The sequence below is a fragment of the Brevibacillus sp. BC25 genome, from assembly GCF_000282075.1.
Taxonomy (GTDB): Bacteria; Bacillota; Bacilli; order Brevibacillales; family Brevibacillaceae; genus Brevibacillus.
Genome location: NZ_AKIX01000128.1, coordinates 1 through 115,343 on the forward strand (window position 1 = coordinate 1; position 115,343 = coordinate 115,343).

The window sequence follows — 115,343 nt, forward strand, 5'->3', positions numbered from 1 at the left end:
TGGCTGCCGTGGCGCTCACCAATCTCAGCGGTTCGCCGGCTGCCGCATTAGCACATGGGACGTTTCACTGCATCGAGAATCGTCCTGCGAAATCAACGCATGTCATGTATAAGGAATATGACCTCCTGACAGATCGTCTGCATGAATATGCGGGCGAGTACGGCTCTATGGAAGGAATTCATCTTCAGGTAAGCGTGGATGCAGGCACGCTGATCGTAACGGTCGATCATTCGGACTCATTCTCTTTAAAAGCTATCGACGAAGACGTTTTTCTCGCAAACGTTGAAGGATCGGATCAAACCGTACGCTTTATACGAGACGGAAGTCAAACGGTCATTCGCATGATGGGCTCCTATCGCCAAATTCCCAAGCGAGTGTAGCTTGTAAGCAATGAATACGCATTCTGGAAGAGAGGAGTGAACGAATCATGAAGCAGTATTTGTTGAATCGGATGCTATCAGGAGTGATTGTCCTCCTCGGCATTTCCATCTTTTCGTTTGCGCTCGTTCATTTTATTCCTGGAGATCCGGTACGGATCATGTTAGGGGAAAAGGCTACAAAAGCACAAGTGGAACAGTTACGTGAACAAATGGGGCTAAATCAGCCCCTTCCTCATCAGTACCTGACCTACATGGAAAACGTCATCCAAGGGGATTTCGGGACTTCCTTACAAACAGAAAGACCTGTCATCGTGGAAATTATGGAGCGGTTTCCGGCAACGGCCAAGCTAGCCTTCGCTGGGATTGGCATCGCGGTCGTGATTGGCTTAACGATGGGAATTATCGCTGCGAAATACAAGAATAAACTCTTGGATTTTATGCTGATGGCGGTAGCTTCGATCGGATTATCGCTGCCGAGCTTCTGGCTGGGGTTAATCGTAATCATGTTATTTTCCGTACAATTAGGCTGGTTTCCAATCGCGGGCGGTACGGGATGGAAGGATCTTGTTTTGCCTGCTTGTACCTTGGGCGTTTTGTCTTCCGCGATGATCAGTCGACTGACGCGTTCAGGTATGGTCGAAGTGCTTTCCCATGATTACATTCGAACGGCAAGGGCCAAGGGATTGAGGGAGTCGATCATCCTATTCCGACACGCCTTGTGCAATGTCATGATTCCTGTTGTTACGGTGGTAGGATTGCAAATCGCGACTCTGCTGGGCGGGGCGGTTATCATCGAACAAGTGTTCAACTGGCCTGGAATCGGCACATTGGCGATCCGTGCGATTTCAGCCCGTGATTTTCCGATGATTCAGGGAATTGTGCTGCTTATGGGCTTCGTCTATGTCGTGGTAAATATGATGGTCGACTTCCTCTATGGTTTGATTGATCCGCGTGTCGACCTCATTACGGAAAAGGAGGGGCGGTAACTTGAATGAGGTGAGCAAAACCGTCGCACATGGGGCAACGCATGCCAAATCCCCGATTTTTCCCAAGCTTGCCTTTTGGGGAAAAATCAAGAAACAGCGAGCAGCAAAACTAAGCTTGGTGGTGCTTTTACTCATTTCTGCGATCGGAATCGTCGGGCCTTGGATCGCTCCTTATGACCCTACTGAAAGTAATTACAAAGCCTTTTTGCAAGGCCCGTCTACCAAGCATATTCTCGGAACGGATGCGATCGGTCGCGATTTGTTTTCCCGTATTTTATACGGAACGCGCGTTACGCTTGTGGTTGCTGTCATGGCGGTCGGCATCACAGTATCGGCAGGAACGATGATTGGTGTCATCAGTGCGTATGTGGGAGGATTTATTGATCACCTACTCATGCGGATTATGGATATTTTGCTCGCCTTGCCGGGGATCATTTTGGCCTTGGCCATTGTCGCGGCGCTTGGACCGAGTCAAACCAATGCGATGATCGCAATCGGCATTTCTTCGATTCCCAGTTTTGCGCGTCTGATCAGGGCAGCGACGCTCGTGATCATGTCGTCTGGATATGTGGAAGCCAGCAGATCGATCGGGACGCCGAGTTGGTGGATCATTCTTTTCCAGGTTCTCCCCAATATTACGAATGTATTGTTCGTTTACATGACACTGTTCGTCGGGGGAGCGATTCTCGATACGGCTGCATTGGGCTTTATCGGCTTGGGCGCGCAGCCGCCGACTCCCGAATGGGGGACCATGTTGAATGAAGGAAAAGATTATTTGTCCGATGCCTGGTGGCTTGCGACATACCCGGGATTGGCCATCACCATTGTCGTGTTGGCAGTAAACCGGCTGGGTGATGCCTTACGTGATATTTTTGATCCTCGTACGCAAAAGTAAAAAGGGCAATAAGAGGATTGGAGAGGGGATTCCATTTATGGACAATGTGTTGGAAGTGACAGGGCTGACAACCCGGTTCTCGAAAGAGTCGGGTACGATTACGGTTGTTGACCAGCTTGATTTACATGTGAAAAAAGGGGAGACGCTGGGAATTGTCGGAGAGTCGGGGTGCGGCAAGAGCGCCACTTCGCTCTCGCTCATGCGACTGTTGGACAATAATGCTACTTTGACTGGAAGCATTCGATTCAACGGGAAAGAAGTGCTTGCGCTGAGTGAAGCCGAGATGCGCAGACTCAGAGGCAAGGAAATGGCGATGATTTTTCAGGAACCGATGCATTCGTTAAATCCGGTGTTGACGATCGGCCGACAAATCAGTGAGGTACTGCACGAGCATGAGGGTGAAAGCAAAGCGGCGGTAATGCAACGGGTACTGGATTTGCTTGCCGTGGTGGGCATCTCCCGAGCGGAAGAGATTTACAGGGATTACCCGCACCGTTTGTCAGGAGGAATGAGGCAGCGGGTGATGATTGCCATGGCGATTGCATGCAATCCGTCATTACTGATCGCTGATGAACCGACGACCGCATTGGATGTGACCATTCAAGCGCAAATCTTGAATCTGATCAAAAAAATCAGAAGGGATATCGGCATGTCAGTGATCATGATTACGCATGATTTAGGGGTGGTCGCTGAAGTGTGCGACCGCGTCATGGTGATGTATGCAGGACAAGCGATTGAAACAGCGGACGTACGGTCGTTACTGCGCAATCCGAAGCACCCGTACACCGTAGGTTTGCTCCAATCGACACCAAGGAAACGAGAAAAGAGGCTTCACAGCATAAAAGGCAGTGTGCCGACACCGGAAAACAAACCCAATGGGTGCCGGTTTGCCCCGCGATGCGATAGAGTGATGGCAATATGTTGGGAGCGGAATCCTGTGCTCCGTCCAGTGGATCAGCATTCTTCTTGTCGATGCTGGTTATATACTCAAGACAAGGATCATGAACAAGAAAGCTCGGTGGTAGGTGGATGACGACTCCCATCCTGGAGGTAAAAGGGCTGCGCAAGCTATTTTGCATGAAAAAAGGGTGGTTTCAACAACCGCATTATGTTCATGCCCTAAACGGGATTGATCTGAGCGTCTATGAAGGAGAAACGCTGGGGATTGTCGGGGAGTCAGGCTGCGGAAAGTCTACATTGGGAAAATGTATTCTGCGTTTGCTGGAGCCGGTCCAAGGCGAAATTCGTTTTCAAGGGAACGAAATAGGAAAAATGAACAAAAAAGAAATGCGTGCAGTAAGGCGAAATATGCAAATGGTATTTCAAAATCCATTTGAAACATTGAACCCGAAACTAACGATCGGGCACATCTTGACGGAGCCGCTGATTTCGCACGGTATTCCCCGAGAGCAGAGACAAGCGCTACTGGAAGAAACGATTGAGATTGTCGGCATGAGTAAGCAGCATCTATCTCACTATCCTCACGAATTTTCCGGAGGGCAAAGACAACGAATTGGCATCGCCCGCGCCCTGATTCTTCGGCCAAAGCTGATTATCGCAGATGAGCCTGTCTCCGCACTGGATGTGTCGATTCAATCGCAAATCCTTAATTTGCTGCAGGATTTGCAAGAACAATTTTCCTTAACCTATGTCTTCATTTCGCATGATTTGAGCGTAGTTGAGCACATTGCCGATAAAGTGGCGGTCATGTATTTAGGTGAAATCATCGAGTATGCTGAGAAAGAGAAGCTGTTTGAACGACCGCTGCATCCCTATACACAAGCATTGCTTTCAGCCAAACCCATTACCGATCCTGATGATACGCGAGAGCGAATTGTGTTGTCGGGAGATCTCCCGTCTCCGTCTAATCCGCCGGAGGGATGTAAATTCCATCCGCGCTGCCGTTGCAGCATGGAAATATGCAAAGTCGAGTTGCCAAAGCTGAGTGAAATAGAAGGGCAATCGGTCGCTTGTCATCTTTATCAATCATTTGCCACAATCGATCATTCGTAAAGCAAGGTGACTGCTCCCCAGTCCATCCTGTGGAACAGTCGCTTGGATGAAAATAAGGAACTGATCAACGGATAAAAAGGGGGAGCGAAATGTTTGATCTTGGGATCCCGTTTAAAAAAATGAATGGCTGCGGCAACGACTTTATTGTAGTAGACAATCGCGATGGTCTGTTGAACGAGTTTGCGCTTTCAGCCTTTGTCCAAAATGTATGCAGGCGAGGCACTTCAATCGGTGCGGATGGGTTCATGCTGCTGGAGAACTCCAACATCGCCGATTTTAAGATGAGGTATTTTAACGCAGATGGCAGTGAAGGAGAAATGTGCGGCAACGGTGCAAGGTGCATGTCGCGCTTTGCTTACCACATCGGAGCAGCCAAGAAGAAGATGAGTTTCGAAACGATGGCCGGCATCTATCAGGCAGAACTCAATCAGAACGGCGTGAATGTCAAGTTCCCCGACGTTCAATTGCAAGCACTGAAGCTGAATCAACCATATGAGTGGGACGGACCGAGCGGTGTCTACCACTACGGTGTTGTCGGAGTTCCCCACACGGTCTGGTTTGTCGAAAATGTTTTCGCGATAGCGGACGACCAGCTCAGAGAATGGGGACGAATGGTCAGAAATGATCAGCGGCAGTTTCCCAATGGTACTAATGTAAATTTTGTGGAACTGATTGATAGGCAAACGCTTAGCATCAGAACCTATGAGCGCGGAGTAGAGGCAGAGACCTACGCGTGCGGTTCCGGATCGACTGCTGCAGCAATCATTGCCGGTATTTTAGGACATGTAGACACCTCTGTGAACCTGCTTACTCGAGGGGGACCACTTAAAATCTCTTACCATCTCACAGATTATGCTGCCGAATCTGTTTACTTGGAAGGCAACTCAAAGCTGGTAGCAGAAGGACATTTGTTGCCCGATGCATGGACATGAGTGTGCCACACAATATCATCCATGCGGTACCGTCGATCACGGGAAGCTACTTGAAGTAATCCATCAAATCCACTTTCGTTGCATGGAGCACGATAATGAAATAGCCTTACGTCATAAAACAGCTCACTTAATGGTATCTATCGCCAAATAAGTGAGCTGTTTTTACACTACGAATATGACACAAGATGACATATTTAAAAGTCTATAATGGGAGGGAGATCAACGAAAGGAGTAACCAATCATGGAACGAAAAATCATTTTAGATTTAGCCGTTACTTTAGATGGTTTTATTGAAGGGAAAAATGGGGAAGTTGATTGGTGCATAATGGACGATGAAATGGGGTTTGTTCATTTCTTACATCAAATCGACACTATTCTTTATGGAAGAAAAAGTTATGATTTATCGGGACAATTTACGCCAGAAATGGAACATACGGATACGGAAAAAGAGATTTGGGGATTGGTTCATCGTAAAGAAAAATATGTGTTTTCCAAGACACAAAAAGGGACTGATCATAAAGCAATATTCATCAACGATAATATTCTTGAAGTAGTCAATCTATTAAAGAACAAGCCTGGCAAAGACATCTGGCTATATGGTGGAGCCAGTCTTATTACAACTTTTATCAATTTAGAGCTTGTCGATGAATTTCGATTATCTGTTCACCCTGTTATTTTAGGAGAAGGAAAACCGTTGTTTATAGATATAAAACAGAGGTTGAATTTGAGTTTGGTGAATACAAAAACGTTCTCCTCTGGCGTTGTGCAACTCATCTATCATTTGAATGGGAAATCATATACTGGATAGAAATTTCAATCAAAACAGCGGTGAGTCTAAGACTGTATTTTCAGGTCTTGAGTCGCCGCTGTTTTATTTTTCAGAGTCAGTCAAAAGCCAATTTTTATGAGGCTGGAGATTCATTATCCATTTCATTTCTTTACAGTTATATAACCAAGTGGTAATATAATAACCAATAAAAGTAAATTTGAATACTCGGAGGGATTGTATGGACGGAAAGATTATACAGATGGATGGACGCCGTGTCGTTAGCTTCGAGCGTTATTTGAACCATCCGGTAGAAAAAGTATGGAGAGCGATCACGAGCTCAGAGCAAATTGCCAAATGGCTAACTGTGCAGGCTGAGTTGGATTTGAATGTGGACGGCAAACTTGCATTTCGGTGGGAGAATGGAGATCTCGTACATGGCCATTTCACCAAAGTCGATCCCCCGTACGAGTTGGAGTACACATGGCTAGAGCAAACATCGGGACACTCCATAGTGCGATGGAGTCTAAAGGAAGAAGGGGAAGGGAGCCTTCTACATCTCACACACACATTTAACGGACCCGCTATTGTTACAGATTTTTTGGCGGGCTGGCATGTGCATCTTGATGTACTGGATATCGTCCTTCATGAACAGTTTCGTCAGTTTCCTTGGGAACGCGCAAAGGAAATACGCGAGAAATATGCTTCTAATTCTAACTTAAGTTGAAAGAGCTGCGCTGTTGGTTGGGGTGAAGCATTGACTTTACTGGAATATTACTTGGAGCATGGGCTTACTTATGGCGTTGTCCCACGGCATGATTTGGAGATACCGATGACAGAGCAGTACGCAAAACGAACGGACAACTTCACGAAATTACAACAATAAAAGCAGGGATTACAATGAAAACCATGAATATATTTGAAGTTTTGGCTGAGCCGCACAGACGGACTATGCTTGATTTACTGCTTATTCGCGAGCGTTCGGTTGGGGAGCTTGTAGACAAGTGCCAATTAAGTCAACCGGGTGTTTCCAAACATCTGAGAATCATGCGGGAAGCTGGTTTGGTTACGATGCGATCGGTTGCGCAAAAAAGCATCTATTCGATACGGCCGGAACCTCTCCAAGAAGTCGATCAATGGCTGGAGTCATATCGTCACTTCTGGTCGAGCAAGCTGGATGAGCTTGAGACATTTCTTGACCACGCGGAAGAATAAATAAGCGGTGACAGTTTGAAACCTTGAATAGCCCACTCCTCCTGTTACGGAGAGCATAGTGGGCTATTTGTGCAGTCCGTCCGTTTGATCTGGAAGCATGAAGACAACTGGCTCTATAACATGTTGCTAGGTCTGGTCTGATACCGTGGACAACCGAGTTCAACCGTTCAATATGGCGTACGGATTGAAGAATAGACGGGGATCGTGGTAGAATTTGTCACGAGATTGTCTCTTACTTGAATAGGTTTGACTAATTGTACTGGAGTTGAGATAAGACCATGAAAACGGAAATCATGAATAGATTCATCTCTTACGCACAAGTTGATACTCAATCCGATGAGAACAGCGAAACTTGCCCCTCTACACCAGGGCAGCTAGTGCTTGCCCAAATGCTCGTAGACGAGCTGAAAGCCATAGGTATGCAGGAAGTTACGATGGATTCGAACGGTTATGTAATGGCGACCCTACCGTCCAATACAGACAAAGAAATTCCAACAATCGGTTTTCTTGCTCATATGGATACGGCCACCGATTTTACCGGCGCTGGCGTGAAGCCGCAAGTCATTGAAAATTATAACGGACAAGACATTGTTTTGAATGAAGCACTGAATATTGTCCTTTCGCCGCGCGAGTTTTCAGAGCTGGCTGACTACAAAGGCCACACCTTAATCACGACAGATGGTACCACTTTACTTGGCGCTGATGATAAAGCCGGTATTGCCGAAATCATGACCGCTATGGCTTATCTGATTCGCCATCCAGAACTGAAGCACGGGAAAGTGAGGGTAGCTTTCACCCCGGATGAAGAAATCGGCAGAGGTCCAGACAAGTTTGATGTGTCCACCTTCGACGCATTATATGCCTATACGATGGATGGTGGCCCTCTTGGCGGGATCGAGTACGAGAGCTTTAATGCTGCATCAGCCATCATTACCTGTAAAGGGAAGAATGTTCACCCAGGCTCGGCCAAAGGTAAAATGGTCAACGCTGCTAAAATAGCCATGGAGCTTCATGGAAGGCTGCCAGCTAATGAAACTCCTGAGGAGACGGAAGGCTACGAAGGCTTCTATCATCTGTCTTCCATTCAAGGTGATGTCGAACAAACTCAGCTTCGTTATTTGATCCGGGATCACGATCGTAATCGGTTTCAGGAGAGGAAGTCCGAATTAGCTCGTATCGTAGAAGAATTACAGAAAAAATACGGAGAGAAGCGAATTGAGCTCGAAATCAAAGACGAATACTTCAACATGCGGGAAAAGATTGAGCCTGTAATGAAAGTAGTGGACATTGCTACACAAGCACTAGAAAACCTCGGAATCGTGCCGAATATTCAACCGATTCGCGGTGGCACGGATGGCTCCCAGCTATCTTACATGGGGTTGCCAACACCGAATATTTTCACGGGCGGGGAAAACTACCACGGGCGGTTCGAGTATGTTTCGGTTGACAACATGATGCACGCAGTAAACACCATCATTGAAATCGTTAAGTTGTATGAGCAAAGAGCTTGATGGCGAGGTAGCCTTATGATGTTGTCAGGAGGGAGCGACCATGATGAAAAATCAAAAAATTGTAGTGGTTGGTGCTGGTATTGTTGGTGCATCCATGACCTATTATTTATCAAAACAGAATCAGAATGTCACTTTACTAGAGACGAATTCAACTGCTGCATGTGAAGTCACTAATAAGTCTTTCGCTTGGATTAATCCGTCGGGCCGGGTATTAGAAAATTTTCGACATTTGTATGATGCATCGATAGCCGAATATCATGAATTAGAAAAAGAGATACCTGATCTAGATATAAAATGGGATGGAGCACTGACTTGGGAAGTCCCTACAGACAATGAGGAGTCTCGTAAACAACCATTAAAACGGCAGCAAATCATAGAATTAGAACCAAATCTAAAGGAATACCCCGAGGAAGCTTATTATGCGAACGAAGAAGGCGCACTAGATCCCATTTTGACTACAAAACTTTTAGTGCAAAAAGCAGAAGAAAATGGAGCGAACATTCTGTTTGATACAAAAGTGATGCAAATAATCACAGTGGGTTCTAAGGTAGTTGGGGTAAACACATCCAATGGTTTTATAGAATCAGATGTGATTGTATTAGCAACTGGCACAGCTATACCCGAACTCTGTAAGCCATTAGGCTTTGATGTTCCTGTCGCTCCTTCGCCTTCTATACTGATCCGAATGAAATCGAAAGAAAAGCTGATCCACACCTTAGTTTCAAATTCTAAGTTTGAAGCGAGACAACTAACCGATGATACGTTACTAGCAGCGGAAGATTATATCGATGAGTCTGACCAAAATGGACCAGAGGCAGTTGGAAAGCGGGCGTTTGAAATTTTACAGCACAATTTAAAAGGAGGAGAGAAGTTGGAGCTAGAAAGCATCAAGGTAGGCTTGCGCCCCATGCCTGAAGACGGTTACCCTATTGTTGGATTTCATGACAAAATAAAGGGTCTTTATCTGACCGTTATGCATTCAGCTGTTACACTAGCTCCCATCTTTAGCCGCTTAGCTGCGAATGAGATAATAAACAACGTACAAATGAAAGAATTGGAGAGCTGCCGACTAATCAGATTTTCACGTGAAAGAAATTAATGGAAAGACACCTTTCGTTCAGAGATTACCTTCGCCAACAGCCAGATATATGTAAGAAATACGGAGAATGAAAGAGTAAGCTAGCGAGCAAAGGGCGGATGTCGAGTAGAGACGATTCGCCCTTTGTCATGAGTTATTTCAATCTCTTCACCATGTAACTCCATTTTTTCTCTTTGAATAGAATATGTGATAGAAGGCTGCTTTCTCGCAATTGCGTATGGAACGATAATCGCTGGTAAAGCTGCTCTGCCCGGGGGTTTTTGCCTGCAACGTACAAACTTAACTTGTCTAGGCTAGGCTGTGTTTGTGCGAAATTCTGCGCCCACTGCAATAGCAGGTTTCCAATTCCTTTGCCTTGATGATCCGGATGGACAACAACATCTGTAATATAACATTCTCCAGCCTCTGGTTTATGGTCTAAGAAAGATAACCCGATGAACATTTTCAGGAGATTCCATTTTCCAAAACGATGGAAGTTCTTCCATGCAGGAAATGTTTGCATGCTAGTAGATTCGGTCTTCCACTTGATGGATATCGTCCCGATAACTTCTCCCTCTTGTAGCGCAACCATTCGTTGACTCGCTGGATCTGAAGGAACATGATCAAATAACTTTTCGAAAAAGAGGGCGAGATCGCCCTCATCGAGCTTCGTAAGGGTTTGGAATTTCCCACGAAACCCGTGAACAAGAAGCTGACCAATCTGTTGATTGAACATAGAATGCATAGGTTCTATCGTAATTGGTGATACAGTCATGATCGGTTTCCCCTTTCGGAATGGGTAGTCGGTTCGATCATAGCTTGTAGTTCATAATGCAGCTGGCTTTGACTAAATAGGGATAAGTAAGATCTTTCAATGAGGATCAAAGGTCCCTGTATAACATGAGACTGGGCTACGGCATAGGAGTAAAACTGTTCAATCACTTGTTCCAGCTGATCCTCTTCATTGACCAGCCTCTGGGTAGACAGATAGTTGCCGCTAGGTATTGAAAAATCGCCAGGCGCTTCTGTTTCCGTGTATAACGTAAGGGTACTGGAACCATCCTCGATAAAATGAATGTCCGATTCGAACAAGTTCGGGACAGATTTGGCCTGTTCCGCCAACAGTTTGGCGTTTAGCGTCATTTGTGAACTTATTTCCATCCACCGTGCCAAATAAGTGGTTTCGCGCCACTTTATTTGGTAGGAATTCGTGTGAGATTGAAAATTCTTTTGTTCATGCAAAACCTTTGTTATGAATTGCTGAAGCTCTTGAAGGCGAAGCAACTCTTTATTTATTTCTCTCAAAGAACGATTGAGTAGCTGTCCGTATTGATCATAAGAATAGGAAGTCATGCATTCATTAATCGACTGGACAGGCACTCCCAATTTGCGAAGCAACAGAATATGGGCTAGCTGATAAACTTAATCCATGCTATACATTCGATAATGATTGTTATCTAAGTAAGCAGGTAGAAGAACCCCTTTCTCTTCAAAATAACGAATCTGATGGACAGACACATTCATAAGCTTAGCTAATTCGCTAATGGTGATTTCAGTCTTCATAAACGTTACTCCCTTTGGATGTGGTAGATTATCTTTACCATACACCTTAGGTCAAACCTAAGGTCAAGAGGTACGTTCAAAGATAGACTCTTTTGTTTTGTAGATGCTATCGATACAACGCGATATTGACACATCCATGTCTTTGGAGACATTGTAGATATAATAAATCTACAATGGATTTTAATGACAGGAGGCCAGTGAGTATGGGGAATATTTGGAATGAGCGGTTTCATTCGGAAGAATATTATTATGGGGAAGAACCTAACGTCTTTATTCAACAACAAGCATTTCGGTTAGAACAAAGTCAAAAAGTGATCGCGTTTGCAGAGGGTGAAGGCAGGAATGCAGTTTTTTTAGCAAAAAGAAATCATGAAGTGACAGCCATTGACTATGCGGAGAGCGGATTGCAAAAAACGAAAAAACTGGCTCGGAAGCATTCCGTTGACGTACAAACCCAAAAAATTGACCTCTTGGAAGAGGATGTGCCGAGCGAAGAATATGATGCCGCGATTATGGTATATGGACATTTTCATAAAAATGCTCAGACGATGGTTCTGAATAAAATGATTAAGGCAATAAAGCCTAAAGGGATTATGATGCTTGAGGTATTCTCGGAGGAACAATTAAAGTATGGTACGGGCGGCCCTCAAGACCTTGAAATGTTATATGATCCAAAAGAAATTCTTGCTTGGTGCAAAGGTCATGAAGTGATCCATTTCTTCTATGGCGAACAAGAGCGTGTGGCAGGAAAGGCGCACACCGGATTAGCCCATGTCATTCAACTTGTAGTAAGAAAATGATGGGGATCTGCCCCAATTGACAGCCTTCACAATAAGTGGCAGTTTAGGTCTTTATTTTCTCATCCGTACTGCCTCTGCTGAAGTGAAAAATGTACGGTTACTCCTCACAACTTGACCTTAGGTCTGACTTAAGGTGTATGGTTGGAGATATTCACTTTGAAATCTTTTCAAGAGGAGAAGTATAGATGAAAAAGAAAATAATGATTTCCATGATGATCATCGTCCTGCTATTTGGCGGTGCAGGACTATACATATTGGAGCAAAACAGCTTTGATATGGTGGAGCAAGCCGTTGAAATCCAGACATCTGAAGGTAAATTGACTGGTACGTTCGTATTGCCAAAAAACTACACGAACAAATTGGGCTTAGTCTTGTTTATACATGGTGATGGACCTATTGATGCGACGCATGATGATGGCTATAAGCCGCTATGGGAGCGGTTAGCATCACTTGGTTACGCCTCCCTGTCCCTTAATAAGAGAGGAATGAACGGTTCCGAAGGCAATTGGTTACATCAGAGTATAGATGACCGCGTGGAAGAAGCGCGTCAGGCTATTGCTTGGGCAAAAGAGCAGCCGATGATTGACGAGAAACAGATTGGGGTTTGGGGAGCAAGCCAGGCAGGATGGGTCATTCCAAAGCTCGCCAAGAAGGAACCGCTCTCATTCAGCCTTCTTCTATCGCCCGCCATTAATTGGGTAAGTCAAGGGCAATACCATACACGCAAAAAAATGATGATAGACGGGTACTCGGAAGCGGAAATTCAAGACAAAGAGGCGTATGACTTGCAAGCACTCACCCTTTTGGAAAAACAGGCCTCCTATGAGGAGTATGTAAAAACCGCTCGCGAAAATAATTTGATGTCAAAAGAAAGATGGACATTTGTGAGCAAAAATTTCTTGTCAGATGCCACTGATGACCTTCGAAATTTCAATTCGCCTGTGCTTCTGATTCTGGGGGAAGAAGATATACATGTCGATGTGAAGGATACAGAAAGGGTATATCGCGATATCGTAAAACCTGAGCTGCTGTCCGTATCGGTCTTCCCTGACGCTGATCACTCGATGTTAAGCAAGCAAACAGCTAATTCAAATATACAGGCAGTACTTATTAGTCTCTTCGCTCCCAGACAAATTACGATACCGGGTTATATGGATGCGATCGAGCAATTTCTAAAGAAACTTCCGAAGCATACATAATGGCGGTAGAACTGTTCGATGAGTCTAAACAATGAAGGTGATGCATTCCAATTGCAAGTCACTAGAGGAAGTGAACATAATGACAAATCCAGTAAGAAGTGCGCCTGTATTTTCACAAACGATCACTGACTTTTGGCGGGAGCAATTTTTGAACGGTGACGTCCTCTATAGTGATGAATCTTTTACTGTTGCTATAAACCCTGCACTTGACGAAGATAGTCGGGTCATGGTGTTGGAAACCTCCGACGGTCGTGTGATGGCGGTCTTGACGCCTGAGCTGGCTGATCAGATAGGCCTCTCTCCAAAACAATCCTTGTCTGAGTCGATCTTACGCCAGAAATTGAATGAAGCGGGGGTCACGCTGCATGGCGCAGACTATCTTTTTTATTTTTCTAAAACAGATAAGAACGTATTGCTGCAAGAAAACCTCGAAGGTGACTTACGGCGGTTAACCGTGCAAGATGAGACGGTTTTCTCCGAGTTCGCATCCTCCGCCTCGGAACAAGATTTAGATGACGCTTATGTGGAATTGGATCATTGGGCGGTGTTCGGTTCTTTTGAGCAAAATCGCTTAGTCAGCGCTACCAGTATGTATCCATGGGAGGAGGATGCGCAAATTGCGGATCTCGGCGTACTAACGCTGACATCCTTTAGAGGAAAAGGCCACGCCCGCAAAGTGGTGCGTTCCATCTGCAAATACGCCTATGGTCAGGGATATGAACCGCAGTATCGATGCCAACTGGATAACCATACGTCTACCGCTTTGGCGAAAGCAGTAGGTTTCACGCTGTTTGGAAAGTGGGAAGTGATTTCTCCCGACTGCATGGAATGAGAGTCCCATGTCGTGTCTCATATGATGGGAGAGACATTCCAAGGAGGGGGCTTTCGCTGTATATGATAAGGAAGGCGAATACCCTCTCAACTATTCCATCGTGAGCGGCAACAACAAAATAACTCTGCCGAAGAGCGGAACAATCGTATTTGCCGGTGCACCAGGCTCGGAATTTCAAATAACAATCAATTAAGCCAGTTACGCACAAAAGCCCACACATTCCGTTACAGGGAGAATAGTGGGCTTTTTGTGATGGATCGAATGAAAGTTCAAATTCCTTTTTCGATTCCGAACAATGAAGCTTGACCGCAAGCTGGAACCGTAAGGAAAAGAGGCTAACGAGCTGGTGACAAGATCATAATCAACACGGTCCATGCATACGTTAGAATCAGCAATTCGGAAATGAAAGAGTTCATATATTGTATCGTGTTTTTACGATTCCCTTAAGAAGATCATTAACTACTCATAAATCCTTACGATGAAAAGAGTAAAAAGATGTTGATTTCTCTTGTTAACTGCTATATAAATTAATTAGAAGTATTATTATTTAATACTTAATTTAAATGACGGGAGAGGGACAAATGGACTCTATGGCAACTGCTAACACTGGAAAGTGCCCGTTTTCGCACGGTAGCACTACGAACCACAACCCAAGTGCTACATCGAACAAACACTGGTGGCCCAACCAGTTGAACTTGAACATTCTGCATCAGCATGACAGAAAATCTAACCCTATGGGCGAAGAGTTTAATTATGCAGAAGAGTTCGAAAAGTTGGACTACCAGGCTCTCAAGCAAGATCTTTATGATCTAATGACAAACAGCCAAGATTGGTGGCCTGCCGACTACGGACATTATGGGCCATTATTTATCCGTATGGCTTGGCACTCCGCTGGTACATATCGTACAGGAGACGGCCGTGGCGGTGCTGGAACCGGCACACAGCGTTTTGCTCCACTTAACAGCTGGCCAGACAATGCCAACCTTGATAAAGCTCGACGCCTTCTATGGCCGATCAAGCAAAAATATGGCAACAAGATCTCTTGGGCAGACTTGTACATTCTAGCAGGTAATGCTGCTATTGAATCCATGGGCGGCAAGACAATCGGTTTTGGAGGCGGACGCGCGGACGTTTGGCATCCAGAAGAAGATATTTACTGGGGTGCTGAAAAGGAATGGCTAGGCGATAAGCGTTACACCGGCGATCGTGAGCTCGAGAATCCGCTTGCTGCTGTTCAAATGGGTCTGATTTATGTGAACCCCGAAGGTCCGAACGGGAATCCAGATCCGCTTGCCAGTGCTCGCGACATTCGTGAAACCTTCAAACGCATGGGAATGAATGATGAAGAAACGGTTGCACTCGTGGCAGGTGGTCATACATTTGGGAAGGCTCACGGGGCAGGAGATGCTGCTCTTGTAGGCCCAGAAGCGGAAGCTGCACCTTTGGAAGCAATGGGCTTAGGATGGCAGAGCACACACGGTTCCGGTAAAGGTCGCGACACCATCAGCAGCGGTATTGAAGGTGCCTGGACTGCGAATCCAACACAATGGGATAATGGTTTTTTTGAACTACTGTTCGGTTATGAATGGGAGCTGACTAAGAGCCCTGCAGGTGCACACCAGTGGATTGCAGTAAATCCTGCTGATGAGCATCTTGCACCAGATGCAGAAGATGCATCCGTTCGTGTTCCAACGATGATGACCACAGCGGATATGGCATTGCGTATGGATCCAGCATACGAAAAGATTTCTCGTCGTTACTATGAGAATCCAGAGGAGTTTGCAGATGCATTTGCAAGTGCATGGTTCAAACTTACACACCGCGACATGGGGCCTCGCTCAAGATATTTAGGCCCAGAAGTTCCAGAAGAAGATTTTATCTGGCAAGATCCTATACCCGCTACTGAATATGAACTAACAAATGCAGATGTAGCAGAACTGAAAACACGGATCTTAGACTCTGGCCTTACCGTCAGCGAGCTGGTAACAACGGCTTGGGCTTCCGCATGTACCTTCCGTGGCTCGGATATGCGTGGTGGCGCCAATGGTGCTCGCATCCGTCTTGCTCCACAGAAGGAGTGGGAAGTGAATGAGCCGAAAAAACTTGAAAAGGTGCTCACGATCCTCGGAGTCATTCAAGAGGACTTTGGTAAAAAAGTCAGCATGGCCGATTTGATTGTACTCGGCGGTAGTGCCGCAGTAGAAAAAGCTGCACAAGATGCTGGCTTTGATGTAACGGTTCCTTTTGTCCCTGGACGTGGCGATGCAACCCACGAGCAAACCGATGCAGAGAGCTTTGACGTACTCGAGCCAATCGCTGATGGTTTCCGGAACTACCAGAAGAAGCAGTATCGTGTCAGTCCAGCTGAGCTCCTGATAGACAAGGCACAGCTACTAAACCTTACTGCTCCAGAAATGACTGCACTCGTTGGCGGTATGCGTGTTATCGGTACAAACCACGGTGGCACACAACACGGTGTATTCACGGATCGCGTAGGGACACTCACGAACGACTTCTTCGTTAACTTGCTAGACATGGGCGTACAGTGGAAGCCCGTAGACGGCGGCGTATTTGAAGGACGTGATGGCAAAAACGGTGAAGTCTTGCGTACAGCGACTGCTGTTGACCTCGTGTTCGGTTCAAACTCCGTTCTTCGTGCCATTGCAGAAGTTTATGCGCAAGACGATAACAAAGAAAAGTTTGTCCATGACTTCATTGCTGCATGGGTGAAAGTAATGAATGCAGATCGTTTCGATCTTAAATAAGCATAATCTGAAAATGAAAAGCAAAGAACAGTATTTGTTGTTGGATACTGTTCTTTGCTTTTCTTTTCTATAGTAATATTAGAAATTGAATCGGTTACGATGTTCTACTCTCATTCATTGGTAGGAATGCGAAACCCGCTCATGAAAAACCATCTGAAGCAAGCCGCCAGGTGGTTTTTATAGAATTTACAACTTGGAGACAACTGAAAGATACTTTTAACATATGAACGATATATTCTATGAACTGTAACAAGGGTTTCGTGCCCAAACCAAAAACAAAAAATTTCAGGAGGCATTACCATGAACAAAAAAAATATTCTCGTTTTGTCAATGGCACTAACAATTGTAGGCGGTGCTACAGCAGCGGTATTTGCAAGCGATAACGCGATTCATTCTACTAAAAACAAAGTCGTAACGTTGGCAAGCAAAGAAGGAAGTGGCACAACTCAAACCACTACAAATGATGTAGTCAAAGTAGCAAATGGAAAGATTAGTGATGAAGAAGCGGTAATAATGGCAACCAAAGCTCTAAAAGACTATATGGGGCTTGACGCGAAATCTTTTGGTGAGGCGCGTGTAAATCGAACCAACAACCAAGAAAACTTTAAGTTCTTTATGGATTTATATTCAAAAGAAGATGCAGCTGTATTACAAGAAAACGCCAAAAAAGATACGGCAAATGTTATCGTGGTACAGTTTGTTCGTGCTGAAGACTTAAACCAGACAATGGCCGCTTCTAATCGCATTGTCATAAATGAAGCAACAGGGGAAATTGTTTCTTTAACTGCTTTCACTGATGAAAATCGAAGCTCGGAGACTACAATCGATGATGCGAAAGTTAAATCTGCGGTTATCAGCTTTTTTGATCAACAACAGAAAAATGTTAAAGAAAATACGCTGAAGGTTAGTAAGAGTGCTAGTTCCGGAACCGTACGTGTTCTTTGCAACCTGGAAGATGGAAGAGATGTAGATATGACAATTAGTCTGAAGAATTATACAGTATCTAGTTATGAGATTAATTATGACAGACTACTCCCTCTACCTTCCGAAGAAAAAGATTACCGTGAGAATTTCAGAGAACTGTAAGTAAATGAAGATATTGTAGGACGGATGAATAAGTGCCCGAAATGGTACTTACTCCATCTTATCCAAAAATTCCAGGAGGCATTACCATGAACAAAAAAAATATTCTCGTTTTTTCAATGGCTCTATCAATTGTAGGTGGTTCTACAGCAGCTGTATTTGCAAGCGAAAACGCGGTTCCTTCTACTAAAAACAACGTCGTAACAATGGCAAGCAAAGCAGGAAATGGCACAAATCAAACCACTGTAGCCAAAGTAGCAAATGGAAAGATTAGTGATGCAGAAGCCGTAAAAATGGCAACCAAAGCTCTAAAAGACTATAGGGGTCTTGACGCGAAATCTTTTGGTGAGGCGCATGTAAAGCGAACGAACGCGCAAGAAGACTTTAAGTTCCTTATGGGTTTAGTTTCAAAAGAAGATGCAGCTGTATTAAAAGAAAATGCCAAAAAAGATACGGCAAATGTTATCGTGGTACAGTTTGTTCGTGCAGAAGACTTAAACCAGCCAATGGGTGCTTCTAATAACATTGTCATAAATGAAAAAACAGGTGAAATTGTTTCGTTAGCTGCTTTCACTGATGAAGATCGAAGCTCAGAGACAACAATCAATGATGCGAAAGTTAAATCTGCGGTTATCAACTTTTTTGGGAAACAACAGAAAAAAGTTAAGGAAAATACGATGAAGGTAAGTAAGAGTGCTAGTTCCGGAACCATACGTGTTCTTTGCAACCTGGAAGATGGAAGGGATGTAAAAATGACAATTAGTCTGAAGAATTATTCAGTATCTAGTTACGAGATTAATTATGATAGACTAATCACTCTACCTTCCGAAGCAAAAGACTACCGTGAGAATTTCAGAGGACTGAAAGTGAATTAAAAATTGTAGGACTGATTAGATGGAGTAAGTGCCCGAAATGGTACTTACTCCATCTAACCGTTACAAAAGGAACGAGGTAAAAACGGAATGATAAAAATTTTAGTGGTTGAAGATGATATCGCAGTAGCAAATTTAATAAAATTGAATTTAAATACGGCAAATTATGAGAGTACAGTCGTTTTTGATGGAGAGGAAGCCCTAAATGTGATTGAAAGAGATCGTTTTGATCTCATACTTTTGGATGTGATGCTTCCGAAAATTGATGGATTTACTTTATTCGAGAAAATTAAACCTTTAGGGATACCTGTCATTTTTTTAACTGCGAAAAGTTCTGTCACAGATAAGGTGTATGGATTAAAAGCGGGAGTAGATGACTATATAACGAAACCGTTTGAAGGAATTGAATTGCTGGCCAGGATTGAAAATGTATTAAGGCATTACAATAAAAAAAGCAACATCATAAATTTTAAAGACACAGAAGTATACTTGGAAGAAATGAAGGTGAAAAAGAACGGTGAAATGATTGAGCTTACCTTGAAGGAGTTCGAATTATTGGTGTTTTTAGTGCAAAATAAAAACATCGTATTAACGAGGGAAAAAATCATAGAAAAAATTTGGGGATATGACTACGTTGGCGAGACTCGGACGATTGACAACCATATACAAAAGCTAAGAAAAAAGCTGGGATGGAAAGATGAAATAAAAACAGTATTTAAATTGGGATATAGGCTGGAGGAATAAATGAAATTTTGGCAGAGGATATTTTTATGTACATTAATCATATTCGAAATCTTTTTTGTACCAGCATCCATTTACCTGATTAATAGCAGCTTTGAACTCAATCTCAATATGGAGATCCGTTCCGGGATAAGTGAACAGGATCGATTTGCTAACTCTTTAGAATCAAATCTATATCTACTTAAAGTTCAAAAATCTTCAACTCCAGATGCAGAAGGAGTTGGCAAACCAAACATAGATTCCATGATTCGTACGTACTTGGACAACCTCGGAGAACAGGATGTGTATTTAGATGTCATAGATGAAAATAACAAGGTTATTTTTAGTCATTTTAAAAATAACGAGATAACTCTTACGAATCGAGAAGAATTAAACATCCCATCCGATAAAGTAAATTACATCATACGGGATCTAGGGGAAAAGACGTACTTATTTATAGCGAAGAATATTTATTTGGAAAATAATCACTATAAGCTTTCTTACGTGAAAGATATTTCGAGTGTTTATGAAAATAGAGAAGACTTATTAAGCCTTTTAATAAAGTTAAATGCTCTTATTTCAGCAATTTTGGTCATTGTTACCATCATTATGAGTATGTTTATCGTAAAACCGATTAATAAACTGATCCAGTCAACAAGAATAATTGCAGGCGGGAATTTCAGCGAAAGAGTCATGGTCAAATCGAAAGATGAAATCGGGTTGTTAGCGGAAAATTTCAATTTGATGGCCGCTGATGTAGAAGATAAAGTAAACCAGCTTAAAAGATCTTCAGAAGACAAGCAAAGGTTTATCGATAACCTGGTACATGAACTTCGGACTCCTTTAACTTCGATCATAGGCTATGCGGATTATTTACGAACGAATAAATATGATGAAGAGACTTATATCAACTCATTAAGCTTTATCTATGAAGAAGGAAAGCGGCTAGAGAAACTGACATTTAAGCTGATGGAGCTCATTGTTTTGCGAGAAGAAGATTTTGAGTTAAAAAAGGGAAAACTTGACGAGCTTTTAGTGGAAATCAAACATTCCTTTATTCCAAAGCTGAACATAAAAAATATGGATCTGGAAATATCGACGGAGCATCTGAGTGTTTTAATGGATAAGGATTTGATGAAAATTTTGCTTGCAAACCTGATAGACAATGCGATTAAAGCATCGAAGAACAACGATAAAATACTTCTACGTTCATACAGAGATACGGAGTCGAAAATTATTCTTGAAGTGAAAGATACAGGGATCGGTATTCCTGATGACGACATAACAAAAGTCTTTGAGCCATTCTTTATGTCCGACAAATCGAGATCGAGAGCCAATGGAGGAGGACTCGGGCTCGGGCTTTCATTATGTAAGGAGATTGCTAACATTCATGACGCTGAAATAAGAATAGAAAGTAAGCTCGGTGAAGGTACAATTATCCAATTGGTTTTTCATTGTTAACAACAGGGAGCGAGTGTAAATTCTAGAGACAACTTCTTTGTTACGAGAAACTAGCCATTTTTCATTGGAGTTTTTTCAATGAGAGATGGTTTTTTCTGTTTAAAAAAACGTTGTGGATAAAAATGTAAAAAAATTATATGAATTATTAAAAATATCCTTTACTGGAAATTATTTCTATTCTATTATTTATTTGTGATCGTAACCAAGCACTAACAGACGCGCGTGAAGTTCTGGCTACGAACAAAAAAATTAGAGGAGGAACAAAAAATGCAAAAAGATCTGTTCGATTTGGATGTTCAAGTAAAAGAGGTAAATCAAGTACAATCAGATTCAGTAGTGAGCGACATCATTTGCACCACATTCTGCTCAGTAACTTGGTGCCAAAGCAACTGCTGCTAATTTAGTTTGACGCTGGAGGAGCATCGCGATAAGCGATGTTCTTCCTTTATAGTCTCACTACTTGCATGGGAAAGAGGGGTATGAATGGCTAAGCAAATAATAGAGAGGGAGCTGACTACTCGCTACCATGAGAACACAAAGGAGGGAAACCTATATACCTCAGCAGACTTTTTTATGCTGCGGGTACCTCTGTTTCCAATCGAGGTCTTCTATGAATCAAATAAATCCAGTGATTATCTAGCTGCTATTAAGAAATATGCAAAGGACGAAAAGATACGAGAAGCTATTCTCCTTTCTAGTCCATCTCTGTACGAAGCATTGCCGAATCTAGAAGGAGATCCTACTTCTCGAAAAACCAAGCAGGCTCTTTCTAGTTTTGTTCGTTTTTTGTTAAGGATGTGTACCCGTGCCACTCCATATGGCTTATTCGCTGGTGTTGCTCTGGGCTCATTTGCTGACAGGACAAACGTCTCCTTGAAAGACTCACACTTTCACCAAAAACGTACACGTCCAGACATGGAATGGCTTCTTGCAATCATTCAGAGAGTAGAGCAAAGACTTGATGTAGTAAAACAGTTGAAAGTACAACGAAATCACGCTTCGGTGCAGGTCGGCGGGCGAATGGAGCTTACGTTTGCCACTGAATACGGACAAATGAAACGTTTAGATGGTAAACAAAAAGAAAGAATTTCAATCCGTTCTACAGAAGTTGTGCACGCTGTGTTTGATCTGGCAAAACATCCGATCCCATTTGAACAATTAATTAGTAGATTGATGGAAAAGTACCCTGAGGCGGGGGAACAAAAAGTAACCGGACTGCTGTGGCAATTATTCTCTCAAGAATTCTTAATTAGCGAATTACGTCCACCACTCACAGTAGCCACTCCATTTGATTATGTGATGGAGCGCCTTGCGTTACTTGATGGTGTACAGGATATATATTCGGAATTAGTTGCGATTCAAGCAAGAATGAAACAGTACGATGGACTTCCTATTGGGACAGGAATACAAGACTTTCAAGAATTAATTACGCGGATGAAGGCCATTGAAGCAAGCATGATGCCAGTACAAGTAGACCTCCATGTAGGTACTAACAAAGTATCTTTACACAACGGTATAGGCGAAGAAGTAGCGAAAGCGGTGGAATGTCTGTGGCGACTGTCTTTACCACAGCGAGGAGCGTCTCATCTAAGAAGCTACCATAAGGACTTTTTGGAGAAATACGGAACGTCAAGAGAAGTCCCTGTTTTGGAGCTTCTTAGTGATGAGGTTGGTTTAGGAGCACCGGCAGGATATATGTTTCCACAAAGCAGTAGAAGAGAGCCAGTATCGCCTCTCAAGTATTCTGATAAGCGTGAAGCTAGTTTGATGAGAAAAGTAGTTCATGCGATTGCAACAAAAACAAAAGAGATAGAAATTACGAATGATCTTCTCGATCAGCTAGAAACAGAGCCAGTAGATACGAAATACGCTCCAGATTCCTTGGAATTGTACGTGGAAGTAATCGCACCCTCACAGGAAGCAATCGATCAAGGAGACTATCTGCTAGAGGTGGCACCAATGCCTGGTTCCGCTAAGGTGGGTCAATCGTTTGGAAGATTCCTCGATATACTCGGATCAGAAGCGATAGAGAAACATGAACAGATTCATAATCAAATACAGGAACAGTATGAAGATGTGATTTTTGTTGAGGCCAATTATCTTTCAACCGTTGGACGACATGCCAATATCGTTCTCCATCCATCTCTCAGCCAATATGAATTGACCATTGGCACGAATTGTTCAGAGATGGCACAGCATGCCCTTCAACTGGAGGATATTGTGGTAGGTGCCACAATAGAGCATTTCTATCTGAAATCTCGTACACATGGAAAGAAATTAATAATTTCAGCGGATAATATGCTTAATTTCAAGAATGCCCCAAATATTTATCGTTTCTTGCGAGAAGTCTCTATGGAAAATGTACGTCTTTGGAACCCATTCTCTTGGGGAAATATGGATGCATCACCGTATTTGCCACGTGTTCGCTATGGAAAAACCATCTTGTCGCCTGCTATATGGAAGGTGATACCCGAATCTCTGGGGCTGAAGGCAGATCCGAAAGAAGACAAGATCTGGAATGAGGCTTTTGCTGCATGGAGAATGGAGTGGGATCTACCACGATATGTGTACATGGCTTTCGGTGACAATCGTATTTTGTTAGATTTGGATAATCCTTATCATGTAGAAGAGTTGCGTACAGAATTGTTTAAGTCAAAAAACATTCAACTCCGTGAAAAAATCGGGGGTACAAAAGAATATTGGGTCACTGGACCAAAAGGTCATTTTTCCATGGAATGTGTGGTTCCATTGCTGAGGAGACCACCTATAGAGAAGAAAAAAATTATCACCTCCTATAGAAATGAAAATGTTCTATCTAAGGAGCAATACATAAAACTCCCTGGAAGTGATTGGCTGTTTTTAAAACTGTATGGGGGCCACCAGAGACAGGATGAATTTATCGTTGATCAGATCCATGCATTTGCGGATTCCATGGTTAAAAAAGGAGTAGCAGATGAATGGTTTTTCATGCGATATATAGACCCTGATCATCATATTCGCCTCCGTTTTCACGGTAAGCCTGAGAAGCTTATGAAGGAGATTTTTCCAGAACTTTACCCTTGGATTCAAGAATGTCAGCGAGAAGGATTTATTCAAAGAATGGTAATTGATACGTATGATCGCGAAGTAGAAAGATACGGTGGACCATCAATCATGGCTGATGCGGAGCGAGTATTTGCTAAAGATAGCCAGACGACTGCGAATCTTTTGAGATTGTTGCGGTTGCATCAAACGAATCTACCTGACTATGTTTTGGCAACGATTAGTATCATTGACATAATGACTAGATTCGGACTTAGTTTTGAACAGCAACTGGCTTGGATGGAAATGCGTGTGAAAAAGGATGCCCAGAGAGAAGAGTTTCGAAAATGGCGGAAACCATTGCTTATGCTCGCTGATCCGCGGAACAATTGGCAAGGATTGCGTAGTCATCCGAGTGGGGAAGCCATTCGTGAAGCGATGGCCTTGAGAGTGGATGTATTGCAGGATTTCGGAAGGCTTGTAGCAGAGGGTGAACAAAACCATTCGCTGTGGAGTTCCCCATCGATGATCATGGGTAGCTTGATCCATTTGCATTGCAATCGCTTATTTGGAGTAAGGCGAGAGATGGAAGATAAAGCGATGGCCTTTGTACGCCATACTTTACACAGCCAGCTTCACTGGAGGGAGAATGCTGGTGACTCCAATTAAGGCAAACAGCAATCGATTAGAAACGATTCGAAACGTATTTGCTTCCTTCTCTCATTGGCCAAGTGTTTTTCGTTTACTGTATCAAACAAATCCTCGCTACTTTGTGATTGTTATGATATTGACGATTATAAGTAGCCTGATACCTGTAGGAGTGATTATTGCCACGCAATCATTAATTAATGCGGCAGTAGCCATCTCAGCGGGTGGGGGAATCGTTCCGCTTTTCATCGCGTTTGGTCTTTTCGCGTTCCTAGCCGTGATCCGCGATACTCTCAAACATATTGACCTGGTCTACAAAACGTTGTATCAAGAACTGTTAGCCAATCATGTAAACCTTTTGATTATGAAAAAAGCTACGCGACTTCCTTATTCCAGTTTTGAAGATGCAGGAATTTACGACCAGCTTCAACGGGCAAAGCAAGATTCCACGTTTCGCCCTTATCAGTTATTTCAACAGGTGATAAGTATTATTAGTAATGTGATTGTGCTACTATCTGTTTCCGCTATGCTGATCACTTGGAAGTGGTGGCTAGCACTTATATTGCTCTTGCTACCTATCTGTTCTACTTTCTCTTTTATTCGATTAGGACAAGAGGAATTCATGATTGACCACAACCGCGCTTCTGATCGTCGTAAGCAATATTACCTGATGCATTTATTGACCAGCGATACATCAGTAAAAGAGCTAAAAACCTTTCAGCTAGGCCCATTTCTGGTCGATAGATATCGTAAATATTACGAGCGATTTTTTCAGCAGGACAAAGCAATGGTGATAAAAAGGACAAAGGTGGCGCTTGGGTTTCAGGCCCTGTCACTCCTTGCTGTCGTATCGATGCAGTCGTATGTAGTATGGGAAACGATGTTAGGAACGATTGCAGTTGGCAGCTTAATTGCTTTTATCCAAGCGATATCTTACACCCAAACAACCTCCACAGATCTTATGCAAACGATTTTCAACATGTATCAAAACAATCTGTACATTAGTCAGTTATTTACATTTTTAGCTGTGCCAGATGAGAAAAAATTAGCAATTGCCGAAAGCGATCCTTGTGAGAAGAATGCGTCTGGTTTAGAGTTTCGCAATGTCTCGTTCAAATATCAAGGTGTCGATGCTTACGCGCTACGTAATGTAAGTTTCGCCATTCGTCCAGGAGAAACGATGGCGTTAGTAGGAGAGAATGGTTCGGGAAAATCGACAATCGTAAAATTAATTACGCAATTGTATCAACCAACAGAGGGAGAAATTTTGTTTAATGGTAAGCCGATTTACCATTATGAGGAGAACGAATGGCGCCAAAAAATAAGCGCCTTGTTCCAAGATTTTATTAAATATGAGATGTCAGTCAACGAAAACATTGGCTTTGGTAACTATCTAAAAGCTGATGATGAAGCAGCCATTATCGAGGCAAGCAAACAGGCTGGAGCAGATGAGATGATTAAACGTTTTCCGCAACAATTCCATACACAGCTTGGCAAATGGTTTGCGGAGGGGTATCAGATTTCGGGGGGGCAGTGGCAGCGTATTGCCATCTCCCGCGCTTACATGCGCGATGCGGATTTATACATACTTGACGAGCCGACAGCAGCTCTAGACCCTCAAGCAGAGCAAGAAGTATTCACTCGGTTCCGTGAATTGCCCCAGAATAAGATGGGATTATTTATTTCCCATCGATTTTCAACTGTTCGATATGCCAATCAGATTCTTGTCCTAAAACAAGGAGAGATCATTGAAGCGGGGACGCATAAGGACCTACTAGCAGTAGACGGCGTTTATGCATCTCTTTTTCATATGCAGGCTTCTTTTTATCTGGAAGAAACGGACGAATCGACAAGACAGATGGTCGGACAAATGTAAAAGAGAGAGGGAAAGTATGGAGACAAATAAAGCAGTGGTAACAACTAAGCATGCATGGAAAGGGATTAAAGATGAAGAGTTAAGAACAAAGGCTTTATCTACTGCACTCAAGGTAGCTGCGTATTTGCGAGATCCGATTCAGGTAGAAAAGGTCGTAATGGATAAAGATAACATAAGTGTCGCAGGACCGATTCATCAACATCCTTGGGGGGCTACTACTCTTTCTCACGGATACCCAGGTACGATACTCTTTTTTGCTGAGTTGGATAGACATTTCCCTGATCAAGGTTGGAATATCGTTGCTCATGAACATCTCCTTGCTCTTCAAGAAAAAATTAAGGCAGTAGGGATTTCAAGTGAGTCCATGTGTGGTGGAGTAGCAGGTATTTGCTTTGCTACGCTAGTAGCTTCACGCAATCGAGAGCATTATCAACGCTTTCTTGGACAACTGGATCAATTGCTCGCTACACGAACAGCGGTCATTATTGAAGACGAGTATGTCCTTGATAAAAAAAGAGGAGGAAGTAATCCTCATATCTATGATGCTATTCAAGGTGTAGCAGGCATTGGACGATATTTACTGGCAAGTAAGCAAATCGATGTTCTTCATGCCGCCTTACAGGATGTTTTGCGATATCTCGTATATATAAGCCAGCCTAGAGATTATGAAGATGGTAGAAAAATACCAGGGTGGTACTTGACTCAGGAGATGCAATATTTAGACATTGATAAAGAGATGTATCCGAAAGGAAATTTTAACGTAGGTCTTGCTCATGGGATTCCTGGACCATTAGCCTTATTATCACTTGCTTTGAGAGAAGGCGTAGAAGTACCTGGTCAGAGGGAGGCAATACGAAGCATCGCTGACTGGTTGGTGCGGTGGAAGGAAAAGGACGCTTGCGGGATTATGTGGAGAGGTAGAGTGAAATTAGAAGAAGAGCTAGGGGAAGAAATGCTATCCCAACAGCCGTTTAGACGTGATGCATGGTGCTATGGTACGCCAGGAGTAGCTCGTTCACTCTATCTAGCGGGTGAAGCTCTGCAAGATTCATCCTATTGTAATCTTGCCATTCAAGCTTACGATGATGTTTTCAAGAGATCAGAAAGCGATTGGAATCTGTATGCAGATACGTTTTGTCATGGAAAAGCAGGACTTTTGCAAATGACGCTTAGAATGGCAACGACTACAGATGACGAACGCTATCAATCACATATCGAGTATTTAACTAAGTGCCTAGTAGATAATTTTAATCCGTCGCTTCCTTTTGGTTATCAAGATATAGAACCAAATGGTGATGGAAAAGTAGGACTCAATAAGGCAGGTGCACTTGAAGGTGCAGCCGGTATTGGTCTTGCCCTCCTTTCTGCAAGCAGTAGTCAAGAGCCACTATGGGATCAGTCATTCCTGTTGGCCTAAAAGAGGAGAAATCGAGAGATGACACACGATCCATTTCTGAAGGAGAAGAAACTTTTGGTCGGTATATCAGGCTCGATTGCCGTTATAGGTGCGTCTGCTTATCTTAGTATGTTTCGAGCCCTGTTCAAAGAGGTAAAAGTAGTGATGACAGAACAGGCCGCAACGCTGATCCCGCCGTCTACGATTTTGTTTTACTGTGACGAGATATTTATTGATGAAGAGCCTGGTCTTGAGAAAAAAATGAACCACGTTGAGTTAGCACGTTGGGCAGATCTGTTCGTTGTTTTGCCAGCGACGGCGAATGTAATTGGACAAGCTGCTAACGGAATTGCCCCAAACTTGCTAACCTCCACTATTCTTGCTCATCCAAAACCCGTTATGTTTTTTCCAAATATGAATCGCCTAATGTGGACGAAAAAAGCGGTTCAGCGCAATGTAAATCAGCTTCGAGAGGACGGTCACATCGTTGTGAATCCAGTAGAAGCTATGGCTTATGAAGTAGCATCTGGCACCACGCAGCCTAACTTCGTCTTGCCTCTGGGACCAGCGGTGACGCAGGAAATGAGAAATGTATTACTTGAACGAGAAGAAAGCACAACAACATCTGTATAAGAGAAAGGACTGCTTCGGCTGCTTGTGCCAGTGAAGCAGTCCTTTTTGTATTTACCCTGCGTGAGAAGACGCACCATTCTTACTAAATTGTAAGAAAGAAGGTCAAAATCGTTAGACAAGAGTCATTCAATTGCATGAAAGTCTCGTTTATAATCCAGACATAAATAGTTTATAAGGGAGCAGATAAGATGAAAAAAGTAATAGGTTTCTTATTGGTTATTGTCCTTTTTGCAGGGATTGGATTCGGAGTAAAACGATTTGTAGAAGGTCCATCACAAGCGGTCGATGGCGTACTCGTAATCGGCACAGAAAAAGATGCGAATAAGGTCAAAGAGTTGTATAAAGATAACACCAAACAAGCGATGGACTACAAAATGAAATTGGTTACAACGATAAAAAAGACGAAACGGACAGAGCAAGATCAGAAAGAAACGGGTCAAGAATTTGAAACGAGAGAGATCAAATATTCGGTTGTTACTCGATCCACAGCTGAGCAATTCGTCAAGAAGGGGATTCTCAGAGCCAGACAAGATCCAGACAGCACGTCCATTATTTCAGACCCTGTTACCAGCATAAAACAATTATCGAATGGTCAAAATCTGTATTACTCTTCAAGTGATGCAGACATGAAGAATAACCAAATCGATTTGAACGGCAAGATGGTACCTGTAGAGTATGTAAACCATCAGATGTGGATCGGGTATATACCACAAGCGGACCTTGTTATTGTTGACGAACAGACTTACAACCAATTAACCGAAGCAGAGTCAACGCTCTCCTTGATCCAGTTTGAAAATCGCAGCTTCGATTATAAGAAGAAAGATCAGGTGAACCAAGTCTTACAAGAAATCGGGAACGTATACGCAAATAGTGAAGACAAAGTAAACTTCGTAGACGTACAAGATTGAGTTTGGGTCATGAGAGGGTGAGTTGTATGGAAGTTGTACGAATGGAAAACGTAGTAAAAAGTTATGGGGAAGGAAATAGCAAGGTAGATGCGTTAAAAGGGATTCACCTTTCGATTCAGCAAGGAGAGTTTGTTTCCATCGTTGGTGTTTCCGGCTCTGGTAAAAGTACACTGCTGCATATTTTAGGCGGGTTGGATCGTCCAACTTCAGGACAAGTATTGATTGGGGATCATAATATTTACGAGTATACAGATGATGAGCTTTCGATATTTAGAAGAAGAAAAGTCGGGTTTATTTTTCAGTTCTTTAATTTGATCCCCGTATTGAATGTCCAGGAAAATATCGCGTTGCCTATGTTATTGGATGACGAACCGATAGATATGACGTATCTGGATGAGCTTATTGAAATCCTGGGGCTCCATGAACGGAAAGACCACTTGCCTTCCGAATTATCGGGCGGTCAACAGCAACGGGTCTCCATCGGCAGAGCCTTAATGAATCGGCCGCATTTGATTTTGGCGGATGAGCCCACTGGGAATCTGGATACACGAAATACGAAGGAAGTCATAGATTTATTACGATTGACTGCTAGAAAATACAATCAAACCATTGTATTGATTACTCACGATCTCGCGATTGCTTCGGCTTCTGACCGGATCATCACGATAGAAGACGGTACGATCATTTCAGATCAACGGCTTGCTGCGAATTAGCCAAAAGACTGGAGGAGAATGATTTTGATCAGCAGTTATAAACAATTAAGCAGCAAGTATTTAAAGGGGAATATGAAACGAACGATTTTGACTTTGATCGGAATCATACTCTCTGTAGCGTTAATTTCCACAGTCGGCCTTTTTATGAAAGGATCACAGCTATCCCAAATTGAGAACATCAAGAAGATAAACGGGTTTTCTTTTCATCTCGGTATTTCAAATTACGATGAAGCGCTATTAAACAAAATCAAATATAATCCACAAATAGCATCGTATGGCTTGATGTCTCAGGGCGGAATCGTTCCGGTTGGAAATGGAGATGTTTCTGTTCAAAAGAATTTCGCTGATCATAGCGCATTGGAGTTTTTAACCTACAGTCTTGCTGATGGCAGATTACCAGCCAATGAGCATGAAGCAGCTGTCGATTCATGGACGCTTCCTTATTTGAAAAAGGGTCTTCAGATCGGCGAATCATTTGAATTGGATGGTCAAACCTATCAACTGGTTGGTTTACTGGATAATCGGGCGTTCACTCAGATAAATAAAGTGGGACGTTTACTAACCTATAAACATGATTTTGCTATCGGAGAGGGTAGGATCTTAGCCGAAATAAACGAGAAGGCGGACTTTAAAGCGGTTGTAGATGAGATAAAATCACTTACGAAAGACAAGAATCTGGATATCAATGAGGAAATGATTAGGGCTTTGAAACCGGGATCGAATCAATCGATTTTGGCCGTGCTCGTCATCGTCGTCAGTATTGTTGTGATCGCGACAGTTGTTGTGATATACAACGCTTTTCAAATCAGCGTCGTAGAACGGATGAAGCAGTTCGGCTTGCTCCGAAGCATCGGTGCTACGCGAAAGCAAATTAGACAAATCGTGATGAGGGAAGCAGCCGTGCTTGCTGTCATCGCCATACCGGTTGGACTTGTATGTAGTATAGTGGCGGTTGCTGCTCTCCAATCCATTTTCGCCATCATTTTAGAAGATGGTGAAGGTGTTTCGTTCTTTCATATCGATTGGCGGATTTTATTCATCAGTTCGATCATTACGCTGACGGCCGTACTAGCGTCCAGTTATTACCCAGCTTTTTTTGCGGGCAGAATATCCCCACTGCTGGCAATCAGCAGCAGGTTATCCATTAAAAAAGAGGCGATCCAAAAACACAAGAATAACGTGTTGAAAAAGCCGTTATCTTTTCCCTTGAGCCTGGCCTTGAAGAATGTCAAAAGAAATAAAAATCGTTATACCATTACGATCCTATCCATCATTATTTCCAGTGTATTGTTTATTACTTTCTCGTCTTTGATGGATATCGCATTTGCATCCAAATATGTAAAAGATTTATCGACGAAATCAGATCTATCCATCTATCTGAAACAAGATCATGATGATTCTTCTGCTGAAAGACAGCAAATTTTGGAGCTTTTGAAGTCGGTTGAAAATGTATCCGGAGTGAAGGAAGAGGACCTCCATTTTGAAATCGATTTGAAGGATAAGACTCAATCTCTTGCAACTGTTGCTCACATCGAGGAGTCTGTTGGAAAAAAACACGCCATTTCCATTGCGAATTACACCGATGAAAATAAAGTGAAGAAAGATTCGGAGCTCGTCATAAAGGTGCTGGTATACAGTTTTATCACCGTCATTTCTTTGATTGGCAGTCTCAATATCCTCAATACGATTACGATCAGCATCATCATCAGACGAAAAGAACTGGCTGCGTTAAAATCCATAGGTATGTCACAAAGGGATTTGAAAAAAATGATCATCTATGAAGCGCTGATATATGGTTTTTCTGGAAGTTTGCAAGGGATCTTTTTCGGTTGTATACTTTCTTATATTATCTATTTGGCGGCTTCCGGTGTCTTGAGGGTCGAATGGACGATCCCCTACGAAGCTTGTCTCATTACGTTTGTTTCAGCTTTGATCATCAGCTTTTTATCTGTTCTATTACCACTGAGAAAAATTCAAAAAGACAATATTATCGATGTGATCAGGGAACAATAATAGAATGGGCCTGGCTATTTTATAGTCGGGCTATTCCGATTGGTCGATGGCTGAAATGGAATGAGGATAGGGAGAGGACAACCTTGCATAAAATATTGCTTGTAGAAGATGATGAGGCACTTGGTCTAGCCATCGAGTTCTCATTGAAAAATGAAGGCTATGAGGTGGTCAGAGCCTCTAGTGTAAAAGAAGCGAAACACCAGTTTGATCAACATATTTTTGATTTGGCTATCCTAGATGTCGGCCTTCCAGATGGAAACGGCTATGATTTATGCCTGCATTTCAAAAAACAAAATGATTCATCGGTTATTATTTTCTTAACGGCCTTGGATGAAGAAGCAAATGTAGTAATGGGCCTGGATATTGGCGGGGACGATTATATAACGAAGCCTTTCCGAGTCAAGGAATTCATGTCCAGAGTGAAAGTACAATTGCGCAAACGTGGGAGATTGGAAACCGCCTCCATTTCCTTAGCATCTGAAAATATAAAAATAGATACGAATCTCGTCAAGGCTTATAAAAATCAGGAAAGCATTCCATTAACCAATCTTGAATACAAGCTTCTGCTAACTTTCATGATGAACGCCCATAAAGCACTAAAAAGAGATGATCTCCTGATGAAAATATCAGAAGTAGAAGATGTTTTTTTTGATGAAAATACGCTATCTGTATACATTAAGCGTCTAAGAGATAAAGTGGAAGATGACCCCAAAAATCCGCAGTTTATCGTCACCCAAAGAGGATTGGGTTACCGTTGGAATAAGGATGTGAGTAGAGAGTAAGATGATGAAGAATACCGAATTGAAAAGGAATATGACGATACTGACCGTTCTGTTATCACTATTTACCATTTACCAGTTTATTGCACATCAACTGTTTTATGATGCTTTGAAAAGCGACTCCATTACAACCTGGGGTGAGATTACAGCTAGATTGGTTGAACAAAATCCCGAGAATGAAGCGGAAATTATGAAAGTCTTAACAAGTCACGCATCTAATTCAAGTGAGTATCAGGAAAAAGGAAGAGATATCTTTAGACAGTATGGATTATATGAAAATTTGGAATCAGAGCTGTTTCCCCTTTTGAATAAACATATTTCCAGCCATAATCATTTGATTTATTGGGGATTGATTTGTTTCGGATTGATACTGCTTGGGGCAAGCTATATGCAATACAAGATGGTCTTCCATAAAATTAGACAACTTACTTCCGCAGCTAAAAAAATAATCGATGGGGACTACATGGTAGTCATCAATGAAAATAAAGAGGGGGATCTCGCTAAACTAGCGGCTTCCTTTCGTTCCATGAAAGATATTATTCGAAAAAGCATGCAGGATCTTCTGGAAGAGAAAGAGTTTTTAGCACAAATGCTACAAGATATCTCCCATCAATTAAAAACGCCTCTTTCAACGATATCCATCTACAATGAAATGTTGTTGAATGCAGAGTTGCCTCGTCAGCAGCAAGTTCAACTCCTGCAAAATAATGAGGTTCAAATCGCTAGAATGAATGTCTTAATTCAAAATTTGTTAAAAGTAGCGAAAATCGACGCCAGAGCTATTTCATTTGATAAAGAGCCAGCCAATTTGGTGGAGACGATCGAGGAAGTTTTGGATCGCTTGACAAGCATGATCAGTGATAAGCATATAACGATTGACTGGGATGCGCCGAAGGAAATCGTCGTTGCCCACGATAAACTATGGATGCAGGAAGCTTTGTTGAACCTGCTGAAGAATGCGATCGAGCATTCCAAACCCAGCAGTACAATCATGATTCAAGTAAAAGATACGCCGATCTATACGGAGTTGGTGATTCAAGACTTTGGAGAAGGAATTGCACTTGAGGAATTGTCCCATATTTTTGATCGATTTTACAAAGCAACAGGCTCTAAAAAGCATGATTCGACAGGTATTGGATTGGCGCTAGTCAAAGCCATTATCGAAGCACATCATGCCTTGATTAAAGTGGAGAGTGAGAAAGACAGCTTTACAAGATTTACGATTACTTTCATGAAGTTTTAAGTACAGGAGCAAAAGTAGTGAAGAAATTAGTTTGTGGTTGGGTTGGGTAACTAAGAAGTTTCCAAATTTAATGCCAAAAATTGCGTGGAATCAGCCTATGTTTACCGATCACGGCACATTTATTATTGGCTTTAGCGTAGCCAAACATCATTTGGCTGTTTCCCCAGAAAGGGTAGGGATTACTCGTTTTTCTGATGAAATTGTACAGGCTGGCTATGATCACACCAAAGAGTTGGTACGTATCCGGTGGGATAAGCCGGTTGATTTCTCATTCCTTGAGAAAATGATCGAATTTAATATCTTGGATAAGGCAGACTGTTCAACTTTTTGGCGGAAATAGCTCAACATCATAAAACAGATCACTTGATTGGCATAGATACCATTCAGTGATCTGTTTTTATCTGTTTCTCTAATCCTAGCTTTTCAAGCTGAAAATAATGTTTTAGATTCAATATGAAAGTGTTAGACTGTGAAAAAATAGATTTAGATTACTCTCTCTGTAAAGGCAGTTTAATAGAAAGAAACTGGGGATAGGCACCGCTTTGCTACCCGGGAAAGCTCAAAATTGATACATAAAAGAGGAAGATTGATGGTGTATGCACAAAGCCGAATGGAAGTACGACCGAACGATACCTATGAATACATGTAGCAAGTGCTCCGCGAGTCGATGGAGAGACAGGCTCGCCTATTTCGTGGCCGTTTTTGTTGTCATGGCTTTGGGCTTAGGGTCCAGAGCGTACGCCGATGTGTTGCCTGTCTTTGTAGCTGAGCATTTTGGCGATGCATTATGGGCGTGCATGATCTACTTCGGTTTTCGCACTTGTTATGCTCATAAAAAGATTTCTTTCGCGTTGTGGTGCAGCCTCGCGTTTTGCTTTGCGATCGAGGCCAGCCAATTGTATCAGGCTGGTTGGATCAATTACCTCCGGGGGACAACTATTGGGGCGTTAGTATTAGGAAAAGGCTTTTTGACGGCGGACCTTGTACGGTACACTGCGGGAGCTACCGTCGCTGCCCTGCTCGACCTAGCTTGGCCTTGGCGTAAGCGTTCCTGATTTTTGGCGGATGTACGACATAACAAAAAATCTATCTTAAACTACTAGGAGGGATCATGTTGCAGCAGATCTTTACCGATATGATTAAACAGGACGTAAAGCCGTTCCTTTCTAAGTGTGGCTTCGCAAAGAAGAATTTGAATTTCACTAAGACAGAAAACCTCATCTACATGTTCAACTTCCAAAAAGCTGCTGGCAATACAGCGGACAATGTAATGTTTTATGTGAACTGTGGTATTTATGCAGCGGAGTTGGCACAAATACAATCGAGAGAGATTCTAACAGCACCTCAAGAAGCGGAGTGTCACTTCAGAGCAAGAATTGGAGAAATTGTTGAGTCTGTTCCAGACCGATTTTCAATCACTCCTGATACGAATATGGATGATTTAAGAAAAACGTTGCTAAGTGGATTAGATGATGTTATTCATTTCTATGATACTATGACCAGTGCCAGATCCATTGTTGATTATTACACGTCAGGTCCATTTTTACATCTAAGCGAAGAGAGCTTTCATTTGCTCTTACAATCCAATGATGTAGGAACGGCAAAACATTATTGGAAGGCTTTGCAGGAAAAGTACGGAACAGAAAAGCGATGGACCATATTCGAGAATAAATACTCGGCCATCTTCAATAAATACGGAGTGGAAATGGATAAGCGATAAATTAGCACAAAGGGGTCTCACCAATTCCTTGGGTTATGACATGGACCTAACGGGAACGTTCGTTTAATAAAAACAGCGGTCAGTCTAAGACTTGATTTTCAGGTCTTAGGTGGCCGCTGTTTCATTTCGTGGAGTCAGCGAAAAACCAATTTATGGTAAAATAGGCGAACAAATAGGCGGGAAATCCATAACGTAAAGTGTATCAAAGCCAATGGAGGAGGGAATTTATGTACGGGTGGTATCCACAAGAGGGTTATTATCCAATTTCGGCAGGAGAAGGCAGACACTACAACGATTACGAATTACTGAGACACATTGCCAGACTAGAGCGACGGCTGGCGGAAGTACAAGAAGCCTTGTCAGCATGTGCGAAAAAGAATGACTCATTAAAAAAGGATTTAGAAGTTGTTAGACAGCAAAGCCCAATGCAAACTCAAAATGATCAAACCTATCAACAACCAGCAGTAGATAAAGTAAATGTCAAATGTATAGCAGCGACAGGGACATCGGTAACCTTTGAAATATCGGGAAGAAGTTTAACATTTGATAGCGATTATTATGGTAAATATGTAGGCGATTATACCGCTGGAAAAGTATACGTAGCCATGGCTGATTATGGAGCGGGGCAAATCTATCTAACCATTAAGGATGATAATGAAATTTGGCATACTTTTAGATATTCACGCTTCGAATCATAATTGACAAGTTGTGCTCATGTGTCGAGTGATACAAACAAGAATACTGATTGCGTGTTGCTAGAAAAGGCTTATGTCACTCGACATTATACATACTTCGAATAATAGCCTATAAAAAGAGACTTGAATATTCAGTGAAAGTGTAATTAAATGTAATTGTGCGTATAAGTTGGGATAAATTGTATGCTTGCAAAATGTGCAAGGTATTGGAGGAATTTTGAATTTATGGTAGAATTGATATGTGGATGAACGATTCACAAAGCAACATAACGCAACCTCTAGAAATCCTAAACTACACGAATATCCTAAAACTCCCTCCATCCAGTGGTGACTTACGAGCTGGCACAAGGCATTTCTAAACGCGATATTTAGATAAATTCCTAAATATCTAAAAATGATGGATGAAAGTAGGATGGATTGATTATGTCAATGAATTACGCATTTAAGGCACTCTCTGATCCCACAAGAAGAAAAATTCTTGACCTGTTGAGGGAGAAAGATATGACGGCTGGAGAAATAGCCGATCATTTTCAAATGACAAAGCCCAGCATCTCCCACCACCTCAGTTTGTTGAAACAGGCACAAATGGTTTACGACGAACGAAAAGGGCAAAACATCTATTACTCACTTAATACGACCGTTTTTCAAGACTTATTAAAATGGTTTATCCAATTCCATTAGAAAGTGAGGTAATCACATGAATAAATCGAATTTGTCTATTTTATTTTTTTTCATCAGTGTTGTCCTGGGCGTCATTTGTTATCCCTCCATGCCAGATCAGATGGTAATTCATTGGGGACCAAATGGCGAACCGAATGGTTTTGCCCCTAAGCTTGTGGGAGTATCCTTTATTCCGGTCGTGATGCTGTTTATTTTCGTGGCTGTTCGCAGTCAAAAACAGTATTACCAAAAGTTCCAAAGCAGTCACGATACAATCTTGAATACATTAATGATCGTACTTCTCGTCATCCATGGCGTGATAATCGCATATGGATATGGGTATATGTTAAATATTGGGATTTTCGTCACGCTTATTTTAGGAATTCTCTTTGTAACGATAGGGAATTTTATGCCTCGTTTTCGACATAACTATCTGATTGGGATACGCACGCCATGGTCACTCGCTAGTGAAGAGGTCTGGAAAAATACCCACCTATTGAGTTCCCGTGTGTTCTTCATCGGAGGAATCCTCATCATGCTCACCTCATTTTTACCAACAACCATTCATTATGTCCTGATGTTAATCATTGTATTGGTGACGATTTTGATTTCTTTCGGAAGCAGCCACTACTATTACAAAAGAACAGGAAGGGGAAAGTAGAATGAAAAACTTGAAAATAGCAATTCTGTTATCATTGGTGAGCGCTATTGGTTTTATCGCAGCTATTCCCTATATGCTGGCAATTGGTGGGGATGCATTAGCAATGATACCTCTCCCGATACCGGTTGCAATGTCAATTTTCGTCTTGCAAGGAAGCATCATGGCATTTTTGTTTTCGTGGATTGGATTGACCTTTGCAACCAAAGTGGGGCTGGATGCCCCTGTCATTCGGAAGTGGCTATATAAAACGGGTGGAGAATCCTTCAACAAAAAGGGAATCATCCAGGCAGTCATCTTTGGATTGGCAGCGACAGGTCTTCTCCTCATACTGGAACTCGCTGTTTTCCAACCATTACTGCCAATCTTGGCGGAAAAAGCCCAAGACGTAGAAGTGTCGTTTTGGGCAGGTATCCTGACATCCATTCAAGGCGGAGTATACGAGGAAGTCATGGTTCGCTTGTTCATGATGACAATGATCGTGTGGATTTTGAGCAAGTTATTCGGGCGTAAAGCCTCCCCTAAGCCCTGGATGTATTGGGCAGGCATTATTGGGGCAGCCCTTATATTTGGGCTTGGTCATCTCCCTGCGGCAAATGTCTATTTCGGTGAGATTACCCCACTGTTGTTCATTCGCACGATTGCCCTTAACGGGGTGGCAGGAATATTATTCGGTTACCTCTATTGGAAGCGTGGGCTGGAGTACGCAATGATTGCTCACGCGATAGGGGATATCATCCTTCATGGTTTTATTAAATAAGACCGCTTCCCACACGATTCCGTTGTGTGTAGAAACATACAAATTCTTTACATTTCGAGAGATTATTCGAGTAAGTAGATCAAAAACTCCGTCGCAAGGGGTTTTTGGTCTTCTTTCTTGTTTCGTAAAAAAGCGGAATGAAAAACAAATTTTAATTTTTATGGAAATTTATTGAATACCAAAAAAATGAGGGGTAATATAGAGAATGGAATTTATTAGGAATAAGGGGGGCATGCCTTGCGTTTTCTAACGAATTTTTCTCTCAGAAACTCAACAGCTATTATTATTATGAGCCTGCTAGTCGTAGTCAGTGGGATCATTGCCGCCATGTCTCTCAAGGTAGAGAACATGCCAGATGTCACTTTCCCTGTGCTTCTAGTCAATACTACTTATCCGGATGCATCACCAGAAGATGTTCTCGATGATGTAACGAAGCCATTGGAACGGGAAATTGGGCATGTAACAGGCGTTAAGGCAGTGGAGTCATACTCAAGCAACAATAGTTCCACGCTACAGGTCTACTTGGAGACTGGTTCAGATGTACAAGCTGTCAGGAACGAGCTGGAAAGAAAAATTTCCAGTATCGCGCTTCCTAGCAAAGTAAGCAGACCGCAAGTGATGATTCAGGGCTTCAGCAACCAACCCGTCTATTATCTGTTTGTGACAGGACAGGATAAGGAGAGTGGACTTGATCATTTTGACAACGATGTGAAAGAAACACTGCTCAAAGAGTTAGAAGGTATTGAAAGTGTTGATAAAGTATCGACAATAGGCGGACAATTCAAAGAAATGAAAATCCTGCCAAATGTAGATGCGCTTAACTACTACGGAATCTCTCCGTTGCAGTTGAAACAGCTTTTACTAGACAATCACGTAGCTCTGCCAATCGGTGCGATCACCGAGGATGGGGAAGAGCGCGTCATTCGCGTGGTGAGCCGTTACCTCAATGTGGAAGATATCCGTAACACCAAGATATTCCTCCCAAGTGACCCCAAAAATGGGCTTACCTACGTCAGGCTTGGCGATATCGCAGAAGTCAATTTTGATCAGGTCATTAATTCGATCAGCCGCTTTAACGGCCAGAATGGAATTAACATCAATATTTACAAAACTCGTGACGCCAATGCGGTAGAAACCGGTGATGCCATCAATGAAAAACTATCCCTATTAAAAGAAGAGTACCCGGACTTAACCTTTACCACGATTTATGACACCTCTGTCGATATCAAGAATTCGATTAACGGCATGCTCAAGGAAGGCTTGCTCGGAGCTATTATGGCTTCTGTAGTTATCTTGCTGTTTTTGCGTCATGTGAATGCAACCCTCATCGTCCTAGTCTCTATCCCAACATCTATCCTAGTAAGTATGATCTTCATGTCCTGGATGGGCATTACTCTCAATATGATCACACTGTTTGGGATGGCAGTGGCTGTAGGACGAGTAGTGGATGACAGTATCGTCGTCATCGAGAATATTTTCCGTCATTTGCAATTGAACAAAGAGCGTAAGGAAAACTTGATTCAAATTGCCACCCACGAAGTGCTACATGCAATTACCTCATCGACTTTTACGACAACTGCTGTATTTTTACCCATTGTGTTTGTTGGAGGGATGATCGGAGAAGTATTCCGCCCATTTGCACTAACCGTCGTCTGCTCGTTGTTTGCCTCACTATTAGTAGCCGTGACGATTGTTCCACTGTTAGCGAAGCTGCTGATCCTAAAAGACCACAATATCAAGGAATATGAACATGGGAAAGGTTCTAATACGTACAGGAAGTTACTTCACTGGGCACTCAACCGCAAGCCCGCTGTCGGATTTCTGTCACTCGTTCTATTTATCGCAAGTCTAGCGCTTCTCCCGTATATGAAATACGGATTGTTTCCTGATCCGGAAGCGAAGTTCATATTCGCGCAAGTAACTATGCCAAAAGGTACTCAACTAGATGGTCTCGATCAAACGGTTGCCCAGGTCGAAAGTAAATTGCTGGAGCAGCCTGAAGTAGAGTACATAGAAATCAATCTTGGCTCTGAAAATGAAGCGGAAATACGCCAATCGAACCAAGCCCTCTTAATAATCAAAACAGGGCCAGATGTGAATCTCGACCAAACCATCAAGAAATTTGAGGGAATCGTCAAACCAATGATTCCACTAGGATCTGAAATGGCCTTGACTAAACCTGGTAGCAGCGATACCAACAAATTCAAGGTAATCCTGTACGGGCCAGATCTGGATCGTTTGAAAGAGGCAAGCGAAATTGTCAAATCCAACTTGAAAGTAAGTCCTCTGTTGACCAACGTGAAGGACAATTTGAACGATTTCAAAAATGAAGTTGTCATCAAAGTCGATAGAGACAAAGCCTCGGAGCTGGGAGTTTCCCCTGTACAGGTGGCTCAAGAGGTCAACCTCCTAGTCTCGGATACCCAAATTGGCAAAATCAAAGTCGACGACAAAGACTATAGTCTTTTCTTTGGACTCGGTGAAAACCATGCGAAATCGCTAGAGGAACTGAACAATATCTACATTCAAACGCCAAGCAAGCAACAAGTGCGTTTGGTGGACTTTGCCGAGATTGACCAAGAAAAAGTACAATCACAAATCATGCGCAAAGAGGAAAAACAATTCGTACAAATTACAGCAGATATCACGAGCGACAACAAAGGAGGAGCGAGTAATTTCCTGTTTGCGATGTTGCAAGCGGAAAAATTGCCTGCTGGAGTTACATTGTCATCGGAAGGTGTCTCAAGTGACATGGAAAAAAGCTTTAAAGATATGCTCTTAGCCATTGGAGCAGCCATTTTTATCGTCTATATTGTCATGCTCATCACTTTTGGCAATGCTACAGCTCCACTCGCGATTCTACTGTCCCTACCACTTGCTGTGATCGGCGGATTATTTGGCCTGTTCATTTCGGATACCGTTCTCGATATAACGGCACTTATCGGCTTTTTGATGCTGGTCGGAATTGTTGTTACCAATGCAATCGTGTATGTGGACAATATCCAGCATCGAAGACTGGAAGGGACTTCTATGCGTGAGGCAGTTGTCGAAGCTGGCGTTACCCGATTACGGCCCATTATTATGACAGCAGTTGCGACAGTCAGCGCGCTCTTGCCGCTTTACCTCGGCTTTTCTGAAGGAGCCTTGATGACCAAAAGCTTGGCGATTGTGGTCATTGGTGGACTTGTTACTTCGACGATCCTGACCTTAATCGTGGTTCCTATCGGGTATGAATTACTGTATCGGATCAAAAAAGAGTTTTTTGCCCCGGATACCAAAGAAGCAGAGATCGAGCCAAGTGAGGATATGTTTATTTCCGTGCTGAGAAGTTTACGCGATATGAAAAAGTCTGGGTAAGGCAGAGGGAGGAATTTACTAAAAATGAAGAAGACGAAGCTAATCAGCTCAGGTGTGACATGTCTTTTAGGCTTGGCGATCATCTCGGGATGCAATTCTCAATCCGCAGAAAAGACCAATTCTAATGGAGGAAGAACACAAATCGAAAGCCAGTCCAAAACTGAGATTGAAACCATTAAAGTGGAGAACTCCGTTGATGTTCAAGTAGAGGAAGTTATAGAAGGAGAACTCAAAGAATCCGACAGGTTGCTGGCGGAGGTATTCGCTAACACGGATGTGGGTATTTACGGCAAAACTACCGGGACCGTCTCGCAAATCCTAGTGAAAAAAGGGGACACAGTAAAAAAAGGGCAAGTCATCGGAAAGCTGGATCAAACCGAAGCGCAATTGAAACTGCGCCATGCTGAGGCGGCATTAGCAGTGGCCAACGCAAATCTAGAGCATACGAACAAAATGGGGACGTCCAGTCAATTGGCAAATAGTCAACTGAAGCAGGCAGAGCAAACCTTTGCGCATGCCAATCGCACGATTGCACAAGGATTGACGCTGGCGCAAGCAAATTACGACCGCGCTAAAAAGCTGTTTGAAGAGAAAGCATTGTCCAAAAGTGAGCTTGAGAATGCAGAAAACGCATATCTCCAAGCAAAAAATCAGTATCAAAGCCAGCTAGATCAGGCGCAAATCGCTTTAATTAATGCTCGGACGCAAGTGAATACGGCCGATAAAAATGGACGAGTCACGCAAGCAAATGTTCAACAAGGAAAGGTTGAAGTGGATATTTCCAGAAATGCGTTGGAAAACACACTGATCAAATCAACAGTAGACGGCATTGTCACCGACATCCAAGTCCAAGAAGGCGATACGATCAACCCGCAAAAGCCTATTGCAACGGTAATTAACCTTGACCCGATGATTGTGAAGGTGAATGTGTCGGAAAAAGCGTTGGCAAGCTTCCAAAAAGGAATACAACTAGATTTGCAGGTTCCATCTCAAAATATCAAGGTCAAAGGCAGTATTACCTACGTGGGACTAAAGGCTTCTGACCAATCTAAGCTTTTCCCTGTGGAAATAGAAGTGCCAAACCCAAAAGGTACGCTACTTCCTGGAATGAAGGCGGAAGTGTCTTCAATCAAAGGACAAGCAGGTATTCTCATACCGACAGATGCCATCCTTGAGCGAAATGGGAAATCGGTAGCCTACGTCGTGAATGGTGAAAGAGTAGCTGAGAAGGAAATCTCGATCGCTTCAAAAGGAATTGAGAAGACGCTTATCGGCTCTGGAGTGAAATCAGGAGACAAGGTAGTTATCAAAGGACAATCACAATTAAAAGATGGCGCTAAAATTCGCATTGTTCCCTAAGTAATATCGAGGAGGATACCTATGCAAAAGATGTACGTTTCCCAGAACCGATGGCTACTTTCTGCAAAAATGACAGCAGAGGCAGAAGTGCTATTATTTTGCTTTCACTATGCTGGTGGTCATGCTGGTATTTATCGGGATTGGCAAAAAAAGCTGCCCGTTCAGATTGGCGTTTGTCCTGTGCAGCTGCCAGGGAGAAGTAATCGCTTTTTAGAGCCTTGCTACACGGATTTGTCTGTAATGATTCGTGATCTGGCAGAAGCGCTACTTCCCTATCTGAATCGACCGTTTGCCTTTTTTGGACATAGCATGGGAACGCTGGTCAGCTTTGAGCTGGCCAGATATTTACGCAAACATTACAACCTCAAGCCGCAGCACCTGTTTGCATCTGGATACCATGCCCCGCATCTGCCAGATCCAGGTGAAGCCATCCATCATCTCCCAGATAATGAGTTTCTGGAGGGCGTACGAACGATGAATGGCACGCCAAAGGAAGTTTTTGAGGACAAGGAGATTCTAAACATGCTTCTCCCTACGCTTCGGGCTGATTTCACGATATGCGAGACGTATCGCTATCAAGACGAGCAACCGTTGGAGTTCGGACTTACTGCCATTGGCGGTTGGCAGGACCCGGATTTTTCCGTAACCCATCTCGAAGCATGGCGAGATCACACGAACGCTTCTTTTCAAACGCACATACTGGAAGGGGACCATTTTTTCATCCATTCTCAACAGGACCAAGTCCTTTCGATTGTCGGGTCAACTCTTCAAAATTATCTTGCTGGGTACAGGGGGATAGGATGATGACAGGAAAAGCAACACGAGAGGGGACACAGCGCCTAGCACAGGCCAATACCCATCTTTTCTATCAACAATTTGGTAGCTTCGATGTGTGGATCAGTCAGGTTGGATTCGGAACGTACCGGATTGATGAACAAGATGAGCAGTACCAGCAGGCACTCCGTAAGGCACTGCTCGAAGGAATTAACCTGATTGACACGAGTAGTATGTATACAAATGGTAGCGCTGAGAAAGTCATCGGTCATGTGCTGAAGCAGCTAATAAGTGAAGAAAAAATAAAGAGGGAAGAGCTTGTAATCGTGTCCAAGGCTGGTATCGTCCAAGGCGAGGATTCCGAAGAGACGACGAAGAGGACAGCGGAAGGCAAACCGTATCAAGACTTCACGACGGTACATGATGGAATGTCGATATGTATCCACCCAGAATACCTTCAAGACCAGCTGACACGCAGTCTGCAGCGCCTGCAGGTGGATACGATTGATTGCTACATGCTGCACAATCCAGAGTGGTATTTACTATGGGCAAAAATGAAAAAGATCAAACAACAGGAAGCGTATGATGAACTATTAGAGCGAATGGAGAAGGCTTTTCGACATCTGGAGAAAGAAGTAGAATCAGGTCGGATTCAATGCTATGGAGTCAGTGCCAATTCGTTTGTAAGCAATGTCAAGGAATTTGATTTTGTTGCGCTAGATACCCTCTGGGAGATTGCAGAAAAGATTACGCCGAATCACCATTTTCGCGTCATCCAGTTTCCAATGAACATGTTCGAATCCGGTGCCATGCTGGAAAAAAGCCATGCGCAAGGCAAGAGTGCCTTGTTATTTGCCAAGGAAAAAGGACTTGGTGTAATGACCAACCGGACGCTAGATGTGACAGCGAAGGAAAAAATCTTCCGGCTGACGAACATCCAACTAGATCAGAGCACAGTCATTGACGAAAAAGAAGCCATTCGTCAAATCAAGGATTGTCTGAATCGTGTAGATGATGTAGAGGATCAGATCGTCTATCGCGTCTTGCCATTACTTAAAATGGAGAAAGAAGATGTGAAAGAGCTGAAGAAAAAAATATCATCTGGAGCAACACTCCGCAAATACTGGAAAAAGCTATACTCTACCACAAATGTGCAAAATGTGAGAAGCTTCTTGTTTGAGCCGGTCATCGAAGATATTCGCAATACGATTAAAAAACATGAGGGCCTGGACGACCAGACGCAGCAATGGCTGGATACCTACAAGGCAACTCTCATGGAGACAGCTGAAGCTTTGAAGAGCTACTACGCCCCCAAAGACTACCAGCGTTCACTGGATATCTCGAAAGAGCTGACGAGGGTGAAACCGTATTTAATGGCAACAGATAACCTCAGCCAAGCTGCGATTAGAACGATGCGCGCTACTCCAGAGGTACACAGCGTCCTCGTGGGGATGAGACGTGAGCATTATGTAGATGATGTACTCATGGAATTGAAGAGACCTTTGGATACGATCATGCAAGAAGAGGACTGGCACACAATGACCCAAACCCTTAAAGCGATTATTGGCTAAAAACACTACCCAAATAGTAAAACCACCTTATGGAATCGTGTGACAACAACGATTTCATAAGGTGGTTATTTTTCATACTTTCGGTTATTTCCACTTGCTGATGATATGCTCACGATCAAACACCTTAATACTTACCTGGAACATGATCAGGGCAACCACCGCACAAATCGTGACCATTCCCAGATAGATTACCGGATTGCTCATCATGGAGAGGAAGATGACCTGACTGACAGCAAGTCCGATGATCGGTAGAACCAGTATGGCACCAAATTGTTGGGCTGCTGCGACATTGTCAACTTTGGAGGAAACAATGACGCTCATGGATACGCTGATGATCGAAATAAATGGGACGAGCAGGAGCATCGCGAGAATAAATACGATGGAAAAATACTCGCTAGCATTGTCAAAGGTTGCAAAGATGAACCCTAGAAAGATTAGCTGGACCACCCAGGTCAGAGCGATGGATGGCAAGGAGTAAGCTAGGACCTTACCAAGCAAAAACTCCTTGGTGGAAATCGGGGTGACCAGTACGCTTTCCAATGTTCCTGTCATTTTTTCCATGATGATACTCGTCGTGGCAAATGTTAAGGGGATCATCGCCGGTACGATCAGGAACAAGAGGAAATAGAAGCGGGCAATGGCAATATGACCGTCTTCACCTGCCATGTTAAGGAGGGGATTGGTCAATTTCATTAGATCAAGGATGAACTCCATCTTACCGTTTTGAGCAAATACAGTTGTGATCAGAGCTACAACCAATATAACGAATGGTGCAGCAAGATTCGTAATCAATACGGAGCGGGCAGCGAAGAGCTCTTTCCATTCCCGGATAATAACAAATCCCGGCATCCTAGATCGCCTCCTTTTCTTGATTCAACAAGCTGAGATAGGAGTCCTCTAGTGACACGGAGATGGGGGCTATGTAATTGACGGTAATATCCGCTGCGACCAGCTTTTTGATCAGCTGTGGGTTCGAGGTCTTCGGATTGGCTACCCTCAGGTGGAACTGATCTTCGGTGCGCTGATACGTCTCCACTTCCTCGGCGGCTTTAATAATCTGTTCTGACTTTTGAGAATCCGATCCTACATCAAGAAGCACATTGTAGGTGGTCCACTCTTCGCGGAACTTTTGTGGGGTAGTTAAACGAATCACCTCACCCTTAATGATGGCAAATTCATGACATAACTCATCAATTTCTGCCAGGATATGTGAACAAAAGATGATCGTTTTTCCAGCGGCAGCCCACTCGCGAATCAGATCTTTCAGCTTCCGAGTGCTGACAGGATCGAGATTGGCTGTGACCTCGTCTAAGAAAAGCACTTCTGGATCGTGTAAAATCGCGCAAACAATCGAAAGTTTTTGTTTCATTCCTTTAGACAATCTGCCAGCAGGATCGTTTCTTCTGTCCCACAAATCGAACTGGCGAAGCAAATACTCAATGCGTGAAGCACGCTTGGCTTTGGGAATCTGGTAGCAAGAGGCGAAGAATTCCAGGTTGTCCAACAGAGAAAGCTTGTCATACACCCCGGGAGATTCTGTTACACAACCAATTTTTTTGCGAATCTCTTCTTTATTCTTGCTGATTTGATGACCGAGGATGGTGACTTCTCCTGACGTAGGCTCAATGAGGCAGGACAGGATTCGGAGGGAGGTTGTTTTTCCAGCTCCATTAGGCCCAAGTAGACCAAAAATTGTACCTTTGGGAATCGAGAGGGAAATGCCATCGAGAACTTTTTTGTCTCCGAACGATTTTTTGAGATCCTTAATTACGATTGCAGGCTCCATAAAAAAATCTCCTTTTCTAGACTTTTCTGTGACTCCGATTGAGTGTACAACTCCCATATTAACTTTTTTATCCAATTCAGAATATTGAAAGTTTGTAAATATAATGAGTTTGTTACAAAAATGGGCAGAAACAACTGGAGATTGAGAAGGAACTTCCTTGTGGCAATTTCATATCTGAGTGATATGTCATGTTGAACGAAGTGCAGCATTGAAAATGGAAGTTGTCAAAATTCGTCATTTTTTACCAGCTCTATACTTACCTCCTTTCATCCCTTAAAAACCAGCAGAGTATTGCCTTTTGGCATTCTTTACTCTAAATGTTGGGCACAAAAAATAAAAAAATTTACATACAACCACTTGCAGAAAAGTGTATTTTTGAGTTATATGTAAAATCATGTAACAAAAAGTAAAAATGTGGTACAAATTCCATCTAAAACAATTTTCAATCGAAGTCAACTTTTTGTCAACGAAATTATGAGAAATGCTGGTGATGTTTTTTTGAGAATATTATTCCTAACAACATTCATGAGCAAAGAAAACAAGATTGTGCAGTACTTGGAATCAAGAAACCACAAAGTCATCGTGTGCAATGAAAAGTGGGAACAACAAACCGAATTTTTTGAAGAAATCGACTATATTGTCAGTTACGCGTACGGCTATATTCTGAGTAAGGATATCGTTTCCCATTTCAAAGGGCGCATTATCAATCTACATACATCCCTCTTGCCCTGGAACAAGGGGAGAGACCCTGTTTTCTGGAGTATTTGGGATGAGACACCAAAAGGGGTTACGCTACACCTCATAGACGAGAACATAGATACAGGCGATATCCTTATTCAAGAAGAGATTGCTTTTGATGACGAAGATACACTGATCGATTGTTACAACAAAGCGAATCAGGTGATTGAAGACCTGTTCATCCGAGAGTGGGAGAATATTGTAAGTGGGCGGATCACACCATTTCCGCAACCATCTGGTGGAACGATTCACTACAAAAAAGACCGAGATTTCTACAAAAACCTGAATATGACCACCGTAAAAGAGCTTCTGGCATTAAAACGTTTTTGTGGAGAACGAACACAAGTAGAGATGCAGAGCGATAAAACCTACCATCAGTTGTTTGAACGACAAGTCGAAGTGTCACGAGACAGTCTAGCAGCTGTATGTCAAGACCAGTCCCTGACATATAAACAGCTTAATGAGCGAGCCAATCAGTTAGCCCATAACCTTTGTGCCAAAGGAGTTAAGCCTGACGATCTTGTTGCGCTCATGATGGATAGATCACTGGATATGCTGGTGAGTATTCTCGCCGTTCTAAAGGCAGGAGCAGCATATCTCCCTATCGATCTGGATTATCCTGATGAACGAATTGCTTATATGTTAAACGACAGTAGAGCACCCGTTTTATTGACACAGACCCCCCTTATAGAGAAGACGAAGAGTATCTGCGAAGTAGAAGTGATCGACGTGTGTGACCCTGGTAGCTTTAGCGACAGAAAAGAAAATCTACAGTACGTCAATCGATCAACAGATCTCGTCTATGTCATGTATACATCGGGATCGACAGGTTTGGCCAAGGGCGTGATGATCGAGCATGGCAACTTGGTAAATTTTTGCGAATGGCATCGCCAGTACTTTGAAGTGAGCCATGAAGACAAAGCCCTTGTCTATTCCAGTTTTTCGTTTGATGGGTCTGTGTTGGAAATGTTTCCCTATCTACTCACGGGCGCTACGTTACACATCGTGCCAACTGCACTGAAGTATGATCTGATTGCCTTGAATGATTATTGCAACCAAGAAGGCATTACGATCAGCTTTTTTCCGACGGGAGCAGCTGAACAGTTCATGCAAATGGATAATCGTTCTTTTCGAGCGATGCTCACAGGCGGGGATGTGCTAAAAAAGGTTGATCGGCGCGGTGCTTACAAGCTGTACAACTTGTATGGACCGACAGAGTGCACGATTGTTGCTACTATTTTTGAGGTGGACAAGCAATACCAGAGCATTCCGATTGGCAAGCCTATCGCTCATACCTACATCTTCATTTTGGACGAAAAGCTGGCATTACAACCGATTGGGGTAGTAGGCGAGGTATTTATCCTCGGTGAAGGGTTGGGACGCGGATATGTGAACCGACCAGATTTGACCGCAGAGAAATACATCATTCATCCACAGACGGGTGAGCGCTTGTACCGCACGGGAGACAGAGCACGCTGGTTGCCTGACGGGAACATCGAGTTTTTGGGCCGCCTAGACAATTTGGTGAAAATCCGCGGATATCGGATCGAGCCAGGAGAAATTGAACCTTTCCTCATGAATCATCCAATGGTCGAAATGGCAACGGTTATCGCCAAAGAACGGGAGGATGGCCGCAAATACTTAGTTAGTTATTATGTTGCTCCTGATGAAATCCCTTTTCACGAGCTGAGGGAATGGCTCAGAAATGATCTTCCTGATTACATGATCCCGACGCACTTTGTTCACATGGAGACTTTACCGCTCACCACGAATGGAAAGGTAGACAAGCGGGCATTGCCAGATGTACAGGGAGATGAGGAGTTGCTTAGGGAAGATTATGTCGCGCCAACTGATGAGCTTGAACAACAATTGGCTCAGGTGTGGAGCAACGTGCTAGGAAATTTGCAGGTGGGAATCGACGACCATTTTCTTGAATGCGGTGGGGACTCGATCAAGGCCATGCAGCTCATTTCCCAGTTCAAGAATATCGGATTCGATTTGAGATATGACCAGCTTTTTAAGCATCCAACGATTCGCCAATTGAAACGTTTGTTCACAGAGCAAGAGCAGACGAACATACAACCATTGCAGGAACTGAACGTACAACAGGAATACGAAACATCCGCGGTGGAGAAACGAATGTACATCATCCAGCAGCAGGATGTCGAGTCGATCGCATACAATGTGACATTCACGGTTGACTTTCCCCAATCCGTAGATGTGGAGCATATCCTGACGGCCTTGCAGCAGCTGGTGATGCGCCACGAAGGATTACGAAGCACGTATTACATGCATCATGACGAAATCGTAAAACGAATTGTCCCGTGGGCCGAACTATCATTTGTCCGTCAAACGGGTGCAGAAGAGGTGCTACACAGCCTACTTGCAGAGCACATCAAGCCATTCGATTTGGCAAAAGCGCCATTGCTCCGGGCTGGAATCATTGAAACTCCTGACAAACAGGTTCTCTGGCTCGACTCCCATCACATCCTCATGGATGGCTTATCCAAGTCGATTTTGTTGCGAGAGTTACAGACTTTACTCGAACGACAGCAGCTTCTCCCTTTAAAGAATACCTATAAGTCGTTTGCGCGATGGCAAAATCAGTGGCATTCAAGCGAGGAATACAAACAGCAAGCTGCTTACTGGAAAACCCTTCTAGAGGACGAGCTTCCTGTTGTCCAACTTCCTACACGAAAACGTCCGCCGCAACTGACATTTGATGGGGCTACCATCACGTATCGCGCAAACAAAGAACTCACTAGAAAGCTCAAAACCACAGCAACAAAAAATGACGTTACCGTGTATATGCTGATGCTCACCATCGTTTCTGTATGGCTATCCAAAATGAATAACGACAGCAAGCAAGTCATACTAGGGACCGTAACAGATGGAAGACAGCACCCAGATACGCAAGAGATACTTGGGATGTTCGTTAATACCTTGCCACTTCTACTCTCGATTGAGCATGAAGAAAGCTTTTTACATAACCTGCAACAGGTAAAGCAAGAGCTTTTGGCTGCTTTGCAAAACCAGTACGTTCCCTTTGATAAAATTCTCGAAGGCTCTGGCGCAAAACGCGACGGGAATCGTCATCCTCTGTTTGATGTGATGTTCATGATGCAGGGCTCACCGGAGACAGGGGTGGAAAACCAAACGCGTCATATCAACAACAGGACTAGCAAGTTCGACCTGACACTAGAAGCAGTGGAGCGGGAGAACGAGCTACACATTGTTTTTGAATACAACACACTGTTGTTTGATGAACGCATGATCCACCGTATGATTGCGCAGTTTGAACACCTCCTTTTGCAAGCTGTTCACGGCTTGGAGGAGCAAGTTAAAACGTTTGAACTAATGCCCCAAGAGCAACGCTTCGATTTGTTACTAGGGGTAAACGATACATCCAAAACATACCCCAGCAAATTGATCATGCAGTTGTTAGAAGAATGGGCGACCGCTACACCGGACAAGATCCCATTGGTACTCGGCGAACAGTGCATGACGTATCGAGAGCTGAACGAACGAGCAAACCAACTGGCACATACCCTCCGAACAAAAGGGGTGCAACCAGACGATCTGGTGATGCTTATAGCGGAACGATCCTTCGAGATGATAGTTGCAATTTTCGCCGTGATAAAAGCAGGTGGAGCCTATCTGCCGATCGATCCGAACAGTCCGACTGAACGAATTTCCTACATTTTCACAGATAGCGGGGCCAAGCTGGTGGTAGCACAGTCCCGTTTCGTTGAAAAAGTAAGCTTTACAGCGAATGTTATGGATCTGAATAGCGAGAGTAGCTTTTCGCCAGATACAAGCAATCTACCACTGGTTAACATGCCGGATGACCTCGTGTATGTTATGTACACATCGGGCTCAACCGGGAAGCCAAAAGGCGTGATGATTGAACACGAAGGGCTGCTCAATGTACTCCATGCCATGCAAGATGAATATCCGCTCATGTGTGAAGATGCAATCCTGCTGAAGACGACCTACATTTTTGATATCTCTGTAGCGGAAATCTTCGGGTGGATTCCTGGGAATGGCAGATTGGTAATTCTCGAGCCAGAAGCGGAAAAGAATCCCAAAGAAATATGGCAAGCGGTAGTTCAAGAAGGGATAACCCACATCAATTTTGTGCCATCCATGTTGAATCCATTCGTCGAATATCTGGAGGGGCGAAACGAAGCCAACCGATTGCGGTACATCCTTGCTTGCGGGGAAGCGATGCCGGATGATCTCGTGCCAAAAGTATATGAAGTACTGCCGGAGGTGAAATTGGAAAACATCTACGGGCCAACAGAAGCGACTATATATACTTCCCGCTATTCGCTCGCAAAAGATTCACTGGAGAGTCCTGTTCCCATCGGAAAGCCACTGCCCAACTATCGCATGCATATTGTCAATCAGCACGGACAATTGCAGCCAATAGGAGTGCCGGGCGAACTATGTATTGCCGGAATCAGCTTGGCGAGAGGGTATTTGAATAACGAAGAGCTGACAGCGGAAAAATTTGTTGCCCATCCATTAGAGGCTGGTAAGCGTATCTATCGCACAGGCGACCTGGCACGTTATCGTGAGGATGGCAATATCGAGTATCTCGGACGGATGGACCATCAGGTAAAAATTCGTGGATACCGCATCGAGTTGGATGAAATTCGTAGCAAACTGATTCAGGAAGAGTCCATTTATGATGCGGTGGTTATGGCCCGAACCGACCAGAACAATCAGGCATACTTGTGCGCCTATCTGCTTTCTGCGAAGGAATGGACAGTCAGTCAATTGCGCGACCTGCTTCGCCGTGAATTGCCAGAATATATGGTACCTGCCCATTTCGTTCTCATGAAGGAGTTTCCGCTTACATCCAACGGAAAGCTGGATCGCAAAGCCCTGCCCGAACCGGATGGAAGTGTGAGCAGCTCAGTGGAATACGTAGCACCGCGCTCTGAGATGGAAGAGATTCTTGCCGGAATTTGGGGAGAAGTACTTGGCATCGAGAGGGTAGGGATTCAAGACAGCTTTTTCGAGCTTGGTGGAGATTCGATCAAGAGTTTGCAGATCGCGTCTCGTCTGCAACGGATGAATCTCATGATGGAAGTCAATCACCTATTTAAATATCCGACGATCGAACGAATCGCACCGTTTGTCATTTCCGAGAGGATCAAGATCGATCAGGGATTGGTAACAGGGCCTGTCTTACTGACACCAATCCAGCACTACTTCTTTGAACGGATTACATCAAGCAGACATCACTGGAATCAAGCAATGATGCTTTTCAGCAAAGAGGGCTTCCATAGCGAACTACTGATGGAATCTCTAAATGCGCTAGTGCTTCATCATGATGCCCTGCGCATGAGTTTTACCGAATCGGATGAGGGATTTGTCCAGTTTAATCGGGGCGACGATGGTAATCTGTTCGAATTCCATGTGTTTGATTTTACAGAAGAGCTGGATGCTCGAAGCAAAGTGGAAGAAGAAGCAAACCGCCTGCAAGCCAGTATGAATTTACAGGAGGGACCGCTGGTTCAAGTAGCGCTCTTCAAGACAAGAGCAGGTGACCATTTGCTTTTTGCGATTCACCATCTGGTTGTTGACGGTGTTTCCTGGCGCATCATTCTGGAAGACTTCCGAATCGCCTATCAACAAGTAGCCTCAGGTAATCCAATTGCTTTACCGGAAAAAACACATTCTTATCAAAAATGGGCGAAAGAGCTAAAAAACGTAGCCAATAGCAAGAAGCTTGTAAACGAACTCGCTTATTGGAAAAAAGTCGAATCCATTCCGACCCGTCCTTTGCCAAAGGATCAGGAGACCATTTACCAGACCGAAATGGTGACGATAACAGCGTCGGTTCGTTTCTCCAAAATGGAGACTGAACAATTACTGCGCCATACAAATCACGCCTACCAAACGGAAACGCAAGAGATCCTGTTGACTGCCTTGGGAATGGCGATGCAGGAATGGACAGGGGCAAACGATGTTAGGGTCTTTTTGGAAGGACATGGACGTGAAGAGATTGTCAAAGGCTTGAATGTCTCTCGTACGGTAGGGTGGTTCACTTCCCTTTTCCCAGTAATCCTGCCTGCTACCAAATCGGGTCAATTGGCGGAGCGGATCAAGCTGGTCAAAGAAATGATGCGTGCTATTCCTAATAAAGGAATCGGGTATTCCATCTTAAAGCATCTCACAGATATCGAGTACAAGCGAGACATCCATTTCACACGCCAACCCGAAGTTGTGTTCAATTATCTGGGACAGTACGATGCCGATCTGGACAATGATCTGTTCTCGCTATCGGATCTACCAGGGGGGATAGTACTAGGCCCGCCTGCCGAACGCATGCACCCGCTAGATATCTATGCCAAGATTATCGGTGGCGAGCTGGTTATCTATTTGAATTACAATCGCCATGAGTATCACAAAACGACGATAGACAAGCTCATAGGACTCTATCAATTTCATTTGAACGCTATTATTGTACATTGTATGCAAAAGAAAGATTGTGAGTTAACACCGAGTGATTTCGTGGACAAGAAGCTCTCTCTGGAAGAACTCGATGACATTATGGACTTGATAGGCGATTTGTAAGTAAATGTACCCCAGGAGGAGAGTAGACGTGTCAAGTAAAAAGATCGCCAATATATATCCGTTATCTCCCATGCAAGAGGGAATGTTATTTCATTCCCTCCTGGACGAAGGAACAGAGTCCTATTTTGAACAATTGCGCTTTACCATTAGAGGACTCATTGATCCAGCTATTCTCGAACAAAGTTTAAACGAGCTGATCGAGCGACACGATATTCTCCGAACTGTCTTTATCCTTGAAAAGGTTCAAAAGCCACGACAAATTGTACTCAAGGAAAGAAAGACAAACGTGCAGGTGATCGATATCAATCACCTCTCTGAAGACGAGCAAGTTGTCTTTTTAGAGGACTTTGCTAAAAGAGAACGTCAGAAAAACTTTGATTTGGCAAAAGATGTGCTCATTCGCCTCACTCTTGTCCAAACCGCTTCTGATGCCTATACACTGATTTGGAGTCACCACCACATTTTGCTCGACGGCTGGTGCATTCCGCTTGTGTTACATGACTTTTTCCAAATCTATCAACAATTAAAAGACGAACGACCAGTAAATCTCGGTCAAGTTTATCCGTACAGCGAGTACATAAGCTGGTTAGGGGAACAGGATGCAGAAGAGGCAAAAGCCAACTGGTCACGGTATTTAAGTGGCTATGAGCCGAGCACATTTATTCAAAAGCAGGGAACCGGAATCAAATACAATCAAGCAGAGATGGTCTTCACGATTGGTCAGTCGTTGACGAGCCACTTGAATAAAATCGCAAAACAATTGCAAGTGACTGTAAACAATCTCTTTCGTACAATCTGGGGTCTCATGTTGCAGCGCCAAAGCAATATCGATGACGTTGTATTCGGATCGGTTGTCTCTGGCCGTCCAATCGATATCCCGAATGTCGAGCAGATGGTTGGACTTTTCATCAATACCATACCTATCCGTGTTCAGATGAGAGACAATCAAACGTTTTCTGATCTGGTGAAACAAGTACAAGAAGAGTCGATTTCGCTGGAAAAATATCATTATCTTTCCCTCGCAGACATTCAGAAAAATCAGCAACTGATCGATCATATTATTCTGTTCCAAAATTATCCGATGGGCGCAGAGCTTTTGACCCGTCTGAACCAATATAACCAAGAATTCACTCTCACAAATCTGTATGCTTTTGAACAAACCAACTACGACCTAAACATAATGGTCACCTCAGACGATACCCTCACTGTTACGTATATATACAATGCATCCGTATTTACGGAAGATCAACTCCAACACCTCAACCAACAACTCACAACTATCATGACGCAAGTGACAAATACACCGGATATCCTTCTAAAAAATCTAGAAGTGGTAAATTCCGAAGAGAAGCACCTTCAGCTCCATACTTTTAATGATACATATCGCAATTATCCTATTGATTATCTGATTCACCAGATTTTTGAAGAGCGTGCAGAGAAACAACCACACCTCATTGCGCTGGTCATGGGAGAGCAACAGCTTACTTATCGTGAGCTAAACGAAAAGGCAAATCAACTTGCTACATTTTTACGTGCAAAAGGGGTCGGACCAGAAAGTATTGTCAGCTTGCTCACAGAACGCTCACCGGAAATGATCATTGCCATTCTTGCGATCTTTAAAGCAGGCGGAGCATATTTACCAATCGACCCGGCTCATCCGAAGGAACGCATCGAATACATTTTACAGGATAGCGGCAGTGTGCTACTTCTTACAAAAAAACGCTTTTTAGAGACAATTGATTTTGCTGATCGGATCTTTGATCTAGAGGCGGATGAGCTTTATCAGGGAGCACCGGGTAATCTTGCAAATGTAGCCCAAACGAGTAATCTTGCATACGTCATCTATACATCGGGTTCGACAGGCAAACCGAAAGGCGTCATGATCGAGCATGCGAGTCTATTGAATCAAATCTTCACACTGCAAGAGAAATATCCGCTACAAGAAAAAGATGCGTATTTGTTAAAAACGACCTATACCTTCGACGTATCTGTCGCAGAAATCTTCGGTTGGATTCCCGGCAACGGCAGACTGGTGATTCTCGAGCCAGGCGCGGAGAAAGAACCTGACAAAATTTGGGAATCCGTTGTAAATTATGACGTAACTCACGTCAATTTTGTTCCATCTATGCTCATTCCTTTTGTCGAGTATCTAGAGGGGCGAAAAGAGGCAAACCGACTGCGATACATCATGGCTGCCGGGGAAGCAATGCCGAATGATCTTGCGCCAAAAGTATATAACGTATTGCCAGAAGTGAAAGTGGAGAACATCTATGGTCCGACAGAGGCTACCATTTATGCTTCTAGCTACTCATTCCCGGTAGACTTGATAGAAAATCCTGTCCCTATTGGAAAGCCATTGGCCAACTATCAAATGCATATCGTCAATCAATATGGACAATTGCAGCCAATCGGAGTCCCTGGTGAATTATGCATTGCCGGAGCTGGATTGGCGAGAGGATATTTAAACAATGAAGAATTGACGAACGAAAAGTTTGTTCCCCATCCGTTTGAAGCAGGCAAACGCATGTACCGTACAGGCGACCTGGCTCGTTATCGCAAGGATGGAAACATTGAATACCTCGGACGCATTGACCATCAAGTGAAAATTCGTGGCTTCCGCATTGAGTTGAACGAAATTCGTAGCCAGTTGATCGAAGAAGAGTCGATTCGCGATGCAGTGGTAGTGGCACACACAGATCATAACCATCAAGCGTATCTATGCGCCTATATGATCGCCGATCAGATGTGGACTGTTGCCTCATTACGTACATTGCTTCGCCAAACGCTGCCAGATTACATGGTTCCGTCTCATTTCATTCAAATGGAAGAGTTCCCACTGACCTCAAGCGGCAAAATTGATCGCAAAGCTTTGCCACTCCCAGATGGCAATGTACAAACAGGCAACGCGTACAGTGCACCGCGCAATCCAATTGAGGAATTGCTCGCCCGGACTTGGGAGGAGGTTCTTGGTGTATCACAAGTTGGGATCCACGATAACTTTTTCGAATTGGGCGGGCATTCGCTTTTAGCGACACAATTGCTGTCCCGTACATCCAAGGTATTTCAGACCCAGCTTCAGATGCGTGAGATTTTTACCTATCAGACGGTAGCAGAATTGGCGGAACGTATTCAATTCACTCGCCAAGGTGCTGAGCCGATAAAGCAAAGCCCGATCAAACCGCTTTCCTTGGACAGTTCTCAAGAGTTACCACTGTCTTTCGCCCAACAACGTCTGTGGTTCCTTGATCAACTGATCCCGAATAGCGCCATGTACAACATTCCGGTCGGATTCCATCTGCGTGGAGCAGTCGATACGAATGTAATGGAACGTGCTTTGAATGAAATCATCAAACGGCATGAGTCCCTTCGAACAACGATTAAGGATATAGAAGGACGAGCGGTTCAAGTGATTCATACAAATGTACATTTGTCACTGCCTGTCACTGACCTACGCGACATGCAAGCGGCGGAAAAAGACGCTAAATGGATGAGTATGGTGGAAGAAGATGGCGCGACTCCATTCCAAATGGATCAATGGCCGTTGATGCGGGCAGCGTTGATCCGATTGGAGGAAGAAGAGTCCGTTCTCTGGATTAATATGCATCACATCATCTCTGACGGTTGGTCTATGGATGTATTGGTGAACGAGCTAAGCGCAGTGTATGAAGCATTCGTCAAAGAAGCAGAAGTACCGCTTGCCGATTTACCCATTCAATATCGCGATTACGCAATCTGGCAACGAGAGAACTGGCAAGACCATGTATGGGAGCAGCAGCTCAGCTACTGGAAAAAGAAGCTGGGCCAGAGTGAACCACTTTTGCCACTTCCGACTGATCGTCCACGGACAGTCGTGCAAAGCTATCGCGGTGACAACTATTCTTTCTTCGTGCCGAGTGAAGTGGGGCAAAAGCTACGCGAGCTTGGACGACAAGAAGGCGCGACACTGTTCATGACGCTCTTAGCGGCATTCAAGCACTTCATATACCGTTATACGCATACCACAGATATTCTGATAGGCACACCTGTTGCGGGACGTAATCGTCAGGAAATCGAAAACCTGATCGGATTCTTTGTCAACATGCTGGTTCTTCGTACTGACCTGTCGAACGACCCTACATTCGTTGAGCTGTTGCGCCGCGTTCGTGAGACGGCATTTGATGCTTTTGCCAATCAGGATATTCCTTTTGAAAGATTGGTCGATGAATTACAAATTGAGCGTAGTCTTAGCTACTCGCCGTTATTTCAGGTACTTTTCTCCGTACAAGGAATGTCAACGGGTGTACGGAAAGGCGAGACGATATCCATTACACCTGATGAAGTCAATCTCAACAAGACGACCAAATTTGATTTGACTCTCACCATGATTGAAAACGAGGATGACGGACTCAAGGGTGTGTTTGAATACAGTACGGATCTATTTGATCGTACGACGATTGAGCGCATGGCAGTGCATTTCTGCAATCTTTTGCAAGCTGTTGCGACCAATCCAGCGCAGAAAATAACAGAAGTTGAACTGTTAGGCGATGGGGAACGAGATCAGCTACTCGTCGGTTGGAATGATACTGAGGTTGATTATTCTCGCGATCTTTGCGTGCACGAACTTGTTGCCCAGATCGCACGAAAGTTGCCTGATCAGATTGCAGTTTCAGGTGAGCAAGGTGTAATCACCTATGCAGACCTGGATGCGAAGGCCAATCAGCTCGCTCATTTCTTGCTAAAACAAGGGATTGGCTCGGAAGACTTGGTAGGAATTTGCGTGGAGCGTTCCATCGAGATGTTGATCGGTCAACTCGCGATTCTCAAAGCAGGTGCCGTTTATGTGCCGATGGACCCTGCATACCCGCAAGAACGACTCGCTTTTATGATCAAGAACTCGCAGATGTCTTTGGTTTTAACCCAAGAGCGGTTGGTAGGTGCATTACCAGAAGGCGCTGCAACGTTCCTTTGCTTGGATCGAGATTGGCATGTCATTGCTGAGATGAGTTCGATTGCGCCAGCGGTTACGACCAAAGCAGAACAACTCGCCTATGTCATCTATACGTCAGGTTCTACAGGAACGCCAAAGGGAGTGGAGATCGAGCACGGATCACTCTTGAATCTAGTAAATTGGCATCAGCGAGCGTACAGCGTAATCGCTGCGGACCGTGCATCGCAAATAGCTGGTACAGCTTTTGATGCTTCGGTTTGGGAGATTTGGCCGTATTTGACGGCGGGTGCAACGATTTGCCTGCCACAGGAAGAGATTCGTCTCATACCGGAAAAACTGCGTAATTGGTTAGTCGAATCAGGCATCACGATAAGCTTTTTACCAACGCCTTTGGCAGAGAGTCTGCTTACCTTGAATTGGCCAGCCGAATCAGCTTTACGCTACATGTTGACGGGTGGTGATACTTTGCACCAGTACCCGTCTGCGAATGTACCGTTTACGCTGGTAAATCAGTATGGCCCAACTGAAAATACCGTCGTTGCTACTGCTGGTATCGTACCCGTGCAGGGAGAACGAGAAGCGGCTCCTTCCATTGGACGTCCCATTGACAACGTATCTGTCTATGTACTCGACGCAAGCAGAAAGCCTGTGCCTGTAGGAGTTGTCGGGGAACTTTACATTGCAGGGAAAAGCTTGGCACGCGGCTATCTGAACCGTCCTGACCTGACGGAAGCCAGTTTTGTCCCCAATCCGTTCTCAACAGATGAAGGGGCACGGATGTATCGCACTGGCGACTTGGTTCGCTATTTGGTAGATGGCAGTTTGGAGTTTATTGGACGCGCCGATGATCAAGTAAGCATTCGCGGATTCAGGGTTGAGCTAGGGGAAATAGAGTCGGCTTTGTATGCACATGCAGCTGTTTTGGAAGCAGTGGTGATCGTCAGGGAGGATTTGACGACTGGTGTCAAACGACTGGTGGCTTATGCCGTGCTTCATGAGGGAGAAGAGGTACAGACGAATGAACTGCGTCAGTCTTTGAAAGATAGACTTCCAGACTACATGGTGCCATCTGTCATCATACTGATGGATGCTCTGCCTCTCACTCCTAATGGAAAGGTAGACCGTCGTGCTTTACCGTTACCGGATACCCTGCGAGCTCAATGGGAAGATTCCTTTGTTGCCCCACAAACGGAAATAGAACACAAGCTGGCCGAAATCTGGCAAGGAGTTCTAGGTGTAGAGTCAATCGGGATTCACGATAACTTTTTCGAACTTGGCGGCGATTCGATTCTGACTATTCAAATTGTGTCGCGTGCCAATCAGGCGGGTATCAGATTTACACCAAAGCACTTGTTTGACTCTCAAACATTGGCAGAATTGGCTGCAAGTGTGGTTCTTGAGGATGCGCCACAAGTGCATATGGAACAGGGTGCCGTTACAGGCGAATTGCCTCTGACACCCATTCAGACATGGTTCTTTGAACAGGAAATTTACCATGCCAACCACTGGAATCAATCAGTCATGCTTGCTGTGCGTGAAGAGATGGATGCGAGTCTGTTGGCAAAAGCTTTAGCGACGATTCTTGTTCACCATGATGCCTTGCGCCTGCGTTTTCGGAACGTCAATAGAAAATGGGAGCAATATCATGATGTCGTTTCGGATGAGGATGTATTTCAGGTAGTAGATTTGACGGCTGTACCTGAAACGGACATAGAGGCACAAATGCAAGCCATTGCAGACGAGCTACAAGAAAGTCTGGATATCGAAAAAGGACCATTGCTTCGTGCTGCATACTTCCAATGCGCGGACAAACAGCGTCTGTTCATTGCGATTCATCATCTCGCTGTCGATGGTGTTTCTTGGCGAATTATTCTGGAAGACTTGCAAACGGCCTATCAACAATTGACAGGGTTGCAACAGCTGAATTTGCCTCAGAAGACGACTTCTTTCAAGCAATGGTCGGAACAGTTGACACAGTTCGCAGAGCAAAGCGTAGTCGACGAATACTGGGCGAATCTGGATACAAGTCATGTAGTAAACCTGCCTGTTGACCATCCGAATGGAAAGAACACAGAAAGTCTGGCTGTTCAAGTAAAGATAAAGCTGGGCGTGGACGAGACACGTGCCTTGTTGCAGGAGGTACCAGCCGCTTACCGTACTCAGATTAACGACGTTTTACTCAGTGCTTTGATCCGAGCCTATAACAACTGGACAGGGCAACAGACACTCTATGTTTCAGTAGAGGGACACGGGCGTGAAGAGATCATCGATGGCGTGGACATTTCTCGTACAGTAGGCTGGTTCACAAGCATGTACCCGGTCTTGCTGGAACTGGAGCCGAAGACCGCTTGGAGTTCCCTGATAAAATCAGTCAAAGAACAATTGCGCTCGATTCCTGACAAAGGGATTGGCTACGGCATTCATCGTTATGTAAGCAAAGATGAACAAACGATAAATACATTGCAAGCTTATCCGCAACCTGAGATTAGCTTCAATTATTTAGGACAATTTGATCAGGATCAAACGGCTGATGCATCCTTGTTCCAGATCATTCCGAACTGGTCAGCGTCCAATCTGAGCAAGGATGAAACCCGACTTCATAAACTTGATTTCCTGAGCATGGTGGCGGGAGATCAGTTAGAAATGACCTGGACGTACAGCAGCGATATGTACGAACAACAAACGATTGAAGAGCTCGCTCGTGACTATGTGCAATCATTGCAAGCGATCATTGCCCATTGTCGCTCTGAAGAGGCAGGTGGCTATACACCTTCCGATTTCCCGTTGGCGGAGTTGGATCAAAAAAGCCTCGACAAGTTCATCGGAAACAATCGTCTTATCGAGAACATTTACACGCTCACCCCGTTACAAGAGGGGATGCTGTTCCACTCTCTTTATGAGCAAGCAGGCGGGGACTACGTCGTTCAACTGGTCGTGAATTTGGATCACTTGAATGTGGCGATGTTTTCAGAAGCATGGCAAAAAGTTGTCGAGCGTCATGCCATCCTCCGAACCTCCTTCTTATGGAGCGGATTAGAAAAACCGCATCAGGTTGTTCACACAAAAGTAAAAGCACATGTCGAACAACTGGACTGGAGTCACTTAACGAAAGAAAAGCAAGAAGCGAACTTACAAACCTATCTCGAACAAGATCGCAAGCTAGGCTTTGATCTCGCTCACCCGCCATTGATGCGTTGGTCGTTGATTCGTCTCGATTCGAAAACCAGTCAGCTCGTTTGGAGCTTTCACCATATGTTGTTGGATGGTTGGAGTACACCGATCGTCCTAAACGATTGGTTGGCCTATTATCAGGCATCTGTAGATGGTACCGAAACAAAACTGTCTGTCGCTCCTCCGTTTTCCTCTTATATTGCCTGGTTAAAGCAGCAGAGTCTTGAGGCATCAGAGCAGTATTGGCGAAATCATCTGCGGGGCTTCCGTATACCAACTCCTCTTAGCATGGGGAAACCGGGTGGAAGGGTTGTACAACAAAAAGAATACGCAGATCAAACGATTCTTTTGTCGAAGGAAACAACTGCGAGTCTGCAAGCTTTTGCCCGTAAGCATCAACTAACGATGAATACGCTGGTTCAAGGTGCGTGGGCGTTGATTTTAAGTCGTTATGCAGGTGAGCCGGAAGTGGTATTTGGGACAACCAACCTGGGACGCCCTACAGATTTGCGTGGAGTGGACTCCATGGTGGGTCTGTTTATCAACACGCTGCCTGTTCGCGTGCTTTTCTCGGAACAAATGACGGTGATCGACTGGCTGCAGAACATCCAACAGGAACAGAGTGCGATACGTCAGTACGAGTTCACACCACTCGTTGACATTCAAAGCTGGAGCGAAGTGCCGCTTGGACAGGGGTTGTTTGACAGCATACTCGTTTTCGAGAACTACATGTCTGGTGCAAAAACACAGGCGAATACAGACATGTCACTAAACGCAATCAAAGCAGTTGAGCAGACGAACTATCCATTGACATTGGTGGCGGCACCTGGCGAAGAGCTATTGCTCAAGCTGATTTATGAAACAAATCGATTCGAGCAGATCACCATGGATAAGGTATTGGCTCAATTGATCAAAGTATTAGAGTCGATGATGGCTCAGCCTACGGATCATCTCTCTGCCGTTTCATTCATCACAGACGAGGAACGCCACAAGCTGGTAGTGGAATGGAACGCAACGGAAACGGAATATGCTCGTGACGCAGTGATGCACCAGCTGTTTGAAGCACAAGTGGTCGCAACACCGGATGCGGAGGCTTTAATCGTCGGAGAAGAAAGACTGACGTATGCCGAGCTGAACCGCCGAGCAAACCAGTTAGCTCACTATCTGCGGGCGCAAGGGATCGGTCCAGAGGTCTTGGTCGCTGTTCTCATGGAACGTACGACCGAGATGATCGTAGCGATGATCGGTATTCTCAAAGCTGGCGGCGCGTACGTACCGATTGATCCCGCGTATCCACAAGAGAGAATTGGCTATACGTTGGAGGATTCGCAAGCGGCGATCCTGTTGACCCAAAGAAGCCTGCTATCCATGCTGCCTGACCATACAGCACAAGTGATTTGCCTGGATCGTGACTGGGAGCCTATCGCGGAGCAAAGCGAAGAGAACTTGCTTAATCTGGTAGAGCCAACGAACCTTTCCTATGTCATTTACACCTCGGGCTCGACTGGTCTGCCCAAAGGGGTAGCGATTCAGCACAGTAGTGTTATTGCTTTCGTCGCTTGGGCGAAAACCGTCTTTTCAACTGAAGAAATGAGTGGGGTGCTCGCCTCCACTTCCATCTGCTTCGATTTGTCTGTCTATGAAATATTCGTGACCTTAAGCTACGGCGGGAAAGTCATCTTGGCTGACAACGCCTTGCATATACCGAGCCTGCCAGCAGCCAACGAAGTGACCTTAATTAATACCGTTCCATCTGCGGCGAAAGAACTGGTGCGGATGAACGCGATCCCGTCGACGGTACGAGTGGTCAACTTAGCTGGAGAGCCGTTGCCAAACACATTGGTGCAAAGTCTATATGCATTGGAGCATGTGGAAAAAGTCTTTAATCTTTATGGTCCGTCTGAAGATACGACGTACTCCACGTATGTACAGGTCACCAAAGGCGCGACGTCAGAACCGACGATTGGCCGTCCTTTGTCCAACTCACAAGCGTATATTCTCGATACCAACCTACAACCTGTACCGTTGGGCTTACCTGGGGAACTGTATCTTGGCGGTGATGGATTGGCTCGTGGGTACCTGAATCGCCCCGAGCTGACCGCAGAACGATTCTTGTCCAATCCATTCCACGCTGACCCACATGCGCGGATGTACAGCACCGGCGACTTGGTACGCTATCTCCCAGATGGACAAATCGAGTATTTGGGACGGATTGACCATCAGGTGAAGATTCGTGGCTATCGGATCGAGTTGGGAGAGTTAGAGGCTGTCCTTCGCACCCATCCGGCTGTCAAGGAAGCCGTGGTGATGGCAAGAGAAGACCAGCTGGGTGACAAACGTCTGGCGGCGTATGTAACGACAAAAGAGGAAAGTAGCGAAGAGAGCACTGACTTAACCGTCTGGGCAAAAGCAAAATTGCCAGAGTTTATGGTTCCATCTGTCTTTGTCTGGCTGGACGCTATGCCGCTCACACCGAACGGCAAGATCGACCGGAAGCAGCTGCCAGAGCCGGAGTGGGGGCAGATGGCTTCTACACAAGAGTATGTAGCGCCACGCAACCAAACGGAGGAGCTGGTCGCCACAATCTGGTCGCAAGTGCTTGGTATCGCAAAAGTCGGAGTTCAAGACAACTTCTTCGAGTTAGGCGGGCATTCTCTCTTAGCGACACGCGTCATTTCCCGACTTCGTGACATGTTTGCAGGAGAAGTACCGATCCGTACGCTTTTCGAAAACCCGACTATTGCAGAACTGTCCGAAGCACTCGGAAGCTTTTTGCAAGAAACAGCAGGAGCTTCGATCGTACCTGTTTCACGGGAAGGTCATCTACCATTGTCCTTTGCGCAGCAGCGCCTGTGGTTCCTGGATCGGCTGATGCCAGATAGCGCCTTATACAACATCCCGTCCGCAATGCGATTGCACGGAGACCTGAATATAGAGGCTTGGAACAAGAGCTTACAAGTACTAATCCAGCGCCACGAAAGCTTGCGGACAACCTTTAGTCACGTAGATGGGCAAGCTGTGCAAGTGATTCACCCTTACCAAGAACAGTCGCTACGTGTAATCGACTTGCGGGATCTACCGATGGACGAGAGCGAAGCGGAAACACAGCGTTCGGCGGGAATCGAGGCAGCTACGCCATTCAACCTGAGCGAAGGTCCGTTGTTCCGTACCACCTTGATTCGCATAAGCGAGCAAGAGGCCGTCTTCTTATTTAACATGCACCATATCATTTTCGATGGCTGGTCTATCGGTATTTTCATCAAAGAAATGAGAGCACTGTACGAAGCATTTGTTCAAGGCAAAGAACCTGCATTAGCCGATCTGTCATTGCAGTACGCCGATTACGCTGTATGGCAACGGAAGTGGATGGAAGAAGATGTGCTTACGCAACAGCTAGCATACTGGAAAGAAAAGCTAGTCGATGCCGAACCACTATTGGCTTTGCCGACAGATCGTCCGCGACCAGCCGTTCAAAGCCATGCTGGCGCTATGTATACCTTTACGCTTTCAGCTGAACTATTAGCAAAATTGAGTAGGCTCAGCCGTGAAGAAGGATCGACGCTGTTCATGACCCTGCTGACTGCCTTCCAAACTTTGCTCTACCGCTACAGTGGACAGGAAGACATCCTCGTCGGAAGCCCGGTTGCAGGACGAAATCGGGAGGAGATCGAGTCGCTCATCGGTTTCTTCATTAACACATTGGTGCTACGTACAGATATGTCAGGGGAACCGACATTCCGTGACTTGTTGGCAAGAGTGAAGGAGATAGCACTAGAAGCCTATGCCCATCAGGACCTTCCGTTTGAAAAATTGGTCGATGAACTGGCGCTAGAGCGTAGTCTCAGTTACTCGCCGCTGTTCCAAGTGATGTTTGTCCTCCAGAACTTCCAGCTAGATTTAGACGAAAAGGCCGGTATTCGCGTATCGGAATTCGATATGGACAAACACCTCGTCACTGCCAAGTTCGACCTGACGTTGACGATGGCAGAAAGACAAAACGGATTGATCGCAACGTTTGAGTACAATGCAGCGCTGTTTGATGAAACGACGATTGTGCGAATGTCACAGCACTTTCATCACTTACTCGAAGCCATCGTTCAGATGCCGGAGCAGACCATTACCCAATTGCAACTTTTGCCTCAGGCAGAACGGGAGCAACTGCTGGTGGAATGGAACGACACCACGACGGTTTACCCACGGGATCAACGCGTGGATCAATTGTTCCAGCAGATCGCGATGCGTTACCCGAATCGCATTGCAGTGGTAGCGGGGGACCAAGGCCTGACTTACTCCCAGTTAGAGACACGCGCCAACCAAGTGGCCAATTACCTGCAAAAACAAGGTGTTCGCCCAGGTTCACTCGTCGGTATCTGCGTGAATCGTTCTCTCGAAATGCTGATCGGAGTGCTCGGGATTCTCAAAGCTGGTGGGGCTTATGTACCGCTCGATTCGGATTATCCAAAAGAACGTCTGGCCTACATGATGGACGACGCGCAAGTCACTGTTTTGCTTACGCAGGAGAATCTTCTATCGTCACTCCCATCTGGAGAGCATACCGTGATTTGTCTGGATCGCGACCGGACGATGATTGCCGAAGAAAGTGAACAGGCACCTGACATTGACACCACGGCGGAAAGTCTCGCTTACGTGATCTACACCTCTGGTTCTACCGGGTTGCCAAAAGGAACGCTTGTCATCCATCGAGGCATTGTCCGTCTCGTCAAAGAAACCGACTACGTGACGATTACAGAGCAGGACGTATTCCTGCAAGCATCGACAGTATCGTTCGATGCGGCGACCTTTGAGATTTGGGGCAGCTTGCTGAATGGGGCAAAGCTAGTGCTGATGCCGCCCGATCTGCCTTCCCTGGAAGAACTGGGACAAGCCATTCAGACGTACAAGGTTACGACGCTTTGGCTGACGGCAGGACTGTTCACACTGATGGTGGATCATCACAAAGAGTACCTGACGGGGGTTCGACAACTGCTCGTTGGTGGAGATGTCGTCTCGGTTCCCCACGTAAGAAAAGCGTTGGAAATCGAAGGGATCACGATTATCAACGGGTACGGTCCAACGGAGAACACGACATTCACTTGCTGCTATCCGGTCACGGAGTTGCCAGTGACGATCAGTTCTTTCCCGATTGGCCGTCCTATCAAGAATACGACTGTGTACGTACTGGATAACAAAATGCAGCCCGTCCCGATTGGTGTAACAGGTGAACTGTACATCGGCGGAGATGGTCTGGCGCAAGGATATTGGAATCGTCCTGATTTAACCGAAGAACGCTTTGTACCAAACCCGTTCTCAACCGACCCGCAGGCACGACTTTATCGGACTGGTGACTTGGTTCGTTACCTGCCAGATGGTCTTATCGAATTCATCGGCCGAATCGACAATCAGGTAAAAATCCGCGGATTCCGCATCGAGTTGAGTGAAGTAGAGTCCGTTTTAGCCAAACATCCTGCTCTTGCCGCATCCGTCGTCATTGTCCGCGAAGATGAACCAGGCAAGAAACAGCTCGTAGCTTACGCGGTCAAGCAAGCCGAGCAAGAGGTTGACACAGCCGAACTGCGCCAACACTTCAAAGCACATGTTCCGGATTATATGGTGCCAGCTGCTTTCGTCATGCTGGATGAATTGCCGCTTACGCCAAACGGGAAAGTAGACCGTCGGGCCCTGCCAAAACCTGACTATGCGAACGCAAGTGATGAGCACTACGTTGCACCACATACCTTTATCGAGCGCAAACTGTCTGAGATTTGGCAAGACGTTCTCAGAATCGAAGATATCAGTATCAACTCCAACTTCTTCGAACTCGGAGGAGACTCGATCCTGAGTATCCAAATCGTCTCTCGGGCTAACCAAGCAGGGATTCGTCTTACACCTAAACAGATCTTTGAAAACCAAACAATCGCTGAACTAGCAGCTCTCGTTTCAACAACTGGAAACGGGGAAAACGCTATTCAACTGGCGGAGCAGGGCATCGTGACCGGAGACGTGTTGCTTACACCAATCCAGAAGTGGTTCTTTGCCGCAAATCAACCGTCTATCCATCACTGGAACCAATCCTTCTTGTTGACAGTCGAGGAACCGGTTGATACGAACGCATTGGAGCGTGCCATTACCGAGTTGCTTGCACACCACGATGCTTTGCGCATGCGTTATACCAACAACGACGGTTTATGGTCGCAACACATCGAAGGCTTGGGCGAATCTGTACCTTTCCATTCGGTTGATTTGTCTGGCATCGCAGCAGAGGATCAATTCGTGCGACTGGAGGAATATGCAAGCGAGATGCAGGCGAGTCTGAACATCACAGAAGGCCCGATGTTCCGCGTAGTGTACTTCCACCTTGGAAAAGAACGCACGGGACGACTCTTACTCGTTGTTCATCACTTGGTAGTCGATGGGGTATCCTGGCGCATTTTGCTGGAAGACTTGCAGTTGGCCTATGAGCAAGCTGTGAATGGTCAGACGGTGCAATTCCCGTCAAAAACGACCTCGTTTAAGGCATGGGCTGAACAGTTACACGCTTATGCCAACTCTGATGCGCTCGAAATGGAAAAAGCCTTTTGGGCAAATCAAGCGTATGAAGTGGATCCACTTCCTGTTGACCGTTCGTATGAGCCAGCCCAAAACACCGAGGCATCCACGAAACAGATTACACTTACGCTGACCGCCGAAGAGACGCGCAACTTGCTTCACGAAACGCTCCCTTCTTACCGTCTGCAAATCAATGACGTATTGCTTGCTTCCTTAGCAAAAGCGCTGAATCGGTGGACAAGAAAAGAGACGATGGTCGTAACTCTCGAAGGACATGGACGCGAGGAGATAATCGAGGGGGCAGATTTATCCCATACGGTTGGCTGGTTCACCAGTATGTACCCGATACAGATCTCTATCGAGCAAGAAAAACCATGGGGGCATATGCTGAAGGCAGTCAAGGAACATCTCCGCCAGATTCCAAATAAGGGTGTCGGTTATGGAATTTTGCGCTATCTAAGTGATGATCTTGAACTACAACACCAACTGAACACCCAACCAAAACCGCAAATCAGCTTCAACTACCTCGGGCAATTTGATCAGACGGTGGCGGTTTCCTCTACGTTTGGCATAGCGTCTGAATGCAGTGGAGCCAACCTTGCCCCTGATTCGATTCGAGAGAACTTGCTAGATATCATTAGTGCGGTTACAGGAGATCAGCTACACGTCACCTGGTTGTACAACGAAAACATCCACGATGAACAGACGATTGCGGCGGTTGCTGATGATTACATGGAAGCACTGCGGGAGATTATGTCTTACACTCAATCGGCAGAAGAAATCGGGTACACACCGTCAGATTTCCCGCTGGCTAATCTAAATCAGCAGTCTATCGACAAATACATCGCTTCGGATCGTCAGATCGAAAGTGTATACGCGTTGACACCCCTGCAAGAGGGGATGCTGTTCCACTCCCTGTATGAACAAGAGGGCGGCGATTATGTTGTACAGTTCCTCATGACAGTGCGAGATATTAGCTTGGAAGCATTCGAGCAAGCATGGCAGAAAACAGTTGACCGCCATTCGATTCTTCGTTCCTCCTTTATCTGGGAAGGATTGGAACAACCGCATCAAATCGCCCGAAAACAAGTAAAAGTAAGCGTAGAAAAAATCGACCTACGCCATGTGGATGTCGATAAGCAGGAAGCTGAAATCCAATCGTACATGGAAAAAGACCGCACGCGAAACTTCCAGTTTAATCAGGCGCCATTAATGCGGTGGACATTGTTTTGCACGAACGAAAATACGTATCGCTTCTTATGGAGCTTCCATCATATCTTGCTAGATGGCTGGAGTATGCCACTTGTCTTGCAAGATTGGCAGGCAAGTTACCAAGCGATCGACAAAGGCGAAGAAGAAAAATTAGAAGCAGTCCAACCATTCAGTCGCTATATCGCATGGCTCAATAAACAAGATAAACAAGTTGCGGAGCGCTATTGGTGCGAACAGTTAAAAGGCTTCTACGAGTCGACACCACTTGCTATGGGAAAAGCAGGCAGTCATGCCGTACAGCCTAAAGCCTACAGTGATCGAACCGTTTACTTATCCAAGGAAGTAACGGCCCACCTGCAAGCTTTTGCCCGCAAGCAGCAGTTGACGCTAAATACGTTAGTGCAAGGGGCATGGGCACTTATCCTGAGCGGTTACAGCGGATCAGACGATGTTGTCTTTGGAACGACAGTTTCTGGTCGTCCAGCAGAGCTGCCAGGAGTGGAAAATATGGTAGGACTCTTTATTAATACGTTACCTGTCCGCGTCATGTTTGACCCAAGCCAAACGATTCAGGAATGGTTACAACACTTGCAAAAGACACAATTAGACATCCGCCAGTATGAATTCACCCCACTTGTAGACGTCCAAGGCTGGAGTGAGGTTCCACATGGGCAATCGTTATTTGATAGTATTCTCGTTTTTGAGAACTACTTGAACAGCACGAGTGAGGATTCAGATTCCGGAGTGTCGCTGAGTGAAGTCCAAGCAGTGGAGCAAACCAATTACCCATTGACATTGGTGGCGGCTCCTGGCGATGAACTTGCTCTCAAATTGATCTATGAGCAGGGACGTTTTGATACGGAAGTGATTGTTAAGGTATTAGAACAGATGTCGCAGGTTCTACATGCCTTAACTGCTCAAGCGGAACAGCCGCTGACTACACTTTCATTTATTACGGACGAGGAACGCCACAAGCTGTTAGTAGAATGGAACGCAACGGAAACGGAATATGCTCGTGACGCAGTGATGCACCAGCTGTTTGAAGCACAAGTGGTCGCAACACCGGATGCGGAGGCTTTAATCGTCGGAGAAGAAAGACTGACGTACGCGGAGCTGAACCGCCGAGCAAACCAGTTGGCTCACTATCTGCGTGCGCAAGGGATCGGCCCAGAGGTCTTGGTCGCTGTTCTCATGGAACGTACGACTGAGATGATCGTAGCAATGTTGGGTGTTCTCAAAGCTGGCGGCGCGTACGTACCGATTGATCCCGCGTATCCACAAGAGAGAATCGGCTATACGTTGGAGGATTCGCAAGCGGCGATCCTGTTGACCCAAGGAAGCTTGCTATCGATGCTGCCTGAACATACGGCACAAGTGATCTGCCTGGATCGTGACTGGGAGCTTATTTCAGAGCAAAGCGAAGAGAACTTGCTTAATCTGGTCGAGCCAACGAACCTTTCCTATGTCATTTACACCTCGGGCTCAACAGGTCTGCCCAAAGGGGTAGCGATTCAGCACAGTAGTGTCATTGCTTTCGTCGCTTGGGCGAAAACCGTTTTCTCAGCTGAAGAAATGAGTGGGGTGCTCGCCTCCACTTCCATCTGCTTCGATCTGTCAGTCTATGAAATTTTCGTGACCTTAAGCTACGGCGGGAAAGTCATCTTGGCTGACAACGCTTTGCATATACCGAGCCTGCCAGCAGTCAATGAAGTGACATTAATCAATACCGTTCCATCTGCGGCGAAAGAACTCGTGCGGATGAACGCGATCCCGTCGACGGTACGAGTTGTCAATTTAGCTGGAGAGCCACTGCCAAACACATTGGTGCAAAGTCTATATGCATTGCAGCATGTGGAAAAAGTCTTTAATCTTTACGGTCCGTCGGAAGATACGACCTACTCCACGTATGTACAGGTCACCAAAGGCGCGACGTCAGAACCAACGATTGGCCGTCCTTTGTCCAACACACAAGCGTATATTCTCGATGCCAACCTGCAACCTGTACCGTTGGGCTTACCTGGGGAACTGTATCTTGGCGGTGATGGATTGGCTCGTGGGTACCTGAATCGCCCAGAGATGACCGCAGAACGATTCTTGTCCAATCCATTCCACGCTGACTCAAATGCGCGGATGTACAGCACCGGCGACTTGGTACGTTATCTCCCAGATGGACAAATCGAGTATTTGGGACGGATTGACCATCAGGTGAAGATTCGTGGCTATCGGATCGAGTTGGGAGAGCTGGAGGCTGTCCTTCGCGCCCATCCGACTGTCAAGGAAGCCGTGGTGATGGCAAGAGAAGATAAGCTGGGTGACAAACGTCTGGCGGCGTATGTGACGACAAAAGAGGAAAGTAGCGAAGAGGCCACTGACTTAGCCGTCTGGGCAAAAGCAAAATTGCCAGAATTTATGGTTCCATCAGTCTTTGTCTGGCTGGACGCTATGCCGCTCACACCGAATGGAAAGATCGACCGGAAGCAACTGTCAGAGCCGGAGTGGGGCCAAATGGTTTCTACCCAAGAGTATGTAGCGCCACGAAACCAAACGGAGGAGCTAGTCGCCACAATCTGGTCGCAAGTGCTCGGTATCGAAAAAGTCGGAGTTTATGATAACTTCTTCGAGTTGGGCGGGCATTCTCTCTTAGCGACACGGGTCATTTCCCGACTACGTGACATGTTTGCAGGAGAAGTACCGATACGTACGCTTTTCGAAAACCCAACCGTTGCAGAACTGTCCGAAGCACTCGGAAGCTTTTTGCAAGAAACAACAGGAGCTTCGATCATACCTGTTTCGCGGGAAGGTCATCTACCATTGTCCTTTGCACAGCAGCGCCTGTGGTTCCTGGATCGTCTGATGCCAGATAGCGCCTTGTACAACATCCCGTCAGCGATGCGATTGCACGGAGACTTGAATTTGGAAGCTTGGAACAAGAGCTTGCAGGTACTGATCCAGCGCCATGAAAGCTTGCGGACAACCTTTGACCACGTAGATGGGCAAGCCGTACAAATCATTCACCCTTACCAAGAACAGTCGCTACGTGTGATCGACTTGCGGGAGTTACCAGCGGACGAGTGCGAAGCAGAAACACAGCGTCTGGCAGGAATAGAGGCAGCTACGCCATTCAACCTGAGCGAAGGTCCGTTGTTCCGTACCACCTTGATTCGCATAAGCGAGCAAGAAACAGTCTTCCTTTTCAACATGCATCACATCATCTCTGACGGTTGGTCGATGGGAGTATTTATTCGCGAATGGTTCACCTCCTACGAAGCGATTAGCCAAAACAACATACCAGCATTGGTTGATTTACCTGTGCAGTATGCTGATTACGCGGCTTGGCAACGCGAGTGGCTCCAAGGTTCGGTATTAGACGAACAGCTCACTTACTGGAGTGAAAAATTAAGTGGTGCTGAACCCCTTCTCACCTTGCCGACAGACCGTTCACGTCCAGCTGTACAAACGTACAAGGGAGCGATTTACTCAACGACGCTCGCAGGTGAACTTCTCGACAAATTACAAACACTTAGCCGTAAAGAAGAATCGACGCTGTTCATGACCTTGCTGGCTGCCTTCCAAACTCTTCTCTACCGCTACAGTGGACAGGAAGACATCCTCGTCGGAAGCCCAGTCGCAGGACGCAATAGACAAGAGACGGAACAATTGATTGGATTCTTCATTAATACATTGGTGCTCCGTACGAACATGTCAGGGGAACCGACATTCCGTGACTTGCTGGCAAGAGTGAAGGAGACGGCGCTAGAAGCCTATGCCCATCAGGATCTTCCGTTTGAAAAATTGGTCGATGAACTGGCGCTAGAGCGTAGTCTCAGTTACTCGCCGCTGTTCCAAGTGATGTTTGTCCTCCAAAACTTCCAGCTAGATTTAGACGAAAAGGCTGGCATTCGCGTATCGGCATTCGATATGGACAAACACCTCGTCACCGCCAAGTTCGACCTGACGTTGACGATGGCGGAAAAACAAGATGAACTGATCGCAACGTTTGAGTACAATACGGCGCTGTTTGATGAAACGACGATCGTGCGTATGTCACAGCACTTCCATCACTTACTCGAAGCCATCGTTCAGATGCCGGGGCAGACCATTACTCAATTGCCGTTTTTGCCTCAGGCAGAACGCGAGCAACTGCTGGTGGAATGGAACGACACTACGACTGCTTACCCACGGGATCAACGCGTGGATCAATTGTTCCAGCAGACCGCGATGCTTTACCCGAATCGCATTGCAGTGGTAGCGGGAGACAAGAGTCTCACATACTCCCAGCTAGAGACACGAGCCAACCAAGTAGGGAACTATCTGCAAAAACAAGGCGTTCGCCCAGGTTCACTCGTCGGTATCTGCGTCAAGCGTTCTCTCGAAATGCTGATCGGGGTGCTCGGGATTCTCAAAGCTGGTGGGGCTTATGTACCACTCGATTCGGATTATCCGAAAGAACGTCTGGCCTACATGATGGACGACGCGCAAGTCACTGTTTTGCTCACGCAGGAGCAGCTTCTACCGTCACTTCCATCTGGAGAGCATACCGTGATTTGTCTGGATCGCGACTGGGCGATGATTGCCGAAGAAAGTGAACTGGCACCTGACATTGATACCACAGCGGAAAGTCTCGCTTACGTGATCTACACCTCAGGCTCTACCGGGTTGCCAAAAGGAACGCTAGTCATCCATCGCGGCATAGTCCGTCTCGTCAAAGAGACCGACTATGTGACGATCACAGAGCAGGACGTTTTCCTGCAAGCATCGACAGTATCGTTCGATGCAGCGACCTTTGAGATTTGGGGCAGCTTGCTGAATAGGGCACAGCTGGTGCTGATGCCACCTGATCTGCCTTCCCTGGCAGAGCTGGGACAAGCCATTCAGACGCACAAGGTTACGACGCTTTGGCTGACAGCGGGACTGTTCACACTGATGGTGGATCATCACAAAGAGTACCTGACGGGGGTTCGGAAACTGCTCGTTGGCGGCGATGTCGTCTCGGTTCCTCACGTAAGAAAAGCGTTGGAAATCGAAGGACTCACGATTATCAACGGATACGGTCCAACGGAAAACACGACATTCACTTGCTGCTACCCAGTCACAGAGTTGTCAGAGACGATTAGTTCTTTCCCGATTGGCCGTCCCATCAAGAATACGACTGTGTACGTACTGGATAGCAAAATGCAGCCCGTACCGATCGGCCTAACAGGTGAGCTGTACATCGGCGGAGATGGTCTGGCTACAGGATATTTGAATCGTCCTGATTTAACGGAAGAACGCTTTGTACCCAACCCGTTCTCAACCGATTCTCAGGCACGACTCTATCGAACTGGTGACTTGGTTCGTTACCTGCCAGATGGTCTTATCGAATTCATCGGCCGCATCGATAATCAGGTAAAAATCCGCGGATTCCGCATTGAGCTGAGTGAAGTAGAGGCAGTATTAGCCAAACATCCTGCTCTTGCCGCATCCGTCGTCATTGTCCGCGAAGATGAACCGGGCAAGAAACAGCTCGTCGCTTATGCGGTCAAGCAAGCCGAGCACGAGGTTGACACAGCCGAACTGCGCCAACACTTCAAAGCACTTGTTCCGGATTATATGGTGCCATCTGCTTTTGTCATGCTGAACGAAATACCGCTTACGCCAAACGGGAAAGTGGACAGAAAAGCACTTCCAGTCCCTGTCTATGATCGCAGCCAAGATGTTCATTCGTTTACACAGGCTACCAGTCTAATCGAACAAAGACTGACGGAAATCTGGTGCGACGTTCTACGAATGGATCGCATCGGCATTCACGATAACTTTTTTGAGCTTGGGGGCGACTCCATCCTCAGCATTCAAATCGTCGCGCGTGCAAACAAAGCTGGCATTCATCTGACTCCGAAGAATCTTTTTGACCATCAAACGATTGCAGAGTTGGCAAAGGTTGCAGGCCAAAGCACAAAGGTGGAAGCAGAGCAAGGAATGGTAACAGGTGAAGCGCCACTATTGCCGATCCAAAAATGGTTCTTCGAGCAAGAGCAACCAACTCCACATCACTGGAACCAATCGATGCTCCTGCAAGTAAACGAACAATTGGATGAAGAGCATCTAGAGCAAGCCATTACCCACCTGCTCGCTCACCACGACGCACTCCGCCTGCGTTATACCTACACAGATGGAAAGTGGAAGCAGACACACGCAGAAGTCCAATCGGAAGTTTTGCTCATCGTGGAGGATCTCAGCATGATCTCGCCAGCTCAGCACATGAGAAGAATCGAAAAACTTTCACACCAAGCACAAGCGAGCCTAGATTTGGAAAACGGACCGCTCATGAAGATCGTGTACTTCGATCTCGGTTATGATCGACCAGGCCGTTTGCTGATTGTCATTCACCATTTGGCGGTAGACGGGGTATCGTGGCGAGTTCTGATCGAAGACTTGCAAACGGCATACAGACAGGCTGCGGAGGGAACAGAGATTCAATTGCCAGCAAAAACAACCTCCTACAAAGCATGGGCAGTAAAAATGAATGAGTACGCATCTTCTGAACGTATTGTCGCTGAAAAGGAGTACTGGATAGCTGCAGTAGACGAGATGGTCTCCTTTACACCGCCAATCCATGACGGTGAGTCGAACACAGAAGGGAACTGCCGGACGATTACGATTGCAATGGAGGAAGAAGAGACAGAAACCCTGCTACAAAAAGTACCGTCCCGTTACCGCGCGCAAATCAATGATGTTCTATTGACCGCGTTAGCATTGGCACACGCCAAATGGACGGGAGAACAATCCCTACTAGTCAACCTAGAAGGTCACGGTCGTGAAGAATTGTTCTCGGAGGTCAATCTCTCCCGCACGGTTGGCTGGTTTACGTCTATGTATCCACTCCTGATTCGACTGGATCAGAACATGTCTCAGGAAAATGCGCTGGTAATAGTCAAAGAGAAGCTTCAACAAATTCCGAACAAAGGCCTTGGATACGGCATTCTGCGCTACTTGACGAAAGATAACGAGGTGTCCGAAAAGCTAGCGGCAATTTCGCAACCACCGATTAGCTTCAACTATCTGGGACAATTCAATCAGGCGGGTGAAGGAAATTCCCTGTTTGGATTTGCGACAGGAGAAAGAGGCTCCAACATCAGTCCGGACAACAGACGGGCTCATCTGATTGATGTGGTAGGGGCAGTCACAGGAGGCAAGCTGAACCTAAGCTTCCTCTACAGTGAGACATTGCATAGCGAAGCGAGCATTGAGACCTTCGCTCGTCATTTCACGGAAATCCTGCGTTCACTGATTCAAGCGGAGAAACAAAGCTATAGAGCTGAAGACTTCGAGGATGCAGACTTGAGTCAAATGGCGTTAAACAAGGTACTCTCCAAGCTGAAGAAAAGAAAGGGGAATTAATCCAATGGGGGATTTTACTGATCTATACACCTTATCCCCGCTGCAAGAAGGGATGTTGTTCCATTCGCTGTACTCTGAGGGTTCAGCCTATATGGTGCAGAACATTGCCATTCTTACAGGCGAGCTTGACATCGTCAACTTTGAAAAAGCCTGGAACAAAGTGGTTCAAAGACATTCCATTTTGCGAACTGGATTCCTTTGGGAAGAAGTAGAGAAGCCGCTTCAGGTGGTCTTCGAGAGTGTTCCTTTTTCCATACGACAGGAAGACTGGTCACATCACACCGATGAAGAGCAGGAAACCATGCTGACATCGTTTTTGCAAAAAGAAAAAGAGGCGGGCTTCGACTTGAGCGAAGCCCCCCTCATGCGAGTGTCTGTCATCAAAAAGGCCAAAGATGTGCACCAGTTCATCTGGACCTTTCACCATTTGCTCTTGGACGGATGGAGCAGCCCCATTCTTTTTCAGGAAGTACTCGATTTCTATGAGGCGTACTGCCAAGGCAAGGACTTGAGACTTCCACAGCCAAAGCCATTCAAAGATTATATCTCCTGGCTTCGCCGTCAGGACAACACGGAGTCTGAAAAGTTCTGGCGCGAGTTCCTAGCATCCGTCGAGAGTCCCACACCTCTTCCCTTTGAATCTTATCACTTGAGAGGTTCAGAAGAGGAAAAAGGGATTCATGAATCAACTCGAACCTTGACTGATGAGGTCTCGAAAGCACTCTTAAAATTAGCTCGAACTTATAAGGTTACGATCAACACTATCGTGCAAGGGGCATGGGCCATTCTCCTCAGCCGTTTGAGCGGAGAAGAAAGCGTGGTATACGGCGTAACCGGTTCCGGGCGCCCGAGCGATCTGCCAGGTGTAGAGCAGATGGTTGGAATGTTTATTAACACGTTGCCGATGAAAACGAAAGTCGAGCCTGAGCAAACGTTGGATCAGTGGTTCAAAGAGTTACAGGATCAGCAATCTAGAGTCCGACAATACGAATACTCGCCATTGGTGGATATCCAGGGCTGGACGGATGTACCGCGTGGACTACCACTGTTTGAAAGTATTTTCGTATTTGAGAACTATCCGCTGGGAGAAGGGGAAGAGAAGGAATTCGGTTTTTCCATCTCTCATGTACAGCACTTCCAAGAAGTAGATAATCCGCTCACGATTGTCGGGATTCCGGGCGAACAGTTTAGCATCAAAATGATATACAGGACAGACCGCTTTGAGCAGGCGGCAATCGAACGGACACTTGACCAAATGGCATCCATTCTAGTGGCCATCGTCGAGAATCCGAAACAACGTCTGTCCTCTATCTCTTTTCTCAGTCAAGAAGAAAGACAACATCTACTAGTCGGGCTAAACGATACTACGAGCGACTACCCTCGGGATAAAACCGTTCCACACCTGTTTGCCGAAACAGCGGCCCAATACCCAGATCGTATCGCCGTCGTTGCGGGGGAAGAACAGTTGACCTACGCCGAGCTGGAGGCAAAAGCCAACCAGCTTGCCAACTACTTGCAAAAGCAAGGAGTAGAAACAGGTGCTTTTGTCGGGCTTTGCGTAGAGCGCTCATTAGATATGCTCGTTGGTATGCTCGGGATTCTTAAAGCAGGTGGAGCGTATGTGCCACTCGACCCTGCGTATCCGCAAGAGCGCCTTGCTTTCATGCTGGCAGATGCCCAGATTTCCATTTTATTGACACAGGAGCATTTGTCTGAAAAGTGGCAAGGACAAGAGCTTACCATTCTCAATCTCGACCATGCTAGGGAAAATTGGGCAGAAGAGAGCACACTTGCTCCCCTGGTAGATATGACAGCCGACAACCTCGCCTACGTCATTTACACATCGGGTTCAACAGGGACACCAAAAGGAGTGCTGGTCGTCCATCGCGGGATTGTTCGCCTGATCAAAAACACGAACTACGTAACCATTACAGAAGAGGACGTGTTCCTGCAAGCCTCTACTGTATCGTTCGATGCGGCTACCTTTGAAATTTGGGGGGCGTTGTTAAACGGAGCGAAGCTGGTGTTGATGCCACCACATCAGCCTTCACTCGATGAAGTGGGAGAGACGATTCAGAGTCACAAGGTGACGACACTTTGGCTGACGGCTGGTCTGTTCACGGTCATGGTTGACCACAAGGTAGAGTACTTGCGCGGCGTGCGCCAACTACTTGTCGGTGGGGATGTAGTCTCTGTATCCCATGTACGAAAGGTACTTTCGCTTGACGGTATCACGGTGATTAACGGCTATGGCCCGACGGAAAACACGACTTTTACTTGCTGCAATCCCGTCACGGAGCTTCCAGAAGGCGTCAACTCCTTCCCAATCGGCCGACCGATCAGCAATACCACGGTGTACGTATTGGACAAACATCAACAGCCTGTTCCTCTGGGTGTGGCAGGCGAATTATATATAGGCGGAGATGGCCTCGCTCTTGGCTATTTGAACAATCCGGAGTTAACCGCAGAGCGTTTTGTGGAGAATCCGTTTGACCCACAAGGAGATTCTCGCCTGTACCGTACTGGTGACTTGGTTCGTTTTTTGCCTGATGACACGATTGAGTTTATCGGTCGTATCGACAATCAGGTAAAAATTCGCGGCTTCCGCATCGAATTAGGTGAGGTGGAAGCAGCACTCAGCTTGCATCCGTCTGTGAACGAAGTTGTGGTCATGGTCCGTGAGATTACGCCGGGCGAGAAGCATTTAACTGCGTATCTTACCGTCTCAGGAGACATCACTCTCGAAACTTCTGATTTGCGTGCATGGACAAAAACGAAGTTACCAGAATTCATGAGGCCTTCATTTTATATTTTCCTTGATGCGATGCCTTTGACGGCAAATGGTAAAATCGACCGCAAACAACTGCCGGAACCGGAATGGACAAATCCAGCTTCCGCCAAAGGCTACATGGAGCCGCGAAATCAGGTAGAAGAGTTGATTGCCAACATATGGTCGCAGGTGCTTGGAGTCGAAAAAGTGGGGATTCATGATAACTTTTTCGAGCTTGGTGGACATTCACTTTTGGCGACACGAGTCATTTCACGCCTGAGAGAGGCGTTTGGAATAGAGCAAACGGTGCGCTCCATTTTTGAACATCCGACCATTGCAGCATGGAGTGAACAGGGAGCAGCACTTCATTTGGGAGAGAAAGAAGCAATTGGTGGATCGATTCAGCCTGTGTCAAGACAGAGTAATCTGCCGTTGTCTTTTGCCCAACAGCGATTGTGGTTCTTTGATCAATTCATGCCAGAAAGTCCGATGTACAACATCCCATCTGCCCTTCGCTTGCAAGGCGAACTCGACGTAGTGGCATGGGAGAAGAGTTTACAGGCAATCATTTTGCGTCACGAAAGCTTGCGTACCACGTTCCACGAAATAGACGGACAATCCATACAAGTGATTCATCCGCATATGGACTGGAAAATGGACATTCTGGACTTACGCGACCTATCAGCTGAAAAGAAAGAGCAAAAGATAGAGCAATTGGCTGAAGCCGAAACTGCCCGAGCTTTTGCCCTTGGACAAGGACCGTTGATACGCGCCACGATGATCCAAACAGATGATCACGCATATGTCTTCTTGATCAACATGCATCACATCATCTCTGACGGTTGGTCGATGGGCATATTCTATCGCGAATTGCTTGCCAATTATGAAGCCTTCCGTAAACAAGAAACACTAGAGCTAGCAGAGCTGCCGATTCAATATGCGGATTTTGCCACATGGCAGCGTGAGTGGCTGGATGGCGAAATCTTAGAGCAGCAGGTTACGTATTGGAAAGAAAAACTGCGTGGAGCTGAACCGCTTCTAGCACTGCCGACTGACCGTTCGCGCCCTGCTGTGCAATCCTATCAAGGAGCCATTTACACCAAGACCTTTTCCGCGGACTTGCTCGCCAAATTGAAAGTACTTAGCCAGGAGTCCAATTCTACCTTGTTTATGACATTACTGGCTGCATTCCAAACCCTTCTATACCGCTATAGTGGTCAAGAAGACATTGTTGTGGGAAGTCCGGTAGCTGGACGCAATCGACAAGAAACCGAGAATTTGATTGGATTCTTCGTCAACACCTTGGCACTCCGAACCAACGTATCAGGAGATGTAACCTTTACAGAATTACTGGCACGCGTTCGCGAAACAGCGTTGGAGGCATATGCATATCAAGATTTACCTTTTGAAAAATTGGTCGATGAGCTACAGCTAGAGCGTAGCCTCAGCTACTCGCAGTTGTTTCAGGTCATGTTTGTCCTGCAAAACTTCCCGCTGGAGGATGCAGTAACGTCCGGCATTAAGCTTACACCATTGGATTCTGAGCGACATTTGACGACTTCTAAGTTTGATCTCACATTGACAATGAGAGAGCAGCCAGACGGACTCGTGGCTTCCTTTGAGTACAGTACAGATTTGTTCGACAGATCGACGATAGAGCGAATGACTGGACATTTGAAAAATCTGCTTGAGGCTATCATCTCCCAACCAGAGGAGTCGATTGAAAAACTTGATCTTCTAAGGGAGAGCGAGCGAAATAAACAGGTGGTAGAGCTTAACAACACAGCGAGCGATTACCCTCGGGATAAAACCGTTCCACAACTGTTTGCCGAAACAGCGGCCCAATACCCAGATCGTATTGCCATCGTTGCGGGGGAAGAGCAGTTGACCTACGGAGAGCTGGAGGCAAAAGCCAATCAGCTTGCCCACTACTTGCAGAAGCAAGGAGTACAATCAGGTACTTTTGTCGGACTTTGCGTAGAGCGTTCGTTAGATATGTTCGTAGGTATGCTCGGGATTCTTAAAGCAGGTGGAGCGTATGTGCCACTCGACCCTGCGTATCCAGAAGAACGTCTGGCTTTCATGCTGGCAGATGCCCAGATTTCCGTTCTATTGACACAGGAGCATTTGGCTGACAAGTGGCAAGGATCAGAGCTTACCATTCTCAATCTCGACCATGCTGGGGAACAATGGGCAGATGAAAGCACACTTACTCCCCAAGTAGATATGACAGCCGACAGCCTCGCTTACGTCATTTACACATCGGGTTCAACTGGTACACCAAAAGGAGTGCTGGTGGTCCATCGCGGGATTGTTCGCCTGATTAAAAACACGAACTACGTGACCATTACGGAAGAGGATGTGTTCCTGCAAGCCTCTACCGTATCGTTTGATGCTGCTACCTTTGAAATTTGGGGGGCGTTGTTAAACGGAGCGAAGCTAGTGTTGATGCCGCCACATCAGCTTTCACTCGATGAACTGGGAGAGATGATTGAGAATCACAAGGTGACGACACTTTGGCTGACGGCTGGTCTGTTCACGGTCATGGTTGACCATAAGGTGGAGTACTTGAACGGCGTGCGCCAACTACTTGTTGGTGGAGATGTTGTCTCCGCATCTCATGTACGAAAGGTGCTTTCACTTGGCGGTATCACGGTGATAAACGGGTATGGCCCGACGGAAAACACGACGTTTACTTGCTGCAATCCCGTCACGGAGCTTCCAGAAGACGTCAACTCCTTCCCGATCGGCCGACCGATCAGCAATACCACCGTGTACGTATTAGACAAACATCAACAGCCTGTTCCTCTGGGTGCGGCAGGCGAATTATATATAGGTGGAGATGGCCTCGCTCTTGGCTATTTGAACAATCCGGAGTTAACCGCAGAGCGTTTTGTGGAGAATCCGTTTGATCCACAAGGAAGTTCTCGCCTGTACCGCACTGGTGACTTGGTTCGTTATCTACCTGATGGCACGATTGAGTTTATCGGGCGTATTGACAACCAAGTAAAAATTCGCGGCTTCCGCATTGAGCTAGGCGAAATCGAGACCGTATTGCAGAGCCACCCGGCTGTAAAAGAAACCGTACTCATGGTGAGAGAGGAAACTCCTGGGGACAAGCGCTTAGCTGCCTACCTCGTTTTTGCAAATGAAAAAGAGGTTACTCACATCGAGATGCGATCCTATCTCAAGGATAAGTTGCCTGAGTACATGATCCCATCCGCGTTTGTGAATATGGACAGCTTCCCGCTGACACCAAACGGTAAAGTGGATCGCCGGGCGCTTCCAATCCCAGACTATTCCCGAAATGAGGCGGATAGCGGTTTTGTAGGACCTGCAACGGATCTGGAAATGAAATTGGCGGAAATCTGGAAAAGTGTGCTGGGTGTTGCGAGCATCGGCATATACGACAACTTTTTCGAATTGGGTGGCGACTCTATTCTCAGTATCCAGATCGTCGCAAGAGCCAATCATTCCGGAATTCGTTTCACACCCAAGCAACTTTTTGAAAATCAAACTATTGCAGAATTGCTACGCGTTATTACTGATTTGAGCCAAGCAACAGATACAAAATGGAAAAATGAACAGGGCGCTGTTACTGGAAATGTACCGCTCACTCCCATCCAAAATTGGTTCTTTGACTCCAATCAACCGTCGCTGCACCATTGGAATCAGTCGGTACTTCTGACTGTTCAGCAACCAGTTGACCTTGTTGTCCTGGAGCAAACAATCGAGAGCCTACTGGCCCATCATGATGCGTTGCGTATGCGTTTTTCACACCATGACGGCATGTGGACACAAAAGATGGAAGGTCTAGAAGAGAATGTTCCATTCCGTAGCGTGGATCTTTCTCATCTCCCTAAACAGGAACAGGAGTCTAGGCTGGAGGAAATTTCACAAGAAGTACAAGCGAGCCTAAATATCACGGAAGGTCCCATCTTACAGGCTGTGTACTTCAACATGGGCCAAGAGCAAGCTGGCCGACTGTTGCTCGTTATTCACCATTTAGTTGTTGACGGTGTATCATGGCGAATTTTGCTTGAGGATCTGCAGCATACCTATGATCAAATAGCGAGTGGTCAAGACGTGCAAATGCCAGCAAAGACAACTTCGTTCAAGATGTGGGCTGAACAATTAGTCGCGTATGCCAATTCAGAAGCCATCCAGCAAGAAAACGAGTACTGGCTCAAACAAGATCAAGAGGCGAGTCCGATCCCGATTGATCACCTTTATGAACCGAGTCAGAACACGGAAGCGACAACCAAACAAGTAACGTTCTCTTTAGATGCAGAAGAAACCCGTGCTCTGTTGCAGGAAACACTTTCTCCTTACCGCCTGAAAATAAACGATGTCTTACTCGCTGCCTTAACAAAAGCAATGCACCGCTGGACAGGGAAACAGACGTTATCTTTCCATCTCGAGGGGCATGGACGCGAAGATATTTTGGAAGGAGCAGATTTATCCCGCACAGTTGGCTGGTTTACGAGTATGTATCCTGTACAACTTACACTTGACCAGACAAAAACGTGGAGTGAACTACTGAAAGCGGTCAAAGAACAGCTTCGAGCCATTCCGCAAAATGGAGTTGGCTATGGTATCCTGCACTACTTACGTCAGGATGACGAACTGAAAGAGCAGTTGAAGTCTCGAATGAAGCCAGAGATCAGCTTCAACTACCTCGGCCAGTTTGATCAAGTCGTCTCGTCAAATGCCAAATTTGGCATGGCGGCTGAATCGAGAGGCTCGAATCTTGCACCTGATTCCATTCGCGAGCATTTAATCGATGTAAACAGCGTCATTTCCGGAGAACAACTGCATGTCACTTGGTTCTACAACGAAAACATCCACGAGAAAAATACGGTGGAAGCAGTTGCTCATGATTATATGGACGCCTTGCGTGAGATTATGGCACATTGCCGCTCCGAAGAAGCAGGAGGCTATACTCCTTCTGACTTCCCGTTATCTCGTCTGGATCAGCGTACAATCGACACGTATGTGGGTAGAGATCACTCCATCGAGAACATATACCCACTGACGCCGTTGCAGGAAGGCATGCTTTTCCATTCCCTGTACGAACAAGAGGGCGGAGACTATGTGGTTCAATTCTCCATGACGATCCATCATTTGCACGTCGATGCACTCCAACAAGCATGGCAAAAAGTTATCGATCGTCATTCCATTCTGCGTACCTCCTTTATCTGGGATGGAGTAGTCAATCCGCATCAAATTGTCCGCAAGCACGTACGAGTGACAGTTGATGAAAGAGATCTGCGACATTTACCGACAGATAGGCAGAAAACAGCGCTAGACGCATTTTTGGAAGAGGATCGCAAGCGGAACTTCTCGATTACAGAACCACCTCTCATGCGTTTGACTTTGTTCAGGATTAGCAACGAAGCGTATCGCTTTATCTGGAGCTTCCACCACGTTTTACTGGACGGTTGGAGTTTGCCGCTCGTCCTGAAAGACTGGTTTGCCGCTTATCTAGCGCTGGCAGATGGAAGAGACGTTCAGCTTGGGGCTGTACAGCCTTTTTCCCAGTATGTTGCGTGGCTTCAGCGTCAAGACTTGCAAGCCGCGGAACGCTTTTGGCGCAACCATTTGAAAGGGATATACGGGCCGACACAAATCAATCTCGGACAAGCTCTCCAATCGATTGGAGAACCAAAAACCTACGACGAGTTCATTATCCGATTCTCAGCCGAGTTTACCGAACAGCTGCAATCATTTGCCCGTCAGCATCAGGTAACGCTGAATACCTTCATACAAAGTGCGTGGGGATTGATTCTCGGAGCATACAGTGGTGAAGCAGATGTCGTATTCGGGGCAACTGGTTCAGGACGTCCAGCCGATTTGCATGGCGTAGAAAATATGGTTGGTCTGTTCATCAATACGCTTCCAGTTCGAATCACAATCGATCCAAGCAAAACCGTTCGGGTATGGCTGCGCGAATTGCAAGAAATGCAATTGGAGATTCGCCAATATGAGTACACGCCGCTGGTTGACATCCAGAGCTGGAGCGAATTCGAGCGCAACACCTCTCTGTTCGAAAGTATTTTTATCTTTGAGAACTACCCGATCGACGAGTCTGTGAAAGAAGCGGACAGCAGTATTCAGATTTCTGATGTAGACTCTGCGGAGCAAACAAACTATCCACTTACCGTAGTATGTGGCCCTGGCAAAGAATTTGTCCTCAAAATTGTTTTTGATCAAAACCGATTCGATCATGTACGTATCGAACGTGTCCTAGAGCAAATGACTCTTCTGCTCCAATCGATGACAGCAAATCCTGATCAAACTCTGGCTGATGTGCGCATGATCAGCGAAATGGAACAAGAGCAGGTTTTGGTCGAGTGGAACGAAACGAAGGTGGATTATCCAACCGGGCTTTGCATTCATCAAGCATTTGAACACCAAGTAAAAAAGACGCCAGATGCCATCGGACTCATGTACAAAGAGATGGAATTGACATATGCAGAACTGAACCAGCGAGCGAACCAATTGGCGCATCATCTCCTTGCCCAAGGCGTGAAACCAGATACGCTCGTCGGTATTTGCATCGAGCGCTCTCCTGAGATGATCGTTGGGATTCTCGGTGTAATGAAAGCAGGCGCCGCCTATGTTCCAATCGACCCTGCACATCCGCTAGAGCGTATTGCCTACATGATCGAGGATTCGCAGGCAAACATCGTGTTGACCCAGCAATCTCTGGCAAACCATTTACTTTCAACAAAGGCTCAGATAATTTGCCTTGATAGTAATGCTCTCGAGAATGAACCTGTTCACGATATGGGGAGTGGGGTTACAGAACAAAATCTTGCCTATGTCATTTACACATCTGGTTCCACTGGCTTGCCGAAAGGTGTTATGGTCGAACACCATAGTGCGGTGAATATGGCTCATTACCTGATCGACTTGTTCCAAGTCCAGCCGTCTAGCCGCGTCTTGCAGTTATGTTCGTTTAGCTTCGACGTATCTGTCGCTGAGATCGTCATGGCTTTGATTTCGGGGGCGACCTTAGTCATTGAAGATCGGGAAATGCTATTGCCAGGTCCTGAACTCATCTCTGTCTTGCAAGAAAAACAAATCACGACTGTGATGACGGTGCCTGCTGTACTTGCGGCATTACCTGATGCCGACCTACCTGATCTGAAAACATTAGTGATCGGCGGCGAAGCACCAAGCTATGAGCTCATCACTCGCTATGCAAATCATCGTCAATTTTTCAATTGCTATGGCCCAACGGAGGCAACCGTTTGCACCACGTTAATGCTTATGGATTCGAATCTGACGAACACGCCAATTGGCCGCCCGATCGCCAATGCGACCATCTACGTATTAGATGCCAATCTGAAGCCTGTCCCTATAGGCGTACCGGGTGAGCTGTACATTGGTGGAAAAGGCTTGGCACGCGGTTACTGGAATCGTCCAGAGCTTACAGCAGAACGCTTTATCATTCATCCGTTTGGAGCGGAAGGCGAACGTCTTTATCGCACAGGTGATCAGGTGCGCTATCTGCAAGACGGTAACCTCGAATTCCTCGGACGTATCGATAATCAGGTGAAAATTCGCGGCTTCCGTATTGAATTAGGCGAAATCGAAAACGCATTGAGAAAGCACGCTGCGATTCGGGAAGCTGTCATTACCGTACGAGACAATCGTTTGGCTGCTTATTTGATTGCAATGGATGAAGAGAAGCCAGAAACAGAGGAGCTCGCTCGCTATCTGAAAGAGACATTGCCAGATTACATGATTCCAGCAGGCATAGTTTGGATGGAGGCAATTCCGCTTACGGTCAACGGAAAAGTAGACCACCGGGCACTTCCTACACCGGATTGGGGACTTTTGACCACACAACAAGAGTATGTCGCACCTCGCACACCAACAGAAGAAATAGTGGCGAACATTTGGACACAGGTGCTTTCCGTTGAGCAAGTCGGGATTCACGACGATTTCTTTGAGCGTGGGGGACATTCCCTCTTAGCTACCCAGGCGATTTCCCGTATGCGTCAAGCCTTTGGGGTAGACATGCCGCTTCGTACGCTGTTTGATTATCCGACCACGGCTGCGATCAGTGAAATAATTACGACATTGTTACAAGGTGAAGCTGGTCTCACTGACATCCCGCTTGTGCCAGTGTCGCGTGAAGAAGACTTGCCGCTCTCGTTTGCACAACAACGTCTGTGGTTTTTGGACAAACTGTTGCCAGACAGTTTCGTATACAACATCCCATCTGCTGTTCGTCTGCACGGTGAGCTAGACATCGAGGCGTGGGAACACAGTCTCAAGCAGATCATCCAACGTCATGAGAGCTTGCGTACAACTTTCTCCGATATTAATGGGGAAGCCGTTCAAGTCATTCACCCGAAGATTGAGTGGAACATGGAACGAATCGACTTACGAGACTGGAACGAAGAGGAGCGAGAAGGGGAAGCATTGCGTCTCGCCATAGAAGATGCAGAACAATCGTTTCATCTGAATCAAGGGCCGTTATTGCGCGCAAAACTGATTTGCATGGATGAACAAGCTTATGTATTTTTGCTCAATTTACACCACATCATTGCGGATGGCTGGTCCATGAGTGTATTCATGGGTGAGTTAGTCTCCATCTACGAAGCATTATCTGCTGGAGAAACACCACAGCTTACCGAAATGCCGTTGCAATATGCAGACTATGCCACATGGCAACGCAATTGGTTGCAAGGAGAGGTACTGGAGCAACAATTGGCGTACTGGAAAAAACAATTAGGCGATGCAGAACCACTTCTGATATTGCCGACAGATCGTCCACGCCCTGCCGTTCAAAGCCATAAAGGGGCGATGCATACGATTAGGCTCTCAGAAAAACTGCTTGGCGATCTAAAAGCGCTCAGTCGTGAAGAGGGATCAACCTTATTCATGACCTTGCTAGCTGCCTTTCAGACCCTGCTCTATCGCTACAGTGGTCAAAAAGACATCCTCGTCGGAAGTCCGGTCGCAGGACGTAATAGAGAGGAAATGGAGTCGCTTATTGGTTTCTTCATTAACACCTTGGTAATGCGTACGGATATGTCTGGGGAACCAACCTTCCGAGACTTGCTAGCAAAAGTGCGAGAGACCGCACTGGAAGCTTATGCGTATCAAGACCTGCCGTTTGAAAAACTGGTAGATGAACTGGAGCTGGAACGAAGCCTAAGCTACTCACCATTGTTCCAAGTGATGTTCGTATTGCAAAACATCCCGATGGAAGTACAAGAATTGTCCCAGATTCGCATCGAGCCTTTCCACAGAGGTCAGGAGGGCGTAAGCGCCAAGTTTGACATCACCTTGACCACCGTAGAAGCACCTGATGGACTTATCGCAACATTCGAGTACAACACCGATCTTTTTGATCCAACAACGATCGAGCGCATGGGGAACCATTTCTCCAACCTGCTAGAGGCGATTTCAGCCAATCCGATGCAACCAGTCACAGCCATCCCTCTCCTGAGCGATATGGAAAAGGAGCGGCTTCTCCATCAATGGAATGATACAAATGTACCTTTTGAACGTGAAACATGCGTGCATGAAAGGGTTGCACGGATTGCACAAGAGTTGCCAAATCAATTAGCAGTTGTTTCCGAAGAAGGGCAGATTACCTATGCAGAACTAGATGCCAAAGCGAATCAGGTAGCGAACTACCTGCAAAAACAGGGAGTATCCTCCGAAACACTTGTCGGCATCTGCGTAGAACGTTCCATCGATATGCTCATCGGTCAACTGGGAATACTCAAAGCTGGCGGTGCTTATGTCCCAATGGACACGGCGTATCCACAAGAGCGTCTTGCTTTCATGATGAAAGATGCCAATATGCCAGTTGTATTAACCCAAGAACGACTGTTAGGGCGATTGCCAGAAGGACCTGCATCATTCATCTGCTTGGATCGTGATTGGAATATCATTTCGGATGAGAGCAGCAACGCACCAAACATGGCAATGACAACAGAGAATTTGGCATATGTCATCTATACGTCTGGCTCTACTGGAACGCCAAAAGGGGTAGAGATCGAGCATGCCGCCTTGTTAAATCTCATTTTCTGGCACCAACGGTCGTACAGCGTAGATTCAAATGATCGAGCTTCACAAATCGCCGGGACCGCCTTTGATGCATCTGTTTGGGAAATCTGGCCGTACCTGACAAAGGGAGCAACGCTTTATCTCCCATCAGAAGAAATTCGTTTGGTACCGGAGGAACTCAGAGATTGGCTCGTTGCATCGGGTATCACGATTAGCTTTTTGCCAACGCCATTGGCGGAAAGGTTGCTTACCTTGGAATGGCCTATCAACACGAAGCTGCGCTATATGCTCACAGGAGGCGACAAGCTACACGATTACCCACCAGCAACCATGCCGTTTATTCTTGTGAACCAATACGGTCCAACCGAAAACGCGGTTGTCGCCACAGCAGGTGCCGTTCCAACAGAAGCTACTCATGTATTCGCACCATCAATCGGACGACCAATAGATAATGTGCAGGTATACGTCCTGGATGAAAAGCTGCAACCTGTGCCGATTGGTGTAGCCGGAGAGCTCTATATCGCAGGAGACAGCTTGGCACGTGGCTATCTGAAGCGCCCCGATCTAACCAAAGAGAGGTTCGTAGCCAATCCATACTCGCAAAAACCAGGAGCGCGCATGTACCGAACGGGAGACCTAGTTCGTTACCTGCCAGATGGAAACATAGATTTCATTGGTCGTGCAGACGATCAGGTGAGCATTCGTGGATTCCGGGTCGAACTGGGTGAAATTGAAACGGCTCTGTACACTCATCCAGCGGTAAAAGAAACCATCGTCCTCGTACGTGAGGATATTCCGGGCGTAAAACGACTCGCTGCCTACCTCGTACTTGGAGAAAAACAAGAAATTCAAGCAAGTGACTTCCGTAGCTACCTAAAGGAAAAGCTGCCTGAGTATATGGTGCCTGCTTCATTTGTCATCATGGGTAACCTACCACTGACACCAAACGGGAAGGTAGATCGACAAGCATTGCCTGTACCTGATTTATTACACAATGAAACAGAAGGCAGTTTTGCAGCTCCGACAACTGCTATAGAGGCTACGCTTGCAGATATATGGAAAAATGTTCTAAGAATTGACACTGTTGGTATTTATGACAACTTTTTCGAGGTGGGTGGAGACTCCATCTTGAGTATCCAAATTGTTTCTCGAGCCAATCAGGCGGGAATTCGTTTGACACCGAAACAGCTCTTGAGAAATCAAACCATCGCGGAACTGGCAAATGTCGTGACAGCGACTGACGGCATACAAACAGTAAAAATCCAAGCAGAACAAGGCATCTTGACGGGAGAGGTGCCGCTCACGCCAATTCAATCGTGGTTCTTCACGACTGAACAACCGTCGATCCATCATTGGAACCAATCCTTGCTTTTGACGGTTCAACAACCCGTCGACCTGACTGTTCTAGAGCGTGTCGTCGAGAGTCTGCTCACTCATCATGACGCATTACGTATGCGTTATAACCATACGGAGCAAGGCTGGACCCAACATATGGAAGGACGTCCTGAGACTATTCCATTCCGTAGTGTGGACTTGTCAGCTGTTCTAGAAGAAGAACAAGCCGATCGTCTGGAGCAAATCGCAAACGAGGTGCAATCCAGTCTACATGTAAGTGAGGGACCCGTTTTCCAAGTCGTTTACTTCCATATTGGTGCGGACCAACCTGGTCGTCTGCTGATTGTTGCCCACCATCTGGTGATAGACGGTGTGTCCTGGCGCATTTTGCTAGAGGATCTGCAAACTGCTTACGAGCAACTGGTAAACGATCAACCGGTACAATTCCCAGCGAAAACGACTTCATTCAAGTCATGGGCAGAGCAATTGCAATCCTATGCGAATTCCGAAGTGATTGAGCCGGAAAAAGCGTTCTGGCTGGGCCAAAGTGATGAAGTCAGTCCACTTCCCATAGACCGTGCCTTCGATCCAAGCCAAAACACAGATGCAACCTCGAAACAAGTCAGTCTTGCGCTTTCTATTGAAGAAACTCGCGCGTTGTTGCAGGATACGCTGTCACCATACCGCCTGCAAATCAATGATGTATTGCTTACCGCTTTAACCAAAGCAATGAATCGTTGGACAGGTGAAAAGCTAGTCTCCGTTCATCTGGAAGGGCACGGACGCGAGGAAATTATCGAAGGAGCAGACTTATCCCGCACGGTTGGCTGGTTTACGAGCATGTACCCGGTACAGCTTTCGATTGACCCTTCAAAACCGTGGGGTGACGCTTTGAAAGCGGTCAAGGAACAGCTTCGTTGCATTCCAAAGAAAGGTGTCGGCTACGGCATTTTCCGATACCTCAGTCAGGATGAGGAGTTGAAAAAACTCCTCGTTGAAAAGCCGCAGCCAGAAATCAGCTTCAACTATCTCGGGCAGTTTGATCAGATCGTTCAAGCCGAATCGAGATTTGGTATGGCGCAAGAATCAAGAGGCGCCAATCTGGGGAAAGACACAATTCGCCAGCATCTGATTGATGTAAACAGTGTCATAACAGGAGAACAACTCCATGTCACATGGATATATAGCGAAAACATTCATGAGGAAAACACGATTCAAGAGCTTGCTTTCAACTATCTGGAAGCTTTGCGTGAGATCATTGCGCACTGCCAGTCCGAAGAAGCAGGCGGCTATACGCCATCTGACTTCCCACTAGCGCGAATGGATCAACGGGCAATCGATAAGCATCTGGGACAGGATCGCTTGATCGAGAATGTCTATCCACTCAGTCCATTGCAAGGTGGCATGCTGTTCCACTCCCTGTACGAGCAAGAGGGAGGAGACTATATTGTTCACTTCGCCATGACGATGGAGGGCTTGCACGTCGATGCGTTTGAACAGGCGTGGCAAAAGGTAGTGGATCGTCATCCGATTCTACGTACCTACTTTGTTTGGGAAGGTTCAGAGGCTCATCAGATTGTACGCAAACAAGTAAAAGCATCTGTAGAGAAAATCGACCTTCGTCATTTGACGACGGAGCAGCAAAAAACGGAACTGGCTCACTATCTAGAAGCTGATCGAAGACGAAATTTCGAGATTGCTTCTCCACCACTCATGCGTTGGACGTTGTTCCACTTACGTGAGGGAGTTTATCGCTTCACTTGGAGCTTCCATCATGTATTGCTTGATGGTTGGAGCGTACCCATTGTACTAAAAGACTGGTTTAGTGCTTATGTGTCCATAGCAGAAGATAGAGAGGTTTCGTACAGCTTCGTCCAACCATTCTCTGCGTACATCGATTGGGTACAGCGCCAAGACTTGAAAACTGCCGAACATTTTTGGCGCGAGCAGCTTAAAGGCTTTCACGAGTCTACACCATTAGCGATGAGTAGCTACTCTGGCGGTCGGGAACATATGCCGAAAGTGTACGAAGAAAAAGAAATTCGCTTATCGGCTGACATGACTTCACGTTTGCAAGCCTTTGTCCGTACACATCAGTTGACATTGAACACGCTTGTCCAAGGGGCATGGGCTCTCATCCTGAGCCGATACAGCGCAACGGATGATGTCGTCTTCGGTGCAACAGTTTCTGGTCGTCCGGCTGATCTACCTACCGTAGAGGGCATGGTAGGACTCTTCATCAACACCCTGCCGATTCGTGTTTTGATCGATGCGAACAAATCGGTGCGGGAATGGCTACGCGAGATTCAAGAACATCAAATAGAGCTTCGCCAGTTTGAGTATACGCCGTTGGTTGACATCCAAGGCTGGAGTGAAATGGCGCGTAATGCTGCCCTGTTCGAGAGCATCTTCATCTTTGAGAACTACCCGATTGGTGAATCGGTAAAAGATGAGCATTATCAGCTGCAATTATCCGACGTAGAAACGATGGAACAAACGAATTATCCAATCACCGTCGTCTGCGGTCCGGGTAAAGAGTTCATCCTTAAGATCAAATACGACCAAAACCGATTCGCGTCTGAAAATATCGAACGTATACTGCACCAGATGTCGTACTTGCTCGAATCCATGATGGCAAAACCTGAACAGTGCCTCGCAGAGGTGTCGATGATCAGTGAAAGCGCGCTCCAGCAGGTATTAGTCGAATGGAATGACACGAGCGTGGATTATCCGACCCAGCTTTGCATCCATCAGGCATTCGAGAAACAAGTGGAAAAGACACCTGATGCTATTGCACTCGTCTACAAGAAGATCGAGTTGACCTATGCTGAGCTAAACAAACGTGCAAATCAGCTGGCACACAGGCTGATTGCATGGGGTCTGCAACCGGATAAGCTAGTAGGCATTTGCGTCGAGCGCTCTCCAGAGATGATCATCGCTTTCCTCGGTGTGATGAAAGCAGGGGCTGCTTATGTGCCTATTGATCCGGCGCATCCGCAAGATCGCATTGCCTACATGATCGAAGATTCGCAAGCGAACATTTTGTTGACGCAAGTATCGCTGAAAGACATGCTACCAGTCCTTGCTAAACAGGTCATTTGCCTCGATAGCGATGAACTGGCAGATGAGCCTACCACAAACGTGGATAGCAGCGTCAATGAACATCATCTCGCTTACGTAATCTATACTTCTGGATCAACCGGATTGCCCAAAGGAGTAATGGTCGAGCACCACTCCGTGATCAATTTGACACATGCCCTGATCCATTCGTTCCAAATCGATGCGACCAGCCGGGTTTTGCAATTCACATCATTTAGCTTTGATGTTTCTGTCTCCGAGATCGCTATGACCCTGCTCGCTGGTGCCACACTAGTCATTGAGGATCGCGAATTACTTTTACCTGGTCCGGAGTTGATCCAAGTCCTGCAGGAACAACGCATTACGATCGTGACAATGGCTGCCTCCGTAGCATCTGCCTTGCCACAAGCGGATTTGCCAGACCTGAAGACCCTGATTGTCGGCGGGGAAGCGTTAAGCCGTGAGCTTGTCGCCCGTCATGCCTCGGATCGCCAGTTCTTTAACTGCTACGGACCAACGGAAACAACCGTCACTGCTACTCTCACACGTTGTGAGAATACCGGCCACAATCCAACAATAGGCCGACCTATCGCCAATGTGGAAGTGTATGTACTGGATGCATATCTGCAACCTGTGGCAATAGGTGTACCAGGAGAGCTGTACATCGGCGGAAAAGGAATAGCCAGAGGGTACTGGAATCGTCCTGAGCTTACGAAAGAACGCTTTATCAATCATCCGTTCGGCAAGGAAGGAGAACGCCTCTACCGGACTGGTGACCTAGTTCGCTATACGGAAGACGGACAGCTCGAATTCCTCGGACGAATCGACGACCAAGTCAAAATTCGCGGTTATCGAATCGAGCTGGGCGAAATCGAGAATAGACTCAGACAGCATCCAGCCGTTCAAAATGTCGTCGTTATCGCGCGTGAGGAGCGAGAAGGAGACAAGCGTTTGGCAGCTTATCTCGTTGCAGCAAACGAACAACAGCCGGGAGATGCAGAGCTTATCCACTACTTGAAAGAGACCCTACCGGAATACATGGTTCCAGCAGGTTATGTATGGATGGCAGAGATTCCACTCACGGTCAACGGGAAAGTAAATCGCCGTGCCCTTCCAGCACCGGATTGGGGACAAGGGGAGACAGAGAAAGAATATGTGGCACCGCGTACACCGACAGAGGAAATCGTTGCCCATATTTGGTCGCAGGTTCTTTCTGTTGAGGGAATTGGAGTCCACGATGACTTCTTTCATCTGGGTGGACATTCGCTCTTGGCTACCCAAACCGTTTCCCGCCTGAAAGAAACATTTGGTGTGGAAGTACCACTCCGTGCCTTGTTCGAAAATCCTAGCGTGGCACAAATGAGCGAAAAGGTAACCGGTCTACTAGAAGCCAAATCGAATGTGTCCAGCATTCCACTCACACCGGTTTCTCGCGACCAGCATCTACCGCTCTCATTTGCACAGCAACGCTTGTGGTTCTTGGATCGTTTAATGCCGAACAGCGCCTTGTACAACATCCCGTCTGCGATGCGGATGCAAGGACACCTCAACATCCATGCATGGGAACGCAGTCTGCAGATGATTATCGAGCGACACGAGAGCTTGCGAACAACCTTCACTGACATCAACGGGGAAGCGATACAAGTCATTCATCCAGAAATCGCCTGGAGCCTGGGCAAGATTGATTTGCGTGATCTACCAGAAGAGGAGCGCGACGCCAAGGTAGATCGCCTTGAGAGAGAAGAGGCAACCAAGCCATTTGACCTACGTACAGGACCGTTACTGCGGGCCACGATCATTCAGATCGGCGAAGAGAATTTCGTCTTCCTGCTTAACATGCACCATATCGTATCCGACGGCTGGTCGATGAACATTTTCATACGAGAGCTGGTTACGATTTATGAAGCGCTTCGCAAGGAAGAAACGCCGCAACTCACCGACATGCCACTACAATATGCAGACTTTGCAGCTTGGCAGCGTAAATGGCTACAAGGAGAGGCGCTGGAGCAACAACTCGCATACTGGAAAGCGAAACTCGGTGGCAGTGAGCCGCTATTGGCCTTACCGACAGATCGTCCGCGTCCACCTGTCCAGACATATAATGGAGCTTTATACACGACGAGTTTCCCAACGAAGCTTGTGGAAAAATTACACACGCTCAGCCGACAAGAAGGCGCCACGCTCTTTATGACCTTGCTCGCTGCCTTCCAAATCCTGCTTCATCGCTACAGCGGTCAAGACGACATTATCGTAGGAAGTCCGGTTGCTGGACGCAATAGACAAGAAACGGAGTCATTAATTGGCTTCTTCATCAACACGCTGGCGATGAGAACTGATATGTCTGGCGCTCCAACCTTCCGTGAACTACTTGCAAGAGTGCGCGAGTCTGCACTCGAAGCATATACCCATCAAGACCTGCCCTTTGAAAAGTTAATAGATGAGCTGGAGTTGGAACGTAGCCTAAGCTATTCGCCGCTCTACCAAGTCATGTTTGCTCTGCAAAACTTCCAAATGCAGACGCATGAACTTGAGGGCATTCGGATTGCTCCGTTTGAAAGCAAGAGCCAAGAAGTGATGTCCAAATACGACATCAGCTTGACTATGGCAGAAACGCCAAACGGCCTGATCGCTACTTTTGATTACAATACAGATTTGTTCGACCAAACAACGATGGAGCGAATGGTGAACCATTTCCAGCATCTACTGGATGGAATAGTCGCCCAACCTGATCGATCGATCATGGCGTTACCACTGCTTCGTCCGGATGAACGTGAACAACTTCTACTCGCGTGGAACAACACAACTGCAAATTACACGTATGAGAAGACAGTGCACGAGCTAGTCGCCGAAATGACAAGGGGAATGCCGAATCAACTGGCAGTCGTCTCCAAGGAAGGCTCGCTCACCTACGCAGAGCTGGATTCGAAAGCGAATCAACTGGCGAACTACTTACAACAACAGGGGGTCACGTCAGAAACTCTCGTTGGTATTTGTGTCGAACGTTCCGTCGAGATGCTGATCGGCCAATTAGGGATTCTCAAAGCAGGCGGTGCGTTTGTTCCGATGGATCCATCTTATCCAAAGGAACGCCTTGCCTTCATGATGGATGATACGAATATGCCGATCGTCTTGACCCAAGAACGCTTGCTGGAAGCATTGCCAACAGGTGATGCAACGTTTATTTGTCTCGATATCGATTGGGATTTGATTGCCAGTGAGAGCACAGAATCACCCGAAATCACCACGACAACGAACAATCTCGCTTATGTCATTTACACCTCTGGTTCTACCGGAACACCAAAAGGAGTGGAAATCGAGCAACGCGCTCTATTGAATCTCATCAATTGGCACCAGCACGCTTACAACGTCACGCCAGAAGATAGGGCATCACAAATCGCGGGAACAGCCTTTGACGCCGCTGTCTGGGAAATCTGGCCGTATCTGACGGCAGGAGCCACCCTGTATCTGCCACAAGAAGAGATTCGTCTCGTACCGGAAAAACTGCGTGATTGGCTCGTCGACTCAGGAATCACGATCAGCTTCCTGCCAACGCCATTAGCAGAGAGCTTGATGTCTGTTGAATGGCCGACCGATTCAGATTTGCGCTACATGCTGACTGGCGGTGACAAACTTCATCACTATCCATCGGCTCATCTGCCATTTACATTGGTAAATCAGTATGGGCCAACGGAAAATGCAGTCGTAGCTACAGCAGGCATCGTTCCTGTACAAGCTGGTCAGATAGCTGCACCAACAATCGGACGCCCAATCGACAATGTGCAAGTATACGTTCTTGATGCAAAGCTGCAACCTGTGCCTATCGGTGTTGCAGGCGAACTATACATTGCAGGGAACAGCTTGGGTCGCGGGTATCTAAAACGTCCTGATCTGACACAAGAACGCTTTGTAGAAAATCCGTTCGCTCACATTCGAGGGGCAAAAATGTACCGCACAGGAGACCTTGTCCGCTACCTGCCGGACGGCAACATCGAGTTTATCGGTCGTGCCGACGATCAGGTGAGTATCCGTGGTTTCCGTGTCGAGTTGGGCGAGATTGAAACCGCCCTGTACACTCATCCTTCTGTCAAAGAAACGATAGTCCTTGCCCGTGAAGATATGCCAGGTGTGAAACGACTGGCCGCGTATGTCGTGCTAGTAGAGGGTGTAGCGGATCAAGCTGGCAACTTCGACAGCTACCTCAAAGAATTACTGCCGGAGTACATGGTACCAGCCGCATTCGTAATCATGGATGCTCTGCCACTCACTCCAAATGGCAAAGTAGACCGTCGTGCCTTACCTATACCGGAGTACAAAGTAAGTAATGGAGAATTCGTTGCTCCAGAGACGTTTGTTGAGAGAGTATTGGCCGAAATATGGAAAAAGGTTCTAGGAGTAGAGCAAGTCGGAATTCACGATAACTTCTTCGAACTCGGTGGTGATTCGATTCTGAGCATTCAGATCGTGGCCCGCGCAGCCCAATCTGGAATTCGCTTGTCACCGAAGCTCTTGTTCGAAAATCAGTCGATTGCCGAGTTGACACAAGCGATCGGGGAGTCGGTTAACATTTTCGCCGAACAAGGCATTGTCACCGGGGAAGTGCCACTTCTGCCGATTCAACGCTGGTTCTTCGAGCAAAAATTGGCCGATCGCAACCACTGGAACCAATCTGTACTTCTAACTGTCAAACCGATCGATCCAGAAATTTTAAGACAAGCTTTCTATCACTTGCTCGGACATCATGATGCCCTCCGCCTCCGTTTCTATCATCAGGATGGAACATGGAAGCAAATCAACGAGGAATGGACAGATATCATTCCATTTACCGTAGAGGAATTGGGACATTTACCGCATGAAGAGCAAGTAAAACGAATCGGGGAAATCTCTGAGGAAACTCAGGCAAGCCTGCATCTCTCGGAAGGTCCGTTGCTCCGTGCCGTCTATTTTGATTTGGGCAGTGAACAGGAAGGCCGCTTGCTTATCGTCATTCACCACTTGGCAGTCGATGGTGTGTCTTGGCGCATCATCACGGAAGACTTGAATAAGGCCAGCACCCAACTGCTACAAGGCAAGCAGGTACAACTACCGCCAAAAACCAGCTCCTACAAGTATTGGGCTGAAAAGTTGACGGAGTACGCACAATCAGACAGCCTGCGAGAGGAAGCCGATTATTGGTTAAGTAGCCTCGATACAGAAGTAAACGCTCTGCCAAAAGATTATGAGAACGGAAAGAACCGAGAGCTTACTGCCAAGATGGTTTCTGTTGCTCTTACGCAGGAAGAAACCAAAGTGCTCTTACAGGAATTGCCTTCGATCTACCAAACGCAGATCAATGACGTCTTGCTCACTGCATTGGCAGAAGCCATCTTCGTCTGGACCGGAAATCAAACCTCCCTCGTCCATTTGGAAGGCCACGGACGTGAAGAGCTCTTCGATGACGTCGATCTTTCTCGTACCTTGGGGTGGTTCACGAGCATGTATACCATCCTCTTGGATACAAGGGAAACTACCTCGCTCAAAGAAGCGCTACAAACGACCAAAGATCAGCTGCGTAGCATTCCGAACAAAGGGATCGGCTATGGAATTCTCCGTTACCTGAACGAGGAAATGACTGAAACGTTCCAGTCTTTGCCTAAAGCAGAGATTAGCTTCAACTACCTCGGTCAGCTTGATCAGTCAGTAGATGAGATAGAATCCCTGTTTGGCTTTGCAAACGAAGCGAGAGGCGACAACTTCAACCGCAACTCAGAACGTCAGCACCTGCTAGATTTAGGTAGCTCTGTCGTTGGGGGACAATTGATTGTAACGATCGCCTTCAGTGAAGAGATTTATCTCAAAGAAACTGTCAAAGATTTGGCGGATTACTATGTAAACGCACTACGACAATTGATCGAGCTAGGTCAGACAGAGACGGCCGCAACACCAACTACAAGTGATCTGTCCGAATTCGGTTGGGATGATGAAGAGATTGCCGACTTACTTGATCTCATCCAAGACAAGTAATGAATACAAACTGCATAGAGGCGTCAAACACGGCGCCTCTATGGCAAATTTTTTATGGGAGTGGGCAGGAGAAGATGAATAACATTGAAACGTATTATCCCGTTACTCCTTTGCAGCAAGGACTCATTTTCCACAGCTTGTTGGAACCAGAGTCCGGAGCCTATATCGTACAGATGGGGTTGAAGCTGCAAGGTCCCTTGAACATTCCGTTATTCGAACAGGCATGGCAATGCCTCGTAGACAGACACGCTATTTTTCGCACTAGGTTTATTGGCGGGAAAGTAAAAGAATACGTCCAGGTTGTCTTGAAAGAGTTGAAGGTTTCCCTGGTGGAACATGACATTATTCATCTTTCCTCTTCCGAACAAGAAGCGTTTCTTCATACCTTTACCAAAGATGATCGCAAACGTGGTTTCAATATCGAAGAAGCGCCGTTGATGAGATTAAATCTGTTCCGTTTGGGTAGTAATACCTTTCAATTTTCGTGGACTTTGCACCACGTGCTCATAGACGGATGGAGTATGCCATTAGTCTTCGGGGAAGTGTTTGCGGCGTACAACATGCTCTGCAAAGGGCAGCCAGTACAACTTCCTCCGGTCAAATCTTACCGTGACTACATCGTCTGGCTGAAAAAGCAGGACTTGAAGCAAGCGGAGGCGTTTTGGCGCACGTATCTACAAGGCTTTACGGAAACCACGCCACTATCATTCGGTCGAGCGTATAAAAACCCGTACCTTGATCAGAAAAATTATCGGGAGCTAGATCTGACCGTTTCCGAACCAATCTCCAAATCATTACAGACATTGGCTCGTCAACATCGCCTGACGGTCAACACGATTGTGCAAGGCGCATGGGCACTCCTGTTGAATCGCTACAGTGGACAGGACGACATTATTTTCGGTGCCACTGTATCCGGACGTCCTGCCGATTTGCCTGGAGTCGAGACGATGATCGGTCTGTTTATTAATACACTCCCTGTCCGCGTGCAGGTAAAAGCGGAGGAGAGCGTAATCAATTGGCTCAAATCTCTGCAACAACAGCAAGCCGACTTCCGCCAGTACGAATATACCCCACTGGTGGAAATCCAAGGCTGGAGCGACTTGCCGCGTGGACAATCCCTGTTTGAGAGCATTCTCGTCTTTGAAAACACTCCTGTCGGTAATGCTAGCGGCGGCGGTGGAGAGAGTGAGCTTTCGATCGTGGATGTACATTCCGAGGAGCAAACCAATTATCCATTTACTCTGGTTGCGGCGTCAGGCAAAACAATCGACATCAAAGTCAAATTTGATGAAAGTCAGTTTGAGCTTTCATCTATTGAGCGAGTTCTAGATCAGCTTCATTCACTACTGATCTCCATCGCCAAAAACGCCAAGCAACGGATTGCCGACCTTTCTATGATCAGCGAAAGCGAACGTGAACAGGTTCTCGTTCAGTGGAATCAGACGGCGGAGGAATATCCGAGCGGCCTGTGCGTTCATCAGGCGTTTGAACAACAAGTGGAGAAATCACCAGATGCGATTGCCATTACCTATAAAAACGTGGAGCTAACCTACAAGGAACTAAACGAGCGAGCAAACCAACTGGCCCATCAGCTCGTAAGTAAAGGGGTCAAACCGGATACACTCGTCGGCATATGCGTGCATCGCTCCCCTGAGATGATCATCGGTATACTCGGCGTTTTAAAATCGGGAGCTGCCTACGTACCGATAGACCCGGCTTACCCGCAAGAGCGCATCGCCTATATGATCGAGAATTCACAAACAAATGTGCTGCTGACCCAGCAATCGCTCATGGACATCTTGCCAGCGACACAGGCGAATGTCATTTGTTTAGACAGCAAGCCTTTCACAAATGAACCTATCGCCAACGTTGCTAGCAAGGTCACAGAACATAATCTTGCCTACGTCATCTATACGTCTGGTTCAACAGGACAGCCAAAAGGGGTAATGGTAGAGCACCATAGTGTGATAAACATGGCTCACGCCTTGATCCATTCGTTTGATATTCAGCCAACGAGTCGTGTTCTGCAATTTACTTCATTTAGCTTCGACGTATCGGTGTCCGAGATGGTTATGGCCTTACTCGCTGGTGCGACGCTAGTTATCGAGGATAGAGAGTCCCTTTTGCCAGGCCCTGAGCTGATCCAAGTTTTACAAGAACAACGCATTACCACCGTATCCATGGTTTCTTCCGTACTAGCAGCACTGCCTGAAGCTGACCTGCCTGACCTTTGCACCTTGATTGTAGGCGGAGAAGCTCCGAGCCGTGAACTCGTGGCACGCTATGCAGCGAATCGCCAGTTCTTCAACTGCTACGGTCCAACGGAAGCAACCGTCTGCTCCACAATGATGCGTTGCGATGCTGGAATGAGCAATCCGCCTATCGGTCGACCAATTGCCAACGCGACGATGTACGTTTTGGATGCAAATAGACAGCCCGTGCCTATCGGCGTACCAGGTGAACTGTATATCGGAGGAAAAGGCTTGGCTCGCGGCTACTGGAATCGTCCAGAACAAACAGAGGAGCGCTTTATCACTCATCCGTTCGGAAAAGAAGGAGAGCTACTCTATCGGACGGGCGACCTGGTTCGCTATATGGAAGACGGCAACCTCGAATTCCTTGGCCGTATGGATGATCAGGTCAAAATTCGCGGTTTCCGAATTGAACTGGGGGAAATTGAAAATTCACTCAGACAGCATTCTGCCGTCCATGAAGCTGTGGTCATGGTCCGTGAAGAAAAAGCGGGAGGCAAACGCTTGGCCGCATATCTGGTAGCAACGGGAGACATGCCAACCGCGGAGGAGCTCGTTCTTTTCCTGAAAGAATCGTTGCCTGAATACATGATACCAGCAGGCTTTGTATGGCTAGAGTCGATTCCGCTCACGGTTAACGGAAAAGTAGATCGACGAGCACTACCAGTACCAGATTGGGGACAGCTTTCCGCGGAGCGTATTTATGTTGCCCCCCGTACTCCTACAGAGGAGCTGGTAGCGAACATCTGGTCGCAGGTTCTCTCGGTAGAACGAATCGGTAGCTACGACGATTTCTTTGAGCTTGGAGGCCATTCTCTTTTGGCTACGCAAACCATCTCCCGCTTAAAAGAAGCGTTTAGCGTGGATTTACCACTCCGTGCTTTATTTGAACATTCGACAGTCAACCGACTCAGCGAATTGATTGTATCCATGAACGAGGACAAATCTGGACTCTCCAGCATTCCGCTCGTACCCGTTTCGCGTGATCGACATTTGCCGCTTTCGTTTGCACAGCAGCGCTTATGGTTCTTTGACCGCTTGATGCCAAACAGTTCGCTCTATAACATCCCAACTGCCGTTCGCTTGCAAGGAGAGCTAAACATGGAAGCGCTCGAGCAAAGTTTGCAGATGATTATCCGCCGTCACGAGAGCTTGCGTACAACGTTCTCCGACATCAACGGGGAAGCCGTTCAGGTAATTCACCCAGAGCTGGATTGGAAACTGAGCAGAATGGATATACGAGAGCTGCCAGATGATAGACGAGACGAAGAAGGACAACGCTTGACCAAAGAAGACGCGAACAAGCCGTTTGACCTCGTCACAGGCCCACTCATGCGAGCGACGATTATTCAAACAGGAGAGCAGGATTTCATCTTCTTGCTGAACGTACACCATATCATCGCCGATGGTTGGTCAGCGGGTGTTTTACTCAGCGAATTATTTACCTGCTATCAGGCATTTAGCAAATCAGAAGTACCGCAACTCTCCAGCCTGCCTATACAATACGCAGATTATGCGGCATGGCAGCGTGAATGGCTTACAGGAGACGTATTGGAAAAACAACTGTCCTACTGGCGTGCAAAGCTGGGTGGAGCAGAACCGCTTCTCGCCTTGCCGACAGATCGTCCCCGTCCTGCTGTTCAGTCCTATGAAGGAAACAGCATCACACTGATGTTTGACAAGGAATTGATGACGAATCTACTTTCCTTGAGCAAACGCGAAGGTACGACGTTGTTTATGACGTTGCTCGCCGCATTCCAAGTATTTCTGTATCGATATACAGGACAAGACGACATCCTCGTCGGTACTCCTGTAGCAGGACGCAGTCACCAAGAGACAGAAGGGTTAATTGGATTTTTCATCAACACATTGGCGATGCGAACAAATTTGTCAGGCGACCCTAGCTTCAGAGAGGTACTTAGCCGTGTGCGAGAAACAGCCTTGGGAGCCTATTCCCATCAAGATCTACCCTTTGAAAAGCTCGTAGACGAGCTGCAATTAGAGCGCAGTCTCAGCTATTCACCATTGTTCCAAGTGATGTTCGTTCTGCAAAATATTCCGGTTCAGGTAGAAGCACTTGAAGGGATTCGCATTTTGCCACCAAAAGGGAATCAACAGGTAGAGACAACCAAGTTTGATCTCACCTTGACGATGGCAGAGACCGTAGACGGTCTGTCCGCTACATTCGAGTACAACACATCACTATTTAATCAGAACACAGTAGAACGAATGATCGAACACTTTACACAGCTGCTCAAAGCCGTTGCTGCCAACGCAAATCAAGACATCACCGCCCTACAACTGATGGGGGAGACGGAACAGCAGCAGGTAGTATCTGAATGGAACAACACCGAAGTTGCCTACTCCAAGGATCATTGCGTGCATGAACTGGTCGATCATCTCGCTCATGAAATGCCCAACCAGCCGGCTGTTCTCACACGCGACCAATCCATTACCTATGCGGAATTGAATGCCAAAGCGAATCAACTGGCGCATTATCTGCAGAAACAGGGAATCGGACAGGAAAATCTGGTAGGGATCTGCGTTGAGCGCTCTATCGAGATGCTGATCGGTCAACTGGCAATCATGAAAGCTGGCGGTGCCTACGTACCAATGGACCCAGCGTATCCCAAGGATCGCCTCGCCTTCATGATGCAGGATGCAGGTATGTCGATTGTACTTACACAAACCAGACTCGCAGAAAAACTCCCTGCGGGTACGAGCCAATTGATTTGCCTAGACTCAGACTGGGAGTCGATCTCCCAAGAAAATACGACGACTCCAATGAACGTGACTACGACGAACCAGCTTGCTTACGTCATCTATACATCTGGTTCGACAGGTACGCCAAAAGGGGTTGAGATCGAGCACACCGCGCTTCTCAATCTAATTTCTTGGCATCAACGAGTATATAATGTCACGTCCGCAGATCGAGCATCGCAGATATCCGGGACGGCTTTTGACGCATCTGTATGGGAAATTTGGCCTTATTTAGCAAAAGGAGCCACACTTTATTTGCCAGAAGAGGAAATCCGTCTCGCACCGGAAAAACTCCGGGATTGGCTCATTCATTCTGAGATCACCATCAGCTTTTTGCCGACGCCTTTAACAGATAACTTGCTGGCTCTGGACTGGCCGAGCCATACCAAGCTTCGTTACATGCTAACAGGAGGAGACAAGCTCCATCACTATCCAAGTGCGAATCTGCCGTTTACCCTGGTGAACCAATACGGTCCAACCGAAAACGCAGTCGTTGCTACAGCTGGTATCGTTCCGATAGGGACTGGACAAAGCTTTGCACCATCCATTGGACGTCCGATTGACAACGTACAAGTCTATATTCTCGATGCGCGTATGCAGCCTGTTCCCGTAGGAGTCACTGGTGAGCTATATATTGGTGGAAGTTCCTTGGCGCGCGGCTACCTGAACCGTCCCGAACTGACACAAGAGCGCTTTGTCACTCATCCTTTTAGTGAAAGAGAAGGAGCACGTCTCTACCGTACAGGGGATCTGGTGCGCTACCTGGCGGACAGCAACATTGAGTTCATCGGTCGTGCAGATGATCAGACGAGTATTCGTGGATTCCGCGTCGAACTGGGGGAAGTAGAAACAGCCATTCTCGCTCACCCTGCGGTAAAAGAAGCAGTGGTCACTGTCTGCACGGATCATCAAGGAACGAAGCGTCTTGCTTCCTACCTGGTTTTAGAACCGGACACGGAGATTGCCACAAGTGACATCCGCAAAGCGCTAAAGGAAGTACTGCCTGATTACATGGTTCCTGCGTTTTTCATCCCGTTAGATTATCTGCCGCTCACACCAAACGGAAAGGTAGATCGTAAAAATTTACCTGCACCTGATTTCAATCGTCCTGAGTTGGAAGGACAATTTGTCTCACCAACTACGGAGAAGGAGCAACACCTTGCCGCGATATGGAAAGAAGTTCTCGGTATTGACCAAATTGGCATACATGATAATTTCTTCGAGCTAGGCGGTGATTCGATTCTCAGTATCCAGATTGTGTCACGTGCCACTCAATCAGGTCTAAGGCTCACACCGAAGCAGCTATTCGAATACCAAACCATCGCTGAATTAGCAGAAGTAGTAGAGGAAAAAGAAGCGATCCTTGCTGAACAAGGTCCTATTAAAGGAGAATTGCCACTCTTGCCGATTCAGAAGTGGTTCTTCCAGCTTCCATTGAAGAACAGACATCACTGGAATCAATCCGTGCTGCTCTCCATCCAGGCAGGTATTGATCAGGAAGCACTGAAACAAGCGGTGGGGCACTTACTCCTACAGCACGATGCTTTACGCATGCGCTATACACAGACAGAGTTCGGTTGGAAGCAAGAGATGGATGCGCCAAGTGATACGATTCCATTCCGGATTGAAAATCTGTCCCACCTTACACCAGATGAGCAATTCAAGGCCATCGAAAAGATTGCTGATGAGACGCAGGCAAGTCTGAATTTGTTTGAAGGGCATGTGGTTCAGTCCATTTATTTCTATTTGGGTCAAGACCAGCCCAATCGTTTGTTGATCGTCGCCCATCACTTAGTCATAGACGGGGTATCGTGGCGCATCATTCTCGAGGACTTGCAAAACGCCTACCAACAAATTGCCGCAGGGCAAGAGGTGAAACTACCAGCGAAAACGACATCCTACAAAGAATGGGCGGATGAACTGGAGCGCTATGCGAATTCAGATGCTTTGCAAAACGAAAAAAAATACTGGATGAGCAAATGCTCCGTCGATTCAGCACAACTACCTGTGGACGTGACAGATGATGGGGAAAATACAGAAGCAACGACAAAGTCCGTCAGCGCTACATTGACCAGCGAAGAAACCAAAGCACTGCTGCAAAACGTACCGCAGGCATACCGCACTCAGATCAATGACGTCCTACTAACCGCTTTGGCGAAGTCACTTACTCGGTGGACGGGTAATCGATCTGTGTTCGTAAACGTAGAAGGGCATGGCCGTGAAGAATTGTCAGAGAGAATCGATTTGTCCCGTACCATCGGCTGGTTCACCAGTATGTATCCAGTGCACCTTCAGTGGGACGAAACATTCTCCGTAGGAAAAGCACTTTTGATGACCAAAGAAGAATTACGTGCGATCCCAAACAAAGGGCTTGGTTACGGCGTTCTTCGCTACCTCCATGCGGATCAGAATATTGTTGATGAAATTTCCTGCATTCAAGCACAAGTGCTGTTCAACTACATGGGCAAAATCGATCAGATTGTCGATGGCGATTCCTTATTTGGCTGGGCACCTGAGTCCAGTGGTTCCAACCTTAGCCCAGACGCTGAGCGACATCACCTGATCGACGTAAATAGTGTCGTTGCAGGGGAACAACTGCATGTGACTTGGCGATACAGTGAGAAGATTCATCTAGAGAGCACGATTACAGCAGTTGCGAAGGACTTTATGGATGCGCTTCGTGAGATTATTGCCCATTGTGCGACAGAGGAAGCTGGCGGTTACTCACCATCCGATTTTCCTCTGGCTGAATTGGATCAGAAGAACATCGACAAACACATCGCTTCTGACCGAAATATCGAGGATATCTATACACTTTCTCCGCTCCAACAGGGGATGTTGTTCCACTCCCTGTATGCAAGCGACAGCGGGGATTACGTCGTCCAATTTGCCATTCATTTCAAGAACCTGAATGTGCCGGTATTCGAGCAAGCATGGCAAAAAGTGATGGACCGCCATTCCATCCTAAGAACGTACTTCATCTGGGAAGGCTTGAATCAATCACACCAAATTGTCCGCAAAGAGGTAATCGTATCTCTTCGTCAGGAAGATTGGCGCCATTTGCATTCGGATGTACAGGATGAGATGTTTACCGCTTTTCTAGAGGAAGACCGTAGACGAAGCTTTGATATTACACATGTACCTTTGTCACGATGGGTTGTCTTCCGAACAGGAGAAGAAAGTTACCGCTTCGTTTGGAGCTTCCATCACGTTCTACTTGATGGTTGGAGCGTTCCTTTGGTACTGAATGAACTGTTTGCCTATTATGCCTCGATCAGCGACGGGCAAGAAGTTAAGCTTGGACATCCACAGCCGTTTTCCCAGTACATTGCTTGGTTGAAACGTCAGAATATGCAGGAAGCCAAGGGCTTCTGGGTAAACCAACTAAAAGGCTTCCACGAACCAACCAGCTTGGGAATGAGCAAAACAGTAGTCACCGCTGGACCGAAGCAATACGAAGAGAAGAGCATCCTTCTATCAGAAGAAACAAGCGAGCACTTGCAAAAATTCGTACGCGAACACCAGTTAACACTCAATACCTTGGTACAAGCGGCGTGGGGCTGGATTCTGGGAAGCTACAGCGGGGAAGAGGAAGTCATTTTTGGGGCGACAGGTTCAGGTCGTCCGGCAGACCTCTCCAATGTTGAGACGATCGTAGGCTCTTTCATCAATACCTTACCTGTACGGATATCATCGCAGACGAACGCGACCATGCTAGAGTGGCTGAGAGACTTGCAGCACAGACAGCTAGAGATACGCCAATACGAATACACTCCGCTGTTCGACATCCAAGGATGGAGTGAACTGCCGCGTGGATCTGCCCTGTTTGAATCGATACTCGTATTTGAGAACTATCCGGCTGTACAAGCAGCAGGGCAAGAAACAGACGAGTCCAATTCAGCTTCGCCCAGTGTTTCTTTGGAAATTCACGACGTAGCAGCTGTCGAACAAACGAATTATCCACTTACGTTGGTGGCAGCACCAGGCAAGCAAGTGGCCATCAAACTCAAGTATGAACAAAACCGTTTTGATGACGCGATGATCGACCGGGTCTTGAGCCAAATTACCCAACTCATGGTCACTATGAGCAAGTCTCCGGAGATGCTTCTGAGTGACGTGACCTTGATAGACGATATCGAGCGCGAGCAGGTACTCATCGATTGGAATCGCACGGAGAAGGAGTATCCACGCGACCTTTGCATCCATCAGGCATTTGAACAACAAGTAGCGAAAACTCCTGAAAATATTGCACTTGAATATAAACAACAAGCCATGACTTATGCGGAGCTGAACCAAAGAGCCAACCAGTTAGCACATCTGCTTCTCGCACAAGGAGTGCAGCCTGATACGACTGTTGCCATCTGCGTGGAGCGCTCCATGGAAATGATCATTGGCATTCTTGGTGTGTTAAAAGCGGGAGCAGCCTATGTACCGGTTGACCCAGCTCATCCCGAAGAAAGAATGGCCTTCATGCTGGAAGATTCACAAGCAGCTGTCGTGCTGACACAAGCGAGACTGGCAGAGCCTTTCACAAAAACGAAAGCGCACGTCATCTGCCTGGATGAAAATCTGTTCTACGAGCAGCTGTCCGTAGAAAACGCAAAAAGCGGTGTCGTATCAACCAATCTCGCCTATGTCATCTACACATCCGGTACCACTGGATTGCCGAAAGGGGTAGCTGTTGAGCATCGCAGTGTGATGAATATGGTGCAGGCTTACATGAATTACTTCGAAATAAACGAGTCCAGCCGTGTCCTGCAATTTACGTCATTTGGCTTCGACGTTTCCATTTCTGAGATTCTACAGGCTCTGCTCTCTGGAGGAACGTTAGTCATCGAAGATCGTGAGTCTCTGTTACCTGGTCCAGACCTCGTTCGCACTCTTCGTGAACGTCGCATTACCAAGGTATCGATGGCATCTTCGGTACTCGCGTCATTACCTGTTGAAGAGTACCCGGATCTGGTCTGCCTTGAGGTCGGAGGAGACGCATGCAGCCGTGAACTGGTTGCTCACTATGCAAAAGGACGAAAATTTTATAACTGCTACGGACCGACGGAAGCAACAGTTGGTACAGTCATCGCTCTTTTAACGGATGCTGATGATGCCCTGACTATTGGTCGTCCATTCCCGAATACCAAGCTGTACGTGTTAGATCGAAATCTTCAGCCAGTCCCTATCGGTGTTCCGGGAGAGCTGTACATTGGTGGCGAGAGTCTTTCGCGTGGTTATTGGAATCGTCCAGAGCTTACAGCAGAGCGTTTTATTCCGAATCCATTCGGTCAATCAGGAGAACGGCTCTATCGAACAGGCGACCTCGTTCGTTATCTGCCAGATGGCAACGTGGACTACATCGGTCGTGTCGACGATCAGGTAAAAATCCGTGGATTCCGTATCGAGTTAGGCGAAATTGCAGAGGCATTGAGACAACATGAAGCAATCAAAGAAGCAGTTGTTATTGCGCGAGAAGCTAGACCTGGTGACAAACGATTGGTAGCGTATTTGACCAATGCTTTGGAGCAGGAGACGTCCTTAGACGAAATCAAGCTCTGGCTCAAAGAGAAACTTCCCGAGTACATGATCCCGACGCATTTCATGTGGCTTCCGGAAATTCGACTTACGGTCAACGGAAAAATTGACCGCAAAGCATTACCTACGCCAGATTGGGGCCAGCTTACAGCCGTATATGTCGCTCCACGTACCCCAGTGGAAGAAATGGTCGCTAACGTCTTTACTGAAATCCTCTCCGTAGAGAAAGTGGGCGTACATGACAACTTTTTCGAATTAGGTGGACACTCCCTGCTCGCAACGCAGACAGTTTCTCGTCTACGGGAAATCTTTGGGGTAGAGTTGCAAATTCGTACGTTGTTTGAATACCCAACAGTCGAAGGGCTTAGTGAACAGCTGGTTATGCTCACCAAGCAAACATCCATCAAGCTGGCTCCACCGATTGTGAAAGTATCTCGCAAAGAACCGCTCCCATTGTCATTTACCCAGCAGCGTTTGTGGTTCCTGGAGCAGTTCACGCAAGGAAGCTCAGTCAACAATATTCCATCCTTCCTACGTATCCAAGGGGACCTCAACATATTCGCGTGGGAAGAAAGCTTGAAAGCCATCATACAGCGTCACGAGAGCTTGCGTACTCGTTTTGAGGTTCGTGACGGGCGACCTGTTCAAGTGATTCACCCTCAGGACGATTGGGTCATGAGCCATACCGATCTGCGGGCTATGGATCCTGGTGAACGGGAAGCAAAAGTCAAACGCCTTGCCGAGCAGGCCACACTCGAGCCATTCGACCTGACCAAAGGTCCGTTGCTCCGTGCAAATCTGGTTCAGCTCGACGAAAAAGACTTTGTGTTCCTGTTCGTGATGCACCACATTGCTGCAGACGGTTGGTCGATGGGAATTTTGATGAGCGAATTAATGACCAATTACAAAGCGTTTAGTCAAGGAGTTGCATCGCCATTTACGGAATTGCCGATCCAATATGCAGATTTTGCCGTCTGGCAGCGTGAATGGTTAAGTGGAGAGGTTCTTGATGGACAGCTCGAGTACTGGAGAGAAAAGCTCAAGGGCAGCGAACCATTACTGCAACTGCCAACAGATCGCCCGCGGCCACCTGTACAGACATACGAAGGAGAGAAGCTCTCCATTCAGTTTGGAGCGGACCTATTGGAAGAATTGCGTAATCTGAGCGGAAAAGAAACGACTACACTCTTCATGACATTGATTGCCGCCTTCCAAACGCTGTTGTACCGCTATACGAATCAAGAAGATATTCTCGTCGGTACTCCTATTGCGGGACGTAACAAACAAGAGACGGAGCAGTTGATCGGTTACTTCATCAATACACTCGTTTTACGCACAGATATGTCAGGTCAACCAAGCTTCCGCGAATTGCTTGCACGCGTTCGTGAAACAGCCCTGGGAGCTTATGCACACCAAGACGTACCGTTTGAAAAATTGTTAGATGAACTGCAGCTGGAACGTAGCATGAGCTACTCACCACTATTCCAGGTGATGTTTATTCTGCAAAACATCCCGATGCAGATAGATCCTGTTCATGATATTCAAATGAGCAGCTTTGACGTCGGCGCGGAAGCCGTCACCTCGAAGTTCGATTTGACGGTGACCATGTTGGAGACATCAGACGGTCTCATCGCTACCTTGGAGTACAACAAGGCGCTGTTTGATCACAGTACGATCGTTCGAATGGTTGATCATTTCCACAAGCTTCTGGAAGAAATCGTTGCCAACCCAGATCAGTCAATCACCTTGCTACCGCTCATGCGTGAGGAAGAGGAACAACGACTCATTACCGAATGGAATCGTACAGAAGCGCCATACCCGAAAGAAAAATGCGTTTATGAAATGATTGAGGACATGGTGGCGAAAGCCCCGGACAACATCGCTCTCATCGTAGGAGATCAAACGACTACCTACCGGGAGTTGAACAGACAAGCGAACCAGCTGGCTCATTATTTACGCAAGCAAGGAGTAGGACCCGAAGTGCTCGTCGGCGTCTGCGCACAGCGGACAACCGAGATGATGATTGGACTTTTGGCCATTATGAAAGCTGGTGGAGCCTATGTGCCTATCGACCCAAGCTACCCAGCAGATCGCATTGCCTACATCATCGAACACTCACAAGTTCCCGTCCTATTAACGCAAGAAAAACTGTTGCCAACTCTGCCTGAGCACAACGCCAAAGTGATCTGCCTGGACAATGATTGGGAAGCAGTTGCCGAAGAAAGCGAGGAGAACCCGACCAAGCTTGGGAATTCCGACAATTTGATCTATGTCATCTACACGTCCGGTTCTACAGGCAATCCAAAAGGAGTAGCACTCGAGCATCGCAGTGTCAGCTACTTCCTATCGTGGGCACACGACACATTCACACCAGAGGAGATGAGTGGCGTACTGTTCTCCACGTCAATCTGCTTTGACTTGTCTGTCTACGAAATGTTCGCAACACTGACCATGGGTGGCAAAGTTATCATGGCGGAAAATGCATTACAATTGCCAGCCTTGCCAGCAGCCAATCAGGTGACACTGATCAATACTGTACCGTCAGCGGCGATGGAGCTGGTGCGTATGAAAGGTATTCCAGCATCAGTGCGCGTCATGAACCTATGCGGTGAACCACTTTCTAACAAGCTGGCGCAGGAATTGTATACCTTTGAAAACGTAGAGAAAGTCTTTAATCTCTACGGACCGACAGAGGACACCGTTTACTCTACACATTCCATCGTGAAAAAAGGAGCTATCAGCGAACCACTGATCGGACGACCGCAGTTCAATACGCAAGTATTTGTATTAGATAGTCATCGCAAACCAGTTCCAGTAGGGGTGCCGGGAGAATTGTACCTCAGTGGATCGGGCTTAGCACGTGGTTATCTCCACCGCCCCGATCTGACCATGGAACGCTTTGTGCAAAATCCGTTCCGTGAGCCAGGGGAGAGAATGTACCGGACTGGAGATCTCGTACGCTACTTGCCAGATGGGAATCTTCAATTTATGGGACGTGTTGATTACCAGGTCAAAATCCGCGGCTACCGTATCGAGTTGGGGGAAATCGAATCTGTTCTGAGACACCACCCTGAAGTCAAGGAAGTCGTGCTAGTCGCTCGTGAAGACAGAGAAGGAGACAAACGTCTGGTAGCGTACATCGTGTTCGAGGAGAATCACACAAGTACGTCTCATGACCTGAACCACTTCCTGACTGACAAGCTTCCAGCCTATATGATCCCGCAACACTTTATGATCATGGAGAGCTTACCGAAGACGCCAAACGGTAAACTGGATCGCAAAGCGCTACCGAAGCCAGAATACGATCGCTCGGAATCAGGCGTCGAATACGAAGCGCCGCAAACGCCAGTCGAGATCATGTTGCATAGGCACTGGGCCGCCGTGCTG

General features: G+C 46.2%; 50 protein-coding genes (1 of these 50 running past the window's edge). 45 read left to right on the plus strand and 5 right to left on the minus strand.

What is annotated here, in order from left to right; all coding sequences use genetic code 11:
* The 12 genes from PMI05_RS27440 to PMI05_RS27490 all read left to right on the plus strand — a co-directional run.
* A partial coding sequence (locus tag PMI05_RS27440) for a DUF3471 domain-containing protein (protein WP_007729019.1) occupies positions 1 to 380 on the plus strand: 380 nt, incomplete at its 5' end.
* Positions 381 to 427: 47 nt separating this feature from the next.
* Positions 428 to 1,366, plus strand: coding sequence for a nickel ABC transporter permease (nikB, locus tag PMI05_RS27445; protein WP_007729021.1), 939 nt, complete (start codon positions 428 to 430; stop codon positions 1,364 to 1,366).
* 1 nt (position 1,367) lies between these two features.
* Complete coding sequence (locus PMI05_RS27450) at positions 1,368 to 2,261, plus strand: ABC transporter permease (protein WP_007729023.1); 894 nt, start codon at positions 1,368 to 1,370, stop codon at positions 2,259 to 2,261.
* Between the two features lie 37 nt (positions 2,262 to 2,298).
* Positions 2,299 to 3,294: an ABC transporter ATP-binding protein gene (locus tag PMI05_RS27455; protein ID WP_007729025.1), complete on the plus strand. Its 996-nt coding sequence runs from the start codon at positions 2,299 to 2,301 to the stop codon at positions 3,292 to 3,294.
* Positions 3,291 to 4,274 carry an ABC transporter ATP-binding protein gene (locus PMI05_RS27460; protein WP_007729034.1) on the plus strand — a complete coding sequence of 328 codons (984 nt, stop codon included), beginning with the start codon at positions 3,291 to 3,293 and terminating at the stop codon, positions 4,272 to 4,274. The genes PMI05_RS27455 and PMI05_RS27460 overlap by 4 nt, the downstream gene beginning before the upstream one ends.
* 89 nt (positions 4,275 to 4,363) lie before the next feature.
* Entirely contained in the window at positions 4,364 to 5,206 is an 843-nt protein-coding gene (dapF, locus tag PMI05_RS27465) for a diaminopimelate epimerase (protein ID WP_007729037.1), read from the plus strand.
* Between the two features lie 241 nt (positions 5,207 to 5,447).
* Positions 5,448 to 6,014: a dihydrofolate reductase family protein gene (locus tag PMI05_RS27470; RefSeq protein ID WP_007729039.1), complete on the plus strand. Its 567-nt coding sequence runs from the start codon at positions 5,448 to 5,450 to the stop codon at positions 6,012 to 6,014.
* A 199-nt stretch (positions 6,015 to 6,213) separates the two neighbouring features.
* Entirely contained in the window at positions 6,214 to 6,699 is a 486-nt protein-coding gene (locus PMI05_RS27475) for an SRPBCC family protein (protein WP_007729042.1), read from the plus strand.
* A gap of 30 nt (positions 6,700 to 6,729) precedes the next feature.
* On the plus strand, positions 6,730 to 6,858 hold the full coding sequence (locus PMI05_RS31700; protein WP_255344525.1) for a hypothetical protein: 129 nt from the start codon (positions 6,730 to 6,732) through the stop codon (positions 6,856 to 6,858).
* 14 nt (positions 6,859 to 6,872) lie between these two features.
* Complete coding sequence (locus tag PMI05_RS27480; protein ID WP_007729044.1) at positions 6,873 to 7,187, plus strand: helix-turn-helix transcriptional regulator; 315 nt, start codon at positions 6,873 to 6,875, stop codon at positions 7,185 to 7,187.
* Between the two features lie 278 nt (positions 7,188 to 7,465).
* The gene (pepT, locus tag PMI05_RS27485; protein WP_007729046.1) at positions 7,466 to 8,698 is read left to right on the plus strand and encodes a peptidase T; all 1,233 of its coding nucleotides are present in this window, start codon (positions 7,466 to 7,468) and stop codon (positions 8,696 to 8,698) included.
* 40 nt (positions 8,699 to 8,738) lie between these two features.
* The gene (locus PMI05_RS27490) at positions 8,739 to 9,797 is read left to right on the plus strand and encodes an FAD-binding oxidoreductase (RefSeq protein ID WP_007729047.1); all 1,059 of its coding nucleotides are present in this window, start codon (positions 8,739 to 8,741) and stop codon (positions 9,795 to 9,797) included.
* A gap of 133 nt (positions 9,798 to 9,930) precedes the next feature.
* Here PMI05_RS27490 and PMI05_RS27495 read toward each other — a convergent pair whose 3' ends face one another.
* Genes PMI05_RS27495 through PMI05_RS31525 form a run of 3 tightly spaced genes read right to left on the minus strand, consistent with a single transcriptional unit; the run spans position 9,931 to position 11,339 of the window.
* Positions 9,931 to 10,551 (minus strand): GNAT family N-acetyltransferase, encoded by a 621-nt coding sequence (locus tag PMI05_RS27495; protein ID WP_007729048.1) that lies wholly within the window; start codon positions 10,549 to 10,551, stop codon positions 9,931 to 9,933.
* Positions 10,548 to 11,174 carry a transcriptional regulator gene (locus PMI05_RS27500; RefSeq protein WP_238543368.1) on the minus strand — a complete coding sequence of 209 codons (627 nt, stop codon included), beginning with the start codon at positions 11,172 to 11,174 and terminating at the stop codon, positions 10,548 to 10,550. Before PMI05_RS27500 ends, PMI05_RS27495 begins: the two co-directional genes overlap by 4 nt.
* 24 nt (positions 11,175 to 11,198) lie before the next feature.
* A complete protein-coding gene (locus PMI05_RS31525) occupies positions 11,199 to 11,339 on the minus strand; it encodes a MerR family DNA-binding transcriptional regulator (protein ID WP_007729051.1) in 141 nt (46 codons plus the stop codon).
* A gap of 203 nt (positions 11,340 to 11,542) precedes the next feature.
* Here PMI05_RS31525 and PMI05_RS27505 point away from each other — a divergent pair, with 203 nt between their 5' ends.
* The 29 genes from PMI05_RS27505 to PMI05_RS27640 all read left to right on the plus strand — a co-directional run bounded on the left by PMI05_RS27505 (position 11,543) and on the right by PMI05_RS27640 (position 45,855).
* Positions 11,543 to 12,139 carry a bifunctional 2-polyprenyl-6-hydroxyphenol methylase/3-demethylubiquinol 3-O-methyltransferase UbiG gene (locus tag PMI05_RS27505; RefSeq protein ID WP_007729053.1) on the plus strand — a complete coding sequence of 199 codons (597 nt, stop codon included), beginning with the start codon at positions 11,543 to 11,545 and terminating at the stop codon, positions 12,137 to 12,139.
* A gap of 185 nt (positions 12,140 to 12,324) precedes the next feature.
* Positions 12,325 to 13,338 (plus strand): S9 family peptidase, encoded by a 1,014-nt coding sequence (locus PMI05_RS27510; protein WP_007729055.1) that lies wholly within the window; start codon positions 12,325 to 12,327, stop codon positions 13,336 to 13,338.
* A gap of 79 nt (positions 13,339 to 13,417) precedes the next feature.
* Positions 13,418 to 14,170 carry a GNAT family N-acetyltransferase gene (locus PMI05_RS27515; protein WP_007729057.1) on the plus strand — a complete coding sequence of 251 codons (753 nt, stop codon included), beginning with the start codon at positions 13,418 to 13,420 and terminating at the stop codon, positions 14,168 to 14,170.
* A gap of 581 nt (positions 14,171 to 14,751) precedes the next feature.
* Entirely contained in the window at positions 14,752 to 16,935 is a 2,184-nt protein-coding gene (katG, locus tag PMI05_RS27520) for a catalase/peroxidase HPI (RefSeq protein ID WP_007729059.1), read from the plus strand.
* Between the two features lie 300 nt (positions 16,936 to 17,235).
* Positions 17,236 to 18,021, plus strand: a complete 786-nt coding sequence (locus PMI05_RS27525) for a hypothetical protein (protein WP_007729061.1) — start codon at positions 17,236 to 17,238, stop codon at positions 18,019 to 18,021.
* Positions 18,022 to 18,107: 86 nt separating this feature from the next.
* Positions 18,108 to 18,893: a hypothetical protein gene (locus PMI05_RS27530; RefSeq protein ID WP_007729063.1), complete on the plus strand. Its 786-nt coding sequence runs from the start codon at positions 18,108 to 18,110 to the stop codon at positions 18,891 to 18,893.
* 87 nt (positions 18,894 to 18,980) lie between these two features.
* A complete protein-coding gene (locus PMI05_RS27535) occupies positions 18,981 to 19,634 on the plus strand; it encodes a response regulator transcription factor (protein WP_007729065.1) in 654 nt (217 codons plus the stop codon).
* Positions 19,635 to 21,071, plus strand: coding sequence for a cell wall metabolism sensor histidine kinase WalK (locus PMI05_RS27540; RefSeq protein WP_007729067.1), 1,437 nt, complete (start codon positions 19,635 to 19,637; stop codon positions 21,069 to 21,071).
* A 267-nt stretch (positions 21,072 to 21,338) separates the two neighbouring features.
* The gene (locus PMI05_RS30830) at positions 21,339 to 21,470 is read left to right on the plus strand and encodes an FDLD family class I lanthipeptide (RefSeq protein WP_007729069.1); all 132 of its coding nucleotides are present in this window, start codon (positions 21,339 to 21,341) and stop codon (positions 21,468 to 21,470) included.
* 84 nt (positions 21,471 to 21,554) lie between these two features.
* Positions 21,555 to 24,761 (plus strand): lantibiotic dehydratase, encoded by a 3,207-nt coding sequence (locus PMI05_RS27545; RefSeq protein ID WP_007729072.1) that lies wholly within the window; start codon positions 21,555 to 21,557, stop codon positions 24,759 to 24,761.
* The gene (locus PMI05_RS27550; RefSeq protein WP_039961524.1) at positions 24,742 to 26,616 is read left to right on the plus strand and encodes an ABC transporter ATP-binding protein; all 1,875 of its coding nucleotides are present in this window, start codon (positions 24,742 to 24,744) and stop codon (positions 26,614 to 26,616) included. Before PMI05_RS27545 ends, PMI05_RS27550 begins: the two co-directional genes overlap by 20 nt.
* A 16-nt stretch (positions 26,617 to 26,632) precedes the next feature.
* Positions 26,633 to 28,033 (plus strand): lanthionine synthetase C family protein, encoded by a 1,401-nt coding sequence (locus tag PMI05_RS27555; protein WP_007729074.1) that lies wholly within the window; start codon positions 26,633 to 26,635, stop codon positions 28,031 to 28,033.
* Between the two features lie 18 nt (positions 28,034 to 28,051).
* Positions 28,052 to 28,645, plus strand: coding sequence for a flavoprotein (locus tag PMI05_RS27560; protein WP_007729076.1), 594 nt, complete (start codon positions 28,052 to 28,054; stop codon positions 28,643 to 28,645).
* 188 nt (positions 28,646 to 28,833) lie between these two features.
* The gene (locus PMI05_RS27565) at positions 28,834 to 29,553 is read left to right on the plus strand and encodes a lipoprotein BA_5634 family protein (protein ID WP_007729078.1); all 720 of its coding nucleotides are present in this window, start codon (positions 28,834 to 28,836) and stop codon (positions 29,551 to 29,553) included.
* 26 nt (positions 29,554 to 29,579) lie between these two features.
* Positions 29,580 to 30,266, plus strand: coding sequence for an ABC transporter ATP-binding protein (locus PMI05_RS27570; protein ID WP_007729080.1), 687 nt, complete (start codon positions 29,580 to 29,582; stop codon positions 30,264 to 30,266).
* Positions 30,267 to 30,290: 24 nt separating this feature from the next.
* Positions 30,291 to 32,279, plus strand: a complete 1,989-nt coding sequence (locus tag PMI05_RS27575; RefSeq protein WP_007729082.1) for an ABC transporter permease — start codon at positions 30,291 to 30,293, stop codon at positions 32,277 to 32,279.
* 83 nt (positions 32,280 to 32,362) lie between these two features.
* Positions 32,363 to 33,061 carry a response regulator transcription factor gene (locus tag PMI05_RS27580; protein ID WP_007729084.1) on the plus strand — a complete coding sequence of 233 codons (699 nt, stop codon included), beginning with the start codon at positions 32,363 to 32,365 and terminating at the stop codon, positions 33,059 to 33,061.
* Positions 33,062 to 33,065: 4 nt separating this feature from the next.
* Complete coding sequence (locus tag PMI05_RS27585) at positions 33,066 to 34,301, plus strand: HAMP domain-containing sensor histidine kinase (protein WP_007729086.1); 1,236 nt, start codon at positions 33,066 to 33,068, stop codon at positions 34,299 to 34,301.
* Positions 34,302 to 34,326: 25 nt separating this feature from the next.
* Positions 34,327 to 34,641 (plus strand): iron chaperone, encoded by a 315-nt coding sequence (locus PMI05_RS27590; protein WP_052006458.1) that lies wholly within the window; start codon positions 34,327 to 34,329, stop codon positions 34,639 to 34,641.
* A gap of 256 nt (positions 34,642 to 34,897) precedes the next feature.
* Complete coding sequence (locus PMI05_RS27595) at positions 34,898 to 35,356, plus strand: DUF2809 domain-containing protein (protein ID WP_007729090.1); 459 nt, start codon at positions 34,898 to 34,900, stop codon at positions 35,354 to 35,356.
* A 56-nt stretch (positions 35,357 to 35,412) separates the two neighbouring features.
* Positions 35,413 to 36,021 carry a DUF4304 domain-containing protein gene (locus tag PMI05_RS27600; protein ID WP_007729092.1) on the plus strand — a complete coding sequence of 203 codons (609 nt, stop codon included), beginning with the start codon at positions 35,413 to 35,415 and terminating at the stop codon, positions 36,019 to 36,021.
* 227 nt (positions 36,022 to 36,248) lie between these two features.
* The gene (locus PMI05_RS27605; RefSeq protein WP_007729095.1) at positions 36,249 to 36,719 is read left to right on the plus strand and encodes a hypothetical protein; all 471 of its coding nucleotides are present in this window, start codon (positions 36,249 to 36,251) and stop codon (positions 36,717 to 36,719) included.
* Between the two features lie 420 nt (positions 36,720 to 37,139).
* The gene (locus PMI05_RS27610; protein ID WP_007729097.1) at positions 37,140 to 37,397 is read left to right on the plus strand and encodes an autorepressor SdpR family transcription factor; all 258 of its coding nucleotides are present in this window, start codon (positions 37,140 to 37,142) and stop codon (positions 37,395 to 37,397) included.
* Between the two features lie 16 nt (positions 37,398 to 37,413).
* Positions 37,414 to 38,037 (plus strand): SdpI family protein, encoded by a 624-nt coding sequence (locus PMI05_RS27615; protein WP_007729099.1) that lies wholly within the window; start codon positions 37,414 to 37,416, stop codon positions 38,035 to 38,037.
* Between the two features lies 1 nt (position 38,038).
* Positions 38,039 to 38,794 (plus strand): CPBP family intramembrane glutamic endopeptidase, encoded by a 756-nt coding sequence (locus tag PMI05_RS27620; protein ID WP_007729104.1) that lies wholly within the window; start codon positions 38,039 to 38,041, stop codon positions 38,792 to 38,794.
* Between the two features lie 237 nt (positions 38,795 to 39,031).
* Positions 39,032 to 42,151 (plus strand): efflux RND transporter permease subunit, encoded by a 3,120-nt coding sequence (locus PMI05_RS27625; RefSeq protein WP_007729105.1) that lies wholly within the window; start codon positions 39,032 to 39,034, stop codon positions 42,149 to 42,151.
* A gap of 24 nt (positions 42,152 to 42,175) precedes the next feature.
* On the plus strand, positions 42,176 to 43,510 hold the full coding sequence (locus tag PMI05_RS27630; protein ID WP_007729107.1) for an efflux RND transporter periplasmic adaptor subunit: 1,335 nt from the start codon (positions 42,176 to 42,178) through the stop codon (positions 43,508 to 43,510).
* A 21-nt stretch (positions 43,511 to 43,531) separates the two neighbouring features.
* Complete coding sequence (lgrE, locus tag PMI05_RS27635; RefSeq protein ID WP_007729109.1) at positions 43,532 to 44,314, plus strand: linear gramicidin aldoreductase LgrE; 783 nt, start codon at positions 43,532 to 43,534, stop codon at positions 44,312 to 44,314.
* Positions 44,311 to 45,855 (plus strand): aldo/keto reductase, encoded by a 1,545-nt coding sequence (locus tag PMI05_RS27640; RefSeq protein WP_007729111.1) that lies wholly within the window; start codon positions 44,311 to 44,313, stop codon positions 45,853 to 45,855. The genes lgrE and PMI05_RS27640 overlap by 4 nt, the downstream gene beginning before the upstream one ends.
* Before the next feature lie 84 nt (positions 45,856 to 45,939).
* On the opposite strand, the gene PMI05_RS27645 is transcribed toward PMI05_RS27640, so the two are convergent.
* Positions 45,940 to 46,704, minus strand: coding sequence for an ABC transporter permease (locus PMI05_RS27645; protein ID WP_007729113.1), 765 nt, complete (start codon positions 46,702 to 46,704; stop codon positions 45,940 to 45,942).
* Position 46,705: 1 nt separating this feature from the next.
* Positions 46,706 to 47,641 (minus strand): ABC transporter ATP-binding protein, encoded by a 936-nt coding sequence (locus PMI05_RS27650; RefSeq protein WP_007729116.1) that lies wholly within the window; start codon positions 47,639 to 47,641, stop codon positions 46,706 to 46,708.
* A gap of 498 nt (positions 47,642 to 48,139) precedes the next feature.
* Between PMI05_RS27650 and PMI05_RS27655 the strand changes: the two genes are divergently transcribed.
* The 4 genes from PMI05_RS27655 to lgrD form a co-directional block, all read left to right on the plus strand.
* A complete protein-coding gene (locus tag PMI05_RS27655) occupies positions 48,140 to 54,967 on the plus strand; it encodes a non-ribosomal peptide synthetase (RefSeq protein ID WP_039961566.1) in 6,828 nt (2,275 codons plus the stop codon).
* 4 nt (positions 54,968 to 54,971) lie between these two features.
* Complete coding sequence (gene lgrB, locus PMI05_RS27660; RefSeq protein WP_039961527.1) at positions 54,972 to 78,200, plus strand: linear gramicidin non-ribosomal peptide synthetase LgrB; 23,229 nt, start codon at positions 54,972 to 54,974, stop codon at positions 78,198 to 78,200.
* Between the two features lie 4 nt (positions 78,201 to 78,204).
* Positions 78,205 to 101,418 (plus strand): linear gramicidin non-ribosomal peptide synthetase LgrC, encoded by a 23,214-nt coding sequence (gene lgrC, locus PMI05_RS31705; RefSeq protein WP_007729123.1) that lies wholly within the window; start codon positions 78,205 to 78,207, stop codon positions 101,416 to 101,418.
* Positions 101,419 to 101,492: 74 nt separating this feature from the next.
* Positions 101,493 to 115,343 carry the 5' portion of a linear gramicidin non-ribosomal peptide synthetase LgrD gene (gene lgrD / locus PMI05_RS31710; RefSeq protein ID WP_039961529.1) on the plus strand. The gene runs 1,404 nt beyond the window's last position, so the window shows 13,851 of its 15,255 coding nt (coding positions 1-13,851); the start codon lies at positions 101,493 to 101,495; its stop codon lies beyond the right edge, outside the window.

What these genes read in the sequence shown, in the direction of transcription:
- lgrB (WP_039961527.1), top strand. Translation starts at nt 54,972, where the DNA reads ATGTACCCCAGGAGGAGAGTAGACGTGTCAAGTAAAAAGATCGCCAAT.
- PMI05_RS27515 (WP_007729057.1), top strand. Translation starts at nt 13,418, where the DNA reads ATGACAAATCCAGTAAGAAGTGCGCCTGTATTTTCACAAACGATCACT.
- PMI05_RS27470 (WP_007729039.1), top strand. Translation starts at nt 5,448, where the DNA reads ATGGAACGAAAAATCATTTTAGATTTAGCCGTTACTTTAGATGGTTTT.
- PMI05_RS31525 (WP_007729051.1), bottom strand. Translation starts at nt 11,339, where the DNA reads ATGAAGACTGAAATCACCATTAGCGAATTAGCTAAGCTTATGAATGTG.
- PMI05_RS27460 (WP_007729034.1), top strand. Translation starts at nt 3,291, where the DNA reads ATGACGACTCCCATCCTGGAGGTAAAAGGGCTGCGCAAGCTATTTTGC.
- PMI05_RS27495 (WP_007729048.1), bottom strand. Translation starts at nt 10,551, where the DNA reads ATGACTGTATCACCAATTACGATAGAACCTATGCATTCTATGTTCAAT.
- PMI05_RS27525 (WP_007729061.1), top strand. Translation starts at nt 17,236, where the DNA reads ATGAACAAAAAAAATATTCTCGTTTTGTCAATGGCACTAACAATTGTA.
- PMI05_RS27630 (WP_007729107.1), top strand. Translation starts at nt 42,176, where the DNA reads ATGAAGAAGACGAAGCTAATCAGCTCAGGTGTGACATGTCTTTTAGGC.
- PMI05_RS27530 (WP_007729063.1), top strand. Translation starts at nt 18,108, where the DNA reads ATGAACAAAAAAAATATTCTCGTTTTTTCAATGGCTCTATCAATTGTA.
- PMI05_RS27645 (WP_007729113.1), bottom strand. Translation starts at nt 46,704, where the DNA reads ATGCCGGGATTTGTTATTATCCGGGAATGGAAAGAGCTCTTCGCTGCC.
- PMI05_RS27610 (WP_007729097.1), top strand. Translation starts at nt 37,140, where the DNA reads ATGTCAATGAATTACGCATTTAAGGCACTCTCTGATCCCACAAGAAGA.
- PMI05_RS27510 (WP_007729055.1), top strand. Translation starts at nt 12,325, where the DNA reads ATGAAAAAGAAAATAATGATTTCCATGATGATCATCGTCCTGCTATTT.
- PMI05_RS27475 (WP_007729042.1), top strand. Translation starts at nt 6,214, where the DNA reads ATGGACGGAAAGATTATACAGATGGATGGACGCCGTGTCGTTAGCTTC.
- PMI05_RS27550 (WP_039961524.1), top strand. Translation starts at nt 24,742, where the DNA reads ATGCTGGTGACTCCAATTAAGGCAAACAGCAATCGATTAGAAACGATT.
- PMI05_RS27565 (WP_007729078.1), top strand. Translation starts at nt 28,834, where the DNA reads ATGAAAAAAGTAATAGGTTTCTTATTGGTTATTGTCCTTTTTGCAGGG.
- PMI05_RS27505 (WP_007729053.1), top strand. Translation starts at nt 11,543, where the DNA reads ATGGGGAATATTTGGAATGAGCGGTTTCATTCGGAAGAATATTATTAT.
- PMI05_RS27650 (WP_007729116.1), bottom strand. Translation starts at nt 47,641, where the DNA reads ATGGAGCCTGCAATCGTAATTAAGGATCTCAAAAAATCGTTCGGAGAC.
- PMI05_RS27545 (WP_007729072.1), top strand. Translation starts at nt 21,555, where the DNA reads ATGGCTAAGCAAATAATAGAGAGGGAGCTGACTACTCGCTACCATGAG.
- lgrC (WP_007729123.1), top strand. Translation starts at nt 78,205, where the DNA reads ATGGGGGATTTTACTGATCTATACACCTTATCCCCGCTGCAAGAAGGG.
- PMI05_RS27490 (WP_007729047.1), top strand. Translation starts at nt 8,739, where the DNA reads ATGATGAAAAATCAAAAAATTGTAGTGGTTGGTGCTGGTATTGTTGGT.
- PMI05_RS30830 (WP_007729069.1), top strand. Translation starts at nt 21,339, where the DNA reads ATGCAAAAAGATCTGTTCGATTTGGATGTTCAAGTAAAAGAGGTAAAT.
- PMI05_RS27620 (WP_007729104.1), top strand. Translation starts at nt 38,039, where the DNA reads ATGAAAAACTTGAAAATAGCAATTCTGTTATCATTGGTGAGCGCTATT.
- PMI05_RS27560 (WP_007729076.1), top strand. Translation starts at nt 28,052, where the DNA reads ATGACACACGATCCATTTCTGAAGGAGAAGAAACTTTTGGTCGGTATA.
- PMI05_RS27540 (WP_007729067.1), top strand. Translation starts at nt 19,635, where the DNA reads ATGAAATTTTGGCAGAGGATATTTTTATGTACATTAATCATATTCGAA.
- dapF (WP_007729037.1), top strand. Translation starts at nt 4,364, where the DNA reads ATGTTTGATCTTGGGATCCCGTTTAAAAAAATGAATGGCTGCGGCAAC.
- PMI05_RS27600 (WP_007729092.1), top strand. Translation starts at nt 35,413, where the DNA reads ATGTTGCAGCAGATCTTTACCGATATGATTAAACAGGACGTAAAGCCG.
- PMI05_RS27640 (WP_007729111.1), top strand. Translation starts at nt 44,311, where the DNA reads ATGATGACAGGAAAAGCAACACGAGAGGGGACACAGCGCCTAGCACAG.
- katG (WP_007729059.1), top strand. Translation starts at nt 14,752, where the DNA reads ATGGACTCTATGGCAACTGCTAACACTGGAAAGTGCCCGTTTTCGCAC.
- pepT (WP_007729046.1), top strand. Translation starts at nt 7,466, where the DNA reads ATGAAAACGGAAATCATGAATAGATTCATCTCTTACGCACAAGTTGAT.
- PMI05_RS27605 (WP_007729095.1), top strand. Translation starts at nt 36,249, where the DNA reads ATGTACGGGTGGTATCCACAAGAGGGTTATTATCCAATTTCGGCAGGA.
- PMI05_RS27585 (WP_007729086.1), top strand. Translation starts at nt 33,066, where the DNA reads ATGAAGAATACCGAATTGAAAAGGAATATGACGATACTGACCGTTCTG.
- PMI05_RS27535 (WP_007729065.1), top strand. Translation starts at nt 18,981, where the DNA reads ATGATAAAAATTTTAGTGGTTGAAGATGATATCGCAGTAGCAAATTTA.
- PMI05_RS27570 (WP_007729080.1), top strand. Translation starts at nt 29,580, where the DNA reads ATGGAAGTTGTACGAATGGAAAACGTAGTAAAAAGTTATGGGGAAGGA.
- PMI05_RS27455 (WP_007729025.1), top strand. Translation starts at nt 2,299, where the DNA reads ATGGACAATGTGTTGGAAGTGACAGGGCTGACAACCCGGTTCTCGAAA.
- lgrE (WP_007729109.1), top strand. Translation starts at nt 43,532, where the DNA reads ATGCAAAAGATGTACGTTTCCCAGAACCGATGGCTACTTTCTGCAAAA.
- PMI05_RS27615 (WP_007729099.1), top strand. Translation starts at nt 37,414, where the DNA reads ATGAATAAATCGAATTTGTCTATTTTATTTTTTTTCATCAGTGTTGTC.
- PMI05_RS27555 (WP_007729074.1), top strand. Translation starts at nt 26,633, where the DNA reads ATGGAGACAAATAAAGCAGTGGTAACAACTAAGCATGCATGGAAAGGG.
- PMI05_RS27595 (WP_007729090.1), top strand. Translation starts at nt 34,898, where the DNA reads ATGCACAAAGCCGAATGGAAGTACGACCGAACGATACCTATGAATACA.
- PMI05_RS27480 (WP_007729044.1), top strand. Translation starts at nt 6,873, where the DNA reads ATGAAAACCATGAATATATTTGAAGTTTTGGCTGAGCCGCACAGACGG.
- nikB (WP_007729021.1), top strand. Translation starts at nt 428, where the DNA reads ATGAAGCAGTATTTGTTGAATCGGATGCTATCAGGAGTGATTGTCCTC.